The sequence below is a fragment of the Helicobacter saguini genome (assembly GCF_000762875.2).
GTDB classification, from domain to species: domain Bacteria; phylum Campylobacterota; class Campylobacteria; order Campylobacterales; family Helicobacteraceae; genus Helicobacter_A; species Helicobacter_A saguini.
On the sequence record NZ_JRMP02000004.1, the window covers coordinates 115,343 to 196,586 of the forward strand.

61 protein-coding genes and 4 pseudogenes are annotated in these 81,244 nt (G+C 35.0%); 24 read left to right on the forward strand and 41 right to left on the reverse strand.

Annotated elements, in window-relative coordinates:
- Positions 1-661: 661 nt before the first annotated feature.
- The 9 genes and pseudogenes from LS64_RS13790 to LS64_RS12920 all read right to left on the reverse strand — a co-directional run.
- Positions 662-1,318: pseudogene (locus LS64_RS13790) on the reverse strand (type IA DNA topoisomerase); the annotation flags it as partial.
- 520 nt (positions 1,319-1,838) lie between these two features.
- Positions 1,839-2,369 (reverse strand): BspA family leucine-rich repeat surface protein, encoded by a 531-nt coding sequence (locus LS64_RS03670; protein WP_052062594.1) that lies wholly within the window; start codon positions 2,367-2,369, stop codon positions 1,839-1,841.
- Entirely contained in the window at positions 2,335-2,487 is a 153-nt protein-coding gene (locus LS64_RS12330) for a hypothetical protein (protein WP_160659301.1), read from the reverse strand. Before LS64_RS12330 ends, LS64_RS03670 begins: the two co-directional genes overlap by 35 nt.
- Positions 2,488-2,548: 61 nt before the next feature.
- A complete protein-coding gene (locus LS64_RS12335; protein ID WP_160659302.1) occupies positions 2,549-2,695 on the reverse strand; it encodes a hypothetical protein in 147 nt (48 codons plus the stop codon).
- Between the two features lie 119 nt (positions 2,696-2,814).
- Positions 2,815-2,997, reverse strand: a complete 183-nt coding sequence (locus LS64_RS03675) for a hypothetical protein (protein ID WP_034572917.1) — start codon at positions 2,995-2,997, stop codon at positions 2,815-2,817.
- Positions 2,998-3,162: 165 nt separating this feature from the next.
- A complete protein-coding gene (locus LS64_RS03680) occupies positions 3,163-3,453 on the reverse strand; it encodes a hypothetical protein (protein ID WP_034572920.1) in 291 nt (96 codons plus the stop codon).
- An 88-nt stretch (positions 3,454-3,541) separates the two neighbouring features.
- On the reverse strand, positions 3,542-3,691 hold the full coding sequence (locus LS64_RS12910) for a hypothetical protein (protein WP_202391500.1): 150 nt from the start codon (positions 3,689-3,691) through the stop codon (positions 3,542-3,544).
- On the reverse strand, positions 3,692-3,913 hold the full coding sequence (locus LS64_RS12915; protein WP_034572922.1) for a TonB-dependent receptor plug domain-containing protein: 222 nt from the start codon (positions 3,911-3,913) through the stop codon (positions 3,692-3,694).
- Complete coding sequence (locus LS64_RS12920) at positions 3,910-4,080, reverse strand: hypothetical protein (protein ID WP_202391501.1); 171 nt, start codon at positions 4,078-4,080, stop codon at positions 3,910-3,912. The genes LS64_RS12915 and LS64_RS12920 overlap by 4 nt, the downstream gene beginning before the upstream one ends.
- A gap of 229 nt (positions 4,081-4,309) precedes the next feature.
- Here LS64_RS12920 and LS64_RS03690 point away from each other — a divergent pair, with 229 nt between their 5' ends.
- A complete protein-coding gene (locus LS64_RS03690) occupies positions 4,310-6,673 on the forward strand; it encodes a TonB-dependent receptor domain-containing protein (protein WP_052062595.1) in 2,364 nt (787 codons plus the stop codon).
- A gap of 195 nt (positions 6,674-6,868) precedes the next feature.
- On the opposite strand, the gene LS64_RS03695 is transcribed toward LS64_RS03690, so the two are convergent.
- Positions 6,869-9,490 carry a TonB-dependent receptor domain-containing protein gene (locus LS64_RS03695; protein ID WP_118988393.1) on the reverse strand — a complete coding sequence of 874 codons (2,622 nt, stop codon included), beginning with the start codon at positions 9,488-9,490 and terminating at the stop codon, positions 6,869-6,871.
- A gap of 419 nt (positions 9,491-9,909) precedes the next feature.
- On the opposite strand from LS64_RS03695, the gene LS64_RS03700 reads away from it, so the two are divergent.
- Positions 9,910-11,775, forward strand: coding sequence for an AAA family ATPase (locus tag LS64_RS03700; protein ID WP_052062644.1), 1,866 nt, complete (start codon positions 9,910-9,912; stop codon positions 11,773-11,775).
- Between the two features lie 9 nt (positions 11,776-11,784).
- Positions 11,785-13,428 (forward strand): VWA domain-containing protein, encoded by a 1,644-nt coding sequence (locus LS64_RS03705; protein WP_052062645.1) that lies wholly within the window; start codon positions 11,785-11,787, stop codon positions 13,426-13,428.
- Positions 13,429-13,431: 3 nt separating this feature from the next.
- Here the strand turns inward: LS64_RS03705 and LS64_RS03710 are convergent, their stop codons facing one another.
- The 7 genes and pseudogenes from LS64_RS03710 to LS64_RS03740 form a co-directional block, all read right to left on the reverse strand.
- The gene (locus LS64_RS03710) at positions 13,432-14,013 is read right to left on the reverse strand and encodes a ribonuclease HII (protein ID WP_034573260.1); all 582 of its coding nucleotides are present in this window, start codon (positions 14,011-14,013) and stop codon (positions 13,432-13,434) included.
- Between the two features lie 22 nt (positions 14,014-14,035).
- Positions 14,036-15,121 (reverse strand): annotated as a pseudogene (locus LS64_RS13915) (transketolase-like TK C-terminal-containing protein); the annotation flags it as partial.
- A gap of 258 nt (positions 15,122-15,379) precedes the next feature.
- Positions 15,380-16,339 (reverse strand): annotated as a pseudogene (locus LS64_RS13800) (1-deoxy-D-xylulose-5-phosphate synthase N-terminal domain-containing protein); the annotation flags it as partial.
- A gap of 95 nt (positions 16,340-16,434) precedes the next feature.
- On the reverse strand, positions 16,435-17,562 hold the full coding sequence (ssuD, locus tag LS64_RS03725) for an alkanesulfonate monooxygenase (protein ID WP_034573264.1): 1,128 nt from the start codon (positions 17,560-17,562) through the stop codon (positions 16,435-16,437).
- A gap of 68 nt (positions 17,563-17,630) precedes the next feature.
- The gene (locus tag LS64_RS03730; RefSeq protein WP_118949176.1) at positions 17,631-20,639 is read right to left on the reverse strand and encodes an ABC transporter ATP-binding protein; all 3,009 of its coding nucleotides are present in this window, start codon (positions 20,637-20,639) and stop codon (positions 17,631-17,633) included.
- Between the two features lie 15 nt (positions 20,640-20,654).
- Entirely contained in the window at positions 20,655-21,623 is a 969-nt protein-coding gene (locus LS64_RS03735; RefSeq protein ID WP_034571243.1) for a taurine ABC transporter substrate-binding protein, read from the reverse strand.
- Between the two features lie 487 nt (positions 21,624-22,110).
- A complete protein-coding gene (locus tag LS64_RS03740) occupies positions 22,111-23,130 on the reverse strand; it encodes an LLM class flavin-dependent oxidoreductase (RefSeq protein ID WP_034571239.1) in 1,020 nt (339 codons plus the stop codon).
- Between the two features lie 246 nt (positions 23,131-23,376).
- Between LS64_RS03740 and LS64_RS03745 the strand changes: the two genes are divergently transcribed.
- Positions 23,377-24,570 carry a hypothetical protein gene (locus LS64_RS03745; protein ID WP_052062429.1) on the forward strand — a complete coding sequence of 398 codons (1,194 nt, stop codon included), beginning with the start codon at positions 23,377-23,379 and terminating at the stop codon, positions 24,568-24,570.
- A gap of 29 nt (positions 24,571-24,599) precedes the next feature.
- Entirely contained in the window at positions 24,600-25,670 is a 1,071-nt protein-coding gene (locus LS64_RS03750; RefSeq protein WP_034571236.1) for a methionyl-tRNA formyltransferase, read from the forward strand.
- Positions 25,671-25,673: 3 nt separating this feature from the next.
- On the opposite strand, the gene carB is transcribed toward LS64_RS03750, so the two are convergent.
- From carB to LS64_RS03770, 4 genes are all read right to left on the reverse strand, one after another.
- Complete coding sequence (gene carB, locus LS64_RS03755; RefSeq protein ID WP_118949177.1) at positions 25,674-29,162, reverse strand: carbamoyl-phosphate synthase large subunit; 3,489 nt, start codon at positions 29,160-29,162, stop codon at positions 25,674-25,676.
- Between the two features lie 74 nt (positions 29,163-29,236).
- Positions 29,237-30,592 carry an NAD-dependent DNA ligase LigA gene (gene ligA, locus LS64_RS03760; RefSeq protein WP_052062746.1) on the reverse strand — a complete coding sequence of 452 codons (1,356 nt, stop codon included), beginning with the start codon at positions 30,590-30,592 and terminating at the stop codon, positions 29,237-29,239.
- A gap of 535 nt (positions 30,593-31,127) precedes the next feature.
- Entirely contained in the window at positions 31,128-33,341 is a 2,214-nt protein-coding gene (gene dxs / locus LS64_RS03765) for a 1-deoxy-D-xylulose-5-phosphate synthase (protein ID WP_064773740.1), read from the reverse strand.
- A 158-nt stretch (positions 33,342-33,499) separates the two neighbouring features.
- The gene (locus LS64_RS03770; RefSeq protein WP_034574018.1) at positions 33,500-34,114 is read right to left on the reverse strand and encodes an AMIN domain-containing protein; all 615 of its coding nucleotides are present in this window, start codon (positions 34,112-34,114) and stop codon (positions 33,500-33,502) included.
- A gap of 150 nt (positions 34,115-34,264) precedes the next feature.
- Here LS64_RS03770 and LS64_RS03775 point away from each other — a divergent pair, with 150 nt between their 5' ends.
- From LS64_RS03775 to LS64_RS03795, 5 genes are all read left to right on the forward strand, one after another.
- Positions 34,265-35,053 (forward strand): histidinol-phosphatase, encoded by a 789-nt coding sequence (locus LS64_RS03775; protein WP_034574016.1) that lies wholly within the window; start codon positions 34,265-34,267, stop codon positions 35,051-35,053.
- An 83-nt stretch (positions 35,054-35,136) separates the two neighbouring features.
- The gene (locus LS64_RS03780) at positions 35,137-35,604 is read left to right on the forward strand and encodes a hypothetical protein (RefSeq protein WP_118988392.1); all 468 of its coding nucleotides are present in this window, start codon (positions 35,137-35,139) and stop codon (positions 35,602-35,604) included.
- On the forward strand, positions 35,579-36,145 hold the full coding sequence (locus LS64_RS03785; protein ID WP_118988391.1) for a DUF268 domain-containing protein: 567 nt from the start codon (positions 35,579-35,581) through the stop codon (positions 36,143-36,145). Before LS64_RS03780 ends, LS64_RS03785 begins: the two co-directional genes overlap by 26 nt.
- A gap of 57 nt (positions 36,146-36,202) precedes the next feature.
- Entirely contained in the window at positions 36,203-37,696 is a 1,494-nt protein-coding gene (locus tag LS64_RS03790; RefSeq protein WP_118977155.1) for a DUF2972 domain-containing protein, read from the forward strand.
- A gap of 126 nt (positions 37,697-37,822) precedes the next feature.
- Complete coding sequence (locus LS64_RS03795) at positions 37,823-38,398, forward strand: YceI family protein (RefSeq protein WP_034572297.1); 576 nt, start codon at positions 37,823-37,825, stop codon at positions 38,396-38,398.
- A gap of 105 nt (positions 38,399-38,503) precedes the next feature.
- Here the strand turns inward: LS64_RS03795 and lptE are convergent, their stop codons facing one another.
- The gene (lptE, locus tag LS64_RS03800) at positions 38,504-38,998 is read right to left on the reverse strand and encodes an LPS assembly lipoprotein LptE (RefSeq protein WP_237416410.1); all 495 of its coding nucleotides are present in this window, start codon (positions 38,996-38,998) and stop codon (positions 38,504-38,506) included.
- A gap of 226 nt (positions 38,999-39,224) precedes the next feature.
- Between lptE and LS64_RS03805 the strand changes: the two genes are divergently transcribed.
- Positions 39,225-40,532: a phospholipase A gene (locus tag LS64_RS03805; RefSeq protein WP_052062522.1), complete on the forward strand. Its 1,308-nt coding sequence runs from the start codon at positions 39,225-39,227 to the stop codon at positions 40,530-40,532.
- A gap of 10 nt (positions 40,533-40,542) precedes the next feature.
- A complete protein-coding gene (locus LS64_RS03810; protein ID WP_081948334.1) occupies positions 40,543-41,403 on the forward strand; it encodes a UbiX family flavin prenyltransferase in 861 nt (286 codons plus the stop codon).
- Here the strand turns inward: LS64_RS03810 and LS64_RS03815 are convergent.
- Both LS64_RS03815 and LS64_RS03820 read right to left on the reverse strand, forming a co-directional pair.
- Complete coding sequence (locus LS64_RS03815) at positions 41,400-42,422, reverse strand: outer membrane beta-barrel protein (protein WP_052062523.1); 1,023 nt, start codon at positions 42,420-42,422, stop codon at positions 41,400-41,402. The two genes, LS64_RS03810 and LS64_RS03815, sit on opposite strands and share 4 nt — an antisense overlap.
- A gap of 69 nt (positions 42,423-42,491) precedes the next feature.
- Complete coding sequence (locus LS64_RS03820) at positions 42,492-43,454, reverse strand: NAD+ synthase (protein WP_052062524.1); 963 nt, start codon at positions 43,452-43,454, stop codon at positions 42,492-42,494.
- A gap of 102 nt (positions 43,455-43,556) precedes the next feature.
- On the opposite strand from LS64_RS03820, the gene LS64_RS03825 reads away from it, so the two are divergent.
- Positions 43,557-45,074, forward strand: coding sequence for a sugar phosphate nucleotidyltransferase (locus tag LS64_RS03825; RefSeq protein ID WP_034572301.1), 1,518 nt, complete (start codon positions 43,557-43,559; stop codon positions 45,072-45,074).
- 15 nt (positions 45,075-45,089) lie between these two features.
- Here the strand turns inward: LS64_RS03825 and LS64_RS03830 are convergent, their stop codons facing one another.
- Positions 45,090-45,644 (reverse strand): hypothetical protein, encoded by a 555-nt coding sequence (locus tag LS64_RS03830; RefSeq protein ID WP_052062525.1) that lies wholly within the window; start codon positions 45,642-45,644, stop codon positions 45,090-45,092.
- A gap of 160 nt (positions 45,645-45,804) precedes the next feature.
- Here LS64_RS03830 and LS64_RS03835 point away from each other — a divergent pair, with 160 nt between their 5' ends.
- Together LS64_RS03835 and hemL are read left to right on the forward strand one after the other, a co-directional pair.
- Positions 45,805-46,248, forward strand: coding sequence for a hypothetical protein (locus LS64_RS03835; RefSeq protein WP_034572304.1), 444 nt, complete (start codon positions 45,805-45,807; stop codon positions 46,246-46,248).
- A 117-nt stretch (positions 46,249-46,365) separates the two neighbouring features.
- Complete coding sequence (gene hemL, locus LS64_RS03840; RefSeq protein WP_237416237.1) at positions 46,366-47,679, forward strand: glutamate-1-semialdehyde 2,1-aminomutase; 1,314 nt, start codon at positions 46,366-46,368, stop codon at positions 47,677-47,679.
- Between the two features lie 5 nt (positions 47,680-47,684).
- On the opposite strand, the gene LS64_RS03845 is transcribed toward hemL, so the two are convergent.
- Positions 47,685-48,845: an ATP-binding protein gene (locus tag LS64_RS03845; protein ID WP_034572796.1), complete on the reverse strand. Its 1,161-nt coding sequence runs from the start codon at positions 48,843-48,845 to the stop codon at positions 47,685-47,687.
- 135 nt (positions 48,846-48,980) lie between these two features.
- Here LS64_RS03845 and LS64_RS03850 point away from each other — a divergent pair, with 135 nt between their 5' ends.
- Positions 48,981-51,896 (forward strand): MMPL family transporter, encoded by a 2,916-nt coding sequence (locus LS64_RS03850; RefSeq protein WP_034572793.1) that lies wholly within the window; start codon positions 48,981-48,983, stop codon positions 51,894-51,896.
- Positions 51,897-51,921: 25 nt separating this feature from the next.
- On the opposite strand, the gene fabG is transcribed toward LS64_RS03850, so the two are convergent.
- Positions 51,922-52,665 carry a 3-oxoacyl-ACP reductase FabG gene (gene fabG / locus LS64_RS03855; RefSeq protein ID WP_034572791.1) on the reverse strand — a complete coding sequence of 248 codons (744 nt, stop codon included), beginning with the start codon at positions 52,663-52,665 and terminating at the stop codon, positions 51,922-51,924.
- 82 nt (positions 52,666-52,747) lie between these two features.
- Here fabG and LS64_RS03860 point away from each other — a divergent pair, with 82 nt between their 5' ends.
- On the forward strand, positions 52,748-55,195 hold the full coding sequence (locus tag LS64_RS03860; RefSeq protein WP_052062782.1) for a tetratricopeptide repeat protein: 2,448 nt from the start codon (positions 52,748-52,750) through the stop codon (positions 55,193-55,195).
- 28 nt (positions 55,196-55,223) lie between these two features.
- Here the strand turns inward: LS64_RS03860 and LS64_RS03865 are convergent, their stop codons facing one another.
- The 6 genes from LS64_RS03865 to LS64_RS03890 form a co-directional block, all read right to left on the reverse strand.
- Positions 55,224-56,909 (reverse strand): N-6 DNA methylase, encoded by a 1,686-nt coding sequence (locus LS64_RS03865; RefSeq protein WP_034572785.1) that lies wholly within the window; start codon positions 56,907-56,909, stop codon positions 55,224-55,226.
- 91 nt (positions 56,910-57,000) lie between these two features.
- Positions 57,001-57,645, reverse strand: a complete 645-nt coding sequence (gene ribE, locus LS64_RS03870) for a riboflavin synthase (RefSeq protein ID WP_034572782.1) — start codon at positions 57,643-57,645, stop codon at positions 57,001-57,003.
- An 81-nt stretch (positions 57,646-57,726) separates the two neighbouring features.
- The gene (locus tag LS64_RS03875; protein ID WP_034572779.1) at positions 57,727-59,856 is read right to left on the reverse strand and encodes a protein phosphatase 2C domain-containing protein; all 2,130 of its coding nucleotides are present in this window, start codon (positions 59,854-59,856) and stop codon (positions 57,727-57,729) included.
- Positions 59,857-59,874: 18 nt separating this feature from the next.
- A complete protein-coding gene (locus LS64_RS03880; RefSeq protein ID WP_034572776.1) occupies positions 59,875-60,555 on the reverse strand; it encodes a vWA domain-containing protein in 681 nt (226 codons plus the stop codon).
- 76 nt (positions 60,556-60,631) lie between these two features.
- A complete protein-coding gene (locus LS64_RS03885; RefSeq protein WP_118949181.1) occupies positions 60,632-62,065 on the reverse strand; it encodes a hypothetical protein in 1,434 nt (477 codons plus the stop codon).
- A gap of 222 nt (positions 62,066-62,287) precedes the next feature.
- Positions 62,288-63,241 (reverse strand): chemotaxis protein, encoded by a 954-nt coding sequence (locus LS64_RS03890; RefSeq protein WP_034572770.1) that lies wholly within the window; start codon positions 63,239-63,241, stop codon positions 62,288-62,290.
- Between the two features lie 125 nt (positions 63,242-63,366).
- Between LS64_RS03890 and serS the strand changes: the two genes are divergently transcribed.
- The 5 genes from serS to LS64_RS03915 all read left to right on the forward strand — a co-directional run bounded on the left by serS (position 63,367) and on the right by LS64_RS03915 (position 70,710).
- Positions 63,367-64,716 carry a serine--tRNA ligase gene (gene serS / locus LS64_RS03895; RefSeq protein ID WP_034572767.1) on the forward strand — a complete coding sequence of 450 codons (1,350 nt, stop codon included), beginning with the start codon at positions 63,367-63,369 and terminating at the stop codon, positions 64,714-64,716.
- Between the two features lie 37 nt (positions 64,717-64,753).
- The gene (locus LS64_RS03900) at positions 64,754-67,324 is read left to right on the forward strand and encodes a tetratricopeptide repeat protein (RefSeq protein WP_034572764.1); all 2,571 of its coding nucleotides are present in this window, start codon (positions 64,754-64,756) and stop codon (positions 67,322-67,324) included.
- 237 nt (positions 67,325-67,561) lie between these two features.
- Complete coding sequence (locus LS64_RS03905; protein WP_052062781.1) at positions 67,562-68,188, forward strand: methionine ABC transporter permease; 627 nt, start codon at positions 67,562-67,564, stop codon at positions 68,186-68,188.
- A gap of 92 nt (positions 68,189-68,280) precedes the next feature.
- Positions 68,281-69,411, forward strand: coding sequence for a glycosyltransferase family 9 protein (locus LS64_RS03910; RefSeq protein ID WP_052062571.1), 1,131 nt, complete (start codon positions 68,281-68,283; stop codon positions 69,409-69,411).
- A gap of 162 nt (positions 69,412-69,573) precedes the next feature.
- Positions 69,574-70,710, forward strand: a complete 1,137-nt coding sequence (locus LS64_RS03915; protein WP_052062570.1) for a hypothetical protein — start codon at positions 69,574-69,576, stop codon at positions 70,708-70,710.
- A 14-nt stretch (positions 70,711-70,724) separates the two neighbouring features.
- Here LS64_RS03915 and LS64_RS03920 read toward each other — a convergent pair whose 3' ends face one another.
- Complete coding sequence (locus LS64_RS03920) at positions 70,725-71,246, reverse strand: gamma carbonic anhydrase family protein (protein ID WP_034572759.1); 522 nt, start codon at positions 71,244-71,246, stop codon at positions 70,725-70,727.
- A 180-nt stretch (positions 71,247-71,426) separates the two neighbouring features.
- Positions 71,427-71,825: a pyridoxamine 5'-phosphate oxidase family protein gene (locus tag LS64_RS03925; protein ID WP_034572756.1), complete on the reverse strand. Its 399-nt coding sequence runs from the start codon at positions 71,823-71,825 to the stop codon at positions 71,427-71,429.
- A gap of 96 nt (positions 71,826-71,921) precedes the next feature.
- Here LS64_RS03925 and ruvC point away from each other — a divergent pair, with 96 nt between their 5' ends.
- The gene (gene ruvC / locus LS64_RS03930; RefSeq protein ID WP_034572753.1) at positions 71,922-72,398 is read left to right on the forward strand and encodes a crossover junction endodeoxyribonuclease RuvC; all 477 of its coding nucleotides are present in this window, start codon (positions 71,922-71,924) and stop codon (positions 72,396-72,398) included.
- 5 nt (positions 72,399-72,403) lie between these two features.
- Here ruvC and ruvB read toward each other — a convergent pair whose 3' ends face one another.
- From ruvB to LS64_RS03945, 3 genes are all read right to left on the reverse strand, one after another.
- Positions 72,404-73,438 (reverse strand): Holliday junction branch migration DNA helicase RuvB, encoded by a 1,035-nt coding sequence (ruvB, locus tag LS64_RS03935; protein ID WP_052062569.1) that lies wholly within the window; start codon positions 73,436-73,438, stop codon positions 72,404-72,406.
- Positions 73,439-73,512: 74 nt separating this feature from the next.
- Positions 73,513-75,240, reverse strand: a complete 1,728-nt coding sequence (locus LS64_RS03940; protein WP_034572750.1) for a lactate permease LctP family transporter — start codon at positions 75,238-75,240, stop codon at positions 73,513-73,515.
- Between the two features lie 279 nt (positions 75,241-75,519).
- Complete coding sequence (locus LS64_RS03945) at positions 75,520-75,999, reverse strand: DUF4149 domain-containing protein (RefSeq protein ID WP_034572748.1); 480 nt, start codon at positions 75,997-75,999, stop codon at positions 75,520-75,522.
- A 187-nt stretch (positions 76,000-76,186) separates the two neighbouring features.
- On the opposite strand from LS64_RS03945, the gene LS64_RS03950 reads away from it, so the two are divergent.
- Positions 76,187-77,764, forward strand: coding sequence for a hypothetical protein (locus LS64_RS03950; protein ID WP_034572745.1), 1,578 nt, complete (start codon positions 76,187-76,189; stop codon positions 77,762-77,764).
- On the opposite strand, the pseudogene LS64_RS03955 reads toward LS64_RS03950, so the two are convergent.
- The 3 genes and pseudogenes from LS64_RS03955 to LS64_RS12340 form a co-directional block, all read right to left on the reverse strand.
- Positions 77,751-78,537: pseudogene (locus LS64_RS03955) on the reverse strand (IS1595 family transposase). The gene LS64_RS03950 and the pseudogene LS64_RS03955 sit on opposite strands and share 14 nt — an antisense overlap.
- Positions 78,538-78,605: 68 nt before the next feature.
- A complete protein-coding gene (locus tag LS64_RS03960; protein ID WP_034569392.1) occupies positions 78,606-79,856 on the reverse strand; it encodes a hypothetical protein in 1,251 nt (416 codons plus the stop codon).
- Between the two features lies 1 nt (position 79,857).
- Positions 79,858-81,244: hypothetical protein (locus LS64_RS12340; protein ID WP_161976969.1), on the reverse strand; the 1,387-nt coding region annotated here is incomplete at its 5' end.

An 81,244-nucleotide genomic window follows, 5' to 3' on the forward strand; every position in this document is an offset into this window, starting at 1 on the left:
CGGTTTTAGGGGCGTCTTTAGAATCTATAACTTCAATGTTTAATTGAGTGTATGTATTACCAAAACACTCTTTGAAAACACTATAAGCTCTAGCGGCAAGTTCTAAAGATTTTTCAAGGTTATGTAAAAGTAAATGTTTAGCTTCATTGTAGTCTCTATTGATTCTATGTTTATTGTCATCCCATTTTGCTTGGAATGGTAAATCATTATCATGTGATTGTATTTTATTTAAGGTTTCTAAACTTGTATAAAAATTATCATTCAAGTCATTTTTATTAATTATCAAATTAATTATCAAACAATAATAATCTTTGTTATTTTCTTGTAAATTATTTTTAAGGTTTTGAAAATATTTCTCGTATACATTGTCATTTTTTAATTGCTTTCCTGTTAAAGCATAATATAATCCATCTTTAGAATCAACATTATCTGCACTTTTTATTCCGCTAATTTTAATATTTATAGGAGAATAAACATCATCACATTCTATGTTAAAATCAAGCCAATGACTAGGTTTATTGTATTCTTTTATATTCTCTTTGATTCCGTTTTTTTCATCAGTTTTCTTATCCAAGTAAGTTTTATTAATTTTTTTAAAATAGTCTTTTAAATATTTAACAATAGAATCTAGTATGGGTATATTTTTTGTTTCGTTATGCACGTTACTATTTGTAACATTAGATATTTTATTTTTGTATTCGCTATTTGATTCTGTAAAATATTTATGCCCTTCGATTAAATAATACTCTTGTGGCTTAAATGCGCGGATTTCTTTTTCTCTATCAACTAGGATTTTTAACGCACTAGATTGCACTCGCCCTGCACTTAAGCCCTTGCTAATTTTTTGAGAAATTAGCCCACTTAGCTTAAAGCCGACAATCCTATCAAGCAGCCGCCTTGCTTGTTGCGCATTTACCCTATCCATATCAATCAGTCGCGGATTTTGAAGCGAATTTGTAATCGCACTTTTAGTAATCTCGTGAAATGCAATACGCGGAAAGTCCTTAATATCGCCATTTAACGCCTGGACGATGTGGTAGCCTATCGCCTCGCCCTCTCTATCCTCATCGGTTGCGATGTAGGTTTTTTTCGCGCCCTTATGAAGCGTTTGAATCTCTTTTACAAGCGGCATATCCTCCTTTGGAATCTCATAAATAGGCTCAAAATGCCCCTCTTTAATATTGATACCAAAGCGATGTTGCGGCAGGTCGCGGATGTGTCCCTTACTTGCTATCACTTCGTAATTGCTACCTAGAAATGTTTTGATAGTCCTTGCTTTTGCTGGAGATTCTACGATTATTAAATCTTTGTTTGTTATATTTTTTGGGGCTTTTAGGTTTTTAGAATCTGCTTTTGTGGTTTTAGATTCTGTGCTTTTAGTGGCTTTTTTAGTCGTTTTTACGCTTTTAGATTCTGTAATTTTTGTAGGTTTTTTTGTCGCGGTGGCGTTTTTAGATTCTACCTTAGTAGTTTTTTTAGAATCTATTTTTATGTTTTTAGATTCTATGATTTTACTCGTAGATTTTCTTGCAGTGGCGTTTTTAGATTCTATAATTTTTTTAGAAATAAGGCTGCGTGTGGGCGTTTGGTTAGAATCTGTTTTTATAGTGGTTGTTTTGCTTACGCTTTTCGTGGCTTTTTTTGTGGCTGTGGTATTTTTAGATTCTATGATTTTGTTCTCTTTAGATTCTATAATTTTCGTGGATTTCGTGGCGGTGGCATTCGCATATTTCGCATTTTTCATATTTTAAACCTTTGAATTTTTGCTTATATTTTAATGTTTAGATTCTAATATTTAGTTAAAAAGCTAGAATTTTAGCATAACTTTAAATACCACATTACAAAAAATCACAATATTTTTTAAATCTAAGGTTTTTTGGTGGTGGGTGGGGTTTCCATGTGGTGAGGGGTTGGTTAAAGGACTTGGCAAAAGAAAACATTGAGCCAAATTCTTTTACATTAGCCACATTCCATTTATCCAAAGGTTGATTAAAGGCATAAGCGTGCGAAAACATCGCGGTCATATCGACCACATTTCTAACATTCCAGCTATTTAGATTTTGATTAAATGTGTAGGCTTCCATAAACATATCACGCATATCAGTTACATTTTTTGTATCCCATTGATTTAATGAACTATTAAATTCATAATATTCTCTAAATAAAGCTACCATATTAGTAACCTTGCTAACATTCCAGCTATTTAGATTTTTATTAAACTTAGTTTGTTTAAAAAATAGCGCGGTCATATCAGCAACATTTGATGTATCCCAAGATTCTATACCGCTAAAATCTTTGCGATTTTTAGCAGAATCTTCGCAGCGACTCCATATACTAGCACAAAAAAAGTAAGCTAAAATCCTTAACACGACTCGTATTTATAGAATCTAACTTTATACGTTCATCTTTTAGCAATTCTAAAAGTTCCGCTCTATCCTTTGGAAAATACTTATGTTTTTTAGAATCTGCGTTTATAGATTCTATCAAAGATACAAAAATAATACAAAATAAAAAAACTTTTTCATAAAATACGCCTTTAAATTAAATTTTAGAATCTAGATTCTATAATTTTTTGCTTCGCAAATTTCCTAAACGCCAAGTCTTTTAAAAAATAGCCTAATCGCTCACCCAACACCCTTTTTTGAGTGAAATGCCCGCCACCATTTTTATGTTTTATAGAATCTTTATGCAACATTCGAAGTTACACTCTTTAATGTAATCTATTCCCACCTAACCACCCATTTGTAAGATTAAGTTAAAGAGTGTAACTGCGAATGTTTTAAGTGGTAGATGATAGTATCTTAGATTCTACAATTACCACTCTTTCCCTGCTTTAGATTCTATCCACTCTTTATTTATATTTAGATTATTTTCATTAATATCATCACACATAGATTCTAAATCTTTGTATTTTTTTGCGTTATTATTATGATTTTTAGAATCTAATTTTGGTTTTTCTATCTTAATTGACATATTTTCTAGAATCTCATTTTGCATTTTTTTCTCCTTTTAAGCTTAACATTATAACATTATGTCTATTATCGGCTCATACACTATATAGACTTTTGGCGACTTCTCTCACACTTAAGGTTAGCTTAAGCAGTCGCTCCCCACTCATTTTCAGCAAAAAGTGAGATTGTATGATATGAAAAAGTGCTAGGATTAGCGACTTTGTATTCGCGCCACAAGGTTTAGCTCCGTAATTTGTGCGTTTTTATTATCATAGATTTGCTCTCCATAATTCACATCAAAATATAGATTGTTTTTAGAATCTAGATTCCATAAAAGGCGAGTGCCGACATTAAAAATATGCCCTTGTGATGGGCGTCTATCAGTCGCGGTAATTGTCGTGCCAAGTGCTGGTTGGTTATTGTTTGTCGTTGGACGTGTGATAGTGTATGTATAATCAAGCTTTGTAGGCTCTCTAAATTGATAACGCCCCTTAAGCTGCAAGCCTAGCTTATTTTTATAAAAGGCAGTGTGCTAAAAAATTTAGTGTGTAGTTTGAGCCAAAGGCACGGATTTTCTTGCTGCGTGGTCTCTATTTATCGATACTCTTGCGTGTGATGATATTTACCACGCCGCCCCAAAATTTATTAAAGTAGTCGCTCCCATAAAGTATGCAAAGTGGTCCGCGGATAATCTCAATACGCTCAATGGCTGAAAGTGGCGGGATAAAGCTAGATTTCACTTAGGTCTTGCCTGTGTTGTTTGATGAATTAACGTTTTCGGCTACGCTCTGCCTTTTGCCATCAATAAGGATTAGCGTGTAGGTGCTAGGCATACCGCGAATGGAGATTCCAAGCCCGCCCATACGCCCTTGCTGTGTGGCAACGTCAATGCCCGGAATCTCGCTCAAGGCTTCAGCCAAATCCTTAAAAGGCTTTTTCTCCAAATCCTGCCTGCTAATCACACTGATACTAGCGGGGCATCTTTTATTAGCTGCTGTGTGCCCTTTGCGGTCGTTACGACTTTGTCTAGCTCGTAAGTCTTGGCGGCTACTTTAGATTCTATATTAGAATCCGCATTCATTTGCAAAAAAGTAAAACACATCAAAAATAAAATTAATTTCATTCTCATATCAAACCTTACTCTTAAAATAGTTTTCAATTATATAGTAATTTTATAAAATCCATTTTGTTTTTTTTATCTACAAACAAATGTATAGAATCCACTCAAATTCTAAAGTTATATGTGATAAATTTTAACACAAGTGATATTTAATTAGATTCTGTAATGATTTAAGTTTAGATTCAGTTTAAATTTGATACTATTAATAGTAATTCTTAATTATAAAAGGAGTCTAAAAATGACAAAAGTAATAGAATCTAGTTTGTATTTAAAGCAAACAAAAGCTAATAAGATAATAAGAATCTTTAGCAATAACGCCAAGTCTCTCTCTCTCTCTCTCTCTTTGCTACTAACTAGCAGTGTAGCCCTAGCAGATTCTATAGAATCTAATGCAGATTCTCACACAGCACAAAATACAGAATCTAACATAGAATCTAATTCACAAAATACAGAATCTAAACAAGATTCTATAAACTCAAACAGCACAAAACAATACACATTAGAAAAAGTAGTAACTACCGCACGTGGCACAGAGCAGCTACTAAAAGATGCTCCAGCTAGTATCACAATCATTACAGGCGAAGAGCTAGAAAATAAGCCACACAGAGACTTAGCCGAAGCTTTGGCTGATATTCCCGGTGTAGATTTAGGCACTGAGCTAGGTAAGACAGGTGGGCTAAAGATTTCTATACGTGGTATGCCTGCTAACTACACATTGATTCTAATAGATGGTAAGAGAGTAAGCCCTGCTGGTGATATAAATACGACTAATGCAGGTTGGTCGCAAGCGGATACTAGCTTTATGCCGCCTTTAAGTGCGATAGATAGAATCGAGGTGATACGAGGTCCTATGAGCACACTTTATGGTAGTGATGCGATTGGCGGCGTGGTAAATATTATCACTAAAAAGAAAATTGATAAATACGGCGTAAGTGTAGGGCTAGAGACAACGCAAAATGAGGATAGACAATATGGTAGCGGATATATGCTAAATCTTTTTGGCACTATCCCTATTATCAAAAATACTTTGGGTGTGCAGCTGCGTGGGCGATATTATTTTAGAAGCCCAAGTGATGTAAAGTTTAAATACACCACTACATTAGAGCCGCCAACTGGTGCTACAAATGCAAATGCGTGGCAAATAGGCACAATAGTAGAAGATGTCCCAGGCTTTATAGGGAATCCTACTATGGCTCATATATTCGACTTAGGAGGTAGGATTCTTTATAACCCAAATGAAAATAATCACATATATTTTGACGTGCAGTATGCAAGGCAGTGGTATGATAATAGTAAGGAGCAATTAGGACAATTTGCTAGCACGGCTAAAGAATATATCGTTACTAGAAATAATTATATACTATCACATAAGGCAAGCTTTAGTAATCTAATCGGCGTGCCTTATAGTATGGATAATTCTATACAATTTAATCAAAGCTTTAATGATGGTCGTATGACAAATACCACGCCAAATAATCCTAGAAAGATTCAAGGGAAAGATATTATTATAGATTCTAAACATTTCTTTGAGTTACCATTTAATAATAATTTGAGCGTTGGAATCTATTATTGGTATGCGTATATGCAAGACTTAGTAGCTAATCCTAGCACTTTTTCGCAAAATACAATATCACTTTTTGCAGAAGATGAATGGGAAATCTTTGATGGATTTAGATTCACACTTGGGTTAAGAGAAGATTGGAACTCACGCTTTGGCTTTAATACTTCGCCTAAGGCTTATATAGTATATGAAGTCTTACCTAACTTATTAATACTAAAAGGTGGTGTAAGTATGGGATATAAAGCTCCATTTTTAAATGAGCTAATAGATGGACAATATGGCTTTGGCTCGCAAGGGAGACTTGCCTTTTTGGGTAATCCAAACTTAAAACCTGAAAAAAGTGTAAGTGCAGAAATTACCGCTATGAGTGATAATGACTATGTGGAAGCTGGTATTACATATTTTTATAGCTTTTTCTTAGATAAGATTAGCTCGACTACTCTTTCTAGCACTACTAATGTGGCATTATGTGGTAGTGCTATATTTACATCTGGCTGCTCTCGTAGAATAAATGTTGATGAAAGCTACATACAAGGGCTAGAAGTCTTTGCAAGTATGAAGCCCTTTTATGGTGTAGGACTAGATTTAAGCTATACCTTTACAGATTCTAAACAGCTAACAGGGAGTCTTAAAGGCAGTCCGCTAACAGATACGCTAGACCATTTATTTAGTGCGAAGCTTAGTTATACGTGGAGAGATTTACACGTATATATTCGCGGGGAAGTGCAGGGCAATCGCTTTCGTGGGCTAAATCCTGGCACAAATGCAGAGCAGCAACGCATATTAGGTGCGTATTATAAACCTTATGGCTTATTGCATTTAGGTGCTACATATAGGCTAAATAAGAATTTTAAATTTAACTTTGCTATATATAATTTGCTTAATATGACATTTGCAGATTATCGTCAGTATGGCTGGGCTACAGGACGTGGTAGTACTAATGCGAATCCAAATTATACAGGTGAGCCTAGCATAGGAAATATGTATCCATTTATACAAGAGGGACGTAGATACTGGTTTAGTGTTAATATGGACTTTTAGCTTGACTTTTATAGAATCTAGATTCTATAAATCGTCCTTTTAATAGGGTGGGCGTTTAGGCAAAAATATTTTTCTAACCTTAAATGGTGATAGGATAAAAGAAAAATCTTTAAAAATTAAGTTTAGATTCTATATTTTGCTTCGCAAATTTCCTAGACGCCCACCCACCGCCCTTTTAAACACAAAATATGGAATCTAAAAATCCATATTTAGGCTTAGCCAGTAGCGGCGACCTTCTTGCATTTGGATGTAGCGATTATGCACGTTAAATCTACCATTGCTATTTGTAAATTCTGCTAAGTCCATAAAGTCTTTATTTAGAACGTTATAAATTGCAAAATTTAGCTTTAAATTATCAGTGATTTTATAAGTCGCGCCCACGTGCATAAGACCATAAGGTTTATAGAATCTCCATGGGTCATCGCTTAGCTTTGCCCTTTCGCCTTGATATTCACCACGCACATATACATATAGGCTTTTGTATGTATAGCCAAGTTTGGCGTTAAATCTATGATTTGCAGTGCCTTCAATCATACGCCCTTTATTTGTCCCTGTAAGATATTGACTATCCATATACGTGTAGGCAAAATCAAGGCTAAAACCATAAAGTGGCTTCATACTAATATAAGTTTCCACGCCTTGATAGTAGCTTTTATCCACATTTTCAGGCAAGTAGCATCCAAGCCTAAAACCTTCTCCGGTATATCCACGACAAATAGCGATATTTGCGGCATTGTTTGTGTTTCTAGCTAATCTTGTAAGGGCGATTTTATCCCAAAATAGCGAGTAAAAGTAAGTAGCCCCCGCTTCGAAATAATCATTATCGGTTATTACGCTAAATTCAGCATTTAAACTTGTTTCAGGTTTTAAGTCAGGGTTTCCAAAATAGCCGCCACTTCCACCAGAATTTGACCCAAAGACTCCACTTACCATTTGATTTAAATATGGTGCTTTATATCCCATACTTACACCACCTTTTAGTATTAGCCAGTCAGGTATTGCTTCATAGACTAAGTAGCCTTTTGGTGAAGTGTTGAATCCAAAACGAGAGTTATAATCTTCCCTTACACCAAGTGTTAAACGCAAGTTATCTAAGATTTCCCACTCATCCTCTAAATATAACGCAAATGTATGATATGAATCATGCTTAATAGTAGTAAGCAAATCTTGCATATAAATATACCAGTATTGCGCACCGATTGTAAGAGAATTATTAAAAGGTAAATCTACAAATGCTCTAGATTCTACAATTACATCTTTGCCTTGAATGTCCCTATTTATTGTTGGAGTCGTGTAAGCGCCAGTCATACGACCATCATTAAAGCTTTGGATAAATTGTATCGAGTTATCAATGCTCCAAGAACCATAATCACCACGATGTGATAGCAAGTAGTTATTATTAAACACTTTATATACAGGTGCAGTAATGCTATATGGACCTATTGCCTCATTTGGATTGTCATAATATTGCGAGCCAAATTGCGCGTCAAAATATAGATTATTTTGCTCATTTGGATTCCATAGAATCCGTCCGCCGATGTCATAAATATGTGCAGTTTTACGCTCATGCTCCCAAGTAGTAAAACACCCAGAGTGATTAGTCGTGCTGCAATTATTAATATTTTGCGAAGTTTGCTTATAATCATCAGGCATATTTTGCTTTACACCATTCATATCTGTGTAAGTAAAACGCAAGTTTGAAGGCGCTCTATAATAATACCTACCGCGAAGTTGCACTCCCAAAGTATCCTTTATAATAGGAATGGTCGTAAAAAGATTCACTATATAGCTATCGCCAAACTGCCGATTTTCATTCAAAACAGATTCTACACTCGCACTTATACCAAATTTATCAATTTTCTTTTTAGTAATAATATTTACCACGCCACCAATCGCGTCACTACCATAAAGTGTGCTCATAGGACCGCGTATCACTTCAATTCGCTCAATTGCAGATAGCGGCGGCATAAAGCTAGTATTAGCCTGTGTCCAGCCGCTATTATCCGCAGTATTGACATCCGCGCCACTTGTTTGCCTTTTGCCATCAATTAGAATTAGCGTATATTTCCCCTCTAAACCGCGAATGTTGATATTTAGCCCACCAGTCTTTCCTTGCTTATCCCCTTGCAAATCGATACCGGGAATATCTACTAAGGCTTCGGCTAAGTCGCGGTGTGGGCGATTTTCTAGCTCTTCGCCTGTAATCACCGTGATACTAGCAGGAGCATCTTTAAGTAGCTGCTCAGTTCCCTTAGCGGTAACGGCTACTTTTTCAAGATTGTAGGTTTTTATATTGCTTGTGTTTATTGTGTCATTGCTCTGCGTTGTTTCATTGTTAGATTCTGTGTTAGTGTTATTTGCGTTAGAATCTTCGTTATCTGCATTATCCGCAAGTAGTAAAATCTTAGAATCTTGTTTGTTATTTAAGCTTAAGATTATAGAATCTTGCGGGTTAGATTCTATATTTGTTGCGTCATTGCGAGTGTTAGCGAAGCAATCCACACCTTGACAATTTTTAGAATCTTCTTTTTCATTCAAGGCTAAATTTATAGAATCTTTGTTTTTAGATTCTATATTTGTGTAAATTTGTTTAGAATCTCGCAAGTTAAATTCTATGTTTTTATCATTCAAAGCCAACATTAAGTTTTTAGAATTGATATTATTTTGGGAATCTAGACTGCTAGACTCCCTAGCTGCTTTGGGGATAGGCTTACCCCCCCCCCCCCCGTTTGTAAGAGTGTTTGCAAACACAGGAGTAACATTCAAAATACTAGCCACACTAAAAGAAACAAAAAGCCCAAAACTACTAAATTTCATAACTATCTCCTTATATAAATTATAGAATCTAGACTTTATTATTTAATATCACAAAATAAGAACAGACTTTATAAGATATTAAATTCTAAGAATCTAAATCATTTATAAATTTTTGTAGAATTATAAATATTTTTTCACACAAACACAAGAAAATTTCAAAAAAATGTAAAATTTTTATCAACAAGATTACAAAAAGTAACATTAATATAATCTAAATTCTAATTTTTAGTTCATACCTAGAATATTATTATCTTAAGATTTTTTAGTATTAGTTTGTAATATTTGATATAATTTTCAGTTAAGATTTTTTGCTAAATAAAGTAAAATGCAAAAAATATTTTTATCATAAGCTTGTTAAATATCATTCTAGTATATTTAGCTATTGATATAAAATTTAACACTTCCACAAAAGGACATATATGCAAAATCTTACAACAACTTATAAAAACAGGATAAAAAAACTACAAAAGATTCTAAGTGATGATTTGCTTGAGAAAGATACTGCGATTAGTCTTAGTTTGCTTTGCTTGCTGGCTGGGAAAAGTATTTTTCTTTTTGGACCGCCTGGGACGGCAAAAAGCCTTGTGGCTAGGCGAGTGTCAAGCGCGTTTAAAAGTAATAAATTTTTTGATTATTTAATGAATCGCTTTAGCACACCTGAGGAAATCTTTGGTCCTTTGAGTTTGGAGAACCTTAGAAAAGATAAGCTAGTGCGTAATACTGAAGGGTTTCTGCCGAGCGCTGATTTTGCGTTTTTAGATGAGATTTGGAAAAGTTCTCCTGCGATTTTAAACGCACTCCTTGCCATTATTAATGAGAAAAAGTTTCGTAATATCCTTGCTAGTGATAGTGAGCTTAATTCGCAAAATAAAACTCAAAATGAGCTTGATAAAGTCCCGCTAAAAGGCTTAATTGCCGCAAGTAACGAGCTACCCGCTAAAGGGCAAAGTTTAGAGGCACTCTATGATAGATTTATCATTCGCCTTGTTGTGCCACGCATAGAATCTAAAAATAACTTTGAAAAGCTCCTAAACACACGCAATGTGCGAGATTTCATTGAGATTGATGAAAGCCTAAAATTTAGCAATGATGAGCTAGATTCTATAAAAAAGGCGGCAAATAATGTTGAAATTAGCAAGGAAGCGATGAATGTGCTAAAGCGATTTAAAGAACGTTTAGAATCTTATAACGCCGCTGCAGTCAAGGGAAATGCCGAGACTATCGATGTAAGTGAAAGGCGTTGGGTAAATATTATGGAGCTTTTGCGTGTGGCAGCGGTTTTGAATGATAGAAGCGAGATTGAGATTAGCGATTTGAGCCTTTTAAAGCACTGCCTGTGGGATAAGCAGGAGCAAAGAGAGGCTATTTCTAAGCTACTTAGTGAATCTATAAAGGATTTTAGCCCTGTGGCGAATGTGGAAAATGCTGATTTTGATAATCTTAAAAATGAGATAGAATCTGCGTTAAATCCTAATTATGATGGCGTGGTAAATGTCGGTGGGAATAGCTTTATAGCACAAAAACTCCAAATTGAAAAGCAAGATGGCAGCCCGGGTGCGAGCTTTGAAATCGGTATAAATATGAAACATATAAATGATAATAAAGAGCATAATGCCTACATTTATGATAAAAGCACAAATAGTTTTAATGAAAATGATGCTATTTCTTATAAAGTGAATAATGATATTTGCGAGATTTATGTCAAAAAGTGGCTTAGATTCTATCAGCGTTTGGATGTGAATGCTTTGGAGAGAAAAAATGGCGAAAATATGCTATTAGAAGGCAAGTATGAGCTGCCAAAAAAGAATGCAAACGCCGCGATTTTAACGCCAAAAATAAAAGAAATTTATATGAAAGAATGCCACGAATTGCAAGAAAAATTAAGCAAAGATTTAGAATCTATCACGCAGTTGCAGGAAAATTTCACGCAAAAATATGAAAATATTTTCTTAGATTCTAAAGATTATGAGATATTTTTTGATGGGCTAAATGCGGCGAAATCTAATATCGCTCAAAAGCTAATTGATGTTAAACGTTTAGAATCTGAGCTGAAAGATTCTAAGGCAAATTTTAGCAATATGAGTTCAACTAACACAAGTCCTAAAACAACCACCAAAAAAGATTCTAACATTGATATAAGCAAAATCATAACGCAGGTTTTGCAAGATTCTAAGAGCAAGGATATGGGCGAAATAATGCAGGATTTAATCAAGCAATATGGGCACATCGGCATTGATAAACTTATGGAAATCTTGCTTGATTCTAAAAGTAAAGCTAAAGCTTAAAGGCTAAAAATGGATGCAAAAAAGCTAGCAGATTCTATAAATTATGACTTAGAAAAGGATAATTTGGATATTAAAAATGCCCTTGATTCTAACATTAAAAAATATGAAAATGATATAGAATCTATGCTAAAAGATAATCCCTTAGCAAGCGAGCAAAAGGCGATATACACACAAAAGCTAAACTATAAACATATAGAATCTAGCCCAGAAATTCTAAAAGATTTACTGCTTGAAATTAAAAAATTTGATAATAAATTTAATACAAAATTTTATATAAATGAAATAGATTCCATAGAATCTAAGCAAGATTCTAAAATCCCGCAAATCCCGCAAAATCCACAAGATTCTAAAAATATAGAATCTAAGCAAGAAACCCTAAAAGAACTCCACAAAAATATCCTAAATGAATGGGAAAAAAGCTACCAAAATCGCCTAAAAGCCTTGCAAGAAAAAAAAGCAGATTCTATAAAACAAGAAATGATAAAACGATTGAAAGAGTGGCTAAAAGCCCTACAGCAAACGCAAAATTTATTTAATCAAATGGGGGAAATGGGCGAGATTTTTAAAAAAAGCACACTAGATTCTATTAAAGATGCAATGGCAAGTGGCAAAAGTGTGGAAGATAGCGAATTAGACAAGCTAATAAATAACCTAAATCAACTAGGCAAGGGCACAGATAGAGCGACAGGAAAGCTGCATAAAAAAATGCGAACTTTCGAGCATTTTATGAAACTTTTGCAAAAAGATTCTATAAAAAAGCTGTGTGAAATGCTAGGCAAACTGCAAAAGGCACACAAAAAAAACGAGTTAGAATCTTTTAGTAAAAGCGAAACTTACAACATCAAAACGCCCACGCCTTATGCCAAAGAAGAAATCATCGGCGTTACGCTTGGCAGGGACTTGGAGAATGTGCTGCCTTTTGAATATGCCCTGCTTAAAGATAGCGAGTTTAGCATACTTTTTGATATGAAATTCGCTGAAAATCGGCTATTTTGCTTTCAAAAGCAAGGCTACATTGATGAGATTCTAACGCGTGAAATAGCGCAGCAGCGGGAAAAAGAAGTCGAGGATAAAAAGGGTCCTGTGATTTTATGCGTGGATACGAGCGGGAGTATGAGCGGTGAGCCAGAGACTATCGCAAAAGCCGTGAGCCTATTTATCGCAAAAATGGCGATGGAGCAAAAGCGTGCGTGCTATTTGATAAATTTTAGCACGGATATTAAAACGCTTGATTTATCCGCGCCAGCCGGGCTTTTTAGCCTTATAGAATTTTTGGAACTTAGCTTTGATGGTGGGACAGATTCTATTCCTGCGTTAAAGGAAGCCCTTAGAAAATGTGAAGATTCTAAGTATCAAAAGGCGGATATTTTGATGATTAGCGATTTTGTTTTTGATAGCACAAATGAGCGTGAACTGCGTGTGTTACGCTCTCAATTAGATAAAAATAAGGAGCGTGAAAATAAGCTACACGCCCTTTATGTCGGCGATTTTAAGGCACGTGATTTATCGCGTAATGGCAAGATTTTTGATAATGAATTGATTTATAATCCATATACAAAAAGCGTGATACAACCAAATAAAGATTCTAATGAAAATTATTATGGTATCGATAATATTGCAAATTTTATAAAAAATCTTAAGGATATATTTTAAAATCTATAAAGATTCTAAGCTTTTTATATGATAGCTTTTACGATGTATCTCACATAAACCATATTGTTTTATAGAATCTATGTGACTTTTTGTAAGATAACCCTTATTTTTTTTAAAATCATATTGTGGATAAATTTTATCAAATTCAATCATTTCAGTATCTTTTTGGCATTTAGCAAGAATAGAGGCGGCTGCAATTAATACATTTTTACTATCTCCTTTAATCAATGTATCAATACCACCAACACCAAAATTTGTATTGCCATCAAAAATTATTTTTTGTGAATTATGTGTTTGTGCGAATTCTCGTAATGCTATCAAGGCATTTTTTAGGCATGTACTTAAACCTTTAGAATCAATTTCATTTGAATTAAAACTTAAAGTAAGATAAAATCCATTATTAGATTCTAAAAAATCAATAATTTTAGTAGATAAAACATTACGATTTTCATAACTTAACTTTTTACTATCTTTTATTCCCAAATTCTTAAAAGAACACAAAAACTTGGAATCTAAAACAACACCACTTATAAAAAGTGACCCTGCAATGCAACCTCGTCCAGCTTCATCAATACCACAATACATTATTTTTATAACTTTATAGAATCTACCCTAGCATTTCAAGCACTAAAAAGATTATGCCCTCGATGCTAAAGCCGTATTTCTTAAATAGTAAGTCGCCCTTACCACTTGCTCCAAAGCCCTCCATCCCCAAAACGTCATCGCAGATTCTAAACAATTCTAAGCCGCGAGACGCTTCAATTCCTAGCACTTTAGAATCTTTAAAGACTTCCCTTTTATACTCGCTATCTTGCAGGCTAAATAGCTCAAAGCAAGGCAGGGACACAACTTGCGTAGAAATACCTTTGCTAAATTTTTTCGCGCGTTTCAAAACATCAGTTAGGATAGAATCAATCTCGCTTGGTCGCACCTTAGATTCAAAATGTAGCGCGTTTTTGCGTTTGGTAAAATCAATGATTTTCTGCTCTAATAGGGCTTTTAAGTCGCTATTTTTTAGAAACTCGGCGATGTTACTAGATTCTAAAATCTCTTGGGTTTTTATAGCAAGACTAACCTCGCTACCACTTGCAAGGAGCGTAATTTGCGGATTTTCACCCGCTAGAATCGAGCTAGAAATCACATATCCGCCCCGCCCAACACTCTCACGTGTAATTGCACTAGATTCTATCAGCGGCAGATTTTGGCGACTTAGGATAAAACTTTGCGGTAAATTTATATCAAGGGCATTTTGCCACGCGCACACATTTTCATTTGCGTCAGCCACGCGCCAGTTTAGCAGATTTGGCATAGCCCTTAGGTGACTTAGCTGCTCTATCGGTTCGTGCGTTGCGCCATCTTCGCCCACGCCGATAGAATCATGCGTAAAAATGTAAAAAACCTGCGACTTCATAAGCGCGGCGATGCGAATGCTAGGGGCAAGATAATCGCTAAAGACAAAAAATGTCGCGCAAAATGGCGTAAAGATTCCATAATTTGCAAAGGCGTTACTTATCGCGCCCATCGCATGTTCGCGGATACCAAAGTGCATATTTACGCCTTGTGGAAAATCTTTAGAATCTTTAATCGCCGTGTTATTACTTGGGGCTAAATCCGCGCTCCCACCGATAAAACTCGCATTAAATTTCGCAATCGCATTTAAAATCTTGCCATTACTAGCCCTTGTGGCAATGGCGTTTTTAGAATCTAGCTTTGTAACCTTAGCATTTTGCAAACTCACAGGGTCGCTAAAGTGCGGAAAAATCACATTGCTAAACTCTTTCAGCCGCATAATTTCTAGCAAATCACTCGCCTTAATGCAATCTTTTATCTCGCCTTTTAGATAACTCGGCGACAAGTTGCTATTTTTAGCGATTTTATGCTTATTTTGGCTTTTATCCTTTTGGCTTAAAATATGCGCGATATTTATAGAATCTAAATGCACGCCATTTTGCTCTAAATCTTTAGAATCTAAATTTGTAGATTCTAATTCGCAACGCCACTTAGAAAATGCGTCATCACCGCGTTTGCTAGATTCTGTAAAGTGATTTTTTAACTCATTTGAAATAAAGAATTTTTTAGAATCTAAGCCTAGATTTTTTTTAGTTTGTGTGATTATTTCTTCACCCAAAGGTGCGCCATGCGTTGTGTGGCTACCTTCAACCTTATGTGCGTTTTTGGCTATTTTTGTGTATGCGATAATTAGCACAGGCTTTTTGCTCTTTTTAGATTCTAAAAAAGCGTTATTTATCTGCTCGTAATCATGCCCATCAATCTCGATTACAGCGAAATTTTGCGCCTCAAAACGCCCTCGCACATTCTCACTAAAAGCAAGGCTAACATCGCCCTCAATGCTAATATTATTGCAATCATAAATAATGACAAGATTATCAAGGCTGTGATGTCCAGCAAGGCTACAAGCCTCATAGCTAATGCCCTCCTCTAAGTCGCCATCGCCGCAAAAGCAATACACTTTGTGATTTATGATTTTACGCGTGAAAATGTGTGCGGCTCTTTTGCTCGCTAATGCAAAGCCAACTGCGTTTGCAATGCCCTGCCCTAGCGGTCCTGTGGTGATTTCTACGCCGTGCGTGTGGCGATATTCAGGGTGACCTGGCGTTTTAGAATCTAGTTTGCGAAAGTCTTTTAAATCATTGAGTGATACTTGAAAGCCCCATAAATGCAGGAGTGAATAAAGCAGCGCACTAACATGACCGCCACTAAATACGAGTCTGTCGCGGTTTATCCACTCGCTCTCTTTTGGCGTGATGGTGATATGCTCTGCTAGCATTATAGCGATGTCAGCCAAGCCCATCGGTGCGCCTGGATGCCCGCTATTAGCCTCTTGCACCATATCAGCGCATAACATCCGCAGTTCATTTGCTATTTTTTGGTAGTTTGTTTTTTTATCCATTGTTTTACCTTTGGGGGTTAGCTAGATTCAAAAAGTTATTTTACTAAAATAGTTTTAAAAATGTGAAAAATAACTTTATGATTTTAATTTTTACCTTACCAATTGCGATTCGCGATGCAGTCGAATGTTGTGCCGATTTTGCGCGTTTTTACCACGTGGCGTTTGTGTTTTATATGTGGCATGATGAGTTCGCCCACATAGTAGGTTTCCTCTAAATGCGGATAGCCAGAAAGCACAAATGTATCAATGCCGATGTCAATGTATTCTTGCATTAGCCGCAGCACATTTTCCACATTGCCTACTAATGCCGTCCCAGCACCCCCACGCACTAAGCCCACTCCAGCCCAAAGATTTGGATAGATTTCCAAGCTTCCATTTTTACGCGCCTGCTTTTGCAGCTCTAGCATTCGCGCCTGCCCTATAGAATCATAAGTCGCCAAGTCCTTTTGCGCCTGCTCTACCACGCTAGAATCTAGCTTAGAAATAAGCCGATTTGCCACTTCCCACGCCTCAGCCTCACTCTCACGCACGATAATATGCACCCGCAACCCAAAAGTTACCTCACGTCCGTGCTTCTTAGCCTCCGCTTTCACAGATTCTATCTTTTCTTTTAGCATAAAAGGCGGCTCACCCCAGCTTAGATATTTATCGACATATTTGCCCGCTAGCTCGTGTGCGATGGGGCTACTACCACCAAAGAAAAGCGGCGGACGCGGCACTTGCAGCGCTTCATGCAAAAGACGCGCATTTTCCACCTTGTAATATTTCCCATCAAAATTCACACTTTCACCTAGCATTAAGCGATTCCAAATATCCACAAACTCAAAGGCTTGTTTGTAACGCTCATCGTGGTTTAGCCAGATTCCATCACCGGCAAAATCATCGGCATCACCACCAGCGACAAGATTAAATAACACGCGACCATTACTTAGCAAATCAAGCGTAGCACCACTACGCGCTGACACCGTAGGCGAAATCACCCCGGGACGCAAAGCAACTAAGAATTTAAACTCCCTAGTAGCTGAAATTAGGGCTGAAGCGACCATATAAGAGTCCAAACAACTGCGACCTGTAGGGATTAACGCGCCCTCAAATCCATTGCTCTCCGCTGCAATCGCCACTTGGCTTAGATAATTTAAGTCCAAACGCCTTGCACCATCGCTACTGCCCAAATATCGCCCATCGCCATAAGTGGGTAAAAACCAGAATAAACTTGCTTCCATTTTATCTCCTTTGTTGAAATTGAATGACATTTTTGCTCCTTTTTGCGTTGAAATTTGCCTTAGAATCTTTAAATCACATAATCATACCGCTCTTTCACCCGCGCATACAAGTATTCTTTAAGTTGCAAAAACTCCTTGCTACGCTCAAACTCATCGCGATTTTGCCTATCCATATCAATGTTTAGAATCTCTATGATATTAGATTCTATACTACTGCTTAGCGGCTTCATTATGAAAATGCGATTTGATAAATACAGGGCTTCCTCAATATCATGCGTTATGAAAAACACGCTACTTTTTAGCCTTTTATAAAGCAGCAGCACCAAATCTTGCATACTTCGCTTTGTAAATGCGTCAAGTGCGGCAAAAGGCTCATCCATAAGGATTAATTTGCTCTCACACGCTAGGACTTGGGCGAGATATGCGCGCGATTGCATTCCCCCGCTGCACTGATATGGATAGTTTTTTTCTTGCTCTTTTAAGCCGACCATTTTTATATATTTTTGGGCGATTTCTTGTTGTTCTTTGGCGGATTTGTGTTTGAGTTTCGCGGAAAATGCGATATTTTTTGATAGTGTGAGCCACGGATAAAGCGTTGGGGTTTGAAACATTACGGAAATATCGGCATTTGGCTTATTATGGATTTTATTTTGGAAGAGCACTTCGCCGCTATTTGGCTTTAGAAATCCAGCTAAGATTTTTAAAAGTGTGCTTTTACCGCAACCTGAATCGCCTATCACGCTTACAAATTCGTGTTCTTTTATATCAAAATTTATGTTTTTTAGAATCTGTTTTGTGTTTTTGTTTTTAGATTCTATGTTTTGAGCGTTTGTTTTGTTATTAGATTCTATGTTTTCGTTAGAATCTTTGCTTTCTTTTGTTTTGTTGTTAGATTCTATGCTTTTAGATTCTATGTTTCTTGCGTGGTTTTCGTCTCTTGATTCTATGGCGTTATTTTTGTGTTTTTTACGTTTAAAAATGTTAAATATAGAATCTTTTTTCGCAAAATCTTTAAAGGAAATTTCTATATTTTTTACTTCTAAAAGTGGCTTATTGTGGCTTTCTTTTGGCTTATATTCATCAAGCGGGATAGATTCTACATAATCAATTTGTGTGTTTTTATTAAAAGTAGGGTGGCGGGTGGGCGATAGGTTATTAGAATCTTGCGAATTAGATTCTATAGAACTATTTTGATTTATAGTTATAGATTCTGTAATCTCTAAATTTTGTAAATTAGATTCTTTATCAAAAACAGGGTGGTGGGTGGGCGATAGGATAGAATTTTTAGAATCTAAAGTTATAGATTCTGTAATCTCTAAATTTTGCAAATTAGATTCTATATTCTTAGAATCTTTAGAATCTTTTAAACTAGATTCTGTAACGATAATAGTCTCACTAATTATATTAGAATCTTTCCGCCCCGATTGCGTATTCGCATAAATTCTTTTTTTGGTTTTCATTTTTGTAACTTTTTTAGAATCTAAATTATTAGATTCAATACTTTCTAATTTTTTAGAATCTTGTTGAACTTGGATTTTCGCCCTGTGAATCTGGCTTAAATTTTCAATGGGTGGGTAAGGGTGGGACATTGAATCTAAGGCAGATTCACAGGGCGAAAATCCTTTATAATTTAATATGTTAGATTCTACATTTTCTAATTTTATAGAATCTAAATTATCAATTTCAATACTTTCATAGAATCTAGATTCTATATTTTCTAAGTTTTCTTTTAAATCTAGTTTTGTCATGTTGAGCGTAAGCGAAACATCTACGTTAATTTTCTTAGAATCCATATTTTTAGATTCTATGTTTTCTAAATCTCGTTTATGTTTTAAATGTTGGGTAGTGATATTCCCCCCTCCCTTGCGGAGGGGGGCTAGGGGGGTGGGTAAATGTGCGTTGTTTTTTATAGAATCTAAATTATCAATTTCAATACTTTTATAGAATCTAGATTCTGTATTTTTTGTCATATTGAGCGAAGCGAAATATCTACTTTTTTTATTGTTATTAAAATCTGTTAATTTTATAGAATCTAAATTCTGTGTTTTGGTAGAATCTTTGTCGTTAGATTCTATATTTTTATTATTTCTTATAAATTCCACGTTTTTAGATTCTATAGAATCTAGTTTTCTAAAGTCGCTATTTTTCAATAAAATATTTTTAGATTCTACTTTTTCAATATCTTTGTTATTCAACAAAACGTTTTTAGATTCTGTGGAATCTAATTTTCGTGTGTCGCTATTTTTCAATATATCGTTATGAGATTGATTTTTACACATTGCGCGTCGAAGACTCGCGAAGCGATAAACAAGTGCAAATCCCCCACCCCGCGCCCCCTTTGCAAAAAAAAGCAGCCGCTTTTTTGTCTTAAAGGGGGCGAGCCCCGCTAATCCGCTTTTTTGTTGAAAAGTGGAATCTCGCACTACTGCGAGATTTTTTCCACTTTTCAACACTGCAAAGCGGGCGGGCTCACAAGGTTGCGTGCTTCGCACGTCTCCATTGAATGTCAAGCTATCGCTTGACGTTTTTATTCGTTTGTTTTTAGAATCTAAATTCGCTTTTTTAGATTCTATCTTTTTTAAATTTTTAGAATCTAAAGCCACTTTTCTAGATTCTATGCTTTTTATAGAATCTTTACTATTGTCATTGCGAGAAAATTCGCAAGAATTTTCGTGGCAATCCACGTTTTTTATAGCTTTAGATTCTATATTTTCTAATTTTTCTTTAGAATCTAAATTATTTGTCATGTTGAGCGTAAGCGAAATATCTACGTCGCTTTTCTTAGAATCCACATTTTTAGAATCTAATTTTACAAAATTTTGCAAATTAGATTCTATAACTTTTTTAGAATCTAAATTACTAATTTCAATATTTTTGTAGAATCTAGATTCTATATTTTCTAATTTTCCTTTATTTAGAATCTTAGATTCTATATTCCCTTTAGAATCCAAACCTAAAAAATTCCTAATTTCATAATTTTTTTCTTTAAAAATTACATTTCTAACATTACGATTTTTTTTAGAATCTAATTCTAAATTTTGTAATATGAAAGATTCTATATCACGCATTTTTTTCATTATTTTTTCCAACTTTTAATATATTATAAAGTCTTTGAAACTATCTACCGGTGGGAGTTTCCTTAACAATTTTTGCTCTTTTAAAAACTCTGCTACACTATATAAATTCTTATAAAACTCGCCCTTTTTATCCTTCGTGCCAAGCAGTCTAGATTCTGCATTATCCTTAACGCTCAAAGGCTTTGCAATGCGCTCACTTAGCTGCAAGCTCGCATCACTTAAAGGAATGCTAAAAAACTTAGAAATGCTCTCCGCCGCACCCTTTGGGTCACTCAAGCGAAACTCATAAGCCCTATCTAACGCCCTTTTATACGCCTCAATCACTTTAGAATTAGCCCCCGCAAACTCTTTTCTAACCGCCAACACATCCGCCAAAATCACGCCCTTATCCGCCAAATCCTTGTCGCTAAACAAAAATTCCTTATTTTTAAGGCTCGATAATGTAAGCTCCCAAATGAAAGCCAAATCCACATCGCCCCTATCCCACGCCGCAAGAATATTTCCCGCAGGAATATCGATAATGCTAACTTCTTTAGGCGAAATGTTATTGATTTTCAAAGTTTGCAGCAGGGCATAATGCGCAGAAGTCCCAAAAGGCACAGCGATTTTTTTACCCTTAATTTCAGCGATATTTTTAAATTTGCCCTTGCGACCAACTAACCCTTCGGTTTCTTGTGCGATAAAATCAAGATAGACAATGCCGGTATTTAGCCCATTTACCGCGCCAATCACAAAGGGCGTTGTGCCAAGAAAGCCAAAATCAATGCTTTTACTAGCAAAAGCGGCGTTCATATCCTTGCCACTATCAAAATTTAGCACCTTAAAAGTTACGCCAATTTTGTCAAACTCTTCTTTTAAAAAGCCCTTTGCAATCGCCAAAGAGTTGTTGCTAACGATGTTTTGATTGCCCACTTTTACTTCTAACGCGTTTAGATTCCATATTGTGCCTATTATTAAGGCAAAAAATAAAATTACCTTTTTCATAACTTTTCCTTTAAAAAATAACTATTCTAACTTTACGAACTTTTATCCATTTTAAATTCTTTATAGAATCTAGATTCTATAAATTTTCATTATTCTACAAAAAGGGCGGTGGGGGGCGACTAGGCTATAAAATAATCTATTTGCTCCACCAACCATTTAAAATAAATACCTTTATAGAATCTAGTTTCCAAACCTTAATGCTTACCACCACCATTTTTTGCAAGTGGATTCTAAAAAACTTAAAATAAACAACTCTGCCAAACCAAAAATCACAAAAATTCTAAATTTCGTAACTTTTAAAAAATACAATATATAAACTTTAACACTTTATAATCTATAAATTATATTTTATGTAATTCTATAATTTTATTCATTAATAGTCAATACTTTTTTAGCATTTTTAGACAAAAATGAAAAAAACAATATCTTACTTATTCGTATTGCTAATATTTATAGAATAATCAATAAAATTTATTTTGTGGTTAATCTACACCAACGCAAAGACTTTCTTAGCGATGTATTCTAGCTCTTCTTTCATATTTGCACATTGAATTATTAGTAGGTTTAAGCCCGCTTTTTCATAAGCTCGTATTTTTTCAGCCACGCTCTCTGGTGTGCCAACTAGCCGCGGACGCAATCCACGATTTGAGACGCTATACTCCTCTTTGCTAATTTCCACATTCAAATTCGAATTATGCGTAAAATCCTTGTAAGAATTTTCATACGCCTTAAAATCCTTAATCGTAGTAATGCGTTTTAGCTCATCTTGCGCCTCTTTTTCCGTGTCACGCACTATCATATACACAGCCATTCCATAGCCTAGAAAGTCGCCCTTACCCGCTTTAGCACGGCGTTCTTTCATATCCTTTATCTTAGATTCTATCTCTTGCAGTGTGCCGCCGTGCATCAAGTATTTATCAGCAAAGTGCGTAATAGCATTGCGACCGATTTCGCTCTCACCGCCCGCATACACAAGGGGAATCTTTGCAGGTTTAGGCTCATTATAGGAGTTTTTAAACTCAAAATATTTACCCTTGTGATTAAAGGGCGTATCACGCCAAAACCCACGCAAAACATCGGTATATTCGCTAGTTAGCGTATATCTATCATCGTGTCCATCGAATTTTATGCCATATTGACGCGCCTCCTCTTCCCACCACGCTGAGACCATATTTATGCTAAAGCGGTAGTTTGAGATTTCGGCAATCGTGGCGATTTGCTTTGCGGTTAGGGCTACTTCGTGGTATTGCGGACGGAGCGCGGCTAGAATCTCGATTTTACTTGTCACCGCAGCCAAGCCATTAGCAATAGCCCACGCATCAAGGGCTGGCGCACTCTCACCCTTAATATCATTAAGGTAAAGCTCAGGCACAAGCGTTAGTGCATATCCTAGGCTCTCAGCCTTTAGTGCTAAATCACGGCAATACTCCCAGCTACATTCCGTGCTATCATTATCGACATTTCTAAGCCAGCTACCAAACACAGGCGTCCAATATCCAAACTGCATATTTGCTCCTTTGGTGAAATTATGGAATCATACAATAAAGTTTATGGATTTTTGGGTAGTTGATAAACATTTAAATATAATTAATTTTCAAAATTTTAATGAATTTAACATAAAAAACAAAAAAATTAACAAAACTTTGGTAAAAATTTATCTATTTTATTAAGAATTAAGTAGAATTTGTATAAAATAATAGTTTAACTATTCTTTTAGGATAATTTTACATAATTTAGCAGAAAGGGATATTGTATGGTAGAGGTTTTTAAGAATAAGACATTTAGTCTCAATAATGGTTTTAAGGGTTTAAAATCTTTTGTTGGCATGGTTTTAGTGAGTGGTATTGTGTTTTCGCCACTTAGTGCTGGTGATTTTGAAGATGAAGTGAGAGAAGAGGCTAGTAATATTAGAATTCAATATATGAAACCAGCCGACTTTTATATTCGCACTAGTATTAACAACATATTTGATGATACGAGTGATTTTGAGTGTGTCGGTAGTACGCGTGCGGCGGAATGTAGAGTAGATAGATATGAGGCAGGTGACATTATCTTGAGTAAATTTAGATATACAGTTGATTATCAAGATTCTAGAGTAATTGATAGAGTAAGTGGCAATCTTAGTTACAATCGTACAGATGATTTGGTGGTATTTTTACCTACGAAATTTGTATGTGCTGATTTTACACAGGTATATGGGAACGCAGATGATGGTAATGGCGTGGTAAATGAGCAGTTTAATTGTGATATTAAAGGGCAGTACTATGATGTAAATTTTAGAATCCGTTCATCGTCTAGCTCTCCTTTGTTTAAGGGGCAAAATGCTATGAGTTTATTAGTTGGTAGCACTCAGTTTTTTAATAGGCTCTCTGCTATTGCTAACGTTAATGACAAGGAAGCGTTTAGCGAAGAGATTGATAGGCTTACAAAAATACTTAATAAGGTAAATACAAATATTTATGGTGTGGAAATTTCTATAAAAAAACCAAATTTACCACAAAAAGTATATGAATATCTATTCGCGGATATGCTATATGCTGATGATGAGTTAAGCGATATGGAAGGCAAAAGGTATAACCAATTATCAAAGACTTTATACAACACAGGTGTAGGCTATATATATGGTAGTGCTATGGGTTATGTGCTTGGTAATGATAGCATCAATTCTCGTACTAAAGAAGGATTGCTAAGTGCATTAACTGCACTTAGAGATTCTGCAATGTTAGATTCTAATGTCAGTAGAGTGACAATTAAACTAACAAACCGCACCAAAGAAGGTTTTAATGCAGGTAAAGTCTTTAAAACTTCTACTAAAAAACTAGAGCAATTTAAAAATGCAGAAATTAAGAAAGAAAATGCTGGAAAAGCAATCAATGTATTTGATGGTGATTTCTTAAATAGATATACGATTGAAGTTGGTATATATAGATTAAAAGATAAAATTTAGGTATTGTGGTTTGTTGAATGTAGGTGCTTATGAATAAAAAAAATATCGTATTTATGGGCACTCCGCAATTTGCCGCAGATATTTTGCAAGGCTTAGTTGCAACGCAAAAATATAATTTTTTAGGCGTGATAACCCAAATTGACAAGCCCTTTGGTAGAAAAAAGATTTTCAAATCTCCAGAGGTAAAAGATGTCGCTTTGAGATTGAATCTGCCTTGCTTTCAGCCAAAAAAAAGTAGTGATATTTTTGAGATTTTGCAAAGTATAGAATCTGGTTTGAAAGATTCTATAGAATCTAAGGTGCAAAATCACGCAAAAGATTCTAAAGATTCTATAGAATCTAGTTTGCAAGATTCTAAAGTTACAGAATCTAAAACTTTCCCACCTAATAAATTCCAAAAAATTGATTACATTATCGTTGTAGCTTATGGTAAGATTTTGAAAGAAAATGTTATAAACAATTATTTTTGTATAAATTTGCATGGCTCACTTTTGCCCTATTTTCGTGGCGCTTCCCCTTTGCAAAGTAGCATTATAAATGATTACGCACACTTTGGCTTAAGCGTTATTAAGATGGATTGCGGCTTAGATAGTGGCGATATTTTGGGCATTTGCAAGATTGCAAAAGAAAAAATTGAAAATAAAACATTAGATAAAATCTATGAAATTTTAACGCCTTTTAGCATAAATCTTTTAGAATCTACTTTAGAAAAACTTAGCCAAAACGCCATCACACCGATAAAACAAGACAACACCAAAGCTACATTTTGTCAAAAATTTAGCAAGGCAGACGCATTTTTAGACTTAGTAGATTCTAAAAAATGCTACTTGCGATATTTAGCCTTAAGCTATATCGGCGTGTGGATTTATCATAATAATGAAATTTTGAAGATTAATACCATTCTAGGTTATGAAAATACTAACTTTGAAGCTAAAAAAGGCTGTATTTTAGAAGTTAAGAAAGATAGAATCTTGCTAGCCTGTGAAAGTGGCGGATTGTGGATAGAATCTGTCACCCCACAAAATAAATCTAAAATGAATATCACAAGTTTCCTTCAAAGCAAAAAATTAAAACAAAATGATGTGATTTTTAGAATCTAGATTCTAAGATTCTAAATATTTTTGCAGGGATTTTGCTTTGAAGATTTTAGATTCTGTGGTTTTGGAATGTTTAGAATCTTTAGAATCTGTGGAGATTTCTTGCATTGAGATTAGGGCGGAATTTGCACCAGAGATTGTGGTAAAGTAGGGAATGTTAGCGCGAAGCACGGCTTGGCGGATAAGACGTGCATCTTGCTTGTCTTTATTGCTTGTCGTGTTTATCACCATTGAGATTTCTTTGTTGGCTATCATATCATTGATGTGTGGGCGACCTTCGCTCACCTTTAACACGCCTTGAGAATGCACACCTGCTTCGTTTAGAATCTTATTTGTGCCAAGTGTCGCTACGATTTCATATCCGCATTCACTAAAGCCTTTTGCAAGGGCTACCGCGTGTTTTTTATCGCTATTTCTAAGCGAAATGAAAATCTTTCCGCATTTAGGCAGTGGATTTTTGCTTGCTAGCTGGCTTTTGGCAAAGGCTATGGCGAAGTTTTCACCCATTCCCATGACTTCGCCTGTGGATTTCATCTCTGGTCCTAGTAGCAAGTCCGCGCCCGGCAGTTTGTTAAATGGGAAAACTGATTCTTTTACGTTGGAATAATTTAAGTGTTTGTGGGTGTAGATTTTAGAATCTTTTTGTGTGATTACACTATACTTATCATAGAATCTTAAAGCCTCCAGTAAAATAGATTCTATGTTTTTAGAATCTTTTTTAGCATTTACGTCCTTAGTGGATAGCATTCGAGTATTTTCAAAAGACGAAGAATGATACATTACGCGTGTGGCGACTTTTGCTAGTGGGATTCCGGTGGCTTTACTCACAAAAGGCACGGTGCGAGACGCTCTTGGATTTACCTCAATCAAATATAGTGAATCTTTATAGATAGCATATTGAACGTTCATTAAGCCTATAACGCCTAGCTCTAGGGCTATTTTAGCTGTGGTAGATTCTATCTCATCTTTCATTTCGGCTGAAATATGCAAACTAGGCAAGACAGAAGCTGAGTCACCACTATGAATCCCAGCCTCCTCAATATGCTCCATAATGCCCCCGATATACACGCTCTCCCCATCACTAACGCAATCTACATCAAGCTCTAAGGCAGATTCTAAAAACTTATCAATTAGCACAGGGCTATTTTCACTCACACGCAAAACTTCGTCCATGTAGAGCTTTAGCTCCTCGTTATCATACACGATACGCATCGCACGTCCGCCAAGCACGTAACTAGGTCGCACAAGCACGGGAAAGCCGATGTTATTTGCGATACTAAACGCCTGCTCTTTATCAAAAGCAATGCCATTTTGTGGCTGTTTTAAGCCTAGTCTATTAATAAATTTGGCGAATTTTTCTCTATCTTCGGCGATGTCAATGACTTTTGCGGATGTGCCGATAATTTTTGCATTGATTTTACTAAGGGAGTTTGCAAGTTTCAGCGGTGTTTGCCCGCCAAAATGCACGATTATACCACTTGGCTTTTCACGCTCAATTACCGCTCTAACATGCTCAAAGTCAATCGGCTCAAAGTAAAGCGTATCGCTTGTGTCATAGTCCGTGCTAACGGTTTCTGGATTGCAATTATACATAATGCTTTTTATGCCCAAATCTTTAAGGGCGAAACTTGCATGGACGCAGCAATAGTCAAATTCGATGCCTTGACCGATTCGATTAGGACCACCGCCGATAATTAGTATAGAATCTTTATGGTGCGTGGGCGTGTGGTTAGAATCTTTTTTATTAGTAGGGTGGTGGGTGGGCGATAGGTTGTTAGAATCTTTAGCATTTATAGAATCTAGATTCTGTAAATTAGATTCTATAAATTTAGATTCTATAAATTTAGATTCTATATTCTCAAAATCACCGATACTTGAATACAAATACGAAGTCAAAGATGGAAACTCCGCACTACACGTATCCACTTCTAAATATTTTGCCACAACGCCAAGATTTAATCGCGTTTGATATATTTCACTCTCACTAATTTCAAGATTCTCATTTTCATTTAGCCAGTAGGCGATATTTTTATCGCTATATCCTTGACTTTTTATCTTTCGCATTAAACTCGCATTTCGTAAAATTTCACTTGTGATTAGATTTTCACTTTCAATAATTTCTTTTATTTCATTCAAAAACCATTTATCAATTTTACACAGCTCATGTATAGAATCTACATTCATACCTAAGCCAAAGCCTTCCGCGATATACAATAAACGAGAAGCATTTGGACGCCTTATCTCTTTTTTAACCACGTCTAAATCAGTGCAGATTCTATTAAAGCCAAAAAGCCCTATTTCAAGGCTACACAACGCCTTTTGAAGCGACTCTTTAAACGTCCCACCGATTGCCATTACTTCGCCGATACTTTTCATACTTGTGCTAAGTGTGCTATCAGCCAAAGGGAACTTCTCAAAGGTAAATCGCGGAATCTTAGTAACGATATAATCAATGCTAGGCTCAAAACTAGCCGGTGTGCCGGTAATATCATTAGTGATTTCATCCAAAGTGAAGCCCACCGCTAACATCGTGGCAACCTTTGCTATGGGATAGCCTGTCGCTTTTGACGCCAAAGCCGAGCTACGCGATACACGTGGATTCATCTCAATGACGGTCATTCGTCCATTTGCGGGGTTTATAGCAAATTGCACGTTGCTGCCGCCGGTATCTACGCCGATTTCCCTTAAGATTTTGAAAGACGCGTCACGCATTCGCTGATACTCTTTATCAGTCAGGGTCAAAGCGGGGGCAATAGTGATAGAATCTCCTGTATGAACGCCCATAGGGTCAAGGTTTTCAATACTACAAACAATTATGCAGTTATCATTTTTATCGCGGATTACTTCCATTTCATACTCTTTCCAGCCAAGTAGCGACTCTTCGATTAGAATCTCATTGATAGGACTAGCAAGTAGCCCATTTTTCGCTAGAATCTTAAACTCATCAATATTATACGCCACGCCACTACCCCCACCAGCAAGGGTATAACTAGCACGAATTATAAGCGGAAAGCCGATGGTTTGCGCCGCATTTAACGCCTCTTCTTCGTTGTAGGCATAGGCGGACTTTGGCAAGTCCATACCGATTTTTAGCATTGCTTCTTTAAAGGCTTGTCTATCCTCGCCCTTTTTTATCGCCTCTGGATTTGCGCCTAGAAATTTTACATTTTTTAGCATTCCTTTTTCATGCATACTCATTGCGACATTTAGTGCGGTTTGTCCGCCCATCGTTGGCAGGATGGCATCTATTTTTTCTTTTTTGATAATATCGGCTATGATTTCTTCATTTATCGGCTCGATGTAAGTGGCATCGGCGAAGTCAGGGTCAGTCATAATCGTAGCAGGGTTAGAATTAATTAGCACGACTTTGTAGCCAAGACTTTTTAACGTTTTAACCGCCTGTGTCCCACTATAATCAAACTCGCATGCCTGCCCTATCACAATAGGACCGCTCCCTATTAGCAAAATATTTTTTATATCACTTCGCGCCGCCATCGCCTTTATCCTTTTTGTGCTTATAGAATCTTGTAATTATATAATATTTTTTTAAGGTTAAAATTGTTTAGATTCTATAAATTTAATAGATTTTTTACTTCGGTTTCATCTAGGATTTTTATGCCTAGTTCTGTGGCTTTTTGCAGTTTTGAGCCGGCATTGCTACCGGCTAAAAGAAAGTCGGTTTTTTTGCTAACACTGCTGCTAACCTTAGCTCCAAAAGATTCTAAGATTTCTTTTAGCTCTTCTCTATCTTTACTAAAAGTGCCCGTAATTACGCAGGTTTTGCCATTAAATATAGAATCTTGTGGGGCAGAATCTTGTGAAATAGAATCTTGCGACACAACACTTTTAGATTCTATCACAGGCTTTATAATATCCATTAATTCCGCGATAAACTCGCGATTATGAGTGCAAAAATCACAAAAGGAACTAGCCATTTGCTCGCCAAAACCCTCGATTTTGCAAAGCGAATCGACGTTCATATCAAACACGCCATCGCCAAATTGTGCCAACTTTTTACTCGCCACCTCGCCTATATGCAGGATGCCAAGTGCGTGGATAAATCGCCAAAAGGGCGTCTTAGCGACAATAGATTCTATAGAATCTAGCAGATTTTGCGCCTTTTTTTCCTTAAATCCCTCAAGCTCCAGCAGTGCATCAAGCCTTAAACTAAAAATATCCTTAAACTCCTTAATATAGCCCTTATCGACCAGCAGCGCGATAATACTCTCGCCCAAACCATCGATATTTAGGCACTTTTTACTCGCAAAATGTGTAAGTTTTGTCTTTATAATCGCGTCACAATTTGGGTTCGTGCAGTAGATAAAAATATCCTCAAAACTAAGCTCATGCGCACACACAGGGCAATGCGTGGGCTTTTGTATCGGCACTTCGCTACCATTTCGGCGGCTTGTCAAAACCTTAGTGATTTTGGGAATGACATCACCACTTCGCACCAGCAGGCAAAAATCGCCTAGCCGAATGTCCTTTCGCTCAATCTCCTTGTAGTTGTGCAGCGTGGCACGCGCGATATTTGCGCCATCTAGCGGCGTGGGCGTAAAATTTGCCACAGGCGTGATAATGCCGCTACGACCAACCTGTGGGGTAACGCTAAGAATCTGCACCACAGCCTCGCTTGCTGGGAACTTATATGCACAGGCAAATCGCGGAGCTTTCTGCGTGAAACCAAGCTTTTCTTGCAGCGTTAGGTCGTTTAAAACTATCACAAATCCATCAAGCATAAATGGATAGCTATCCCTAGCTTTTAGAATCTTTTCATATTCATTTTGTATATCTTTTAGCCTTTTAGATTCTAAATATGCTAACTTATTAAAACCAAAAGTTTCTAAAATGCGAAGTATTTCGTAGAAGCCGATTTCTTGGTTGTTGTTTGATTCTATAGAATCTGTTTTTTTTATATCATTCATTGTCGTCCTTTTTTTGTTTATAGAATCTAAGTTTTATTAGAATCTTGCAAGTTAGATTCTATAAAATTTTTAGAATCTTGCGTAACATTTGATGTTTTGGATTCTATAAAAGCCTTAGAATCTTGCGTAAAATTTTGCAAGTTAGATTCTACATTATCAAAACTTTTTATAGAATCTTTTATTTCCTATCCTTTTCAAACGCTTTTTGCAAGATAGATTCTATCACTTAAACATCATATACACTTTATAAAGCGTAATCGCACACACCAAAACAAACGCACACAGCCCGATAGTTGTTATCATTTTACACTCCTTTTAGAATCTAAATTCGACTTTAGATTCTATCACATTAAAATATCAAAACAAACCTTTTTGCAATTTTATGATTCGCATAAAAGGCTATATTGTAGAATCTAAATCTTAAAATTCATAATTCTCATTTGCTTTTACAAAGTTTCAGTTGAAATTTTTCCTAAAAATGAGTGCGATATTAAATAAGAAGCTTTAGCTTGTTACTTGAATTTTTTGTATTTTTTCAATTGCAAGAAAAATTAGCGATATTTTTGGCGAGGGTTTTAGAATCTAGTCCTAGGGATTGTTCGATTAGTTCGGTTTTGCCATGTTTTATAAAGGCGTCTTTGATTTCAAAAGTTATGATTTTACTAACTTTTTTAGAATCTAATTCATTTGCTAGACTAAGTAGAGCTTCACCCACACCATTAATTTTATAGCTATCACTTAACACAAAAATAAAATCATAGCTACTAAAATATGGCTTTAAAGCATTAGAATCTAGTGGCTTTATACTTTTTAAATCAAGTAAATTTGCTTTAATATTATGATTTTTTTGCAATTCTAAGATAGTAAAAATACCGCGTCCAACGCCATTTCCATAGCCTACTATTAGAATCTTAGAATCTATATTATTATGTGTAAAATTTTCCCAAAACTTAGAATCTATAATCATTTCTGGCTTAAACATTTCATTAAAATTATTAGATATTTTAGAATCTAGATTCTGTAAATATTGCAAGATTTGATATTCTAAGCTATCAATATTAGCATTTTCATAAGTGTGTAAAAAGTAATCATATAAAAACTTCCCACGCGGATAGCGAATAGCCAAAGGTCCCTTTGTTGCCACGCTAGATTCAAGCATAGATTCTAACATTTTATTGCTACGTGGGGCGAGTAGGGCGATATTTGGCAGGGCTTTCAAATACGAAATATCAAGCAGCCCTTGATGTGTCTCGCCATCTTCACCAACCAAGCCCGCCCTATCAATGCAAAACACGCAAGGCAGGTTCATAATGCAAACATCATGCACGATTTGGTCAAACGCGCGCTGAAGGAAGGTTGAATATATCGCAATGTAGGGCTTAAAGCCCTCGCGTGCCATCGCAGCCATAGAAGTTACCGCGTGCTGCTCGGCAATGGCAACATCAAAAAATCGCTCCGGAAAAGTATCCATAAGCTTGTCTAGCCCCGTGCCACTGGGCATTGCCGCAGTCACACCGACAATCTTAGAATCTAAACTCGCCATTTTTAACAAAGTGTTACTAAAAGTAGCAGTAGGACTAATAAGTGTTACAGAACTTAACGCTTTTCCACTTTCAATATCAAAAGGTGCGACCCCATGCCACTTTTCATACTTGCCCTCCGCGATTTTATAGCCCTTTCCTTTAATAGTTTGCGCGTGGATAATGACCGGAGTGTGTAGATTTTTCACACTTTTTAGCGTTTTTATGACCTCATCAAGATTATTGCCATCAATAGGACCGATGTAGTCCAAGCCAAACTCCTCAAAGAGCAGCCCGGGGCTAATTAGCTTAAAACTCTCCTCAAATCGCTTCGCAATAAAAGCCGTGCCATCAGGCATTTTATCGACTATTTTTTTTATTTTTTGCTTAAAAGTTTGATACAGCGGCGAAGTTACACTCTTAGACAAAATCTTAGAAATCGCGCCGATAGGCTTTGCAATGCTCATTTCATTGTCATTCAAAACGATAACCATAGGCAGTTTTCGCTCGCCGATTTCATTTAGCGCCTCATAAACTAGCCCCGCACTCATCGCGCCATCGCCTATCATAATGATGGGCTTCTCGTTTTGCCCACTTTTTTGGGAATTTTTACCACTTAGAATCTTCGCCTTTGCCACGCCAACACCAAGGCTAAGCGATGTCGAGCTATGCCCAGCGATAAAGTAATCAGCCGCGCTTTCACTAGGGGCAATAAAGCCGCTAAGCCCTTGAAACTGCCGCAAAGATTCAAAGTCCTTGAAACGCCCTGTAAGCAGTTTATGCGCATAAGCCTGGTGGCTCACATCAAAAATAAATGGGTTCTGCTCACAAGGGAAAACCGCGTGCATACCGATGATTAGCTCGACTGCACCAAGCGTGGAGCTAAGGTGTCCGCCATTTTTGCTAACCACTTGCAAGATTCTATCGCGGATGATTTGGGCGATTTCTTGCAGCTCTTTTGACGTGGCATTTTGCAAAAGCGGGGCGATATTTTCGCTATTTAATAATTTTTGAGTTATATTTTGTGTAGATTCGTAACTTTTTGTATGTGTAGTTTCGTTACATTGTGTAGAATCTACACGATTAAATTGTGTAAAATCGTTACTTTTTGCATTTATAGAATCTTCTTTTGCATTCGCTATGTTTGGCAACGTTTGTGGCGAATTAAAAAAATTAGATTCCATATTTTGCGTAAAATTATTGATTGTCAAAAGCTTTTTATCTCGCATTTTTTCCCTTAAATTATCACTTTTAAAAATGTAAATTATAGCAAGATTTAGCATTTTAGTAAGTTAAGTTTTGTGAATTTATAATTATTTTATGAGCATTTTGAGTATATTTAAAAAAATAATATTAAAAAATCACAATGTAGAATTAATTAAAAAACCTACTCCAAATTAATCGTATAAGTGTTATTTTTCCCGGCTTTGAGTTTGTATTTATACACGCCATCAAGCGTGATTGTGATGCGATACATCTTGTCTTTAGAATCTAGCCCCACTTCGCTAAAAAACTTCTCATTCATACCCATTTTCGCGTTATACGCCCCACCATTATCACGACTAAAATCAACCACAATCGTCTGCGGATTAGGCAGCAAAAAGTGCTTTACAAGCCGATGACGCGGCGAGCTAATCACAAGCGTGCTACCATCCATCAAAAACTCAAAATCATTCAGGCTAAAGTAGCGTTTGGCGATGTTTCGCACCGCGCCTTCCTGCGTGATTTTAAGCGGATAGTGCCAATCTAGCGTCTTGTCAATCTTTAGCTCTTTGACCTCGGTCGTGCCATCGATATTGACAAAAGTCACGCTCACACTACGCAGTTCACGGGCGTTGCTAGGCACTTGGATGTTTTCGGTGGTGAAAAATTTCTTGCCTTTATTTTTCTGCTGGGCTTGAAAATCGCGCTGATTTGTGTTAATCGTAAATGGATTATTATTCGCAAAAAGGCTCGCATTCACACATAAAAACATCGCCAAAACCGCAATCACTCTTTTCATTTTTCTAATCCTTTTTAAAGCGTTCTAAGTTTATTTTGGAATCTGCTTTGTGGAATCTAGCAAGAAATATTCCAATTAGTTTAAGATACAAGCTTAGATTCTAAAATTTATGTGCTAAAATCCTTATATTATAATTATAAAGGACGCGTTATGCGAGTGGATACGCACAATCACACGATTTATTGCAATCACGCGAGTGGCTCGATGAATGAGTATATACAAAGGGCAATTAGGCTAGGCATTGATATTTTTGGCTTTAGCTGTCATGCCCCGATGGAGTTTGATAAAAAGTATCGAATGAGTGCGGAAATTCTGCCACTTTATCTGCAGCAAATACAAGATTTAAAAAAAAACTATATCGGTCAAATCGAGATTCTAAGTGCGTTGGAAGTCGATTTTATTTTGGGGCGTGAGAATTTGCTTTTAGATTCTGTAATCAATGCTGATGTGGATTATTTGATTGGCTCGGTGCATTTTTTGGATGATTGGGGCTTTGATAATCCTGAGTTTGTCGGGCGTTGGAAGAGTTTTGGCGAGACAAAAGCGTGGGATAAATATCTAGATTCTATGCAGGAAATGGCGAAAAGTAGGCTTTTTCAAATCGCGGGGCATTTTGATTTGCCAAAGATTTTTGGGAATTTTATGCCGCAATCTTTAGCATCTAAGTGTGGCGAAACGCTTGAGATTTTGCACCAAAATGATATGATTTTGGAGATTAATGCTGCTGGGCTTCGAAAAAATGTGGGCGAGGCATATCCGTCTTTAAATGTGTTGAATCTCGCGCGAGAAATAGGCTTAGATATTACGCTAAGTAGCGATGCACACGATGTTTCACAAGTTGGCTTTGGTTATGAAACTTGTTTAAATTTGGCAAAAAAAGCTGGCTACAACAAAGCCGCCATTTTTCGTAAAAAGAAAAAAGATTATGTGGAAATATAAATAATTAAGTAAAAAGGGTTTTAAATCCATATCTTAAAAGATTTTATATAAACTGCCATTTATTAATATTTAAAAGGGTAAGTATGGCTAAAAGCATCTTAGAAGAGTTAAAAAATGAGTATAAAAGAATTGTTAGACGAATTGCAAAAAGGGCAGGGGTGATAGCACCTTATGATTTCTATGATTTTAAAACAAAAAAGGCTAGTAAGGCTGAGATAGAGCATGATAGGCAAGAGTATATAAGACTTAATAAAGATTCTAGATTTAATTTAGAATCTAAAAATGAAGTTATTGTAGATTTTTTAAAATATATAAATAGCGAACATGGAATAAATTATATTCCTACCTATGTGCGTGATTTGTGGGGTGCAAGAAAAGTATATCAAAATAAGCCCAACACACATTATGATTGTGGTTCATCATTTCAAGGATTCGTGACACTTTTGATACCTATGGGTATTGATATTAAGCTTATTGATATTAGAGATTTAAAAGATAGATTTAACACCGCATTATTCGCTAAAAATGATATACGGGGGGGGGGGGGGTAATTACTCCTTAGTAGAATCTAATTTGGATAATTTTATAGATTCTATAGAATCTAGTGTAAATAAAGATTTTATATGTATTCCTAATAAGGAATTTATTAGCGGTATTTCATGTGTTTGTAGTGATTTAACAAATCTAAAGGAAATAGAAAATGAAAGTGTAGAATCTTTTTCGTGCTTAGGTATTATAGGGCTTTTGGGTTTAGGGCAGTATGGCGACCCTATTAATCCTAGTGCTTGGGAGCAGTCTTTGTTGTCAATGCAACGTGTGCTTAAAAGTGGCGGAAAATTATTAATAGCCGTGCAAATAGGTAAAAAAGATGTTTTACAATTTAATAGTGGTAGAATCTTTAGGCTAAAAACAATTTGTGATGTTTTAAATTATATGCGTTTAATTGATTTAAATTTTATCAACAATCATGAACTAGATGTTTATAATTGTTTATACGTAAATGATAATAAAACAATGGTAAATAAACAGAATATGCAATATTTATTAAATCAAGATTCTATAACCGCTCTTATAGAATTTGAAAAAATATAAATCTTTATAGAATCTATGTAGAATCTGTATTTCATTTGTGCGAAATAAGGAGAAAAAATGTCATTAAAAGGTAAATTAAAAAATTTAAGAATTACAATACGAAAAGTTAGGTATGAAAGAATAATTTATAACTTTGCTAATAGTTTTAATGATATTAATATAAAAAATGTAATTTTAGATTCTATGCTAGAGTTTAAAGATTCTAATAAGGTAACACAAAGATTTATTAGAAAAAATTTATATAAGATAAAAGAGTGGCTTTCTAGTAATGAGTTTAAGGAAAAGTATGCAGATTCGCCTTTCTATCCATTATTAAACCCAGATGAGATTAATTATAAATATATCACTGATGATGTGGCTTATAGTTTAAATTTGCCATTGCCAAATTATTATAATTTCTATTTTTTAGCGGCTAGTTTTAGTGCTCATGATGCTTGTCTAGACATGCTTAGATTCTGTGGAGTGCAATCTGTGCCACATCATAATGCTAATTTTAGACTATTTTTCAATGAGCAATACAATCTTATAAATTATAAAAATGTAGATAGTATGCATAAACTTGCCTTTTTTATTCTTTACGCAGGTTCACACTACAAGGAAAATATAAATGATATACATAAATTTTTACATCTTACATATAAAAGTGATAAAAAGATTCTATACATTGTGCGGGACCCACTAGAAAGACTAAAATCAGCACTGAATAATTCTTATGTAGATTGGCATAAAACCATAGAGCCATTAAGTATAGAATCTAAACCAAAAGATATTTTAAAAAATAGAACTTTGTATTGGATAAATAGAGAAGATTCTAATTTTATGGATAATATTTCTAAGTTTAATTTTGATTTATTTGCAATGGATTCTATAACTGCTTTTCTTAATCGCGATAAAATTTACTATCTTGATTTTAAAAAGACGTTTCCAAAATATGCCTTTGAAACTTTTAGTGAGCTATCTAAAATATTTGGGTTTAACCCACCAAATATTAATCACTTTCCTACTACTAAAAAATGGGGAATGCTAGCTAGGATTTTACCAGCTATCATCAATGTAGATTCTAAGTTTATAGAATCTAATACTGCTAATAACGGGGGGGGGGGGGGGCGAACCACCTTGCAGCCTAGCAGCATAAAAATCTTTGCAAATCCTTACAACTACACAAATACAAGTAAAATAAACATTACACAAGAGTTTATAGATTCTAAGTATCTAAAAGAAGATTTAGAATCTTTAAGCTTATTTGTAGAATCCAAGGTTGAATTTGACTTTATAATGCAAAATATGCAGTTAAAACAAAAATTGCAAGAATATTTTAGTGACTTTTGCAGGGCTTTGAAAGAAGAAATTGTGGTGGTGCAAAGTAAGTTTGTAGGTAAAAATGATATTTTAGAATATCTCAAAACACACAAGGAAACACGAATAAATTTAAGAAACCTACTAGATAAAGAGCTATCACATATAAAGGAGAGTAGACCTGATATTATAGAATCTTGGGTTGATTATAATGAGTTTATAAATATGTGTGATGAGTTAGATTCTATAAATTAGTTTTATAAACATACGCAAAAGCTAACTTACAATCTTTTCACATTACAAATTTCACAATTATTTACTTTTATTAGTTATATTTTCATTAAGTCTTTTTTAAGGCAAATTACCATAAAAGGATAAAATATGAGAAAGATTTTTGTTAGCACGATTTTGGCTGGGTTTGTTGGTTTTGGTAGTTTCACTGCGTTAAATGCGGCGAGTTACACAGCGGATGTGGCGCATTCTAGCGTTGCTTTCAAGGTTTCGCACATGGTGGTTTCGACCGTGGATGGCAATTTTAATAAGTTTAGCGGCGAGGCTGAAATCGACAAAGGAGTGCTAAAGTCCATAAATGGCGAGATTGAAATCGCTTCTGTGAATACGCGAAATGATGGGCGCGATAAGCATTTGCAGGGTGCGGACTTTTTTGACGCGGCGAAATTCCCCACTGGCACGCTAAAATCTACGAAAATTACGAAGGTGAAAAATGGCGTGAAAGTCGAGGCTGATTTGACGCTGCATGGCGTGACTAAAAAGGTCGTGCTAAATGGCGAGCTAAAGGGTCCGGGCGTAAATGAAATGACAAAAAAAGAGCTTTATGGTTTGACATTAAATGGGCAAATTAATCGTAAAGATTTTGGAATCGGCGCGACAAGCGGCTCTGCAAGTATCGGCGAGCAAGTGGAAATCAACATTTCGCTAGAGCTTGCCGCGAAGTAGATTTCAATAATTTATAGAATCTTATTGTTATAGAATCTAGATTAAAATGAGTTTAGATTCTGTAATCTCTTGTAATGTTTTAAAAAATATTGAAAGTTTAGGTTTCTAAAATGAAGCACTATAACCAACCTGCGAAATAAATCTATCTAAACTTTGTTTAGCAGCTTCTATAATAGCAACAGAGCGGTTATTGTAAGTTGTGAGCGGACTAGTAAGCGATGCTGCATAGTCATAATAACCCGGATTTACATAGCTAAAAGTTTTATCATTATGTGTAAAAGTATAACGAATAGTAACATAGACACGATAAAAAGTAGCGAAACCTTGAGAATTTGTAGCAATAATAGCATCTTTAATGTTTTGCACATCAATATTTAATATAGAATCTGCTTCGCTTTCATCAACCACTTGTGAGTGAAAACGTGAGTAAATAGCTTCATTTATTGTATCTTTTATACGAATAGATTCTTCAGGATTTTCCAAGTTTGGATACATTTTTACACAGACTTTATCTCCTAATGCTTTATTTGCAAAATACGCCATGGGCTTGTATCCGCAAGAATTTAGCATAAAGATAAAAATAAAAAAACTAATTTGCATAACACGCATTTTACAACTTCTGGAAAATATTAATTTGTTGTGATTATAGCTAAAAAATTTGCATATTATATTTTGTCCTATTATATCAAGTGATAAAATGCAAAATATATGTGGCGTGAACTTTAGAAATTTGATTATAAAATCTAAAAAGTCATTTAAACTTCACAATTTTAAATTATAATTCTGCTTTTTGTAAAATATATGTAAAATTTGTTAGGTTAGGAAAATGATAACTTTTGGTAGAAAAATATTATTGTTTTTTTGTTTCTTTGGATATTTGTATGGGCAAAATATAGAATCTAATTTGCAAGATTCTAATATTATAGATTCTATAGATTCTAAAAATAAAAGTTCAGCTCAAATTGAGAATCTAGATTCTAAAAAAGTTAGCTTTTTTATAACTAATGATTCTGCTAAAGTTCAAAATGATTTGATAAAAATGGCGAATAAAGATTCTATAAAAGTTACAGATTCTATAACTTTAGTAGAAAACATAGAATCTAGCGACTTAAAAGATTCTAAAGATTCAAAAGATTCTAAACCGATAAATTCTGCAAATTCTACAACAAATGACAATAACAAATCTACACAAAAAGTTACAGATTCTATAACTTTAGAATCTAACAAAGATACGAATCAAAATATCAGTGAAAATGAGAAAAATAAAAAACTATCCTTTTGGGAGCGAGTTAAAAATCACTTTTTTGACATTAATGAGTATAAAAATCGAGTCGATAAGGCGGAAAATTCTTTTCAATATTTTATGAATGCAATCGAGCATGAAGGCACATATTTTATCTATCAATATAGCCTGCCGCCTTATGGAATCTATGGGAATAATATCCCTAGCGAGCTTAAGTTTCAAATAAGTTTTAAGATTCCGCTGTGGCGTGGAGCCTTGTGGAGTAAGGGAAGTTTTTTTTTAGCATATACACAAACGATGTGGTTTCAGCAGTTTAACTACCGATACTCAAGCCCTGTGCGTGATACTACTTACAAGCCTTATTTGTATTACACATATCCGGGCGATTGGGGCTTTTTGGGTGGGAAAATTAAGGAAGTGCGCGCTGGGATGGTGCATTATAGCAATGGAATCGGCGGGAGTGAGTGCTATCGCACTAGCTTTGAAGACCCGACACCTACGCCAAATTGTCGCTCGCGTTCAGCCGGGACGCGATTTATCGCGGAGCTAATTTGGGAAAAGCAGCTAAGAGAGCATACTTTTGGCTTGCAATTTAGCGTGTGGCCCTACATTCCTAGCCGCCGCGACAACCCTGACTTGCCAAACTACATGGGCTATGCGGACGCGAAATTTTATTATCGATACAAACGCCACTTAGTCGAGCTGCAAGTATCGCCTGTGATTAGCGATTATACACGCTATCATGGGAATTTTCGAGTTGGCTACGCCTTTGCAGTAAGTAAATATGTTTCACTTTATGCACAATATTTTTATGGATATAATGATAGTTTATATGAGTATAATATTATGACTTCTAGAATAGGTATAGGCTTACGCTCGACAACTTTTTAAAGGGAAAGTTATGAAAAATGAAAGTATAAAAGATTCTACAAGTAGATTTATAAAAAGTTCTAAAAATCATAACTCTAAAAATTTTAAAGTTAGTGATAAGGATTCTAAGCAAGATTCTAAAAAAGTTAGGAATATTGAAATAAAAGATTCTAACAAATCACATAAAAATATAGAATCTAAAAAACCAAAAAAAGATTCTAAAAAATCTAGCGATATTATAGAATCTACATTAGATTCTAAAGATTCTAAAAAAGTGCAAGATTCTAAACAAAACAAAAATTTACAACGCAAAATCGTGCTTGGAATCTCCGCTGGCAGCTGCATTGATTTAACTTTTCATTTTATAAAAAACCTGCCAAAAGAAATTATGCTTTATGTCGTGCCGACAAATAACGCAAAAGTGCTTTGCAAGGCAGAGAAAAACCTTGATTTAATCGCTGAAATTAAGCGTTTAAGGACGCAAAATCTAAAGATAGAATCTAGCATCACAAGCCCGCTTGCTAGCGGTTCTTTTAGCTTTGAATCCTGCATCGTGCTGCCTACAAGTAGCAATACGCTCTCTGGCGTAGCAAATGGTTTGCAAGAAAATCTTTTGACGCGTGTGTGTGCGGTGTGTTTGAAAGAGCGGCGGCGGCTAGTTTTAGCGGTGCGTGAGATGCCACTTAGCCCTATTTTGCTAGAAAATATGATGCGACTTGCAAATATCGGCGTGGTGATTGCACCCCCTGTGGCAGGGTATTATAGCCACATTAGCACGCTAGATGGCTTGCATAATTTTTTGGTTGGCAAGTATTTTGATATGCTAGATATTGAAAACTCCCTTTATTCGCGCTGGGGGAGTGAAAATAGGCTTTTTAGCTCTATAATCTAAAACAAAACATTTGCGCTGAAGTGCCATTGAATGCCAATTTGCACGTTATAATTTTGTATTAAAAGTTGTTGCGTGAATGGGTCGCTTTGCCCAGCTGGGAGTGAATAATGCTCCTTTAAATACCATTTTTGCGAACGTGCATTTGGCACACCTGCAAAAGTTATAGGGATTTTCAGCCCAAAATCAAGCCGCAAATTATCCGTAAAATACAGGCTCAAACCAGCCCTACCATACATCCCAGCCCCCGAGATATACAGGCTATCTTGCGTATTTAACGTAGTGCCGGGCGTATATGCCGTGACACCAGGGTCAGGACGCCAAGTCACGCCCCCACTTGTCGTATTATTATAAGTGCGATTATCAAATTTACCAAGACTATAAGTGGTAAATTCATAGCCAACGCCGCCATACACGCCCACTCGAAAGCCCACCATTTTGTATTTCGTCAATTTTTTCCACACAAAGCTAATGGGCAAATTCACACCCACATCTACACCCACGCCATAAGTCAGCATAAAAGCATTATTTGAAATCGTGTCGCTAAAGCCCGGATTTGCGTTAAATTTCACAGGCGTAGTCGCGCCATTTGCATTTGAGTTGTAAAACTCATCGCGCCAACACTGCACATTTAGATTAGGCATTTCGCCTGCGTTGCACTTTCGCATACTGCCATCATGCAGCGAATTTTTATCAAGTGTGCCAAAATCCACGCTATTGCTAAAACTCGCACTCACATAGCCTCGCACCGTAAAAATCCCAGCTTTATCAATCGTTACCTCTAAGCCAGCATAGCCGCTTGTGATGTCTTTTACATTGCCATTTTCATAGCTGCCATGCTGCGTATTTGTGTAGAAAAGGTTGCCTGTTTCATTGACCGTGCTTGTGTTTCGCGTGTATTGATTGCTAGCAGTCGTGCTTAGCTTGCCCTCATTCATACTAGCGCCAAGCCCTAGGAAAAATTGATATTTCGCCGCATGAGCAATGTTTAGCAGTAATAAAAATATTAGAATCTTTTTCATAAATTTCCCCACATGATTGCAAAATATTGCAATTTTCATTCCATTAATTTTAGCAAAACTTTTACATTTTTATATTTTCCTTAAAATTTTTGTTGGATTTGCCTTAAAGGCATTCGTTTTTATTCGGTGTGCTAGGGCTTTTATCATTTCAGTAGGAAAGTCTTTTGTTAATAATTTTTCAATAATTTTTTCCTTTTTATTATTTTCATTTAAATCTTGCACATCAAATTTTTTGCTTAAATATGCCAAAAATTCTTCTCTTGTTTTATTTTTTTTCGCCCTAATTTCTAGCTCTTTTTGCTTTATAAAATTATCCCAAAACTTAGCATATTCGCAATATTTTTCTAAAAAAGTATCGATTTCTTGATATGTGTAGCCGATTTCTGCTTCATCGCTTTGCCCTTCATACAAATCAGCACTCGGTTTCTTTTCAATGATAGAATCTGGCAAATGCAAAAACTTAGCTAACTCAAAAATTTGGCTCTTATAAAGCCCACCTATAGGATTTAAAGCGCAAGCCAAATCGCCAAAAAGCGTGCCATATCCTAGCATCAACTCGCTCTTATTACTCGTGCCTATCACTAATCTTTTTTCTTTTTGCGAAAAATCATAAAGGGTAGCCATTCTCATTCTCGCGCAAAAATTCCCCCTTGCAACCTTGTTAGTAGCACCATATTTTTCGCAATAGATTCTATCAAAATCCTTAATATCCGCGATTTCATACTCAATATCAAACTTTTCACACAGCTTTAAAGCATCATTAATGCTTTCTTTACTCGAAGTTAGAGATGGCATTAAAAGGGCTTTTAAGTTAGATTTTTTAGAACTTTTTGCGTTTTTAATTTCAAGCAAATCCATAGAATCTTCACTCAAAATATCCACACAAAAGCTCAAATGACAAAGCGTAGCGACAACAGCACTATCAATGCCCCCACTAAGACCAACTATAACGCGTTCAAACCCAGCCGCCGCAACTTCTTTTTTTAAGAACTTTATCATAGTAAAAACTTCATTTATGCTAATTTCTTTCACTTTATAACCTTTCAAGTTTCTAAACAAAAATAAAATAATTTTACCATTCTTAAAACTAAATTTATATAATTTGGCTATTTAGATTCTAAAAAAAGGAAAAAAATGGTTATTTCAATCCTTTGCGGTGGCTCTGGCACGCGACTTTGGCCTATTTCGCGTGAGCTTATGCCTAAACAATTTGCACGCCTTATCGGCAATGATTCACTTTTTAAATTGACGCTTGAGCGAAATGTCAAACTGCTAGGCAAAAATGATAGTTTGCAGGTGATTACAAATGATAAACATTATTTTTTAGCCCTTGATGAAGCCGCTGAAGTGGGTATAAAAGTGCAGAGTTTTATCTTAGAATCTATTGCTAAAAATACCGCTGCTGCCTTGACTTTTGCTGCTTTGCTAACCGCTAAAACTAACCCAAATGAAGTGATTTTAACACTCCCAAGTGACCATATAATCCATGATTTTCCTAAGTATAAATCTTGCGTAGAATCTGCGCTGAAACTTGCAGAAAGTGGCAATATCGTTACCTTTGGTATCAAGCCAAATACGCCCCACACAGGCTATGGATATATTCAAATAGATTCTAAAGATTCTAAATCTAGCGGCGTGAAAAAAGATTCTAAAAGCCTACAAAACATAGAATCTAGCGGCTTGTTAGTCCGTGCATTCCATGAAAAGCCAGATATTAAAACCGCGCAAAAATACGTAAAAGAAGGCAATTTCTTTTGGAATAGCGGAATGTTTTGCTATAAAGCAAATGTGCTTTTAGATGAAATGAAAACGTATCAAAAAGAAATTTATAATGCGTGTGTGACGGCGTTTGAGAAGTCTTATAAAGATTCTAATATAGAATCTAAAACGCTAGATTCTAAGTCAAAAGATTCTAAATTAGATTCTAAAAACGGCGAATTTTTACGGCTTGATAAGACTTTGAGTGAGAAGATTCCAGAACTTAGCATTGATTACGCTGTGATGGAAAAAACTAAAAAGCTTAAAATGATTGTGGGCGATTTTGTTTGGAATGATGTCGGTAGCTTTGACAGCCTTGATAGCGAATATGAGAAAGACGGCGATGGCAATGCGAAAACCTGCGAGATTGAGAGTATTGATTCTAAAAATAATCTTATTTTGGCGGAAAAAAATGTCGCTATGATAGGCGTAAATGACTTTGTGGTGGTCGATAGTAGCGATGTGCTTTTAATTGCAAAAAAGGGGCAAACGCAAGATGTGAAAAAAATCGTGGAGCAATTAAAAAAGAAAAATAGCGAGCTAGTCGTGGTTCATAACACCGCTTTTCGCCCATGGGGCAGCTACACCGTGCTGCAAGAAAAGCCAAATTATAAGCTAAAAAGCATTGTAGTAAAGCCAAAACAGCGTTTGAGCCTACAAAAGCACTTTCATCGAAATGAGCACTGGATAATCGTTAGTGGTTCTGCAATCGTGCAAGTTGGGAAACGTGAGATATTTTTAAAGGCAAATGAAAGCACATACATCCCGATGGGCGAAGTGCATCGGCTAACAAACCCCGGAATAATTGATTTAGTAATGATAGAAGTGCAAGTGGGCGAATACTTGGGCGAAGATGACATCGTGCGTTTAAGCGATGACTACAAACGCAACTAATTATTTTCTATTTTTTCACTTCACAATATCCGCCTTTAAAGTCACCTTGCTAAACATTTTTCCAACATCGCAGCTAAAGGTTTTTGCATTTTGTGGTTTTTTCTCATTACTTATGATATTTAGAATTTTTGAGGCTTTTAGTTGGAGCGCTTGATTTTGCAAATCTTGCAAGGCACTCATAAATAAATCCTTGCAAATATCTTTAGAATCATTAAAAAGTGGGCTTGAAATCTTGCTAGAAATAACGCTTTTAAGCACCTTGTTTTTTTTCTTTTTATTCAGCCCAAACTGCATTGTAATATGTGGATAAAGTTTCTCTTTTGCTACTTTATCAGTTTTTAGATTTGGGATAGGAATTTCTTTTAAAGTTATAGAATCTTTAATATTATTAGATTCTAAATTAGCATTTTTAGAATTTGTTTTAGAATCTTTTTTGCTAGTATTTTTTTTGGCACTATCGCTAACTTTTTTACTCTCAAAGTTAGCTTTTTTAGAATCTACTTTAGAATCTTGTGCTAAGTTTATCCCTTGAAATATTACAAATATCATAACTATTAAAAATATTTTCATAACTTTCACCAACTAAATTTTACGCATTCAAAATGCAATAAAGATTCCATAAAATCGCTATTATATCACAACTTTATTTACGCAAATTTTATCACAATTTACCAAAATGCTGAAATTTATAGTAAAATTAAAATAAAATTTCAAATTTCAAAGGTTTTATATGGATAATGATATAGATTTTAGTATTTTTCTTAACGATTCTTATTTGCAAGGAACGCTCATTCATGAGATTTTTGCCTGCCTTTTTTTCATCCCATATTTGTGGTATCTTTACACGCTTTTCACTTTCAAAACTTATCTTAACCTTAATCACAAGATGTATTTTATCACGCCAATTACGATATTTCTGCTTTGCGTTGCCCTTGCCACAGGCATTTTCTTGCTTGCGATGCGAAATTTTATTTTAGATTCCAAAATCTCATTAATGATAATTGTTTGCATAATTTTTCTAGCTGGCGAAATCTATCGTTTAGTGTCAATAAAAAAGGCAAAAATTAGCAAAGAAAATATGGCAAAATATGTCAAAAAAGCCAAGATTATGTATCTTTTCTTTTTTTTCTTATATCTTTTTACGATTGCTTTTTGCAAAATAAATATAATTTAAAGGCACAAAAATTTTACAACAACATCGCCTATGCTACATTATTTTTAAATGAAATATAGATTCTAGATTTTATTTTCTGCTACAATCTACATTTTAAAACACATTCAAAGGACAAAAATGCAAAAGAATATGGATGATGCGGAGATTATGGGTAGCATTAATGATTTTAATGAGGCAAAGCAGGTTATTCCAGGTGGCGTGAATTCCCCTGTGCGCGCCTTTCTTAGCGTTGGTGGGACGCCGCGATTTATCAAAGAGGCGCAAGGCGCGTATATCATCGATGTGGATGGCAATCCTTACATTGACTTCGTGCAGAGCTATGGACCGCTCATTTTAGGGCATAGTCACGAGTTTGTGATAAAAGAAATCGAACACGCGCTAAAAAAGGGCTTGAGCTATGGCGCGCCAACTGAGAGCGAGACAAAACTAGCTAAAGAAATCGTGCTAAATAGCGAGGGCGTGGATAAAGTGCGCCTTGTCAATAGCGGCACGGAGGCTACGATGAGTGCTATTCGGCTTGGTCGCGCGTTTAGTGGGCGTGATGATATTATCAAGTTTGAGGGTTGCTATCATGGGCATAGCGATAGCCTTTTGGTGAAAAGTGGCAGTGGCTTGGCGACTTTTGGCGAGACGAGTTCTAAAGGCGTGATAGCTGATGTCGCCAAACACACGCTTGTGGCGCGGTATAACGATATAGATTCTGTAAAAGCGTGCATTGAGGCGAGCAAAAATGTGGGCGTTGTGATAATTGAGCCTATTGCTGGGAATATGGGCTTAGTTCCCGCTGATGTGGGCTTTTTACAGAATCTGCGGCAGCTTTGTGATAAGCATAATATTGTGCTAATCATTGATGAGGTGATGAGTGGCTTTCGGGCGAGTTTTAAGGGTAGCTATCCATATTACAAGGTCGTGGGCGATTTATACACTTTTGGTAAGGTTATCGGTGGTGGGATGCCCTTGGCTGCGTTTGGTGGGAGGGGCGATATTATGGACTTGCTCTCCCCTGTAGGTGGCGTGTATCAGGCAGGGACTTTAAGTGGGAATCCTATCGCGGTTACCGCTGGTTTGGCTACTTTGAGCGTTTTGAAAAAAGATTTGAGTGTGTATGATAGATTAGAATCTTTGGCAAATCGCTTTGCAACAGGTTTTTCGCAGTTGGCTAAAAAATATGACGTGCCTTTGGTTACTGCGGTGCGTGGTAGTATGGTGGGCTTTTTCTTTAATGACACGTCTGTTAAGGACTGGGATAGCGCGGCAAAAAGCGATACACAATTTTACGCAAGATTCCATTCTAAAATGCTAGATAAAGGCGTAAATTTTGCCCCTTCGCAGTTTGAAACAAGCTTTATTTGCACTGCTTTTGATAATGTGATAATAGATTCTGTGTTAGAAAAAATTGAAGCGTGCTTGCAGGAGTTAAAGAGTGAGTAGATAGGTTAAGTATTTAAAATAAGCGAGAGATTTGCAAACTCAATGATGTTTGTTTTAGAATCTATGGTGTGGTTTAGATTCATTGTGATGGCGATGATTGTGAAGTTTTGCAATGCTTGAGTAGATTCTAAACTTGCTAAAGAAACTTCGTTTTCTAAAGAAACTGCGTTTTCTAAAGATTCTAAGTTTTTAGTGGTGGGTTTTTTAGAATCTAATTTGTTATTAGCCTTACGAAATGCCGATTTTATCGCTGCTACGCGACTTTTAATCATATCAATGCTAGCAAATGGTGTGGATAAAAAAATGTAGCCAGATTCAGTATCAATAAAGTCACAAAGCTCGCTATACACGAGATTAAAGCCCATTGAGATTAGCTCCAAAAAGACCATATTTTCAAAAATCGCACTAAATCTTTTATTCTCACAAAACTCGCTAAGTGAGAAATCACAAAAATATAGCTTAAAATTTTTATTGCCATTTTGCGTAAAATTATCAATATGCTCGCAGGTAAAAATAACGCAATTTTTTTGCCAAAAAGTTATGAGTTCATAGATTCTATCTTTTGAAACTTTGATATTTTTCTTTAAAAACTTATAGATTCCATAAGTGCTAGTTTTCTGCCCTTGCAAAGCTAACATATAATAAAAAATAAAAAAATCCCTCTGTAATGCACACTTTAAAATATCCCATTTTCGCTGCGTTTTCTTAAAATCATCCACAAACAAAAGCTCAATATTATTACCCTGTTTAATGAAATTTGCAAGATTAGATTCAATACTTGTATTTTTTTTATCAAAGCTTAAAAATTCTTCAAAACTTAAACCTAAAAGGCAAATTTTATCAAAATCCTTAGGAGCATTCTCATAATCACCGATAAATATACATTTAGAATCTAGTTTCAAATTTCCTAAGAAATTAGCCTTAAAATTATCAATTATTACTAAATCATATTTATTAAGTTTCAAATTTTCTAACTCTTTGTTTTTAGATTCTATAGAAATTAGCATATCCAAATTTATATATTTTACATTATGAAATTTTTGTGCGTGATGCAGGGCAAGGCAAGTTTTCCCACTATGGATACTACCATAAATGTAACTTTTATCACTAAAAATACTAATATTCCTAATTAGAAAATTTTTAAACTTATTGCTATCTTTTATCATAATTTTTCATTCCAAAATCTTAAAAATTTTGCTATATAATAACAAATTTTATAGAAAATTATGAATTTTTGAATATTAAATCTTGTTATTTTGTGTAGTTTGGCTCAAAAATTGTCTTAAAAATGAAGGTGAAAAATGTTTCGTTATATCAATTTTATATTGTTTTTTATCGCGGCTAGCCTGTATTTTGTTTTTTTTTATCTCTATCCAAATAATAAAATTACGCAGGAAGTCCTTGATTTATTTCCACAAAATGAGGACAGGCAAATCATTGATATTTATAATAAATTTGCGGATAGCAAGTATATTTTTGTGGCAATCAATGGCTTTGATAATGCGGCGCGTAGGGAGCTTGACGCCTTTTTATCGCGTGTAAAAAATATTGAAAATGTGCAAGATATTTTGATTAAAAAACAAGCAAGTAAAGAAATGCGTGATTTTATAGCACAAAATTATTTTTATATTGCAAATATTAATACTAATATGCTAGAAAGTTCTAAAAATCATAACTCTATGATAGAATCTAGTTTGACAGAATCTGCTTTGGAAAAAACATCCGCGTTGGAAAAAACGGAGCAAATTCGCAAATTAGATTCTAAAGAAATGGAAAATATTATTTTAAATAATTTGGATAATTTGAATAAAAGTATTAATAAAGCTATGAATAATGAAACTTTAGAATCTAATGTGTTAAGCGGCGATAAAACTTCTAATAATATAGAATCTAGCACACAAAATAACTTGCAAAATTCGCAAGATTCTAATATAAAAAGTTCTAAAGATTCTAATATTGACTTAGACCATATTGATTTTGAAGAAATTATCGCAAATAGTGGTTTTAATCCGCTTGACCCTTTGGGTATTTTTTCCTTGCCAAAAGGAGATTCTAACTTTTTAATTGCCAAGGATTATGGCTATGCAGCACTCATTGAGATGAAAAGCGTGGATGAAAAAGATGTTAAGAAAACTTTAGAATCTTTTAAAGAAATCACAAAAGATTTTCCACAGATTCGATATTTTTCGCAAAATTTTATGGGCGTAGAAAATTTGAACTTGATTTTAAAAGAAGTTTCATTTTTGCTAACTTTTGCATCCATTGTCTTTATCGCTTTATACTTTATTATTATTCGCATTCCTTTGCTTACGATTAATACGATTTGCACCCTAATTGTTGCAAATATCATAGCTATTTTTGCTGTAAGTTACATTTATCCTAAGGTTACGATTATGGCACTTAGCTTTGGGATGGGCGTTAGCAATATTGCGATTGATTATATGATGCACCATAACTTTTTTGGGCTTTATACTCTAAAAAAGCCAACTTTTAATAAGCCCGTTTTTTATGGCTACATTACCACGATTGTGGGCTTTGGCGCGTGTCTTTTTATTCCTTTTCCCTTGCTTACACAGCTCTCGCTCTACGCCATTATTTCGCTTACTTTTTGCTACATTAGCTTTGCGTTTATTTACCCGCGTATCGGCTTTCCAGCACCACGTCTGTTTTTAAAAATGGCGAATTTACGCGCTCCTGTGATTAATAGTTGGTATTTTTTCATTGCGGCTGTGGCGATGTTTATTTTTTCTTTTTTGCATTTGCGACTTGATTTTGACTTAAGCAAACTTGATTATCAAAATAAGCCGATGTTAAAAGAACGTGACTTTTTTCAAACTAGCTTAGGTGGGCAAGATTCGCAGGTTTTGCTTAGTAGTGATAATCTAGATTCACTAATTTTGCTAACAAAAGATTTGCAAAATGCTATAAATAGTGAGATAGAATCTAAATTGAACTTTGAAGATTCTATAAGTTCTAAAAATCCTAACTTTTCACAAAATGATAGCGATGACAAAAATGAAATAAATTCGCCAAAAAATTCTAAAAATGATAACTTGCAAGATTCTAAAGATTCTATGGAATCCACAACACAAAAATCTAAGTCGCTAGTTTCTAAAGATTCTAAACAAGATTCTATAAAATCACCAATAAAAGATTCTAAAGATTCTATAGAATCTAAAGTCATAATCCCCCTTGCCTTAATGCCTACAAATGCCCAAATGAGCGAAAATAAAGCCCTTTTAGATTCTAAAAATATGCTAGAAAATAAGCAAACTTTGCAAAAACTTTTACCACATTTAAAGGCTAAAATGTTGCAAGAAAGTGCAGGGAATGAGAACGCCCAAGATTTTATAGAAAATCTAATCGATATTTTTACTGAATCTTATGAAATAGGTGAAGCCCCACAAATCACACAAAAAATAATCTATAACTTAGGCATTGATATAGTTATAGATTCTAGACTTAAAAGCGTAGAAAATACTAAAGATTCTAATATAGAATCTAGCGAAGTTACAGAATCTAAAAGTTTTTACTATCTAGCAAATATCCCTACAAAATATCTTTATATAGCACAAAATTTTCAAAAAGATTTAGAATCTAAACAAGATTCTAATAAAGATAAAAACTTAGAAAATTCGCAACAAAATAGCACTAAAAGTTCGCCACAAGTCCAAAATTCTATTCAAGATTCCATAACTAATACTTTAAAAAATTATGATATTTCTAATCTTATAGAATCTAATTCGCATATCCAAACCCGCAGCCTACAAGACTTTATGAATAATATCACTGATAGCATTTATAAGCCGATGCTAATCATTCTTACTATCGCGTTAATCCTTATGATTTGCATGGTTTTTATCACTTGTCGTGGCTCGTTTTTAAGCTCGATTGTGTTTATTTTATTCCCTTTGAGTGCCGCGCTGTGCGTGGTTACGGCTCATAGTGAGGTCAATATTATGCACCTTTTTGCGCTTTTGATTTTGGTTGTAGTTAGCGTAGATTACGGCATTTACTCCATTACGGAGGGGGATAATCCACGCACAAGCCACGCGATATTTTTCTCGGCAATCACGACTGGCGCGTCATTTGGCATATTTATAATTAGCAAGACAAAGGCGCTAAACTCCTTTGGCGAAGTAATTTTCACAGGAATGCTCTGCGTCCTATTTATGCTTGTTTTTCATAAAATTAAACCCAGAAATATTCAATCATAAAAAATCAAAAAGATTTACACATCCTTTACACATACAAGCCGCCGTTAATGCGGAGCGTTTCGCCTGTGATATATGCGGCATAATCGCTTAGTAAAAATGCTACGCCATAAGCTATATCGCTAGTTGTCCCAAAGCGTCCTAAAGGGATATTTTTCACATATTCATTCTTTACTTCTTCTTTTAAACCAGCAGTCATATCAGTTTCTATAAAGCCCGGAGTAATGCAATTAAATCGCACGCCACGCAAGCCAGATTCTAAAGCAAAGCTTTTTGTGAGCGCCAACATTCCGCCCTTACTTGCGGAGTAATTGACCTGCCCAGCATTTCCCTTTTCACCCACTATTGAGCTAATATTTACCACGCTTCCAAACCTTTGCTTACTCATCACCTTAAGAGCTTCGCGACAGCCGATAAAACACGACTTAAGGTTAGAATCTATTACTTGCATAAAATCTTCCACGCTCATTCTTAAGGCAAGTTTATCATTTGTAATACCTGCGTTATTTACTAAATAGCTAAGTTCGCCATCGCTATCTTTTATTAGTTCAATGGCGGTTTTAAAGGCTTCTTCATGTGCTGCGTCAAAGGCGATTACTGCGGCTTTCCCCCCACTAGATTCTATAGAATCTTTTAATGCGTTTGCACTATCTGGATTGCTTCTATAATTTATCCAAACTTTAAGACCAAAAGACGCCAAAACCTTAGCAATCTCGCTTCCTATGCCACGTGATGCACCTGTGATTAATACATTTTTACCGCTAAATTTCATTTCTACTCCTTAAAAAATAAATAAAATAATAGTATTATAAGCAAAAATAAATGATTTTATCTTATAATTGCGAAATAAAAAAATGCGAAATAAATATTTAAAGGTAAATAACTTGCAATTTAGATTCTATATTATTGCCATTTTATTCGTAAGCCACGCACTTTACGCCCTTGATATAAAGCTAAATTATGGTAGGGAAGAGAATGAAACCTTTGCGGTATTGAATCTGCGAAATGATTTCCCTTTTAGCTGTGAAGAGAGCCTTAAAATCACAGGCGATGTGGAGAAAATCACATGTCGCATTCAAGGCATTCCACAAAGTGGCTTTAACCCTACAAAAAGCTCAATGCTAACCTTTAGCTACAAAATGGAGCCAAAAGACCCAAACGCAAAAGACCCTGATAAACGCAATATGGCGATTGAAATTACACCTTTAAATAACGCAAAGCTGAAACTTTTTAGCGTTTTTGGTGATTTAAAGACTGAAAAGCCCATACCTGTTACACGCGGGAGTGAATCTAAGAGCTATCAAATCGTGGCATTTTATAAAAAGTTGCCATTTTTGCACCCGGAGGATAATTTAGAGAAAAGAGATTCTATAAATTTCCCTGTTAGCATTCCAAAGACTTCTACGCCTATCATTAGTGAGCTTGATATAAATCGTAAGCCGCTTGATTACAAGGCTGGTAAAGATTTAGAAGAATTTATGGAAATACGAAATTTAATGAATCAAAAGAAATATCAAGACGCTTTGGAGCGTATCGGTAAGGCGGTGAAAACCTATCCAAATAGCCTTTTTATCAAAGATATGATTCACTATGCAATCGTGGCTTTATCGCATAATAATGACAAGGCGTCACAAGACTATCTAATCGATGCGGGTGTAAAGTGGGTTAAGGCTTATGCAAGTGATGATAATGTGCCTGAAGTAATGTATCTTTTATCAAAAACATTTTTAAAGCAAAATAAGGCAAGGGACGCACAATATTATCTAACGCGTTTAAGAGATGAATATCCAAACACGAAATATGCAGCACTAGCTAAAATGCAAATCGCAAACATGCTAAAAGCCCCAAGCGATATGAAACGCGCTCCATTAATTTATAGAGAAGCATATAAAGAAGCAAAAGATGTGGATACGGCAGCACAAGTGGCAGTATCATGGGCTAGATTTTCCATTCGCAATAAAGATTTTGCCTTTGCAAATGAATTATTTAATAAAGTCTTTAGCGTTTTCCCAGCATATTTTCTAATCGATAAAGATGAAAGCTATGAAATCATTAAAGAGCTAGAAGAAGAGGAGCAATGGCAACCAGCCGCACAAATCGCAGGATATTTAAGCGGCTATGTGGATGTGAAAAGTGATAAACACGCCGAGCTTTTAAATAAAGCCGCAGATTATTATGCAAAAATAGGCGATTTTGATAAAGCACATAAGTTGAATCAAGACTTTTTACACTATCATCCTAGCCATAAACTAGCCGAAAATGTGCGTGCGCGTGATAATAGCCTACTTTTTGAAGTAAGTGGCGATTATAACTCAAAAATGCAGAGATATGATTCAATAATTGCTAGTTATCCAAATAGCGAGTTTAGCAAAAAGGCTTATGATTTAAAGGCGAAGTTGTATTTAGAAAATAAAGATTATGAAAAGATTGTGGAAATGCAGGATTACTTACCGCCAGATTCGCCCATTTTGCAAACGGCTATTGATAATGAAGTCTTAGCATTTTTAAATGAGAAAAATTGCGATGGCGTAGCAGGTGTGCTAAGTCGCGCGTCTAAAGTCACGCTAAATGTAGCTCAAAGCCTTGAAGCCTTTCAATGTTTATATGATAAGACATCATATCAAAAGGCACAAGATTTATTCTCCGGGCTAAATAAGCATATAAAAGATGGCGATAACCAGCTAAAATGGCTATATTTAGAATCTAATACGCTTTTTGCCTTAGGTCGCAATAAAGAAGGCATTGTAGCAGGGAAAGATGTCCTAGACTTAGCCTATGCTACAGGGAATAAGCAGTATTATGACATTGCATTTAAGATGTTTAATGCGTATTATAATGACGAGGGAACGCGATATGAGGCTTTGAATCTTAGTAAAAAAATGGATACTTGGTTTCCAAATGATAAAAGGATGATAAATGTGCATTTTACGCTTTTAAATGAAGCCCAGCATAAAGGCGACCCTTTGGCTCTTAGGACAGAAGCGGCGACTATTATGCGATTACAGAATCTAAATAAGGATTATAGCTTTAGTCCGTATGTGAATTTCATTCATATTAACTCACTTGTGGATGAAAATAACTATAACGAAGCTTTGAAAGAGCTAGACGTGGTGAATAATTTTCAGCTTACAACAGAGGATAAACAACAAAGATTCTATAAAATCGCAAATATTAACTACACACTAAAAAATATGGACGCAAGTAAAAAGGCGCTTGATGAATGCGTAAAACTAGGCACTACAAACTCATGGGGAATGCTATGCAATAACGCCCTTTCCCTCCACAACCCCGGCTTTGAGTAAGATTTTTTCATAGATATATTTTATAAATCTAGCTTTGCTTTAATCGCTCTAGGCGTGCTTCAAGTATTTCAAAATCTGCTTTCAATTCCTCGATTTTTTCCATTTTAGCCCGGCTTCCCTTTAGGAAATTAGGCGGGATTCTAATCTCAAGTAGCTCATTTGTATAAATCATCCCATCGCCACTTTTCTCATACAAATCACTCAAAATCTCAAATCCAGCCGTAGAAAAAAAATAACAATAAAGCCCCACAGCCTCGCTCTTATCCCGCAGTCGCAGTATCAAAATCCCCGCATTTGCCACCGCGATAAAGCTATCGACATTCTCATTTAGGATGGTCATTTTAGGAATGATTCCCCTTAAACTAAGCAAAATATCATACGGACGCAGGCGATATTTGTGAATCTTGTGCAAATCGCCTTGTGTTTTTTTATTCTCAAAATGCGTGCTAAAGCCGCACGGCGCGAAGTCCGCAATGCCAACATCATAATACTCAATCATAGAATCTTTATTGCTCCCATACACGCGCTGTCCGCGGAAAATCTCCACATTCATATCGCCAAGCCGCAGATTATCGCTACTCTCTTTGGCGTTTGACATATAATAACTCGCGCGTAAATCGTGGATTTTGACCTCTTCTAAGTTCGTGATTTTGCTAAAATCGCCCTGTTTTTTAAGCTTAAAAATCTCGACAATCTCTTGAATATTCACAAGCTGATTATACTTCCCATCCTTTATATAAAAGTGCGGATGATTCGCATTAATATGCAAAATATCGGTGTTATTATGCGATAAAACAAGGATTGAAAAGTCATTTGCCTGATTTGGAAAAATGTTTTTGGGTAGCTCGATTACGGCTTGTATCATTCGCTCTTTGACTAGCTTTTCGCGTAGTTTTTCCTCTAAAAAGCTTTTTTGCAGGGTTTGATTTCGCACGATGAAGACGCCGCGATTTTTTAAATGCGCTAAGGCGTGGGTTAGAAATACAAGTTCTGGGTAATTTTTGGCTAAAATGCCGATTTTGCTAAACCTTTCATCCTCTTTTAGTTGCTCTACGCCCATGTGTGCGTAAAGTGGCGGATTGCATATCACTTTGTCAAATTCTTGCAATTTGTCGTCAATTTTGAATACGGGCTGTTTTAAAATGTCATTTACGCACAAATGATACTCTTTTATGCGGCTAAATCGCGCGATGAGCTTGGCGATATTTAGCAATCGCTCATCCAAATCCTCGCCATAAAGCTTTACATAAGGGTTAATGCTGCCTATGCTAAGGAAAATGCTGCCGATTCCATAGCAGGGATTATACACTTCGTCATTATCGTGCAATTCGAGTAAAAGCACAAGTAGGTCATTTACTTCTTTTGGTGTGGAGTAATAATAGAGTTTATTTGTAGTTCGCTTTTGTGAAATTATATGCAGGAATTGTTCTATATCTTTGATTTCGATACTTGATGTAGATAGGACTTTTAGAACTTTTAGCACATTTGCGTTATTATTTATGGGGACATATAATTCATCGCCAATTAAGCTTTTCAAACTAGATTCAAAGTCTTCTTTTATGGGCTTTCGCCTGTGGGCTTTGATAATCAAATCAGCAATGCCTTCAGGATTCTCACGTTTAAAGACAAAAAGCTCCAGCATAATGCTCAAAACATCGAGTATATCGGAATGGTAACGTTTAAGATAGTCAAAACAATCTAGTAATTTTTTCACACACAAACCTTATATTTTGCTTAAAAATATAATCTTTATAACAAATGCAAATTTTTTAAATACGTATTATAGCTAAAATTTGTGTAAGATTTTAGTAACTTAACGCGATAGAATCTAAAAGCTCTTGACTAAGATTAGATTCCATAATTTTAGATTTAAAACCCTTAGAATCTAGCATTTTTTCAAGCACACTTACCACACTTCGCGTGATTATATCGCTCTCAATATTTACGCGCCGAGCGACTTTGTAGGTGCTAAAAAGCGTATTTTGCATTGTGTGCGGGATAATCACAAGGGTAAAAAAATCAGCCCCAACCGAATTTATCGTCAAACTGATGCCATCCACGCACACGCTGCCCTTTGCAACCATAAATTTCATAGAATCTTGCGGCACTTTGATAGTAAAAACGCACTGATTGCCCTGCCTTGAAATCGAAGAAATCACGCCCACGCAGTCAATATGCCCCTGCATAATATGCCCATGCAGCCCATCACTAAGCCGCAGGGCTGGCTCGATATGCACGCGTCCTTGCAGGTTTTCAGTGGCGATAGTTTTTGCCGTATTGCTAGCTAGTTCGACACAAAAGCTATCTTTTTGCGTTTGTATCGCTGTTAAACACGCACCATTTACCGCGATACTATCGCCTATTTTTGGGTGCAGACTAGATTCTATACACAAAATATTATTTGCATAGAATCTAACCAGCCCAAACTCGTGCACAAGCCCACTAAACATCTTTTTCCTTTTTGTGTGTAAAATTTTTAGAATAAAATATAGATTCTATAATTTTATGGTTAATCTTTATATATTTAGATTTTAAGCTTTTTGTCGCAAGATTGCTATGCTGCAGTCATCAAAGCTTTTAGTTTCTTTGACCTTTTCAATTAGCTCTTTTATGGAATCTTTTGGGGATTTTATGCGGTTTTCTAGTGCGGGGGCGAATTTATTTTCGCGTTTGATTAAAAGCCCTTCGCTGCTGCCATCGCTCATTAGCACAAATGCTTTGATGTTTTTTTCTTTTACATTTCCTCTTGTGATTTGCAAAAGTCTTGCCGCGCCCTTTGTGGTGACGAAGTAGGTCTCGTTTGCGTGCTCGCCGTTATCGCCGCTGCTTACCACTTTCAATGTCTCGCCATAAAGCGCCCCGATTGTCCCATCGCCCAAATGCCCTATTAAGCACTGCTCGCCCTTAACTGCTACAAATAAAAGCGTGCTGGCTAGGTCTTTTAAAACGCAGGTGCTATTTTCGATTTCTTTTTTTATAGAATCTAGGCTAGATTCTATATCTAGGCTTGGGATATTTTGCAAGTTTTTGGTGTCTGCGTTAAATTCTTTGCATAAATTTTCGCAAGTTTTTCGCGTTTTTTCTAGTGAATTTATCGCGTTTTTAAAAGAATCTAATCTAATAGATTCTATATCTTTTAAATCAAATTCGCTTTTTTTGCTATGCGTTGAAATATCGTTTATTACGCTATTTTTGGCGTTATTAAATTCGCTTTTTTTAGAATCTAGCTCGGTTTTTAGACGTGAGTTTTCAATGATTTTAGTATCTAACTCGACCTTTCTTGTGTTATTAGAATCTATATTAGATTCTATATTTTTAATTTCTTTTTCCACATCACTAATGGCAGATTCTATTAGCCCTTTTTGTCTATCTATGCACTTTTTGTAGGTCGTGATAAAATCTTGTATTAGCCTTTCAAATCGCTTTTGTGTTTGGATAAAATGCAAATGCAATTGCGTGCTATTATCCTCTATTATATGCGGATATTTTTTCACTTGATTTTCTAAATTTTTAGCGTATTTATCCATATTCATATACACATCTTCAAGCGTATCTAAAATCTCGCTTCCTATGTTTTCTAGCTCATTTAGAATCTCGCTAATTTTTTTAGCATTAGCATTTTTTAGTGTCTGCATTTTAGATTCTAATTGATTTAGGATAGAATCTAGCTTTTGTGTGTCGTTATCTATTTTCTTTTTGATATTTTGTTGGATTGTTTGGACACTTTGCAAATCTTTATCTTGTTTGTCTTTATCGTGTGTAAAGAAATTTTTAACTCCATTGAAAATAGATTCTATAAAACCCCTATCTTTATTTGCTATTTTTAAAACTTTTCTATAGATTTTTGTAGCATCTTTTATTTTGCATTCATAAGCATATTTACTACGTTGCAAGTTTTTTTCAAATCTTGTTAGATAATCTCGTTTTGCATTCTCACTTTTTTGCCTTTCCAAATCTTTTATAGAATCTTCTTTTTTTACCTTATCATTTTTTAAAGTAGTGATTTTAGATTCTATATTTTTTATCTCATTTCTTATTGCATTTTCACAATCAAAACTAAGTTTTGTTAAATCAATAATTTTCAAATTAGATGCTATATTTTTTAGAATCTCTTGGATATTTTTTCCAGCTTGCAACTTTAGTTCTTTTGTTTTAGAATCTGCTGTAGATTCTAAGTTTTTGACAATAGATTCTACGATTTCTTGACGGACATTATCGATATTTTCACTTGTATAATATTTATCAAAATTCGTTTTTAATAAATCTGCCACAAGCTTGGTAGTAGTATCCGCGCCAAAGTGTGAGTGTTTAGCGCTACCAGCGCCATCACAAAGAGTAATAATAGCAATATTAGAATCTATAAGCCCAAAGGCTCTATCTTGGCAGGGCGTATTTTTTTGCACGTGGCTTCGCCCTTGACTCTCATACGTGATAGCTTCATACTTGCTGTCTTTAGATTCTATAAAATCTAGTTTAGAATCTGTGTTTTTAGAATCTAAACCTTTAGCTTGAGTAGGCTTTATGCTACTTATACTAGGTTTATTTATAGAATCTTTATTGCTACTTGTAGGCATAGGCTTTACATTTGTAGGACTTGCAAATGAATTTCCATTATTTTGCACGTCTGTATATGCTTTGTTTGCTCTGTGTTTATTTGACATATTTTTCCTTTAATTTGCTTAAGGTTCTACACTAGCCCAATCATCTGTGCTTGATAATTGTATAGTTTCGCCCTCTTTTGAATTTGAAGTAATAGACACACTTTGACTTAACCATTGAAAAAACTCTTTAAAGTTTAAGCCCTTTAACTTAATAGGTCTACGTTTTGGTGAAAACTCCTTTAGAATATTTAAATTAGCATCTTCTACGCCAATAGGGAAAATAGTAAGTTTTCTATTGTTAGCTAAATCGCTAGTCCGTCTTGCAGCACTTTGATAATTATCATGTGGCTCACCATCTGTGATTAACACTAGCCATGGTTGGAAATATTCCACGCCACTTTCTTGATATTCTTTTTTACGCGTTTCTAATAAATCAAGAGCTAAATTTACCCCTTCACCCATATGCGTAGAATCCCCTTCTGTGCTAAATTGTGGCGACATCTCACCTATAATGCTTTGGAAGTCTTGCACTTTATTTGCATGACTTGCAAAAGTAACAACACACACATCTGCGGCTTGTTTTGCTTGTAAGTCATCATTTATAGCTTCGTAAAATAGCTTCACACCCTCATTTAACTGCTCTATAGGCTCACCCTCCATAGAACGACTAACATCTAAACATAAGCACACAGGGACACGCTTAGTAGGATTATCCGCCAACTCATCATCTCTTATCTCATCAACTACATTTTCTGCCATTTTATTTCTCCTAAAATAATTTTAAGCAACTAAGCTTAAGATAACAAATTTATAGAATCTAGATTCTAAAATGTTGCTATATTAAACCTATTTCCTTACAAAGTCTTATAAAAATTTTGCAACATTTTAGCCATTTATCAGGTCCTAAAATCTTATTTGCACTTGCATATTTTCCACCTTTATTAAATGTGTTTATAAAAGCATCTTTAAGCGTAGAATCTAGATTATTCCAGCAATTTTTACCCTTTTTAGGCACTTTACTAATATCCAAATATGGGAATATTAATTGTTTTTGTGCTTCTATACGAGTTAAAGACGTTTTGCTATCGTAAGGATAAACACCTAAATGCAAAATCATAAAAATAAAAATGGATATTGCATAATAGTCATCAGCCAAGATTCTTGGAGTATCTTTCATATTCTTTCCTGAATATGTTGGATGCAAAAACTCTGGAGAACCAACAGGGCAAGGATACCCATCAATTTGAAAGCTATCACAATCGATAATATATACATTATCTTGCAAGTCAAACATTATATTATCTAGCTTAATATCGCCTATAATAATGTTGTGCTTATGTAGTTCAATTGTGATATTTAAAAAATTAATACACATTTTAACTAAGTTTTTATATTGAATATTTGGATAAGCCTGCTTTCGTAATAAAGGGCTACCTAAAATATGATTAAACTCTTTTCCATTTGCTCTATTCATTAAAAAACCAACACAATCATTGTTTTTATTAAATACCCTAAATAATGGCAAGCACACATAGGGTCTAATTTTAGAATCTAACCTTAATTTTTCAAATTTCTTAAGCTTCTCAAATGTATAATTTTTAGCTTTTAACGTATTCTTTTCTTTGGGGTCGTCATTTTGTTTATAGATTTTAGCTAATAAATTTACATCAGTTTCATAAATATTACCTTCGCCTTTTCCATTTATTCGCTTTCTTAAAGTTGTTTGCTTGGTCGTGTTGTTATCGCTATAAGTCACTTGGTCATTTTCTTTTGGTATTTTTCCATTTATTTTAACATTCCTTTTGTCTATGCCTTTAGTATTTTTTCTTTCAGTTTGTGATTTTTTTGGTTTTTGTTTAGCATATTCGCTAAAGCCACTTTGGCTTAAAAATAATGCTTTATGTTGTTTATAATTTAGGACTTTATTACCATTTATTTTATTTGCCACAAATACAAGTATGCTTTTAGAATCTTTTAAACATTTATCTAAAGTCTCTATGCCAATTTCTACAATATAAACCTGCATAGTAAAATATTTTTTATAAATATTAGGCTTTTTTGTACGGATAACATCGACTATTCCCTTTGGTATATAGATACGTTTATCAATGTTATCTTCTTGTTTAATTTCATCTAATATAGGAACTAACATATTTTTATAAATAGAATCAAAGTTTTTCTTACCTAAAACTGCACCATCAATCAACAAAGTATTATAACTGAGTATCAGTTTTTTTAGATTTTCTTTATTCAGCACGTTTTTACTCATGCTAATCCTTTGTTTTATTTTCACTTGTTTTTAAACTAGATAAATTCTAACATACTTTTTAGACAAAAAAAAAAAAAACAGATTTTTTGAAATTTTTTTGCAATTTTTGCATTTTGTGGTTACAAAAAGTAACATTTAAGGTTCAATGTTATTATATTAGCAAGAAAAGTATAAAATAATAAGAATAATATATTATAAAAACAGCTCTTATATTTAGATGCTTTAAGCCTCGAGGGCTTCGCGCAAGGCGTCTTCGATTTCAGCGGGTTTTGATTTTGTAATAAAGGCGTTTGCTTTAAGCGTTTGCGCCTTTTCGATATTAGAATCATTACTCATTGATGAATTGACAATCACAGGTAAATTCTTAGTATTCTCATTATCCCTAATATGTTTTAACACTTCAAAGCCAGAAATTAAGGGCATTTCTAAGTCTGTGATAACCGCGCCAACGGTAGGAATCACACCCGGGCTATAAAGATAGTCTAACAAAGCCTTGCCATTTGGGAAAGTAAAGCTACGCAAGCCTAGCTTATGCATAATAATTTGCAAAGATTTTTGGGCTGGTTTAGAATCTTCTGCAATTAGTATCACCTTATCACTATTTATAGGTTTTAATGCGTCAAGCTCTAAGTCGCTGCCATCTTCTAAATGTGGGAACGCATCAACTAGCATTCGCTCCACATCCATAATCTGCACGACTGAACCATCATCAAACTTCGTTGTAGCCGTGATTTTATTACTCCCATCAAAGCCATATTCACTTCCTACAATGACTTCATCCCAGCTGCGTTGTATAATTCGTTTCACGCCTAGAATCTTTAGTCCAACGGTAAATTGCGAAAAGTTACATAAAATTACTAAGGTTTTATTGCCCTGCACTGAGTATTGATGTAAGTCGCGTTTTGGCTGGGCTGGGTTGTAATAAAGCCATCGGCGCATATCAACAAGTGGGATACTCTCGCCACGCACGGTTAAAAAGCCGATTACTACGCCATCATTATTCCCCGCAGTCTCCGTTAAATCTCCATCATAATAAATAATTTCTCTTATCTTAAAAACATTCATCGCATAAAGCTGGACATCCTTTTCATGCTGACTATCTTCAAGCGTAAAACACAAGAATTGAGCTTCATTATTCAAATGCAAAGAGGTGGTTTTATCAACTTCATTAATCAAAATAAAACTCCTTAATTTTTAATGTGGTATTTTAACAAAAAATTACATCATTTTTGATATAATTAGAATTTTTTAAAAAATGTTTTATAGAATCTATGGAAATGTAACGATTTGTAGGATAATTTATGATTGACACAAAGCTATTATTAAATGATTTTGATTTGGTTGAGAAAAATTTGCAAAGTCGCAATTTTGATACTGCGTCTTTAGAATCTTTGCGAAATTTTGTCGCTAATTTTAAGATTCTAAAACAAAATACTGAATCTAAACAGGCACTTCAAAATAAGCTCTCAAAGGAATTTGGGGAGTTAATGCGTTCCGTTTCTAAAGGCGGCGTTAAAGATTCTATAGAATCTAAAAAGCAAGAATTAGATAAATTAAAAGAAGAATTAAAAAAAGATTTGAATCTTGTTTCTTTGCAAGAAACGCAGTTGCGTGATAAGCTATTAAATATACCAAATTTGCTAGATTCTAAAACGCCTTTTGGAAAAGATGAAAATGATAATGTGGAGATAAAAAAGATTCTATCTCCGCGTGTTTTTGACTTTACGCCGAAACATCATTATGAGTTAGCAGAAAATAATGGCTGGATAGATTTTAGGGCTGGGGCAAAGTTAGCTGGGGCGCGTTTTAGCGTTTTGCGTGGGATGGGCGCTCGTTTGAATGCGGCTTTGATTCAATATATGCTAGATTTCAACTATAAAAATGGCTTTGAAATATGCTCTGTTCCTATAATTGTAAATGAAAATGCAATGCTAGGCACAGGGCAGTTTCCAAAGTTTATTGATGATGTTTTTGCGATTAAAGATTCAAATATTGAATCTAGTTTGCAAGATTCTAACGATTCTAACCTATCGCCCACCCACCACTCTAATAATGATATAGAATCTAAAGGACACAACTTTTATCTTATTTCAACTAGCGAGATTTCACTAACTAATCTTTACCAAGATGAAATAATAGATTCTAATCTTTTACCGATTAAACTTACCGCTGCTACGCCTTGTTTTAGAAAAGAAGCGGGGAGTGCCGGTCGAGATACACGTGGAATTATTCGCCAACATCAATTTGACAAAGTAGAATTAGTCGCAATCACAACGCAAGAGCAAAGCGAAGAAATGCAAGCAAAAATGGTAGAAAACGCAAGTAAGTTATTAGAATCTTTAGAGTTACCACATCGCTTAATGCAGCTTTGCAGCGGTGATATAGGCTTTTCCGCGCGTAATACTATTGATTTAGAAGTGTGGCTACCCGGACAAAATTGCTATAGAGAAATTAGCTCAGTTTCAAATTGTGGCGACTTTCAAGCAAGACGTGCCAAAATAAGATATAAAGAAAATGGCAAAAATAAACTAGCCCATACGCTAAATGGCTCAAGCCTAGCAGTAGGACGAACTTTAGTCGCAATAATGGAAAATTTCCAAAAGCAAAATGGCGAGATTGAAATACCAAAGGTTTTACAAAAATATTTATAGAATCTAACGATATGTAAAAAAAATTTAGGAAAAAACTATGGCAGAAAAACAAGATGATTTATCACTAGATGATTTAGCTCCAGCGGAGAATACAGGTGGTGAAGCCACGGCTAAGCCTGCTGAATCTAGCGAAGATTCTAAAGATTCTAAAGATTCTAAAAAACCAAAAAAGCCAAATAAATTTTTATCACTTTTCACGCCTTTAGAAAATTTCGCTAAGGATAATGCTAAGGATATCCCCGGACTAAGACAGCTTGATGAAAGGCTTAGTCCAAATCAAAAACGTGGAATCTTAATCGGTGTAATCGCCCTATTTATCATTATTTTAATCGTTGTGTTAATCTCAGTATTTAAACCAAAACATGATGAAGAAGATTCAGTAGGAATGGCTACGTCAAGCTCATCCCAAAGTGGCGGCGGTGCGACTCAAAGCGGAGCAAACGCAGTGGCTTCCCAAAGTGGTAGCCTAGATTCTAATGGTTCTGTGAATCTGCCTGACTTACCAACAAATATTACGACAAAACCGCCCATTGTAGATAATAAAAACCTAGAAACAATGATACAAAAAGCCGATATGCTTTATAAATCTGGCAATAAGCAAGAAGCATTAAATCTATTTAATCAAATCGCTTCATATTCAAAAGCAATTGCAAACTACAATCTTGGCGTAATAAATACAAAATCAAAAGATTATGAAAAGTCAATGGAATATTACGATAAAGCAATCGAAGCAGGTGAAGACATAGCTGTATCCGCTATAAATGCCGCCGTATCCGCCTTTCGCGCTGGTAATATGGAAAAATATCAATACTATTTAAATATCGCAAACACTTATGCAAATCAAATGAGTAACCTACCGCCATACTCATATTCCTACGCGCTAAATCAATATTATCAAGGGCAGTATTTTGAAGCGCTCTCGCCTTTGAATCATGAAAGCACAAAAGAATTTGACAAAGATTCTAAACGCCTTGCGGCTAAACTTTACACCCTTTTTAATGATAATAAACAAGCCTATGATAATCTAAAAGCGGTAGCAGAGCGGCAAGATGAACTAGCACTAGGTCAGCTACTAGCAAGGCAAGGCAGTCTAAATGCGGCGCGCGGGCATATCTATAATTATTTATTGCAATATCCAAAGGATTGGCATGCTAAGATGAGTATGCAAATTGTCGCGTTGAAACTAGGCGATTTTGTCGAGGCGGCTGGGCTAATTGATGAATTTGCAAATGAACATAGAGAAAATAATATCGCAAATCCATATCCTATAAAGGCACGTGTATCGCCTATGATGTTTGATGTGGAGATAGCCCAAAGCGAGTTTTGGAATCGTTCGTTTGAACACTCGAATTTACTAACTAGCAAGATTCTATTTTATTACGCGCCATATCGCGTATTTGACGTGGATGAAGCCTTAGATATAATTTCTACCGGCGTTTTAGATTCTAAGATTAATCAAGGGAATTTAGAAGAGAGCCACGCTATTTTAATCAAGGGTGCGACAATTTCTACTATTAATACAAGCATAGCTCAAGCCCTAAAACGCATAAACCTAAATGACTTACGCGGTGGTATGGAGCTTATAAAAGAATATGTGAATGAAAATCCAAATCACGCCGTTTTGCATTATAATCTAGGGCTACTTTATGCGCAAATGGGCGACTTTGGACCAGCACACGCGCACTTCCTTCGTGCATATCACCTTGATATGACGGATTTGCAAAGTGGAATCTTTGCTATGATTACAGGTCGTTTGGTTTATCGCGATATTAACACACTAAGCCAAAATGTCGCAACAAGCATTAGTGAATCTAAGATGAATGCTACTGATTTAGACTTTTATCGCAAATTGAAAGATTGGGCAAATGACCCTAAAAAGATAGGAATCTACACACCAGCTCCGGGCGAAAATCGCGCTATTGCCCTAGCGTTTCAATCCATTTCAGCCATTCATCAAAGGGATATGAAAAATATTGTGGCTGGATTTGAGCGATTAAAGGCATATCAGCCAAGTGACGTCGTTTCAAACATTTTGCTAGATTTAGCCAAAAACTATGGCTCAAATGTGAAAAATTCCGCATTGAATCTGCAATATTTATTTAGAGAAGATTCTATGAATTTAGATAATGTTTTCTATGGACCAAATCTAGCGCGCGAGCTTTACATTTATGTAGGCTTTATCACAGGAAACTTAGCGCGGCAAAAAGAATTGTTAAATCAAAAGTTAGTTACACAAACTAAAAATCCAAATGGCTTATTACAAGCCTTAGCATTATTAAACATTTATCAGCAAAACTTTGATGAAAGTTATGCTATGTATGATAGGCTTATAAATGGCTTAAAAGAAGAGGATAGCAACACGCGTCTTTTAGGCGGCGTAGCAGCCATCGGTGCTGGGTATAAAAATGCAGCAACGCTGCTTTTGCAATTATCTAAAATGGATTCTAGTGTAAATTATGAATCTCGCTACGCCTTAGGACTTTTATACCAAGAAGCAGGGAACTACAACGCAGCAGCCCAGCACTACAACTCAATCGCATCGCAAGGCTTTCGAAGCGAATACCTTGACTTTATAATAGATGACGCCCGCGTCTCCACCCCGGAATAGATTCTAGAATCTAAATTACATTTTTCATAACAAAAAGGAAAAAATATTATGGAACACGAAGTAGTAGAAACTCCATGGATTCTAAAATTCATAGATTTACCAAAAAGTTTGATTGATAGCGATACAGAATCTTCGCTTGAAATCCTAATCTATACCATTTTTAGCAGCCAAGAAGTCGCCGCAAAAGTCTATCAAGTAACCGAAGCCGTGGGCTATGCGAGCCTTGAGACGCTTTATATGGTAGTGCTTTCCACATTTTTTGCCGTGCTTTTTGGGCTGCCTTTGGGGATGATTTTAAGCACGACCAAAAAAGATTCTATAAATCCCATGCCGCGTTTAAACGCCGTCCTTAGCGCACTTGCGAATGTTTTTCGCAGCTTTCCATTTATCATTTTAATTATCGTTGTGTGGCCACTTTCGCGTCTGCTTGTTGGTTCAAGCATTGGTCCAAATGCGGCGATTGTATCCCTTAGCATTGCGGCGATTCCCTTTGTGGCACGGCTTTTTGAAGGCACACTAGACGAGGTCAATAAAGGGCTAATCGAGGCGACTTTAAGCATGGGCGCAAGCAAACTCGCCGTAATGCGTATGATGCTTATGGAATCTATGCCAGCGTTGGTGAATACAATCACAATTTTAGTGATTTCAGTCATCGGCTACTCGGCTATGGCAGGCGCGGTAGGTGGCGGCGGACTTGGCACTTTAGCGTTAAATGAGGGCTTTAATAACGGCAATTTATCCGTGCTATACTCCTGCGTAATCGTGCTAATGATAATCGTGCAAGTGGCACAAAGCATCGGCGATTACCTATCAAATATGCTACGGTCTAGAAATTATGGAATCTTTAGGGTGTTTTTTAAGTAAATTATTATTAATGACATATTAATTTTATAGCTACAAACTTTCAAATTAGATTCTATAAATATTGAATCTAGAGTTTTTAAAAAGGAAAAGTTATGAATATTGGAATGTATAAGGCGGGGTTGATTGGCGATAGTATCGTGGCTTTGCACGCCATTTATGCCCTAAAAATCCTTTATCCAAACGCAAAAATCCATATTTATACAAATGATATTGGCGTGAGTGTTTATAAAAATTTTAGCTTTATAAATAGTCTTATAAATATCTCGCAAATGCCCATAGACTCGGTTATCGCCGATATTGATTCTAAAGATTTTACGCACTTTATTTTAACGCAACCAAATAGGTCGATTGCAAAAGTAATATTAAAAACAAAACTTAGGAAAATCATAACTTTTAGGACTTTTTTTACATTTTTTGAGCCGCGATTTAAAACTATCTTTTTTTCTCGTAATTTCGGGCATACTCCGCAATATAAAAGAAATCTAGCGTTGGTGCGACTAATTGATTCTAAACTATATGATAAAAAAATAAAAAGTATTGATTTTAGCCCTATCAGAATGCACTCGCTAGATTTTAATAAAGAGAAAATAAGGCAATTTTTAATAGAATCTTTTGGATTAGAATTTTATCAAAATATAGAATCTAAAAGTTATAAAAATCATAACTTTATAGAATCTAATTTAAAAGATTCAAAAGATTCTAAAAATCATAATATGTTAAATAAAAACTTCCAAGATTCAAAACTTATTTTAATAAATCCCTTTGTCCGCACCACTTTTTGCAACCTAACTCTAAATGGCTGGATAAATTGCATTAAGATTCTAAGTGATAATTATCCGCAACATCGCTTCGTTATCCCCACATTTAGCGGCAATCCTAGCATTGCAGAGCAGATAAAAATGTGTAAAAATGTAGCAATTTTTAATAACGACAGCGATTTGTGTAATATTGTAGCACTTTTGGAGTTAAGCGACCTTTTGATTAGCCCTAGCACAGGCATTTCGCACATCGCAGATAACCTTGCCGTGCCGATAATTTGGCTATGCTCCAAACGCGATACATGGCTTTGGCGTGGGGAAAATATGGACCCAGTTTTATTTGTTATAATGGATGAAACGCAGTGGGAAGTTAAGCCGCAAAAAGAGCGATACTACATTACGCAGATTCTAGTAAAATCTTATCATTTACTAGAATATGATGATGACGATGAATTTTTTGATTAAGAATTAAAAAATATAAAAATATTAAATTTTATAATTTTAGATTCTATAAAACTTTAAATATGATAATATTCCAAAAAAGTATAAAATTTTAGAATCTTATTATAATTTTGGAACATATTTTGAATATAATTTATAGAATCTAAATTACGAGAAATGCTTAAAATGTTACGAATATATACAAAAGTTTTAAACTTTTTTTTATTGTTACTTTTAGTAACCTTACTTGCTGCCTGTGCTAAAAAACCTACATACACGCTAACAATCGACATAAAAGAGCAGGTAGAAACAAAAAAACCAAGCATTCCATTTGCAACAAATAAAGAAGAAAGCAAAAAATGGTATGAGCAGTATTTTGAACCGATTTTAAAAGATTCTAAAGTTTCAAAAAAGTCACAGAGTGCCCTTGAATACGAAGAATTTGCTAGACTTTTTTTTGCAGATTTAAGTCAAATTGAATATGAAAATGATTTAATCGACACAAAAAAGCTAGTGCAGCCTGTGATTTTTACCACTTTTTCGCAAGATTTTATGCGTGAATATTTATTTATAAAAAAACAAGGCTTAGAAATAGCCCCTTGGCAAGATTTTAGTAGCAAGATTAATTTTAAGGAAAATATACAAAGCTCAAATTTTGTCTTACAAATCGCCGAAAAAATAGATGAAACTAATGATAGCGACAAAGTTCCAAATATTAGAACTTTACAGAATAAAAGTTACATAAATTTTAATAATGTAGTGCTTGGAAATTCACTTTTAAAAATCAATGATATGTATTATGGCAGCGATAAAGTGCTAGAAAAAAGTAGCGAAATCACAGGGCTAAAATCCTATCAAATGCCACGCGACTTGCAATCCTTGCTATATTATAGAATCTTATATTTTAAATATAATGAGAAATTTGAGAGCAATTATTTGCTAGATAGATTTTCATTTCTTTATCCGCAAGATACGATAAATGCACTAGATACTATATTGCAAAAAAAATTTGAGAGTGAAAATGAGCTAAAATCGCAATTTAGATTCCAAAATTTTGAGCCGACAAATCCCGTCTCTATCGCACAATGTAAGGGCGGTAGCGAGCTTTATCCATACAAAAAAGAGTGCATAAAAGTTATATTTTTATCATGGATTAGCTACTTGCAAAAAGAGCTAAGGGGTAGCAAATATGTCGCCCCCATCTACATAGATTCTAGGCTTTGCTTGCTTGTTAGTAGCGATAAAATTATCCTTTATTCACAAAATACAAGTAATTTCTGTGGTATGTTGTATAAAGAAAAAAACAAGGAATATACACAATAAAATCTTATGACGTTCTACAAAAAGTCATTCTTAAAGCCCACGTATCTAATAGCAGAGTTTGCAATTTCCTCAATTTCTTCTTGTTTTAATTCACGAACAAATTTTGCCGGACTACCTAAAATCAAAGAATTTGGCGGAAACTTTTTACCTTTTGTAACAACTGCACCCGCACCCACAATAGAATTGTTACCAATCTCTACATCATCCATCACAATCGCCCCCATCCCAATCAGGCAATTATCATCAATTTTACACGCATGGATAATGCAATTATGCCCAATTGTTACATTTTTACCAATTATCACAGGGAAGCCCTGCGGATTTTGCACGTCCTTATGCCACACATGAATGGTCGTCAAATCCTGCACGTTGGTATTTTCGCCAATCTGTATCAAATTCACATCACCACGCAGCACGCAATTATACCAAATGCTAACATTATCACCCAAAATCACATCGCCAATAACCTTCGCACCATCGCAAATTAGGACATCCTTGCCAACTTTTGGCTCTTTATCTTTAAACTTTATTAGCATATTTTCTCCCTTTTTAAAACAATATTTAGATTTTAAAATCTATCACATAAAGATAGACTTAAATCTGCTAAGATTCTTAAGAGTATCATTTTTTAAACATCTTTGCAATAATTAGTATTTAATTTTAGAAAGTATTTTAAAATAGATTCCAAAAAGTTATATAAAATATTATCATAGAATCTAATCTATCTCAATAACCTTAGTTTCACCTTTTATGTGAATTTCAGCCCTAATTTCACTTAGATAAAACACGCTAAAACGCGGGTCATCCACGCTTTTAAAGCTTGAATTTGGTCGCTGCATATACATATTTTTGATTAGCTTATCATCACTAAACACCACGCGTGCATAGATTCTAATCCAGCTAAAATCACTGCCACACACGCAAATACACACATTTGGATTGTCCTGCAGTTGCTTAAACATCGGCTTATCATTATTCATACAATACCAAATCCTGCCATTGCAAAGCGCCGCAGAGCCGATAGGACGCGACACAGGCTTATTATCCACGCTCGTGCTAAAGATTTGAATGCGATTAGATTCTAAAAAACTCATAATTTCTTGCAATTTTTCCATAAATTCATCCTTTTATAAACGTAAAAAAGAATTAGATTCTAGTATAAAAATTAGTATAATGTTGCATTTTACTTAAAATTATAATATGGAGAGTTTATGCTAATTTTAGGGATTGACCCGGGGAGTAGGGTGTGTGGGTATGGCATTATTTCTGTGGAAAATTTTACGCCTAGCCTAATTGATGCGGGTGTGATAAAGATTGAGACGCGCGAGCTGCAGCACCAAATTGTCGAGTTTGTCGAGGGAATTGACTTAATTTTTAAGACTTATGAGATAGAGCAAGTCGCGATGGAGGGCATTTTTTATGCACATAATCCGCAAAGTGTGATAAAACTAGCGCAATTTCGCGGGGCAATCAGCCTAAAAATCTTGCAAGAAATCGGCAATTTCGCCGAATACACGCCACTGCAAGTCAAAAAAGCCCTAACAGGCAATGGAAAAGCCGACAAAAAACAAGTCGCATTTATGGTGAAAAATATGCTAAAAATTACCTGTGAGATAAAGCCGCTAGACATCACGGACGCCCTTGCAGTCGCACTTACACACGCACAGGCTTTGCGGTATAGAATCTAAACTCCCTAAAACAAGCCGCTATCTTTTTTCCCAAACAAATTCGCACTTTTATATGTGGCGATGCGACCCTTTGCCGTGCGTTCGATATAGCCATTCGCAAGTAAATAGGGCTCAATCACATCCTCAATCGTGCCCTCATCCTCGCTCATAGCCGCCGCCAAAGTATTAAGCCCAATCGCACGCCCATTCGCCCCACACAAAATCTCCAAATACCGCAAATCCATCTCATCAAAGCCCAAATCATTCACCCCAAGCTCACCCAAAGCATACCGCGTAATCTCACAATCAATCACATCCATATCCTGCACCTGCGCGAAATCACGCACCCGTTTCAAAAGCCGCAGGGCAATTCGCGGCGTCCCACGCGAACGTTTTGCTATCTCACTTGCACTATCATCTAAAATCTTGTAGTTTAGCGTCTTGCACGCCCTTTTAATGATTTCAGCCAGCTCACTTACACTATAAAACTCAAGCTTTGCAGTAATCCCAAACCTATCACGCAGGGGGTTTGATAGCATCCCAGCACGCGTAGTCGCGCCAATTAGCGTAAAGGGTCGCAAGTCAATCTTAAGCGTTTGCGCCGCAGCGCCCTGTCCTACGATAATATCAAGGCGAAAATCCTCCATAGCAGGATACAAAATCTCCTCAATTGCTGGGCTAAGGCGGTGAATCTCATCGATAAAAAGCACATCGCCATCATTTAAATTCGTCATAATCGCAGCCAAATCGCCCGCTTTTTCAATCATAGGCGCGGCACTAACCTTGATATTTGCACCCATTTCATTTGCGATGATGTGGCTTAAAGTCGTCTTACCAAGCCCTGGCGGACCAAAGAAAAGGATGTGGTCAAGGCACTCGCTTCGCTTTTTACTCGCCTGAATTGAAACCTGCAAAATCCGCTTTATTTTCTCCTGCCCGATGTAGTTATCCCACGACTTAGGACGCAACGAAGTCTCGCTAGTATCGTCACTTTTATTTTTTTCTTGCGATAAGATTCTGTCATCTTGCTCTATGTTATTTATAATGGAGAGTTTTTTCATTAAGTTTTGCCTTATTTATAGAATCTTTGTAGGAATTTTAACAAAAAAATTAGAATCTAGATTCTATGGAATCTTTATGTTGGGATTATCCACGGGATGAAGTAGAATGTGATAAGGTTTGCGATGCCTATGCCGATGGCTAGGATGACGGAGTATTTTATGGTGAAACGCAATACTTCGCTCTCGCGCCCTACAAGTCCTACGACTGACGCGGCGACTGCGATTGACTGCAGTGAAATCATCTTGCCTGTGCCGCCACCTACGGCGTTTGATGCTAGTAAAAGCACTTCATTTACGCCTAGCTGATTTGCCGTTAGCTTTTGCAGTGAGCCAAATAGCAGGTTTGCACTAGTCACACTACCTGTTAATACCACGCCTAGCCAGCCTACAATAGGTGAGAAAAAGATAAATGCGTGCTGCGTTTTAGATAGTGCCAAAGCCAAAGTAGCCGAGATTCCGCTGTAGTTTGAGATATACGCAAATGCTAGGACTAAGCAAATCGTAAAAATTGCGATTTTCATCTCATTTATCGTCTCTGTAAATGCGGAGAGCGCGTCTTTTGCGCTAACTTTTAGCACAATAATTGTGATAAATGCGGTTAAAAAGATTGCCGTTCCCACTGCGTTTATCAATGAAATACTAAAAGTGCTTTTCACAGGCGTATCAATATTGACAATGGGTTGCGTTTGAATTATCCCTGCTAGCTCGCTAAAACTAAGGGTAATAACGCTCCCGCTTAATGCCCCATCGCCCTTAAAAAGTGCGGAGAATGCGGGCAGTGTCCATATCGCAATAATCACAATCAAGATTCCAAATGGAGCGCCAGATAGCAAAATATCCTTTGTGCTATAAGGCAATTTGACCTTGTTAGAATCTATCAAAGCCTTAGAATCTGCACTCTCAAAATCCGCTTCACGTGGCGGCTGCGATTTTATCGCAACACTTCCGCTATTTTGATTCGCACTAGATTCTACATTTAGTATCGCTTTTGGCTTCCAAAGCTTCAAAAATGTCCCCACACACGCCACAGAAAACACACCAGCGGTGATGTCAGGGAGCTGTGGTCCCAAAATCGATGCGGTTAGAATCTTAGCGACAACAAAACTTGCCCCAGCGACAAAACACACGGGCGCGGCGTCCTTTACGCCCTTTAAGCCATTCATAATAAAGACTAGCAAAAATGGTATGAAAAATGAGAATGGTGCGAGCATTATCGCGCTCATCGTGGAGATTTTGATAGAATCTACATTCACTAAATCGGCTAATGCGGTCACAGGAATGCCCACTGCGCCGTAAGTTGCGGGGGGTAAGTTTGCAATTAAACACAAACCGGCGGCTTGAATGGGCTTAATACCGATGCCTACAAGCAAAGCTGCGGTTATCGCCACAGGCGCGCCAAAGCCGATTGCCCCTTCTAAAAACGCACCAAAACAATACGCAATAAGTATCACTTGGAATCTTTGGTCAGGCGTGATTGAAATGATACTAGCTTTTAGAATTTCAAAATAACCAGATTTGATACTTAGTTTATAAAGGAAAATCGCAGCGATGATTATCCAGCCGATAGGGAAAAGCCCGAAAAGTGCGCCATATAGTAGGCTATAGAGTGCCTTGCTAGTTGGCATATGATAGACAAAAATCGCTATTAGTGTAGCGAGTAAAACCGCGATAAATGCGGCGGTGTAACCCTTTAGCTTGAAAACCATAAGTGAAAGGAAAAATACGATAATGGGAATGACTGCCACGCTAGCAGATAGCCAGACATTATTTAGCGGGTCGTAGTTTTGCTGCCAGATTGACATTGTTGCTCCTTTTGTTTTGGAATCTTTAACTTATTAAGCTTATGTTGTTTGTCTTATTGAAATTTAGAATCTAGATTCTAAGATTAATTATCAAAAGACATTAAAATGATTTTGTGAAATTATTACAAAACTTTAAAAAAGATTCCATAAATTTGTGTAAAAATATAACATTTTAGAATCTAGATATTACATAAAGTAACGTTTATTTGAATGAAAGGATAGAATCTAAAAAATAGATTCTAAAAAATCTAGGCTAAAATTATTTTTCACACCATTTTTTTATAACATTTTTTTATAAATGCGCCAGACAAATAAAACGCTCAAACTACACATTAGAATCTGGGAAACATGGCGACTTTGCGTGTGTAGCTTGTCAAAATGCTCTTTATCACTCAAATTCTCACTATTTAGCAAAAATGGCATATAATACCACACAAAAAGTGCGATACACACGACACTTACGATACCCAAAATTAGCCAAAAAATGCTATATTTCTCATTTTTACGCAAAAGTAGGAAGCTAACTATCTCGTAAATGCAAATGATGATTAGCAAAAACTGCAAATAGCCACCAAGTCGCACGAAAATCTGCCCCATTACAATGCCACCTTCATAAGTGCCAATGCTATCCATTCCTAGAATCTTACTCATATTAAAAACCACAGGCGCAGCAAACGCACCACACGCGATAATAGCCCCCACGCCAATCCCTAAAAATAGCAAGTAAAGCGGCTCTGTAACCCTAAAAAACTTATTCATATTTTTCCTTTTTCGCACTAATTTTTTACCATAAAAATTATAGAATCTATAACTTTAAAAAGCAAAATTTATAAATAATTATAGCAAAAAACACGAAATAAAATAATAAGAATGATTTTAAGGAAAATTAAATACTAACATAAAAATGGTTATATGCTATAATTAGCTTTATTTTTTAAGGGGTAATATGAGTGATATTTTAAAACTTGCATTAGAAGATGGTAGTATAGAGGCAAATAAAGATTTAGAAAATGATATTAAGGCTAGATTTGAAAAGATAAAAAAAGATTCTATACAAGAGGATAAAAGTCAAGATTCTAGCTTATTAAGGCAAGATTTAGAATCTAAATTTAAGCAAATTAAAAATGAAGATTCTAATTTGCAAGAAACAAAGCAAAATACAAATCAACATATAGAGCAAGATACAAATCAAGAAGCACTAAAAGAACTACAACATTTAGAAAATGAAATAAATGAAATACAAGAAAATAGACAAGATTTAGAATCTAAAGTAAATTCTATATTAATGGAATCTAATGAGCCATCACTACAAAATCAAGAAAACGAGCAAGAGCAAATAAATCAAGCACAAGAGCCACACATACAAAATGAAATAGAAAATACACAACAAACTAATGATAATGAAAATCTACAAGAACAACAAGATATACAAAATTATATAAACGAACAACAAGATTTAGATTCTATAGAATCTAATGAGGAAATATATAATGAAAACTACGAAAATATAGAATCTAGCAATGAAAATTATGAAATAAATAATGAAATAAATAATATAAAGCAAAATATAGAATCTAATCTAAGAAAAACAGGCAAAATAAAAGAAACTAAAGAGCTTAATACAAATAAAGAAAATATAGGCGCTAAAGAATGGGTTGAGTTTGGCTTTTATTTGATAGCGACTTATCTTTTGGCTACGAGATTTATTCGTGTTGGCAAGATAATATTTATTATATTTTTTTCTATGTTATTTTTTGAAATATGTGAATTAGATGGCTTTGCGTTTAATACTTTTTGGCTTGGAGCAATTTGGCTTATATTACTTTTAAGTGTGCGATATGATTTTTTAGCGATAAAGTTAAATAAAACGTGGTCTAGCACAAATTTTAGCAAAAATTTATTATTTAAAAATGTGAAAACATTTAATCTTATTTTTGCGGTTTTCTTTATTGTATTTTTAGGGTTTTATGTGAGTGATGGTTATAGGAGTGCTTGGTTTGCATTTTTTGCATTATTGCCTTTGAATCTTTATTATAAAAGAGCGGAATTTATCGCAAATACAATTACTATAACAACAAAATGGGCTACAAGTGTAGATTCTAAAAGCTATAGCTTAGTTGGGTCAATTGATTATAAAAGTCATAAAAATACATTATTTGAAAACTTTGAAGAAAAACAAATACAAAAGCAAAAAGAAATATTACGAAAAATTGTGGATGAAACATTAAATGAACTAGATAATCAAGGCTTAATAATTTTGCAAAAATTAGGGCGCGAGCAATATATTTTGGGAAAAGAATTTTGCTCAAGCTTAATTGAATACGCAAATAATATCGTGCGAAATAGCGATAGAATCTCCGCTAAAGCTGCCTTAGAAAAGCTAAAGGCTAAAATAACTCTAGACCCATTAGGTGTAGAAGATGTGTTTATTCTAACAGAAAGTGTGCAAAAATGTATATTTGATACAGATGAATATTATGTGCATTATTTTCATTTGGATAAATATAGGCTCAAGACAACTTAAGCGGATGTTTTCTAATCAATTTTAGTAAAATTTTATACAAATCTTTACCTTCATTTTTCTAAAGAAACTTCGTTTTGACATTATATCTAAATTACTAAAGAAACTTCGTTTTCTAAAGAAGCTACGCTTTCTGTTTCTTTTAAATGTAGGTAAAAATTTTCTTTTTTTATACCTTTAAATTTTGCTAATCTATGTTTCGCATAACCCCAAAAATTCTCAATTCCATTGATGTGATTTTTACCATTTACGAACTCATTTTCACTATGTTTCACTCTATAATGCGCCAACGCTCCATAATCAACTAAAGCATCATAAGATTTCCAAATATCAATATGGTTTCGCTATAAATTATAGAATCTTTAAGGGCTGAAAACTGCGTTATTATCGGCATTAGCTCGGTCTTGGAGCAATTTTTTACAATTTGTGTATATACCTTTCCATTGCGCTTTAGCATGCCAAACACAGGCGTTTTTTTGCTAGCTCCTCTGCCTTTTTTACCCTTTACTCTTTTTGGTCCAAAATAAGATTCATCCACTTCAATTTCACCTTTTAATTGTGAAATATTTTCGCATTCTTTTGCCATTAATTTGCGAATTTCTTTGAAGATTTTGTTAAGAGAATTTCTAGAAATTTTGCAAATTTTTGCGATTTTTACCGCCTCAAAACGCAGTTTCTTTAGTAATATCAAGACAAAAATGCCACAAAATCTCTCTAAATTTAGCCTCCGAAATTCGTGAACGTATTATAAACCCATTTTTCATCGGTGTAATCATAACTTAAAGCCCATTACAAAAGAGCTTAAGTTGTCTTGAGCCTTTGTTTTTTAAAACATATATTATATTCACTCAGGTCTTAAATCTAGTTTATCCATCATTTCTTTACTCCAGCCTTGTGGTGGATTTGCTTTAGATGGATAGATTCTAGGGTAGAATTCTACGAAAGTGTTTTTGTTTTCTTTTAGTTCGAAGTAATAATTACCCAAAGGAGAAGGAGAAAATGTTGGTTGGTTATAGTCCATATCATAGTTACCAAATGGATCTTTTACAAATTGATTTAGTGAATAAAATGATGGTTGGTTACCAAACCAATTTCCCTTTTCACCAGAAACAAAATAATGTGTGGGCACTATATTAAAAAAATCTGTTGGTCTATAAACAAACCTATAACAATCTGTATATAACATTCTGTCAAATTCTATATCTTTATTAAAAAAATCATCAATGTTGTATCCTTTGTACGCAGCGATATTAAACAACAAATTGTTTCTATCTACTAATACTCCTTGATAGTATGTTACAAGAAAATCTTTTAAGCTCCATACTAAATAAGCATAAAATAATTCGCTAAAAAAAGGAATATTATTGTCTATATTTTGCGTTTTCATATAATCTAGTGTTATTATACTTTCTTGCTTATAATTCTCCCAAAATTGTTCTTGTTCTAAACGTCTTTGGTCTGGATCTTGTGTGGAATAAGTGATTGTTTTTTCATATTTAATAAGTTTTTTGTCAGCCGCTTCTTGTCTTATAATGTCATTTAGATAATATCCCTTTATTCCACCATATTCATTTATAGAATCTATATAGTTTTTTATAAGATTTGCATTCAAATTGTGTAAGTATTTAAAATAGCTTACAATCTGTTCTTTAGTTAAAACAATATTTTTCTTTGTTCTTTCACAAAATATAGGTATATGATTTGGTGTAAAAGGTTCTTTTATTTCTACAAGGTCTATGGATTTAATGTTTCCATTGTAGATTTCTACAATTTTATAATCTACCTTCCTTTTTCCTATATATTTATCATTTTTTTCATTAAGCCATAAAGTGGTTAGTTTAGATACTTCATTACCAAGATTTTCTAAGCTAGATGGGATATACAAAGGAGCTAGATTCCCAACTGTATTTTTTTGAAATATAATTTTTCCTAGATAGATTCCTGTTTTGTTTGGTAATACATAATCATCGTATTTAGGACACCAATTTTCTACGCAATTAATATTTGTATTAATAGCTAGATATATTTCTTTATGCTCTCTTAAATTTAATAGTTTATCGTGGTTTGCTTTATCTCGTGATAATTCTCTTGACATGTTATTCTCCATATATTTTAGTGATAAACATATTTGCTACTATCCTAGCATCTCGCTCTTTTGGAGATATGTAATATAATGGTGAACTATTAGAATTACTTTCTTTGTAAGTTTTGTTATTACATACATTAGCTTCTTTATCAAATTTAGCACATTCTTTATTATACATATCAAATATTTTAGCAAATGAAGCATTAAAGTATGTATAGTATATAAAATGTAAAATTATATTATTTTTAAGATTATGATTTGCACTCAAACGCACAACATAATTTATATAAAAATGTCTATATTCATGCACAATAGTATCTATTAATTGTTTTAAATCAACATTAGCATTAATTGTAAGTGTATTATATCCACTATTGTAAACTCCTGCGGTGTTGGTTTCTTCAATTGTTAGGTTTAAAATCTCAAGTATTGGCACATCATTTTTTATTTTTAATGTTTTATGGATACTATTTATGAAATTTGTCATAAGATTTTCTTTGTTTATAGTTTCATCTTGTTTTATATACGCTCTCTCAAACTTCTGCTTATATTTATCATTATAAAGCATTGCTATCTTTTCTGCAAAATCGATTCTATCATCTAAATATTCTTGTCCTACAAGATATGTATTATTTTTAATGTAATGTTTTGTATTTATACAATCATATATATTAGTGCTTGTTATATTTTTTATAAACTTTTCATCTATTAAGTCAAATCTATAACATATATATGCTAATTTTCCTGCTAATTGAGGATATGCTTGATAATAATTAAAATAGTTAAATGTTAATTTTTTATATTTTGCTAAAAATCTATCGTAATTATCATAGTTAAATCTTAACAATTCAATAGCTTCTTGCAAACTATTAATGCTATCTAGTGTATTCCATTTTTCTAATTCTTGATTTATGCTTTTTGTGTCATATTTATATATTAAGTTAGCTCTTGTTTCTTTTTCTTTTATTTCTCTGCTATCTTCTCCAACCTGAAAGCTCATATCTATAATTACATGAGAATCTTTTATTGTTGGTTGAATATCTTGGTGTGCAAATATAATTATATAGTACTTGCTTGATGGATAAATAAGTTTTTCTAAAGGTAAAGAAAATCCTATTATTTCATTATTTTGTGAGTTTATTATATTTACATTATAAGCTTGGTTTACGCCATTAGAATCTACAAGTTTAGTTAATTTAAGTGGTTTACTACTACTTTTTATTTCTTGTAGTCTTTCATCATTAAAAGCTATCGCAAAACTCCAATTAATTTTATTTATATTATTATCTATTAATTTAAATTCAATATAAGTGCCAGGTGCAAATGGTTTAGTTATATCAGCATATACTTTTTGGCTATCTATATTAGAATCTGTTTTGTGTATTATTATTTGTGTA

Bases quoted from the DNA above. Each gene is read 5' to 3' on its own strand.
- LS64_RS03830 (WP_052062525.1), bottom strand. From the start codon at position 45,644: ATGAAAATATTTTTAATAGTTATGATATTTGTAATATTTCAAGGGATA.
- LS64_RS03700 (WP_052062644.1), top strand. From the start codon at position 9,910: ATGCAAAATCTTACAACAACTTATAAAAACAGGATAAAAAAACTACAA.
- LS64_RS03950 (WP_034572745.1), top strand. From the start codon at position 76,187: ATGAGTGATATTTTAAAACTTGCATTAGAAGATGGTAGTATAGAGGCA.
- LS64_RS03905 (WP_052062781.1), top strand. From the start codon at position 67,562: ATGGTAGTGCTTTCCACATTTTTTGCCGTGCTTTTTGGGCTGCCTTTG.
- LS64_RS03815 (WP_052062523.1), bottom strand. From the start codon at position 42,422: ATGAAAAAGATTCTAATATTTTTATTACTGCTAAACATTGCTCATGCG.
- lptE (WP_237416410.1), bottom strand. From the start codon at position 38,998: ATGCAAATTAGTTTTTTTATTTTTATCTTTATGCTAAATTCTTGCGGA.
- LS64_RS03795 (WP_034572297.1), top strand. From the start codon at position 37,823: ATGAGAAAGATTTTTGTTAGCACGATTTTGGCTGGGTTTGTTGGTTTT.
- LS64_RS03860 (WP_052062782.1), top strand. From the start codon at position 52,748: ATGCGAAATAAATATTTAAAGGTAAATAACTTGCAATTTAGATTCTAT.
- LS64_RS03915 (WP_052062570.1), top strand. From the start codon at position 69,574: ATGTTACGAATATATACAAAAGTTTTAAACTTTTTTTTATTGTTACTT.
- LS64_RS03770 (WP_034574018.1), bottom strand. From the start codon at position 34,114: ATGAAAAGAGTGATTGCGGTTTTGGCGATGTTTTTATGTGTGAATGCG.
- LS64_RS03880 (WP_034572776.1), bottom strand. From the start codon at position 60,555: ATGGCAGAAAATGTAGTTGATGAGATAAGAGATGATGAGTTGGCGGAT.
- fabG (WP_034572791.1), bottom strand. From the start codon at position 52,665: ATGAAATTTAGCGGTAAAAATGTATTAATCACAGGTGCATCACGTGGC.
- LS64_RS03810 (WP_081948334.1), top strand. From the start codon at position 40,543: ATGAAAAATGAAAGTATAAAAGATTCTACAAGTAGATTTATAAAAAGT.
- LS64_RS03710 (WP_034573260.1), bottom strand. From the start codon at position 14,013: ATGTATTGTGGTATTGATGAAGCTGGACGAGGTTGCATTGCAGGGTCA.
- LS64_RS03735 (WP_034571243.1), bottom strand. From the start codon at position 21,623: ATGAAAAAGGTAATTTTATTTTTTGCCTTAATAATAGGCACAATATGG.
- LS64_RS03780 (WP_118988392.1), top strand. From the start codon at position 35,137: ATGGCTAAAAGCATCTTAGAAGAGTTAAAAAATGAGTATAAAAGAATT.
- LS64_RS03690 (WP_052062595.1), top strand. From the start codon at position 4,310: ATGACAAAAGTAATAGAATCTAGTTTGTATTTAAAGCAAACAAAAGCT.
- LS64_RS03785 (WP_118988391.1), top strand. From the start codon at position 35,579: ATGATATACGGGGGGGGGGGGGGTAATTACTCCTTAGTAGAATCTAAT.
- ligA (WP_052062746.1), bottom strand. From the start codon at position 30,592: ATGAATGATATAAAAAAAACAGATTCTATAGAATCAAACAACAACCAA.
- hemL (WP_237416237.1), top strand. From the start codon at position 46,366: ATGCAAAAGAATATGGATGATGCGGAGATTATGGGTAGCATTAATGAT.
- LS64_RS03885 (WP_118949181.1), bottom strand. From the start codon at position 62,065: ATGAGTAAAAACGTGCTGAATAAAGAAAATCTAAAAAAACTGATACTC.
- LS64_RS03940 (WP_034572750.1), bottom strand. From the start codon at position 75,240: ATGTCAATCTGGCAGCAAAACTACGACCCGCTAAATAATGTCTGGCTA.
- LS64_RS03740 (WP_034571239.1), bottom strand. From the start codon at position 23,130: ATGCAGTTTGGATATTGGACGCCTGTGTTTGGTAGCTGGCTTAGAAAT.
- LS64_RS03705 (WP_052062645.1), top strand. From the start codon at position 11,785: ATGGATGCAAAAAAGCTAGCAGATTCTATAAATTATGACTTAGAAAAG.
- ruvB (WP_052062569.1), bottom strand. From the start codon at position 73,438: ATGAAAAAACTCTCCATTATAAATAACATAGAGCAAGATGACAGAATC.
- LS64_RS12920 (WP_202391501.1), bottom strand. From the start codon at position 4,080: ATGAGAATGAAATTAATTTTATTTTTGATGTGTTTTACTTTTTTGCAA.
- LS64_RS03790 (WP_118977155.1), top strand. From the start codon at position 36,203: ATGTCATTAAAAGGTAAATTAAAAAATTTAAGAATTACAATACGAAAA.
- LS64_RS03845 (WP_034572796.1), bottom strand. From the start codon at position 48,845: ATGATAAAAGATAGCAATAAGTTTAAAAATTTTCTAATTAGGAATATT.
- dxs (WP_064773740.1), bottom strand. From the start codon at position 33,341: ATGCGAGATAAAAAGCTTTTGACAATCAATAATTTTACGCAAAATATG.
- LS64_RS03825 (WP_034572301.1), top strand. From the start codon at position 43,557: ATGGTTATTTCAATCCTTTGCGGTGGCTCTGGCACGCGACTTTGGCCT.
- LS64_RS12335 (WP_160659302.1), bottom strand. From the start codon at position 2,695: ATGTTGCATAAAGATTCTATAAAACATAAAAATGGTGGCGGGCATTTC.
- serS (WP_034572767.1), top strand. From the start codon at position 63,367: ATGATTGACACAAAGCTATTATTAAATGATTTTGATTTGGTTGAGAAA.
- carB (WP_118949177.1), bottom strand. From the start codon at position 29,162: ATGGCGGCGCGAAGTGATATAAAAAATATTTTGCTAATAGGGAGCGGT.
- LS64_RS03695 (WP_118988393.1), bottom strand. From the start codon at position 9,490: ATGAAATTTAGTAGTTTTGGGCTTTTTGTTTCTTTTAGTGTGGCTAGT.
- LS64_RS03945 (WP_034572748.1), bottom strand. From the start codon at position 75,999: ATGAATAAGTTTTTTAGGGTTACAGAGCCGCTTTACTTGCTATTTTTA.
- LS64_RS03775 (WP_034574016.1), top strand. From the start codon at position 34,265: ATGCGAGTGGATACGCACAATCACACGATTTATTGCAATCACGCGAGT.
- LS64_RS03925 (WP_034572756.1), bottom strand. From the start codon at position 71,825: ATGGAAAAATTGCAAGAAATTATGAGTTTTTTAGAATCTAATCGCATT.
- LS64_RS03900 (WP_034572764.1), top strand. From the start codon at position 64,754: ATGGCAGAAAAACAAGATGATTTATCACTAGATGATTTAGCTCCAGCG.
- LS64_RS03675 (WP_034572917.1), bottom strand. From the start codon at position 2,997: ATGCAAAATGAGATTCTAGAAAATATGTCAATTAAGATAGAAAAACCA.
- LS64_RS03910 (WP_052062571.1), top strand. From the start codon at position 68,281: ATGAATATTGGAATGTATAAGGCGGGGTTGATTGGCGATAGTATCGTG.
- ssuD (WP_034573264.1), bottom strand. From the start codon at position 17,562: ATGGAAGCAAGTTTATTCTGGTTTTTACCCACTTATGGCGATGGGCGA.
- ruvC (WP_034572753.1), top strand. From the start codon at position 71,922: ATGCTAATTTTAGGGATTGACCCGGGGAGTAGGGTGTGTGGGTATGGC.
- LS64_RS03805 (WP_052062522.1), top strand. From the start codon at position 39,225: ATGATAACTTTTGGTAGAAAAATATTATTGTTTTTTTGTTTCTTTGGA.
- LS64_RS03730 (WP_118949176.1), bottom strand. From the start codon at position 20,639: ATGAAAAAAATGCGTGATATAGAATCTTTCATATTACAAAATTTAGAA.
- ribE (WP_034572782.1), bottom strand. From the start codon at position 57,645: ATGTTTAGTGGGCTTGTGCACGAGTTTGGGCTGGTTAGATTCTATGCA.
- LS64_RS03920 (WP_034572759.1), bottom strand. From the start codon at position 71,246: ATGCTAATAAAGTTTAAAGATAAAGAGCCAAAAGTTGGCAAGGATGTC.
- LS64_RS03745 (WP_052062429.1), top strand. From the start codon at position 23,377: ATGGTAGAGGTTTTTAAGAATAAGACATTTAGTCTCAATAATGGTTTT.
- LS64_RS03835 (WP_034572304.1), top strand. From the start codon at position 45,805: ATGGATAATGATATAGATTTTAGTATTTTTCTTAACGATTCTTATTTG.
- LS64_RS03850 (WP_034572793.1), top strand. From the start codon at position 48,981: ATGTTTCGTTATATCAATTTTATATTGTTTTTTATCGCGGCTAGCCTG.
- LS64_RS03875 (WP_034572779.1), bottom strand. From the start codon at position 59,856: ATGTCAAATAAACACAGAGCAAACAAAGCATATACAGACGTGCAAAAT.
- LS64_RS03960 (WP_034569392.1), bottom strand. From the start codon at position 79,856: ATGTCAAGAGAATTATCACGAGATAAAGCAAACCACGATAAACTATTA.
- LS64_RS03750 (WP_034571236.1), top strand. From the start codon at position 24,600: ATGAATAAAAAAAATATCGTATTTATGGGCACTCCGCAATTTGCCGCA.